The sequence below is a fragment of the Paenarthrobacter histidinolovorans genome, from assembly GCF_014647595.1.
Taxonomy (GTDB): Bacteria; Actinomycetota; Actinomycetes; order Actinomycetales; family Micrococcaceae; genus Arthrobacter; species Arthrobacter histidinolovorans.
In genome coordinates, this window is sequence record NZ_BMPM01000003.1 from 457,637 (window position 1) to 572,979 (window position 115,343).

Below are 115,343 nucleotides of genomic sequence, written 5' to 3' on the forward strand. Positions count from 1 at the left end.
CGGGGGCACAGACCTGCTGGGCGCCTTACGCAAAGCTGCCCACGGCGAGTCGTTGTTCGACGAAGCCGTCAAGACGAGAATCGTCCAGGGCCTCACGACGCCGAAGAGGCAGGATCCCAGGACAGCTTCCCTCACGCCGCAAGAGCGCCGTGTCCTTGAATATGTTGGTCAAGGAATGACCAATCGCCAGATCGGCGAGGAAATGCTCCTGGCAGAGAAGACGGTGAAGAACTACGTCTCGTCCCTGCTGGCCAAACTAGGGTTTGAACGCCGAACCCAGGCGGCGGTGTTCATGGCTCAAGCACCTGGAGAGGATGCCGGTTCCCTGCGCTAAAGGATCAGCTCAGCGGCACAGACCACGTCATCGATGTCCCCTTTCCAGGCCCGCTGGCGATGGTACTGGTGCCGTTCATCTCCTTTGCACGCAGAGCTATGTTGGCCAGACCGTTTCCCGGGGCAGGATCGACAAACCCACATCCGTCATCCACCATTTCCAAGGTCAGCCGTCCTTCGGCCACTGATACTGAAACGTTGATGGATCGAGCTCCTGAGTGGCGCACGGCATTGCTGAGGCCTTCAGATACGACAGCCAGCAGGTGTTTAATGATGGCTTCGTCATCTACCGAGTCAACGGCACCAGCCAGCGTCAGATGTGGCGCGTACGGCAGGGACTTGGCGCCGGCCTGGATCGACTGGAGGATGCGGCCGCTCAACGACTCCCGCTCACGGGTACTGGCCTGCAGCGAATAGATGGTGTTGCGGAGATCGCGGATACTTGTGTCCAGCTCTTCGGTCACTGAGTCGATCTTGCTCAAGGCAGCCTCGCCAGTTGTGAAACGCCTTAGGCTTTGGACGCTCAGGCCAGCTGCAAACAGCCGTTGTATGACCAGGTCATGGAGATCCCGTGCGATTCTGTCCCTGTCGGAGAACACCACCACTTGTTCCCGGAGCCGGTGAATCCGTTCCAGCGCCAGCGCGAGGGCCACATGGGAACCGAAGACTGCCCCCATCTCCACATCGGTCTTTGAAAAATTGCCTGTACCGGGATCGCGGGCAAGGACCAGCAGACCGTGATGGGCTCCTTGGGCGCTGAGGTCGATGATCAGCAGCCGGGCCGGCGCCCCTTCGACGGCGAGGCCGAGGAGATCCTTGGAGTCATCAAGGCAAGTGGCCTTCCCGGTGCTTGCGACGCCCTGCACTTCCGTGGCTTTCATCGCCAAAGACGCGCCAGCGAATTCAGCGCCACGGGCTCCAGCCGTGCCCGCCACTACATAGGGCTCATGAGGAGACGGAACCAGGATCAGGGCCAGGTGGGAACCCGACTCCCTGAGGGCTCTCGCTGCGATCAGGTCCAGTGCCGAGTCTTCTCCCTTCCCCAGCTGGTCGGCGCCTAGCATTCTTCCAGTAACGTCCATGCAGGCTTCAAGCCAAGAGGCGCGGCGGCGGGCATCCTCATAGAGCCGGGCATTCTCGATCGCCACGCCGGCCGCCGCGGCCAACGCCACGGCCAAGTCCTCATCCTCCGGCGTAAAATCTCCGCCGCCTTCTTTTTCGGTCAGGTAGAGATTCCCGAACACCACATCCCTTACCCGCACCGGGACTCCGAGGAACGACTTCATGGGAGGGTGGTGCTCCGGGAATCCGTGGGCTTTCGGATGGTGGCCGAGGTCGTGGAGACGCAGCGGCGCCGGCTCTGTGATGAGCAGCCCGAGGACACCGTGTCCAGTAGGGAGTGGGCCGATGCGTCGGGCGAGCTCGTCGTCTATACCTACCGTGATGAAATGACTGAGAGCGTTGTCCTCCCCGATGACACCCAAGGCACCATAGCGCGCCTGAAGCAGCCGACATGCCGAGGTCACCACGCGGTCCAGCACCGCTTCCAGGCTCAGGTCTTCGGCCACTGCCACAACCGCTTCGAGTAAACCCCGTGTTCTTTCCTGCGCCTGGAGAAGCTCGCCAGCGCGGCCTACGAAGTCCTTCAGGAGGTCCTCAATCCGGATCCGCGGCACAATGTTGGGCTGGGGCTCAGGTGCTTCTGAGTCGTTCACCAGTTCCTTTCGAAGAATGCCGGAATTCCTGTGGGGACCGGACGGCGCCCTGTTGCCAGACTACTCTGGTGCCTGCGCGGCAGCCATGGACATTGTGCATGTGGGCCTTTGTGCCCTGTTGTCCCCGCGCAGCCGGACCTACGGTCTAACCATGACGAACAAACCCACGGTTCCGGAAGCCGAGATCCTGGACAACAACCAGTGTTGGGAACTGTTGCGCAGCGTCTCGGTGGGCCGCCTCGCAGTTTGGGCGAAGGACCATCCGGACATCTTTCCCATCAATTACAAGGCTGACCACGGCACACTGGTCTTCCGCACAGGCGAGGGGAGTAAGCTGCACGCCGCCCTCAGCGCCACACCGGTAGCGCTGGAAGCTGATGGAGTAGACCAGAATTCGGGCGTCGCTTGGAGCGTAGTAGTCAAGGGACAAGCAGAGAGCATCAAGCTGACCGAGGAAGTGCTGGACACTGTCGGTCTGCTGCTCTTCCCGTGGCAGGCAGGGCGGAAGGATCATTTTGTCCGGATCGTTCCCACTTCGTTGTCCGGGCGGCGTTTCAAAGTGACACCCCCACTGACGTGGTGGAGTCCGCTCGACGACGCCACCAGGGCAGGTTTGGAATGAAAACAAAGCCAAGTGCCGCCGTCGAACGTCTGGCACCGGACGAATGCTGGGACCTGTTGGCGCAAACCAATGTTGGCCGCCTGGCCGTCCTGGTGGACGGACATCCCGATATCTTTCCAGTGAACTATGTGCTGGACGGTGACAGCATCGTGTTCCGAACCGGGGCGGGCACCAAGTTCTGGAGCACACTGACAACCCCCTGCGCCCTGGAAAGCGATGGCTACGGGACCTTCAGCGGAAAGGCATGGAGTGTGGTTGTCCGAGGGCAAACGCACCTGATACTCGACCGGAAGGAAAGAGCCGACGTCGACTCCCTGGGACTGGATCCTTGGCAACCGGGCGCCAAGGACTGCTACCTGAGGCTAACTCCGAATGCCGTCACCGGACGGCGGTTCACAACCACCAGGCCAGATCTCTGGGGAACGCCCTTGAATGACGCCCGCCTGGGCGAATTCCAGTAACACCCGCGCCCGGTGTTTCAGCCAGGCACAACACGGACGGATCAACACTATGAAGGCACTCGTCTACGGTGGCCCGGGCCAAAAATCCTGGACGGACGTTCCGGATCCCGTCATCCTGCACCCCACAGACGCAATCGTGCGCATCGATACCACCACCATTTGCGGGACAGATCTGCACATCCTCAAAGGTGACGTCCCTGCGGTCCAGCCTGGACGCATCCTCGGGCACGAAGGGGTGGGGACCGTTACCGACGTTGGGAGTTCAGCCAGTTCACTCCGCCGGGGGGACAGAGTCATCATCTCCTGTATCAAGTCATGTGGGCATTGCGGCAATTGCAGGAAGGGCTTGTTTTCGCATTGTCTCGGTGATGAAGGACAGCCTGGAACGGGCTGGATCTTCGGCCACCTCATCGACGGTACCCAGGCCGAATCCGTTCGGGTTCCCTATGCCGAGAACTCCCTGCACAAACTGCCCCACGGCGTGACCGACGACGAAGCGGTGATGCTCTCCGACATATTGCCCACGGCCTTCGAAATCGGAGTCCAGGCCGGGCACGTGTCCCCGGGTGACGTCGTGGCCATCGTAGGGGCTGGGCCGATAGGCCTCGCGGCCATGGCAACGGCCGGTCTCCATGGTGCGGCAACGGTGGTGGCCATAGATCCAGACGAGGGCCGCCTGGCCAAGTCCCGCGAATTCGGAGCCACACACACGGTCAATCCCAGCAACCCCGAATGGATTGCGGACGTTCTCGCCCTCACTGATGGCGCCGGGGTGGACGTGGCCATGGAAGCCGTCGGAGTGCCGGAGACTTTTGACATGGCCTTGCGCTTGGTCCGCCCTGGCGGGCACGTAGCCAACATCGGAGTTCACGGAAAGCCCGTCCAACTTCCGCTCCAGGATCTGTGGATTCAAAACATCAATATCAGCATGGGACTGGTCAACACCAACACCACCCCGATGCTGCTTCGCCTGGTGGCTCAACACAAGCTCCCTGCGGACAAGTTCGCAACGCATCATTTCGGGCTTGAGCAGATCATGGATGCCTATGACACGTTCTCGCGGGCGGCGGAAACAGGGGCACTGAAGGTGGTTCTCAGCCGAAGCCCTCATGACTGAACCAGCGGACATGACACAACGTCTGCTGCACTCGGCCTTGCGATTTCCATTAGTGGCAGCAAGCCTGGTGGTGCTCGCCACCGTCGCGGTCCTGGCAGTCATCGGACTCGTGCCGGCAGCGCAAGGGCTGGCGAGCATTTTTGCCCTCAGTGTCGCCCTCTACCGGGCCGGCACCATGATCAAAGGGCTCCTGCACGGACGCTGGGGCATAGACCTCTTGGCCGTAGTGGCCATTTGCTCAACTGTTGCAGTGGGGGAATACCTGGCATCCCTGATCGTGGTGTTGATGCTGACGGGTGGCGAAGCGCTGGAACAATTTGCCCAAGGTCGCGCTACCAAAGAGCTCCGTGCACTCCTGGACCGGTCCCCACGGAACGCGCACCGGGAACGGTCTGGCCTGCCCGTGGAAGATATCCTGGTCGATGCCGTGGTCCCGGGAGACGTGCTGCTGGTCAGACCGTCAGAGTTGGTTCCGGTGGACGGTACCTTGCTGTCCGACGTCGGAATCTTTGACGAGTCAGCGCTGACGGGCGAAAGCCTGCCTGCTGAGCGAACCAAGGGTGAACTGCTGCTCAGCGGCTCGATCAACGGGGCCGATGCCGTGCGGATGAAGGCCACGGCCACCGCAGCGCATTCCCAGTACAGCCAAATAGTTGCCTTGGTTCAGGAAGCTGCCGCGAGCCGCGCGCCGACGGTACGGCTTGCCGACAAATATGCAGTGCCGTTCACCTTGGTGGCCTTGGTGCTGGCGGGCGCTGCGTGGTTCTTCAGCCAGGATCCGGGACGGTTCGCTGAGGTTCTGGTGGTAGCCACCCCGTGCCCTTTGCTGATAGCCGCACCTGTCGCATTCCTGGCGGGGACCAGCCGGGCCGCACATGCCGGCATCATCATCAAGAACGCGGGGACGCTGGAGCAACTCAGCAGGGTCAAGACCGCCGTCTTCGACAAGACCGGGACCCTCACCCAAGGCAACCCCTCCTTGGCCGGGATCCGGGTGGCCTCAGCCTCGGATCTGTCCGAAGACGCCCTGCTGCAGTTGGCCGCCTCCGCTGAGCAGTATTCCACGCACGTCCTGGCTGCTTCAGTCATCTCAGAAGCCCGAGCGCGCGGCCTGGCGCTGGTACCGGCAACGAGCGCGAGTGAACATGCAACCAACGGTGTCACGGCCGACTGCGGAAACCACCACATAGTGGTCGGAAAACCTGCTTATGTCAGTTCCCTGGTGAGCGGCTTCGACATGACGACACTGCCTGGAGGCCATCTCGGGATTTACATCGGGGTGGATGGCCGGTTTGCCGGCACTCTGATCATGAGCGATCCATTGCGCCCCAATGCGAAGGACACCCTGACGGAACTTCGAAAGCTCGGGGTCGTGGAAACGATGCTCCTGACCGGAGACGCTGCAACGACAGCCCAACACATCGCCGTGGAGGCTGGCATCAGCAACGTCATGGCCGAATGCCTGCCTGCTGACAAAGTTACTGCCGTAGCCGCGCTTCCGCTCAGGCCCGTGATGATGGTTGGCGACGGCGTCAACGACGCTCCGGTACTGGCAGCGGCCGACGTCGGCATCGCCATGGGTGCCAAAGGCGCCACTGCGGCCAGCGAGTCGGCGGACGTGGTGATTATGGTCGATGACCTCTCCAAGGCTGCGGTCGCGGTTGGCATCGGGCAGCGTACCCTTCGAATCGCGCGAACCAGCATTTGGACTGGCATACTGCTGAGCCTCGGCCTGATGGTGTTGGCCTCGCTTGGCATGATTCCGGCAGTCGCCGGGGCGCTGCTACAGGAGCTGGTGGATCTTGCCACCATTCTCAATGCCCTCAGGGCCTTGGGCCCCGGACGGTCCGCAGCATCGGTAGGATCCACGGCCGTCCACGCCGTCAGTACCGTTCCGGCTCATCACCAAGTTCAAAGTGGCGGCCGTGGACCCGGGTGGGAGTGATCTCTACGTAGGTGTATTTTCGGGTCGGGATCCACGGCTTCAAGGGCAGCTTGTCCGCCTCGTCGATCTCCGATTGCGACTCGATCACCCTGGCAGTCCCCTTAAGGACAACACTCCAGGCTTCGGCGTCGTCGATTTCCTCCACTTCGAAAGCAACCTTCTCGTTAACGGTCAGTTCAGCGAGCTTCGTCCCCGGATTTGTCCTCAACAGCAGCCGCTGGTTGTGAGCGATGAAATTCAGTGGGTAGATGTCCGGCTCGCCCAGAACGCTGACAGCCAAACGACCATGCTGGTTACGCTCCAGGACCTTCCATGAGTCGGCTTCGGATAGGACGGTTCCGGGACGTTCGTCGGTTTCCATGGTCTATGTCTCCTGCGTGGGGTGATTGGTTTCGATGTTCCCGAGCCTAAAGCTGGCTCCCTGCCGCCAACAGAGTCCAAGGTCCCGAGGGCGAAAGCAGCCATCATGACCTTCGACTCTGGTGTTGTGCGCCTAAGGGGTGGAACCTGTGAAGCATCGGATGATTTGCCCGGAGGGATACACCATGGTCCAAGGCGTTTACGTTTTGTCCGTAGCACCGGAAGCCGGGAAGTCACTTGTGGTCTTGGGCCTGGCTGACGCGCTGCATCGCAGAACAGGTCGTCTCGGCTTCTACCGGCCAATCGTGAACGGAACAGCTCCGGCCGACGACCCGCTACTCCGGATGCTTCAAAGGCTTTACAAGATGGAGCCAGCCCGCTGCAAGGGCGGAATGACCTTGGCCGATGCCCGGGCAGCACTGGCCGACGGCCGCGAAGACGAGATTGTTTCCCGGGTACTCGAGGATTTCGGGCACATCGCCGAAGAATGTGACGTTGTTGTGGTGGACGGTTCGGACCTGAGGGGACCGGACGCCGGGACTGAGTTTGAGCTGAACACGCTGCTTGCCACCAATCTTGGCCTGCCGGTCCTTGCCGTCATCGGCGCCCAAGGCCTGGGTCCCCGGGAAACCGCACAGGCTGTAGCCGACGCGTCACGGCAGCTCGCAGCAGCCAGAAGCACCGTCTTGTCCGTCGTGGTCAACCGTGCCCAGCCGGCAGACGTCGACGCAGCCCGGGAAGCGGTTGGGACCGCCACAGGAAGCCTGCCGGGCTATGTGATCCCCGAGGTTGCTGAAATATCGGCGCCCACCATGGCCGATGTGGCCATGTCATTGGCGCTCGAACGGCTCTCGGGCAGCGCAGAGCTGGACCGGGACGTGAACGGCGTGAACGTGGCTGCGATGAACGTGGAGAACTTCCTGCGGGTACTCAAGCCCGGGAACCTGGTGATTGTTCCCGGGGATCGTACTGACATTGTCATGGCTTGCATGGCCTGGGCTTTGTCCCCTGAGTTGCCCACACCGTCCGGCGTCATCCTTACAGATGGCCTGGTCCCTGACAGTTACGTGCTGCCTTTGGTGGCACATGCGCCATTTCCTGTCTTCGTTGAAACTGCGGATGCCTGCACTGCGGCTCAACGGGTGTCGCACGTCCGCAGCGAAATCCACACGGGAGAAAGCCGCAGGGTGGCCGCGGCATTGGGAATCTGGGCCCGCTCCATCGACGAAACAGAGCTTCTGGAACGCTTGGCGCTTCCTCGTCCGGCCACGATGACTCCGCTGCGCTTCCTCAATGACCTCGTGGAGCGCGCCCGCCAGCAGAAAAAGCGCATCGTTCTGGCTGAGGGCACAGATAGCCGGGTGCTGCGTGCAGCCGAGATTCTGCGTCGCCGGGACGTTTGCCACGTGACGCTTCTTGGGAACCCGTCGGCGGTCCGGGAGCTTGCCGACGCCGAGGGCATCGAGGTGGGAGGCATCACCATCATCGACCCCACCCAATCGCCATTACGTGAGCGTTTCGCGGTGGAGTATCAGCGATTACGGGCACACAAGGGCATGATCCTGGAACGGGCCAGGGAGGTCATGCTCGATGGTGCCTACTTTGGCACCATGATGGTCCACCTGGGGGAGGCCGACGGAATGGTCTCCGGTGCGGCGCACACCACGGCCAACACGATCCGGCCCGCGTTGGAGTTCATGAAGAGCCAGCATGGCAACGGACTGGTGTCCTCGGTGTTTTTCATGCTGTTTCCGGACCGCGTGCTGGTGTACGGGGATTGCGCCGTGGTGCCGGACCCCACGGACCGGCAACTGGCGGACATCGCACTCGCATCGGCAGCGACGGCGGCGCAGTTCGGCGTCGAGCCAAGGGTGGCCATGTTGTCGTACTCTACTGGCGTATCCGGCGCCGGAACGGCGGTGGACAAGGTCAGGCGTGCCACAGAACTGGTCAGGGCCGGACGGCCAGACCTTGCTGTGGACGGGCCCATTCAGTACGACGCCGCTGTGGATGCGGCTATCGCGAGTTCAAAGTTGCCATCTTCTGCTGTCGCGGGAAAAGCGACGGTCTTCATCTTCCCTGACCTGAACACAGGCAACAACACCTATAAGGCCGTGGAGCAGTCTTCCGGTGCTGTCGCCGTCGGGCCTGTTCTTCAGGGGCTCCGCAAACCCATCAACGACCTGTCCCGGGGATCGACGATCGAAGACATCATCAACACTGTCGCCATCACCGCTGTCCAAGCGCAGGAGTTGAACTAGCCCTTTTCGTCCTGAGTGACCACCAGGACGGGGCATTGCGCGTGGGCCACGCAAGCCCGGCTGACGGATCCCATGGGCTGATTGAGGAATCCGCCGGAGCCCCGCCGACCCACTACGAGCAGTTGCGCGCCGCGGCTTTCCTCGACGAGGACCTTGGCTGGTTCACCGAACTTGACCGTCACGCTTAGGTCCTCGGGGCGGTCTGCACCGAAGGCTCGTTCCAAGGCCTCATCGACCAGCCGCGTGGCGGTGTTCTCCAATTCTGTGGTGAACCGCGTCAGTTCGGGCTCGAAACGCGAAGCCATGAAGTAGTCAGACATGCCCACACAGGTGATCACCTCAAGGGGGCCTTCCAAGGCGGCTGCCATGCGACCGGCCATCTGCAAGGTGTTGGAGGAATATTCGGATCCATCGACGCCGACAACGATCCGATCAGAGCGCGATTGTGTATTCATGGGACCAGCCTGCTCTTCCACCGGGCAGCCCCACTAGGGGCGAAGGGCACGGATCCGGCAAACTGCATCACTGGGGCAGGGCGCCTCCGCGGCGCAGCCGTTTGTAGAGCCAGTCCGCTCCCAGCACGCCCGGAATCGCCAGGAGCGCAACGGCAAAGCCAGAGAGGGGAGGCGGCGCCTGCCCCAGGATGCCCGCAACGGGAGGTACGTAGAGGAACAGAGCCAAGGCCGCCAGTTCCACCCCTACCGCCCACAACAAGAGACGGTTGGTGGACCAGCCCTGCTTCCACGCAGGGGCCGTCGCACTGCGGCATGCGAACGCGGTTGCCAATTGGCCAAGGACAACTGCCGTGAAGGCAGACCCTGACGCGCCCATCAGGACTCCCGGGTCCAACGGATCTCCGCGGCTCCACCCGCTGCCAAAGAGAACCACAGAGAAGGCGCACATGGCGAACAACGCCTCCGTCGGACCCATCACCACAAACACCCTCAGCATGAGTTGCCGATCCAGGAGATGCCTCTTCTCGGGAGGCCGGCTCAACACCCGTTTACCCGGTGGCTCCGCCCCGAGGGCCAACGCGGGAAGCAGATCGGTTCCAATGTCCAACGCCAATATTTGGAGGACGCCGAGGGCCAACGGGAATTGACCACCGGAAAGTGCCCAGATAACGAAGGGCGTGAGTTCAGCGACATTGTCTGTCAGGTGATACGTGAGGAACCGGTGAATATTCGAATACGTGGCCCGGCCCTGTTCTATGGCGGCGACGATGGTGGCGAAATGGTCGTCCAGGAGCACAAGGTCTGCGGCCTCACGGGCTACATCGGTTCCGCTGAGCCCCATGGCCACCCCGATATCAGCTTGTCGTAAAGCGGGACCGTCGTTGACGCCGTCGCCAGTCATGGCAACAACGTGGCCGCGGCTCTGCAAGGCTTTTGCCACTCTGAGTTTCTGTTCGGGGGATACCCGGCTCACCACCACTCCATCGCGGTCCAGGAGGGCTCCGAGGACTTGCTCATCGTGGGGGAGGTCCGCGCCTTGAAAGACCAGGTCCGGGTGCCCCAGCAGCCCGATTTCCCGTGCAATTGCCGCTGCTGTGGAGGGGTGGTCGCCGGTGATCATCGCAATGCGGATTCCCGCACCCCTGGCGGTTTTGATGACATCAGCCACGTCCGGCCGGGGTGGGTCATGGAGGCCAATGAGGCCTATTCCTTCGAGATTCCGCTCAGCCTCGTCCGCGGGCCGGTTGCGCCAACTGCCGGCTGCTCCAGGCAGTTCCCTCGTGGCGACGGCAATGACGCGCAGGCCTTTGGCAGCCATGGTTTCTACTTCTTGGGACATATGAGCGGCTTCGGCTCCACAGAGGGGGAGGACGGATTCCGGGGCTCCCTTCAAGTAGAGGGTATTGCCCACGATCACCGATTCTCTTCGACGGTCGGCGTCGAAGGCGAACCGTACCGAGGGCTTGAGATCCTCTGGCTCACTCCCCACAACGCGTCGTGCCAAAGTGTCGATCGCTGCCTCCATGGGATCCCCGTTTGCCACCCATTCATCGCCGTGAAGCACTGCGCGTCCCTGCGAAGCGGCCCGAGCTGCACAAGCCACCCGGATCGCGTCCGGCAGTCCTGGACCTTCCACCAGGGCTTTGGGCTCGTAGCCCTCACCTCTGATGTATAGCGGCCCCTCCAAAGTGAAGACCTCGACGGCGTTCATCCGGTTTTGCGTCAACGTTCCGGTCTTGTCGGTGCAAATGAAGGTAGTGGAACCCAATGTCTCCACCGCTTCGAGGTTGCGGACGAGTGCGTTCCGGGAAGCCATCCGCTGCGCGCCCATGGCCAGCGACAGGGTCACAGTGGGCAGTAGGCCCTCGGGAATAAGCGCAACCGCAACCCCAATGGCAAAGAGAAAGGAATCACGCCACACAATTCCGACGAGGAGCGAGACCACGAAGAACAGCCCCGCGACGGCGAGCGCCACTGTGGCCACCAGGCGTACTATTCTGCGCAGCTCCATGGTCAAAGGAGTTGGCGGAGATGTGGTGCCGCTGGTCAGCGCTGCGATGGCAGCCAGCTTGGTGTTGGCCCCGGTGGCTGTTACCAGCCCTTCCGCTTCGCCATTGACCAGGAACGTGCCGCCCCACGCTGTGTCCGTCGCGGATTTGGGTACGGCCTCGCTCTCACCGGTGAGCATGGATTCATCCACACTGCATGCTGACGTCGAGACGAATTGCACGTCTGCCGGCAACCTGTCGCCTGCGGTCAGGACCACCACGTCTCCGGGTACCAAAGCACTTGCATGCACGCTCTGAAGCCGCCCATCCCGCCGGACAGTGACGTCGGCCGGGAGCAGTCCTTGTAATCGTTCGGCAGCGTGTTGGGCGCGTTCTTGTTGAATGTGGGCGAAAACGCCGTTGACGATCACCACGATGATGATTGCTATGCCCAGTTGTGGCATCCCTGCCACGTAGGCGAGTCCTGCTGCGACCCACAGCATCAGGGCAAAGAAGTGCGTCAGTTCACCCAGCAGCTTCCGCCATTGGGGGACCTTCTTGGCGGTGGGCAGTATGTTTGGTCCGGCGCTTTGCAGCAATTCGCTGGCGACACGCGAAGTCAGGCCCTTGGCGCCCGGGGTCTCGGACAGCGAGGCCGGAGGTGTGTTCCCGATGGACATCTTCTCTCCAATGTGGGATGCCTGTTCGATGAAAGACTCCACCGGGGAACTGCCCGCGTCTAGGGCCGAAGGGCACGGTTGAGGGAAGGACCTTCTGCCCTATATGTGCGTAGCCGGAAGGGATAGGCTCGGGCCATGGAGAACACATCGACGGATCAGGACACCAAGGAACTCAGCGTCCACGACTGCTGGAAGTACCTTCAATCGGTGTCCATTGGCAGGATCGCCCTCGTTCACGGTGACGTACCGGAGATCTTCCCGGTGAACTTCGTCCCGAACTACGGAACTGTTCTCTTAAGGACCGGACCGGGGACCAAACTCGATGCCCTTCGTGAAGGAGCGGTCATTGCCTTGGAAGCCGATGGCTTCAACCGATACGGAACCGTCGCGTGGAGCGTCATCCTCAAGGGGAGCCCGGAATTCGTCACGCAGCCCGAAGACATCCAGGAGGCGGTGGAGGCTGGCTTGTCCCCTTGGCAGCCCGGCGCCAAGGATGTCTTGGTCAGGGTTACGCCCACGGAGATCAGCGGTCGCCGGTTCGTCATCAGCCCGCCGTCCAAGTGGTGGCCGCCGCTGGATCCATCCGCTGCTGAGCGAGACGCTTCTGAAGGGGTCGACGCCGGAACTCAGTAGGTGCCGCCCGCCACGTCCCGGTGGGGTCGGGTGAGGATGGTGGGGCACTGCACGTGCAGGAGCACATGCTGGGCAACGGATCCCAGCAGCACGCTCAGACCTCCCCGGCCCTTGCAGCCCATGACCAGCAGCTGCGCTTCTCTGGCCGCAACTATCAGTGCTTCTCCGGGGCCACAGCTCGTATCCAGTACTTCCTTCACGACGACGGCCGGGAACTTCTGGTTGACCCGCTGAACAGCCGAGCTGAGGACATTCCCGTCGTCGACAAGACGGGCCTCCGGACCTGTTGCGTGAACAATGATCAATTCATCATCCAAACGTTGAGCCTCCCTGGCCGCTTGGTCCAGGGCATCGAGTGACTCAGCGGAGCCGTCAACGCCAACCACAACGCCGGAACGCTGTTGGGGTGCCGGCCCCGGGACAACGGCGACATCGCACTTGCTGGTCACAGCAACCTGGAAACTGACCGAGCCGTATCCCTGCCCTTCAGTCCCGGGTCCGCGGTCCGTGCCCACCACCACCATCGAGCAGGCCGGTGACAAGTCCGCGATTGTTTCGGCAGGTTCGCCGGACAGTCGTTTCGTATCAATGGGCAGCGTTGGAAAGGCTACAGCCAAGCGTCCTGCTTCGCTGTTAAGCAGATCATCAGCCCGCCTCACCGCCAGTTGATGATCATTCTGCTGGGGATAGGCCCACTCGCCCGGCACAACATGCACGATGGTCAGGCCAAGGCCAAGGGAGCTGGCGCAGGCAGCGGCCCAGTCGGCAACATGCCCGCTCCACCGGGAACCGTCAAGGGCAACCAGGATCTGTTTCTTCACGAACCGACGTCCCTTCGGAGTGCCAACTGTGGTGGACTCCACTATCGGTGGGACAAGCCGCCGTCGCAAGGGCCGGAAGGCCCTCCCACTGAGCGGCCCGGTGCGTTAGGGTCCACAGCAGAGCCATCGATCGTAGCTTGCCCACGGAAGTGAGAGGAGATCATGCGTGTCCTTGTGCTGAACCCCGGTTCCTCATCGTTGAAGTACCACCTCCGTGACACAGCAGTTACCCACCCGGCTGCCGGCATCCTTGCCTCCGGACAGTTGAACTGGCCACCGGAAGACCGCTCCACACCCGGCAGTCTGCATGCTGCCTTTGAAAAGATCGTTCAAAACATGAAGAGGCTCGGATCGGTGCACCCGGAGGCGATTGGACACCGCGTCGTCCACGGAGGCCAGCGGTTCAGCACCCCGGTGCGTGTCATGGCGGATGTGACAGACGCCATTGAAGAACTAAGTCCCTTGGCACCCCTCCACAACCCGGCCAGTGTCGCCTGCATTAATGCCGCCGCCGAACGGTGGCCCGGCCTCCCGCAAGTGGCCGTCTTTGACACGGCGTTCCACCGTTCCATCCCGGACTTCGCCGCCCGTTACGCCATTCCGGAGGACGCCTACCGGTCCTATCCAGTGCGGCGCTACGGCTTCCACGGAATCTCGGTTGAGATGGCCTGCCGTGACACAGCACAGTTTCTTGGGATTTCGGTTTTGTCTCTGAATGCGGTGGTCGCCCACATCGGCAACGGTGCGTCCGTCACTGCAGTGAGCAGTGGCAAGAGCGTGGATACTTCCATGGGAATGACCCCATTGGAGGGACTCGTCATGGGTACACGCTCGGGAGACCTGGACCCTTCGATTGTCTTGTTGCTGCAGCGCGGCGGTGCGACTGCCGAAGAAATTGATGACTTGCTCAACCACCGCTCGGGCTTGTTGGCGCTTGCCGGAACCGCCGACATGCGTGAAATTGGCGCCGCTGCCATCCAAGGGGAACCTGCTGCGATCCTCGCATTGGACGTGGCTGCCTACCGTCTCGCCAAGTACATCGCGGCCTACTCCATGGTGGTCGGCCGGCCTGACGCTCTGGTCTTTACCGGCGGCGTGGGTGAGAACTCTGCGCTGTTCAGGGACAAGGTGGTCGCCTGGCTGGGACCACTGGCGCTCAGCCTTGATGAGGAGCTGAACATGGCCGTCCAGGAAGGCCTCCGCAAGATCAGCACCAAGGACTCCGCATTCCCGGTGCTCGTAGTACCAAGTGACGAAGAACGCGCCATTGCAGAATCGACGGCGGCTTTGCTCGCTGCCCCTACGGAAGGTTGACCGCGACATGAGCCTGGACGAGAACGCCACCACAACCGACAAGGAGCCGGAAGTCGAGAACTTCGACCTCCTGCACCGATATTGGTCCGCGGCCAACTATCTGACAGTTGCCCAGATCTATCTGCAGGAGAACCCCCTGCTCAGAGAGCCGCTGCAAGTAGAGCACATCAAACCCAGGCTCTTAGGTCATTGGGGCACAAGCCCCGGGTTGTCCCTGATCTATGCACACCTCAACCGCCTCATCCGTCGCACGAGTGCGGAAGTTCTGTTCGTGGCCGGTCCCGGCCACGGAGGTCCCGCCGTCGTCGCCAATACCTATCTGGAGGGCAGCTACTCGGAGGTCTATCCTGCCGTGGGCAAAGACCTGGAGGGACTCCGGAGGCTGGTCCGTCAGTTCTCGACGCCGGGAGGCATAGCAAGCCACGTCGGCCCGGCTACCCCGGGATCCATTCATGAAGGCGGTGAGCTGGGCTACTCGCTGATGCATGCCACCGGTGCGGCCATGGACAATCCGGACCTGATCGTTGCCTGCGTCGTCGGTGATGGTGAGGCCGAAACCGGTCCACTCGAGGGCTCCTGGAAGGCGCCCTCGTTCATCAACCCTCTCAGGGACGGGGCGGTACTTCCCATCCTTCACCTCAACGGCCATAAGATCTCCGGCCCCACCGTCCTGGGCAGACGCTCGAACACGGCCGTTGCGTCGCTGTTGGAAGCGCACGGCTGGGATCCCGTGATTGTCTCCGGCGACGATCCCGCCCTTGTCCACCCCGCTCTGGCATCAGCTCTGGACTCCGCCTACGCATCGATCCGGGCCATTCAGTCCCATGCCCGCACAGAGGGAGTCACCGGGCCCGCACGATGGCCGGCCATCATCCTGCGCACCCCCAAAGGATGGACAGGGCCAGTAACCGTGGACGGAATGACCGTGGAAGGAACCCACCGCTCCCACCAGGTCCCGCTGGCCGCAATCAGGGAAAACCCCGAGCACCTAAAACAACTTGAAGCATGGATGCGTTCCTACCGGCCTGAAGAATTGTTCGACGCCGATGGGCGGCTTATCGCCGAACTGACTGCGCTCGCCCCCGACGGCGACCGACGCATGGGAGCGCTTCCTGCCAGCCGGGGGGTTGAAAGCGGGGACTTGGCAATACCATCGCTCGATCGATACGCCCTCGAACCTGTTCCCCGCGGAGGCGTGATGCACGGGAGCACCAAACCGCTGGGGGAGATGCTGCGCGATATCTACATCGATACTGCCGATGACCCCAGATTCCGCCTCTTCTGTCCCGATGAAACCAACAGCAACCGGCTCGGTGCAGTCTTTGAAGCCACCGACAGATGCCTCCTCGAACCAGCCGCCACCACAGAAGCCGCGCTCGCAGACGATCATGTTTCTGCCAGCGGACGCGTCATGGAAGTCCTGTCCGAACACTTGTGCCAAGGCTGGCTGGAGGGATATGTACTGACGGGCCGGCACGGCTTGTTCGCGAGTTATGAGGCGTTTGCGATGGTGAGTGCTTCCATGACCATCCAGCACGCCAAGTGGCTCCAACATGCAAGGGACCTGGAGTGGCGCCAGCCGGTTCCGAGCCTGAACATCCTGCTGACCTCCACCTGTTGGCGGAACGATCACAACGGTTTCAGCCATCAAGGCCCTGGCCTCATCGATACAATTCTGTCACTGGCCGGCACCGTCATTCGCGTCTACTTCCCTCCCGATGCAAACACCTTGCTGGTCACCGCCGAACACATGCTCCGAAGCAAGGACTATGTGAATGTGGTGGTCATTGACAAGCAGGAGCATCCTCAGTACCTGACGCTCGAAGAGGCGCGGGAGCATGCTGCTGCGGGCGCTTCTATATGGGACTGGGCAGGAAACGAAACTTCCGCGACGACGGCCGGCAAGGATCCGGACATTGTCCTTGCCTGTGCCGGAGACGTTCCCACGCAGGAGACACTGGCGGCCGCATGGCTGCTTCAGAAGCACGTCCCGGAGCTTTCGGTCCGGGTAGTCAACGTCATGGATGCCATGGTGTTGCCACCCCCGGAGGCGCATCCACATGGGCTGGCTGATGAAAAGTTCAATGAAATCTTCACCGCTGGCGTGGACGTGGTGGTGGCTTGGCACGGATATGCGAGGGCACTGCACCAACTCCTGCACGGCCGTTCACATCCTGAGCGGTTCCATGTCCGTGGCTACAACGAGCAAGGCACCACCACCACACCGTTCGACATGGTGGTCCTGAACAAGGTCAGCCGCTACCACCTGGTGATGGAAGCGTTAGGCCGGGCAAGTGGCCAATTTGCGGGGGCAGACCAACTGCTGGAGCACTGCAGGAGCCAGCTGGATGCCCATTCGCGCTACATCCGGGAGCACTTCGAAGACCTTCCCGAAATCAGGGACTGGGTGTGGACGCAACAATAAGCCGTGGGTCTCTGTGTGGCGAAAAGGGACGGATCCGGCATGGCTGCTGCTGACGGGAGGCAGAGGTACTTCCTCCAGGTATCCACTGCGACAGCCTCCAGTCTTGACGCTGGACGGGTCCTGAGCCGGTTGGCTTCCGGCCCGGCTGGCTTATCGGAACAGGAATCGGCGGCCCGATCGGCGATGATGGGACCGAATGCGGTTCTATCGCACAGGGCCAATGCCTGGGGTGTGTTGGGCCGTCAGCTCGCGAGCCCCATCCTGATCCTGTTGTTCGTCACCGCGTCAGTGTCGTTGTTTTTGGGAGACGCAACCAACTCAATTGTGATCGGGGCAATCCTTCTGGTCAGTGTGGGACTTGGATTCAGCAACGAATTCAAAGCCGAGCGAGCTTCGGAATCACTGCACTCACAGATCACCCACCAGGCTCTGGTCTGCCGGGAGGGCAGGATCCTGCCGGTGAACGTGACGGACCTTGTGCCCGGCGATATCGTCCAGCTGGGACTGGGAACAATGATTCCCGCCGACTTGCGATTGCTGAAAACAAACGACCTGCTTTGTGATGAGAGCATTCTTACCGGGGAGTCACTGCCGACGGCAAAAGATCCTAACCCTGTGCCCGATGGCTCAGGGCTGGCGGATCGGACATCATGCGCATATATGGGCACTGTCGTGCATTCCGGCAGTGGCACCGGGGTGGTGGTGACGATCGGAAGCGGCACCGAGTTTGGCCGAATCGCGTCTGGATTAGGAGAGCGCCAGCCACAGACGGAGTTTCAGCTCGGCCTTCGACGTTTCTCTTTCCTCTTATTGCAGGTAGCCATCGCTCTGACGACGCTGATCTTCGGTATCAACGTGCTGCTTCAACGGCCCATCATCGAATCGCTGCTTTTTTCCCTGGCCATCGCCGTGGGCATCACGCCACAACTTCTCCCCGCTGTCGTGAGCACCAGCCTCGCCACTGGCACGCGGCTGCTGGCCAAACAGAAGGTACTCGTCAAACGTCTGGTCTGCATTGAGGATCTGGGCGACATGGACATCTTGGTCACCGATAAGACCGGCACTCTGACAGAGGGCAAGATCAGTTACATCGGGCCGCTGGCGGTGGCCCCGGCAACAACCCCGGACCAAGTACTCACCATGGGACTGCTGGCGACAGAGGCGGACTACAGTGCGGCCAAGGACTCCGTCGCCGGACAAAACCCGTTGGACGCTGCCCTCTGGGCCAGCCCTCCAGCGGCCCGACTTACCCCTGAACGTTTTACCCGTCTGGATCTCATCAGCTTTGACCACGAACGACGGCGAACCACCGTACTGGTCCACGAACCCGGACAGGGAGAACAGCTGATCACCAAGGGCGCCCCCGAAGACATCCTTGCCCTGTGTCGGCCGACGACCGAGGCGGCGCTGCAGATGCTTAATGAACAATTTGACGCAGGGTCCCGTGTTGTCGCGGTTGCCTTCCGCAACGTCCCTGGACTTCGACAAATTACTCAAGCAGATGAACACGACTTCACCCTGGCGGGTTTTCTGATCTTTCTGGACCGGCCCAAGGCAAACGTAAAAGCGTCACTTGACCAGCTTCAGTCGTTACGGATCACAGTGAAGATCGCCACCGGCGACAACGCAAAAGTAGCCGAGAAAGTTTGCGCTGATATTGGAATTGTTTCCGGTGGAACCCTCAACGGAGCCGACATTGATGCGATGTCCGAAGATGAATTGGTCGCCGCAGCACGGTCCGCTTCCATTTTTGCCCGTGTGTCCCCGGAGCATAAAGCACGAATCATCACGGCGCTGCGCAAAAGTGGCGGCTCCGTAGGATTCCTGGGAGACGGCGTCAACGACGCCTTGGCCCTGCACAAAGCCGACATCGGCATCTCGGTGGATACCGCCACCGACGTCGCCAAGGACGCAGCCGATGTCATCCTGCTTGACAAAGACCTTGGTGTCCTCGCCGCGGGTGTTGGGGAGGGGAGGCGGATCTTCGCGAACACCATTAAGTACGTCCTGATGGGAACATCGAGCAATTTCGGGAACATGTTCAGCGCGGCGACCGCCTCGGCGGTGTTGACCTTCCTGCCCATGCTGCCAAGCCAGATCCTGCTCAACAACCTGCTTTACGACGCCGGGCAGCTGGCCATCCCCACCGACCGGGTCGACAAGGAGCAACTGCGCGCTCCTGCACACTGGAATATCGCCTTCATCAGACGCTTCATGCTGCTTTTCGGTCCCATCAGCTCGATCTTTGACTTTGCGACTTTCGCGCTGATGCTCATGGTGTTCAACGCTGTACCTGGTGAGTTCCGGGCTGGATGGTTCATCGAATCAATCGCCACCCAGACCCTGATCATCTTCGCCATCCGCACCCGCAAGGTACCTTTCCTCCGCAGCAGACCCTCGGCCGGGCTAACCGTAGCGTCACTGGGCGTCGTCGCAGTGGGAGTCGCATTGCCTCTGTCGCCGATCGGGCCATGGCTCGGTTTTGATCCGTTGCCGGCACGATTCTTTCTTGCCCTCCTTGGTATGGTGATCGTCTACCTGACCATGGTTGAGTTCGCCAAACAGTGGTTCTTCTCCCAGGCCAAGCAACAGGCACCCACCACCCCAATGTCTATCCCTCGGCGCCGGGCAACGCATCACATCAGCCGACGGGCCTCCCGCTTCAGCACCGCCGGAAAACTGCCTGACCCTGTAAAAAAGACCGCTGTCATGTGATCATCGCCCAAGTATGTTTGTTGGGTATTGAGAGGGATGTTGGCCTATGCACGTCGCTGTTGAGTATTCCTTCCGGTTTCACTATCAGGACACCTTCCACGAAGTGGTTGTCCCGGCAGAGCAGTTGCTGGGTGTCCCTTTGGACATCGATGTTGTCCGGCAAACGGTCGAGAACGATAAGTCCCTGCTGGCGGACCTCTTCGGAGAACTCCTGCCCCAATATCTTTTGATGGCTAAAGATCCGGTCTACTGGTCCCAGGACCTTCAACGGGAGAATCAGACGATCAAGCTCGTCGAAGCTTGACAAAAGACAGGGATCCCCGTGCCGCGGTTCCGGGATGCCACGGGAACAGTGCTTTTCGCGTTCTTTGCGGGGACAATGGATAAAGGACACATGCCACGGAGCCGGGTCCGGCCCCGGCACGTCCTGTTTACCTTAGGAGGGGATCCTGATGGACCCCACCACTACTGTCGTTATTGCCATTGTTCTGGTGCTGCTGCTTATCGCCGCGAAATTGTCGATCCGTATTGTGCGTCAATACGAAAAGGGTGTGCTTTTCCGGCTAGGCAGAGTTGTTGGTGTCAGGGAGCCGGGCCTGCAGTTGATCATCCCGGTGGTTGACCGGCTGCCGCTGGTAAGTCTGCGCATAGTGACCATGCCCATCCAGTCTCAAGGCATCATCACCCAGGACAACGTCAGCGTGGACGTTTCCGCCGTGGCGTACTATCGGGTGGTTGACGCCGTGAAGTCGGTGGTGGCCATTGAAAACGTGGCCTCTGCCATAGACCAGATTGCGCAGACGACGCTTCGGAAGGTCGTAGGCCGGCACACTCTGGACCAGACTCTGTCGGAGACTGAGCGGATCAACGTTGACATCCGTGAAATCCTCGACGTGCTGACCATCGACTGGGGAGTTGAAGTGACCTTGGTGGAACTCAAAGACATCCAGCTACCCGAAAGCATGAAGCGGGCCATGGCCCGCCAGGCCGAAGCAGAACGGGAAAAGAGGGCCAAAATCATCGCCGCTGAGGGCGAGGCTATTGCCGCGACGGCCCTGGGGGATGCTTCGGACACGATGATGGCCCACCCCTTGGCTCTGCAATTACGCAACCTGCAGTCCCTGGTTGAAATCGGGGTCGATAAGAACACCACGGTTGTCTTCCCGGCGCCGCTGATGAGCACGATTGGCGAACTATCGGCGTTCCTTGCTCGCGAGAACCAAGCCGCAACGGCCTCGAACGGCAAGCCTCCCATCAAAGCAGCCTGACCCCTCCGGTGAGGCCATCACGTCCCGTTATTGCGAGGTACTGGATGGCGGCGTGCTCACCTTCGCCTGATCTGCCGGGCAACGGGCGGTGCCGCCCAGAGAAGGGCGGCACCCAAGGTTTCCTCCTTGCCTCCGTCCGTTCCTCCGCTGAAGTACCAGCCATAAATGCAGGAGAGCTATGACGCGGAACCTGTGGCGCTGGGGCTGGGTGAGGTGGTGGTTCCGCCGGTATCGTCGGCGTCGCCGTCGTTATCGCCCGGTCCATGGCCGCCCCTTCTGCCGCCGTTGGCCTGGGTGTCGGTGCCGGTCACTGTGAAGTTCTCATCAAGCAGGACAGTGGCGTGGGTGCCATCTGTCTTGGTGATGTGTGCTTCGTAGGTGGCACCGTCAGCGTCGGTCTCCATCCGGTCGATCGTGGCATCCGGTTGGGCTGCCTTCACTGCGGCCTCCACCTTGGCAGCCGTGTCACCGGTGAGAACCTGCTCTGTTTTGCCATTGGCCTGGTGCGGCCCGCGGGCTCCCTGGTCTGTCCCTGAGGATGCTCCCGTTCCGGCCGACGGGCTGGCTGAACTCGACGAATTGCTGCCGCTATCAGCCAGTGCGGGCAACGTCGCGGCTCCGATCCCACCAACGGCGACTATGGCCGCCAATATGATGCCCGAAGTCTTATTGATTCTTGGCATGGTTGCTGCCTCCTGATGTAACCCCTCGCCCCGTCATTCTGAAGGGGTCCGCAAGGGGACGGCCGTGTGACCGTAAACCCAGTCTTGGCCCTGCGGGTGTGTCACATCTTTGGGAAAGCTGTGCCCGTCCTTTGAAGCCAGGAGGCACGGGAATGAGTCCCGTGGCACAGTCTTCCTGGAACGCCGGCCTCATGGTCGCCTCGAACAAAGAGTGGGGGACCACGCGGCCATGGACAGCGCCGCAGTGATGGCGATGCCGGCGACAGTCAAGAATCGAGCGGTAGCGACCCTTTCCTCACACCACGCCCACTCGTTCGAGGGGTGCCAAGACCTGAAGCGGCACCTCGACGCGCAGCTTCACCCCGTCGGGACCCGACGCCGTGCGCGGGAGTCCTCCGGCCGGCGGCCTACCCTGGGCCACCTGACTCCCACTTGTATTCGATCCATGCCGTGAAGCCTTCGTAACGTTCGAACATGCGGCGCGGCTCGGCTCCGTGGCCCTCGAGCCAGAGGATCCTGCCGTCAGAGGTGACGCCGTCAACCCTGCCCAGGCGGACGGCTTTGTCATCTAGTCGGACTTCGATCACCTTGCCCAACAGCGGCCCCCAATCGTACTGGAGGTGCATCCGCTTCCCGGCCGACAGAGAATGTCCTGTCAGTACGGAAAGCATGACAACGCCGTCGAGTGGGCGACGGCGAGAGCCTCGCGGACAGGGAGGGCGCGGTGGGCATCGGAGAGAATTTCAACGCCCCACGGGCCGTTGAAACCGATGCCCTGCAGAGTAGAAATGAAGCCAGTGACGTCCTGATCCCCTTCGCCACATAGCCGACGGTGGTCCCTGGTGTCTTCGAACAGAGTCCCGCGAACTTCAGCGTCGGCATCGTTCAGCTCGACCCCGAAGATCTGGTCCACCGTGAGTTTCTGCTCGAGTTCTTCGTGTGTGGTGCCGTGCCGGAACACGTGCCAATAATCAACCACCAGCCCACACTCGAGCATGTCCACGGAGCGCATCAGGTCGGCTGCCAGGGGGATTGAGTCCACCATGGAAAATGCCATGGGTTCCAGGGCGATCCGGGTTCCATGGTCGGCGGCTTCCTTGGCGAGCAACCGAAGTGGCTCCACGAACTGGCTGTAGTCCTCCAGGCCATCGCCGATGGCAGTGCCGACTTTGATAAAGCTGGCACCCAGTGATTCGGCGGCGTCAAGCAGAAGGTCGAAATGTGGCCTCCATTCTCGAGAGCGGGAGTCGTCCCACCAGTTGCTGAGGAGTTCCACTTCGATGTGGTTGAGGCCCGCGTCGTCGGAGAGTCTCCGAAGCTGCGGGAAGCCGATGGTGTCCCTGACGGCGACGAGGTCGTCATGGGCGAGCCCAAACCCCGCCCATCCGGTAGAAGCCATGGATGCAACACGTTCCTGAATGGGAACGGGACTGGTCTCGGGAGTGCTGAGCGGGGCGACGTTGCCTGCGCTGGTCCAGCAGGAGGCAATCAATTGTGGTGTCTTGGGGAAAGTCATGACTCAATTGGAACGCTCCATTGACATTTGGTCAAGCCTTGATTTAGCGTTGGAGCGTTCCACAAAGCGAGGTGGATCACATCCGTTCTCATCGAGATTGTTCCGTCCTCCCACCATGCGTTCGCAAAGCACAGCAGCACGGGTGACGGTCTACATACGCGACATCAAAGGAGATTTCACGTGGCGAAGTTCAATTTACGAAAGGGCGCTCTTGCGCTGGCTTTTGTCCCGCTGCTGGCCCTGGGGGCATGTTCGGCAAATGGGGGCAAGACTGAGGCCGCAGGAGCAGACGGTGGATCCGCCGGTCAGGCAGCTGACACCGCCCGCATCAAGGTAGCGATGATTACCCACGCTGCAGCAGGGGACACCTTCTGGGACATCGTTCGCAAGGGTGCTGAAAGCGCGGCCAAGAAGGACAATGTTGAACTTCTCTACAGCGGAGACGCGGAGGGTGGGCGGCAGGCCCAGCTTGTGCAGCAGGCGATCGACCAGAAGGTGGACGGCATCGTGGTGACGCTGGCCAAGCCGGACGCGCTGAAAGACGTTGTGAAGAGAGCGGTCGACGCCGGTATCCCTGTAGTCAGTATGAACGCCGGCGAGGACCAGTCCAAGGCCCTGGGTGCATTTACCCACTTTGGCCAAAGCGACAAGCTTGCGGGAGTGACGGTCGGCAAGCGGCTTGACGAAGAGGGCGTCAAGCACCCGATCTGCGTTATCCAGGAGCAGGGCCACGTAGGCCTTGAGAACCGCTGCGCCGGGATCAAGGAAAACGTTCCGGGCACTGAAATCCTCAACGTTAATGGCGCCGACATGACCTCGGTTTCGTCCACGGTGTCCGCCAAGCTCCAGTCAACACCGGACGCCGACGCCATCGTCGGGCTCGGAGCTCCCTTCACGCTCACCATTGTGAAGTCGGTCAAGGAGACCGGAAGCAAAATCAAGGTCGCTTCCTTCGACCTCAACGACGAACTGGCCAAGGCAATCGAAGACGAAAGCGTTGAATTCACAGTGGACCAGCAGCCGTACCTTCAGGGCTACGGCAGCGTCGACGCCATCTGGCTGAGCAAGGTTGGCGGCTTCAAAGTGGGCGGCGGACAGCAGGTTTACACCGGTCCTGCCGTGGTGGACAAGAGCAACGCCGGTGACGTCACCGCATTCGCCCAGGCCGGTATCCGCTAAGCAGGAAGAAATCGTCGGGATGCCGGGCCCCAGATGCCCGGCATCCCACGCCAAAGGAGTAAGTAAATCATGGCCAATGCTGTCCTAACCGCCCCTTCGGATGAGCGCGTCAGCACCCGGAACACCCTTCAGAAATTGTTGGTCCGCCCGGAAATCGGTGCCCTCGTTGGAGCCGTCGTCCTGTTCATCTTCTTTTCCGCAATCGCACCCGTCTTCCTTCAGCCGAGCTCACTGGCGACCGTCCTCTACGGAAGCTCTACCATCGGCATCATGGCCGTGGGCGTTGCCTTGCTCATGATCGGCGGCGAATTCGACCTCTCCACCGGCGTAGCCGTCATCACCTCTGCACTGTCCGCCTCCATGTTCAGCTGGTACTTCAGCGTGAATATTTGGGTGGGAGTCCTGTTCGCCCTGGTCGTCTCACTGGGCATCGGGTTCATCAATGGCTGGATCCTGGTCAAGACCAAGCTGCCCAGCTTCATCGTGACCTTGGCTACCTTCCTCATGCTAGCGGGATTGAACCTCGGCCTCACCCGCCTCATTGGCGGTGCAGTTGCTACCCCTTCCATTTCGGATATCGATGGGTTTGACGCTGCACGGGCGATCTTCGCCTCAAGCGTCAAAATCGGCGGGGTCGACGTCAACGTCACCGTGTTTATCTGGATCGCCCTGGTCATCGTGGCTTCGTGGGTCCTGCTGCGCACCCGTGTGGGCAACTGGATCTTCGCGGTGGGCGGCGACGCCAATGCTGCCCGTGCCGTGGGGGTGCCAGTGACCAAGACCAAGATCGGCCTGTTCATGGCTGTCGGTTTTTGCGGCTGGATCCTGGGAATGCACAACCTCTTCGCTTTCAACACAGTGCAGTCGGGCGAAGGCGTCGGCAACGAGTTCCTCTACATCATCGCCGCAGTCATCGGTGGCTGCCTGCTCACCGGCGGCTACGGCTCAGCAGTTGGCGGGGCGATCGGTGCCTTCATCTTCGGCATGGCCAACAAGGGGATCGTGTACGCACAGTGGAATCCGGACTGGTTCAAGTTCTTCCTCGGCTTGATGCTTCTGCTGGCCACCATCGTCAACCTCATCGTCAAGCGCCGAGCCGAAAGCAAGTAGCCCCATGAACGCACAACAAATCGACCAGCAAACCCTGCTGAAAGACGAAAAGGACCCTTTGACGCACACACCGGTGCACCTGCTCTCCCTGGACAAGGTGGGCAAACACTACGGGAACGTCATCGCCCTGCGGGATGTCACCATGGCCGTGGACAACGGCCGGGTCACCTGCGTCCTGGGCGACAACGGCGCCGGCAAGTCCACGCTGATCAAGATCATCGCCGGGCTTCACCAACACGACGAAGGCTCATTCAAGATCATGGGCGAGGACCGCAAGCTCGGTTCGCCGCGTGAGGCGCTCGACGCCGGTATTGCGGCTGTGTACCAGGACCTCGCCGTCGTTTCACTCATGCCGATTTGGCGGAACTTCTTCCTCGGCTCCGAACTGACCACCGGCACGGGCCCCTTCAGGCGTCTGGATGTCCAGAAGATGAAAGACATCACGCTCAAGGAACTGGCCGAGATGGGCATTGACCTTCGTGATGTTGAGCAACCCATCGGCCAGCTCTCCGGTGGTGAACGCCAGTGTGTAGCCATTGCGCGTGCGGTGTACTTCGGTGCCAAAGTCCTGATCCTGGACGAACCGACGGCCGCGCTGGGAGTCAAGCAGTCCGGCGTCGTGCTTCGCTACATTCTGCAGGCGCGCGACCGGGGCCTGGGCGTCATCTTCATTACCCACAACCCCCACCATGCCTTCCCTGTAGGAGACCGCTTCCTGCTGCTCAAACGAGGCAAGTCCATCGGCTACTACGAGAAGAAGGACATCACGTTGGAAGAGCTGACGGCTCAAATGGCCGGTGGCGCCGAACTGGCCGAACTCGCCCACGAGCTGGAGCAACTCGGAGGGCATACCGAGGCACTCAACGAGGTCAAAGCCGAAGTGGCCGGAGTGGTCGACGCTGCACCCGAAAGCAACGCCAAGCGCCACTGAGCGCAGAAGTATCAGCAAAACGTTTACAACCCCTGGATGGAGCAACCATGGAAATGCTAATAGCGGGAAACTGGCGCAATGCAACCGACGGCGGGACAGAGGAGGTCCGCTCGCCGTTCGACGGCAGGACGATCGACACCGTTCCCGTCGCCACGGTCAAGGACGCACAAGATGCCCTCAACCGGGCAGAGATCGGCGCTCACCTGCAAAGGACCACCCCCGCGCACGTTCGCGTTGACATCCTGCTCCGCGCGGCGGCGTTGGCCGATGAACGGGCAGAGGACATTGCACAGACTATTAGCGCTGAAACGGGAAAGCCCATCACGGAAGCCAGGGGAGAGGCGTCACGTTCGGGAAACATCATCCGCTTGGCTGCCTACGAGGGAAGCCAGCTCTACGGCTCCACCCTCCCGCTGGACGCCAACGCCGGAACAGGGCTGGACAAGATCGGCTTCACGCTGCGGCAACCAGTGGGAATCGTCGTCGCGATCACGCCCTTCAACTACCCCGCCTTGCTGGTGCTGCACAAAATTGCACCCGCGCTGGCCGCCGGTAACGCCGTCGTTCTTAAGCCTGCCCGGGCTACGCCGCTGACGGCGCTGAAACTGGCGCAGTGCTTCGTCGACGCCGGCCTGCCGCCGGAGGCGCTGTCCGTCATCACCGGGCCCGGCAGCACCCTGGGCGATGTTCTTGTGACGGATCCTCGAGTGCGCAAGGTGTCCTTCACGGGCTCAACCGCCACCGGAACCCGCATCAGCAACATCGCCGGAGTGAAGAAGCTCTCGCTCGAACTCGGTGCTTCATGCCCGGTGATTATCCTGCCCGATGCCGACCTCGATTTGGCCTCCACTGCTGTCGCGGCCGGCGGTTTCATCAATTCCGGGCAGGTCTGCATTTCCGTGCAGCGGGTCATTGTGGACCGCCGTGTCGAAGCAGATTTCCTGGACGCGCTGGTTCCCAAGGTGGAAGCCATCTCCGTAGGCAACCCGAAGGAAGACGACACCCGGATCGGTTCGTTGATCTCCGAGGAAGAAGCCGCACGGGTTCACGCCTCGATCAACGAGGCGCGCCACTCCGGAGCCCGGGTCCTCACTGGAGGTGACCGTGACGGCGCCGTGGTGACTCCCGCCGTCGTGGCCGGAGTGGATCCGCGCTCCAAGCTGAGCCGGAACGAATTGTTCGGCCCCGCCGTCGCTGTGTCCTCGGCGCAGGACATGGAATCGGCCATCGCCATGGCCAACGACAACGACTACGGACTGGGCGCGGGCATCTTCACCAGGGATGTCGCGAACACGGTCCAGGCCATGCGGCAGATCGACGCCGGCAACATCCACGTCAACTGGACCCCGCTTTGGCGCGCGGACCTCATGCCCTACGGCGGCCTGAAAGGCAGCGGCATCGGCAAGGAAGGCGTCCGCTCCGCCGTCCAGGAGATGACCGAAGAAAAGACGATCGTCCTGCACGGGCGCACCTGGTAAACCCACCCCACAACGGAAATAAGGCAATGACCACACCATCGCAGACCATCAGGCTCACCACCGCCCAAGCGGTCATCAAATACCTCTCGGTGCAATATTCGCTGGCTGACGGCGTCCGTCGCCGTCTGGTTCCCGCCGCCCTGGGCATCTTCGGCCACGGTAACGTCGCAGGGCTCGGCCAGGCACTGGACCAGCTCGCCGATGACATGCCGTTCATCCAGGGCCGCCATGAGCAGTACCTGGCCCACATCTCCACGGCGTACGCCAAAGCAAGCCGCCGCCAGGCCGTCCTCGCCGTCACGGCCTCCATAGGCCCGGGCGCGCTGAATCTGGTCACCGCCGCAGGCCTGGCAACCGTCAACAGGATTCCGCTGCTGCTCCTGCCCGGGGACACCTACGCCACCCGTCACCAGGGCCCCGTACTCCAGCAGCTGGAACACTCCACCGAAGCCGATGCCACGGTCAACGATTCCTTCCGGCCAGTCTCGCGCTTCTTCGATCGGATCAACCGTCCGGAACAGCTCCTGACTGCGCTCCCGCAGGCCATGCGCGTGCTGACCAGCCCCACCGACACTGGTGCAGTGGTCATCTCGCTGCCCCAGGACGTCCAGTCCCACGCCTATGACTTCCCTGCAGAATTCTTCGAACCCCGCGACTGGAAGATCCGCCGGCCCCTGCCGGACCTGGAAGAGATCGACGACGTCGCCCGCCTCATCCGCGACGCCGAGCGTCCGGTCATCATCGCTGGCGGCGGCATCCATTACTCTGACGCCCACGCTGCTTTGGAAGCACTGGCCGGCCAAATCGGCGTTCCAGTGGTGGAGACCTTCGGCGGCAAGGGTGCCGTGACCAAGGACGAATGGTGGCAGGTCGGTGGCGTCGGGCTGGAAGGCAACTTCGCCTCCAACACCCTGGTGAAGCAGGCGGACCTGGTGATCAGCGTCGGTACACGGTTGACGGACTTCGCCACGGGATCGCAGTCGATCTTCCAGGATCCGTACGTCCGGTTCGCCGCGTTGAACATCGTGGACGCCGATACCCGCAAGCAAGGCGCCACCGGCATCCTGGCCGATGCCCGCCTCGGTTTGGAAGCGCTTGCCCGGGCTCTGGAAGGACACACCACCAGCGAGGCCTGGCAGGAGACGGTTCAGGCCGAAAAAGCCAAGTGGGAGCCTATCCGTTCCCTGTGGCTCGACGCCGACACCGCCTACCGTCCGGAAGACCACCCGGACGCTCCGGTCACCGGAGCGGTGTTGACTCAACCGCAGCTCATCGGCCTCATGCAGGAACATGCCCGCTCCGGCGACACGATCATCGCGGCAGCCGGAGGCCCACCCGGTGACCTGCAGAAGGTCTGGGACGCCACGGGGAACCGTAACTGCCACCTAGAGTTCGGTTTCTCCTGCATGGGCTACGAAATCGCCGCCGGCATGGGCGTCCGCCTGGCCGAAGGCAATAACGAGAACCGCGTGGTTACCTTCATCGGCGACGGCACCTTCCTCATGGCCCCCACCGAGATCCTCACCGCGGCCCAGGAAGGCCTCAACGTCACCATCGTTGTCTCCGAAAACCACGGATACCAGGTCATTCACCGCCTCCAAATGAACCGGATGGGACGCGAATTCGGCAACGAATTCCGCTACCGCACCGCCAGCGGAAGCGTCGCCGTCGACGACGCCCCGAAGGCCCGGCTGGACGGCGACTACCTCAAGGTGGACCTGCGCCAGATCGCCGAAGGCCTCGGAGCCTTGGCCATCCGCGCCACCACCGCCTCCGAGGTGCGGGAAGCACTGTCCTCCACCCGCAACACCGCAGGACCCGTGGTGATTGTGGTCCCCACCGTCCCCCATGTTGACCTGCCCGGCGGCGACGTCTGGTGGGATGTGGCACCGGCCGAGGTCTCCGACCAGGAATGGGTCCAATCCTTGCGCTCGGATTACGAGACGGCACGCAGCAGCCAGCGGTGGTTCGGATGAGCGCGGAAGGTTTCGACGGCGGCCCGCTCGACGGCGGCAAGCTCCGGCGCCGCTTGGCGGCGGGCGAAGTCACCGTAGGGACGTTCGTGGGGATGTCCTCCGCCATTGCAGCTGAGGTTTGCGCAGCTTCGGGCGCCGACTGGGTGCTTATCGACCTTGAGCACGGCTCCGGCGGCGAAGAGTCCGTCCGCGACGGTGTCCTGGCAGCCGGAAGCTATGGCGTGCCCACCATCGTTCGGGTGGAGAGCGGCGAGCGGATCCGCATCGGACGCGTCCTGGATCAAGGCGCGGCCGGGATCATGGTGCCGCGGCTGAACAGCGTGGTCGAAGCGAGTGCCGCCGTGCGGCACATGCTGTACCCACCGCGCGGCGATCGAGGCGTGGCAACCTATAACCGCTCCTGCCGTTGGGGGATGGACCGTGCACCTCTGAGCTCGGCACAGCAGAGCACAGTGGGCATCATCCAGATCGAAACCCTGGAGGCATTGGACACAGCGGAAGAGATCGCGGCACAGGACGGCGTGGACGTCCTGTTCGTTGGTCCCCTGGATTTGTCCTACGCCTTGGGGGTCCCACTGCAACTGGACAGCAATCCCTTCCAGGAGGCGCTGCAACGGGTGGTCGCCGCAGCCGAGGCACACGGCAAAGCCGCTGGCATCCTCGCCGTGGACGGACACGGGGCAGCGAAATACGTCCGGCAAGGCTTCCGGTTCGTGGCCATCGGCTCTGACTCCACCATCATGGCGGCGGCCTTCCGTGACGCCTTCGACACCGCACGTAATTAACCAAGAGAATTTTCAACAAGAAAGGCATGAACGTGAGCCCCGAAACGCGCACCATCGGTGTAGGCCTCATCAGCGTCGGATGGATGGGAAAGCTCCACTCGCGCGCCTACCAGACCGTCCCTTACGCCTACCCGGACCTTGGCCTTGCCACCCGGCTTGTCATCGCTGCGGACACCGCTCCGAGCCGGGTGGACTACGCCCGCGACGTCCTCGGCTTCGCCGAAGGCACCACAGACTACAACGATGTCCTGAACCACCCGGACGTGGACGTTGTCTCCATCTGCGCCCCGAACTTCCTCCATGCCGAAATCGGAATCGCAGCGGCCAAAGCCGGAAAGCACTTCTGGATCGAAAAGCCCGTTGGGCGCGGCTATGACGAAACCGCAGCCGTGCAGGAAGCGGCGCTGGAGGCCGGCGTCGTGACATCCATCGGGTACAACTACCGCCACGCTCCCGCCGTTGAGCACGCACGGAAGCTGGTAGCTGAAGGCAAACTCGGCCGGATCACCAACGTCCGCGCCGTGTTCTTCTCGGGTTACGCCTCCGAACCCAACGGCGCCTTGTCCTGGCGCTTCGACCGAAAACTCGCCGGAACAGGCGTACTGGCAGACCTGTTTAGCCACGCAACGGACTTGTGCCAGTATGTAGTTGGGCCCATCGCCGAGGTGACCGCGCTGACCAGCACCGTCTATACACAGCGCCCCAAGCTGGCAATGGGATCCGGTACGCACTTCGCAGTGATCGAGAACGGTGAAATGGGAGAGGTCGAAAATGAGGACTACGCCGCAGCGCTGGTCCGATTCGGCCCGTCCGCAGTCGGTGCAGGAGCCGTCGGCACTATTGAATCCTCCCGTGTCGCCGTCGGACCCGAATGCGGCTACCAGATCGAGGTCTACGGAACCGAAGGTTCACTCAAGTGGGACTTCGAACGCATGAACGAACTCAAAGTCTGCCTGGGCCGCAACAACGACGAACAGGGCTACACCACCGTCAATGCAAGCCCCCGACACGGTGACTACTCCTACTTCCAACCCGGACCTGGCAACAGTATGGGCTTTGACGACCTCAAAGTCATCGAAGCCAAGAAGTTCCTGGTAGCCGTCGCGGGCGGAGCGCAGGAAAACTCCAATATCCACGACGCCGCATCTGCCGCCGCCATAGTCAGTGCCGCCGAAACCTCATCTCTGTCTGGTCAGTGGCAGAAGATCGAGGAAATCCACGGCACAACGGCAGCACGGGCATAACCATGGCATCTTCATCCGCCCGGCGGCCGACGATCATGGACGTGGCAGAACGTGCCGGTGTGTCAAAGTCCTTGGTCTCGCTCGTCCTGCGCGACTCACCGCGCGTCAGTGACGAGCGCCGCCAGCGGGTGCTGAAAGTTGTCGAGGAGATGGGCTACGAACTGAACCTCGCCGCCCGCTCCTTGGCAACCCGGGACAGTGGAACCATCGGCGTCCTGGTCAGCGACATGCACAACCCCTGGGCTTTCGACGTTGCCGATGCCGCCCGGACAGTGCTGGAAGGGGCCGGTCACACAGTCCTCTTCAGTGCTGTCACGGCGGCCGACAGGGGAGTGGACCAATCCATTCTCCAGGCCTTCCGGGACCTGCGCGTGGCCGGGTTGCTGGTGGTGGGAACGGTCCCGGACAAGGCACCCTTCAACCGTGCAGTATCGGGCGGAGCCGTGGTGTTTGCCGGTGGAGGACCGGACTACATCGACACCGCTGATGTGGTCCGCAGTGATGACACCCAGGGCATGGCGATGGTTGTTGAGCACCTGATCGCCCAAGGACACGAAAACATTGTGCATCTGGGCGGCCTTGGCGGCTCGGTAGGCCGCGCCCGCGTGGACGGCTACTCGGCAGCCATGGAGGAGCACGGACTTTCCCGCCACATCACTGTGGTGGACGCCGACTTCTTCCAGGAATCCGGCTACGTCGCCGCACAACGGGCACTGGGATCCACCCGGTCCAAGCACGAACGCCCCACAGCATTGGCCTGCATCAACGACCTCGCCGCATTCGGTGCCATGACAGCAGCCGACGAGCGCGGAGTTGAAGTGGCCATCACCGGCTACGACAACATCGCACTAGGAGCCATGCCCCGCCTCGGCCTGACCACGGTGGACCCCGATAGCTCCACTATCGGCGTCACCGGGGCCAAGACTCTCCTGGAACGTATCCACGGCGAGGGAAACGGCTTTGCGCACCACCCCGTAACGCCACATCTCGTGGTCCGCACGTCCAGCCTGCTCGGGCTCTAGCTACACCCCTCCTCGCTGCTGGGTTATGTCCAGCCGCGCTCCCACACCCACATCTTCAAGGATGACGATGGCTTCTTTAACCACACCCCAAATCTTTGTCGCACTTGGCAGCGTCGAACCTGATCTGGTTGAACCGCTGCTCTCAGAAAACCAGCGACTCATTCAAGACCCAACGGCCGAGGATCTGGCCACCGCTGAGGCTGCAATCGTCCGGGCCGCCTACAGGGTGGACCGGGACATGCTGGACCGTATGCCGGCTCTTAAAGTCATTGCGAGAACAGGCGTGGGCACGGACCTCGTTGACCTCGCCGAGGCGCACCGGCGCGGCATTCCGGTAGTCATTACCCCTGGAAGCAATACGGCCTCAGTTGCTGAAGGCGTCTTCGCCCACCTTCTGTGCCTCGTCAAGAAGCTGTCTCCGTTGACCGCGCTGGTTCGCGAGGGCCGCTGGGACCATCGCGCCGACGTCGTGGTTGGCGACCTGGAGGGATTCACGCTGGGTATCATCGGCTACGGTCGTATCGGCCGCCGTGTTGCCCGCATTGCCGAAGCCTTCGACCTGAAAGTGCTGGCTTACGATCCCTACGCCGAGATCCCGGCCGCCATCCGCTGTGACAGCGTCGAGGAACTGCTCGCGGGCAGCGACTTCACCACCTTGCACGTACCGCTGACATCCGAAAACCGGAACCTCATCAATGCGTCACGGCTGAAGGCCATGAAACCCGGGGCAGTCCTCATCAACTGCAGCAGGGGCGGCTTGATCGATCTCAATGCGGCTTACGAGGCGCTTCAGTCCGGGCAATTGTCCGGACTTGGCCTGGATGTCTACGATCCCGAACCACCCGCGCATCACCCACTTTTTGACCACCCCAATGTGGTGCTCACCCCACACCTGATGGGCTTCACCCGCCAAGGCATGGCGCACACCGTCAGGGACGCTGCCCAGGGTGCGGTGGATGTCCTCGCCGGTCGAAAACCAGCAGCGGTGGCGACGCCGTGACCATCCCCGAAACGAAAAATCACGCCCACACTTCCCCGGGCAACCCTCTGGAAAGGACCCCCATCAATGTCCGCTGACCGTCCCCTCAAGGTAGCGCTGTTCGGCTCAGGCCGCATTGGCCAAGTCCACGCCCGCAACATCCTGGCCAATCGCGGGCTGGAATTGGTTGCCATCGCGGATCCGTTCATCGAAGGCGCACAGGCTTTGGCCGAAGGAACCGGCGCCGTGGCTGTCACAACTGCTGATGAGGTCTTTGCCATCGACGGCCTGGATGCTGTCATCATCGGCTCGCCCACCAACACCCACGTCGACCTTATTTCACGGGCTGCGGCAAACGGTGTGGCAGCGCTGTGCGAGAAGCCGATCGACCTTGATCTCGACCGCGTCCTGGCCTGCCGGGACAGTCTCCGTGGCAGCGAAACCCCGCTCATGCTCGGCTTCAACCGCCGCTTCGATCCAAACTTCTCCGCTGTCCAGTCCCGCGTGTCAACGGGAGAAATCGGCAAGCTGGAGCAACTGACGATCATCAGCCGCGACCCCGCACCGGCGCCGGCCGCTTACATCGCCAATTCCGGCGGTATCTTCCGGGATCAAAGCATCCACGACCTCGACATGGCGAGGTTCTTCGTTCCGGACATCATCGAGGTTTCCGCGACCGGTTCGAACTTGTTCTGTGACTACATCGAGGAAGCCGGCGACTTTGACTCTGTGGTCATCACCTTGCGAGGCCGTGACGGGGAACAGATCACCATCATCAACTCCCGCCACAGCGCTTTCGGCCATGACCAGCGCCTCGAAGCCTTCGGCAGCGAAGGCATGCTCACCGCAGGCAACCTCACCCCCACCAGCGTGCGGAAGTTCACCGCTGCGGGCGCGGAAGAAGCCGACCCATACCTGAACTTCTTCCTGGAGCGTTACGCAGAGGCCTACCGCAGCGAGCTGGGCAGCTTCGAAGCGGCCGTCCGCACCGGCACGGCCTGCAGCCCGGGATTCGACGACGGGCTCCAAGCACTCCTGCTGGCGAACGCGGCCGAAGAGTCCGCGCGCTCCGGGCGTGTGGTCAAGATCGGGCAGGCCTGACAATGGCACTCCTTAAGGACAAAGTGATCCTCATCAGCGGAGGCACCCAGGGACTGGGAGCCGGCGTGGCACGGCGCGCAGCTGAGGAGGGAGCCACTGGAATTGCCGTCACCGGCCGGAATGCCGACTCGGGCGAGCAGCTCGCTGCCCAGATCACAGCCACCGGGGTGGAAACCCGGTTCATCAAAACAGACCTGACTGACGTCGAACAGGCCCGGAACTCTGTCCTGGAAACGGTGTCGGCGTTCGGACAGCTCGACTGCACGGTCAACGCGGCCGGCCTGACTACCCGCGGCACCATGCTGGACACCACGCCCGAGCTGTTTGATGCCCATATGGCGGTGAACCTGAAGTCTCCGTTCTTCATCATGGCCGAAACCATCAAACATCTTCGCAGCAGGGGTGTTCCCGGAAGCATCCTGAACGTCATTTCCATCGCGGAACTGGGCGGACAGCCGTACCTGGCACCCTACGTAGCGGCGAAGGCGGGTTTGGCGGGCGTTACCAGGAACGCTGCCCACGCCCACCGCTGGGACAAAATCCGCATCAACGGCCTGGACATCGGCTGGACCGCCACCGACGGCGAAGCCCAAACACAAAGGAAGTTCCACGGTGCGGGGGATGACTGGCTTGAGAAGGCCAACGCATCCGTCCCCATGGGAAAACTCGGCCAAGTGGACGAGATCGCCGAATTCATTGTCTTTCTCCTCTCCGACAGGAGCGGTGTAGTCACAGGGTCAGTCATCGACTGGGACCAGAACGTACTTGGAGGATCAGATTGAGCACTATCACCAGCCGTCTTGCCGCAGCACCCATCTCCTGGGGAGTTTGCGAAGTCCCCGGATGGGGCCACCAATTGGACGCGGACAAGGTGTTGTCCGAAATGACCACCTTGGGCATCACAGCCACCGAATTCGGGCCGGCCGGCTTCCTGCCCGAACAGGCTGCCAGGCGTGCAGAGGTCCTGAAAAAGCACAAGCTGCAGGCCATCGGAGGCTTCTTCCCGGTCATTTTGCACGATCCGTCCAGGAATCCCCTGGAGGTGGTTGCGGCTGAGCTGGATGCCTACGAGGCCGCAGGAGCCAGCATCATGGTGCTCGCAGCGGAGACCGGGGTTGCGGGATACGACCAGCGCCACCAGCTCGACGCCGATGGCTGGGACCTGTTCGGGAGGAACCTCGACGCCGTGGTCAAGGCCGCTGCAGACAAGGGAATCCAAGCGGTGGTCCACCCTCATGTGGGCACCATGATCGAGAGCACGTCAGATGTGGACCGGGTCCTCAACGACACGTCAGCCAACCTGTGCCTGGATACAGGCCACCTGCTGATCGGAGGCACCGACCCCGCCCTGCTGGTTCGCGACTATGCGGCCCGCATCGGCCACACCCACCTCAAGGACGTGCGGACTGCCGTAGCCCGGCGCGTCCAGGCCGGCGAAATCTCCTACACCGACGCTGTCAAAGCAGGCATGTACGTACCCCTCGGGCAAGGCGACGTCGGCATCGCCGGGATCGTTCGCGACCTGCTGGACGCTGGCTACCAAGGCTGGTTCACCATGGAACAGGACACTATCCTCGAAGCCGCACCCACCGACGAAGGCCCGGTCCGGGACGTTCGCCAGTCCGTCGACTTCCTGCGTCAACTTGATGCGGAGATCGGAGGATGAGCGCGGTCCGCTGGGGAGTGCTGACAACGGCACGGATCGCACAAGGACGCTTCCTGCCGTCCATGACCAGGGCCCGGAACGCAGTTGCATCAGCCATCAGCAGCCCTAACGGCAAGGCTGCTGAGGTCGCTGAACGGTTCGATATTCCCGCTTCCTATGATTCACACGAGGAGCTCCTGGCTGACCCAAACATCGAAGCCGTCTACCTGCCGTTTCCTAACTCACTGCACGCCGATTGGATTGTTGCGGCCGCCGAAGCAGGGAAGGATATTCTCTGCGAGAAGCCGTTGGTCGCCAACACCCACGACTACCGCAGGGTCATCGAAGCGTGCGAACGCAATGGCGTGAACCTCATGGAAGCGTTCATGTATCGCTTCCACCCGCAGCACCAGAAAGTACGGGAGTTCATCGATTCGGGCAGGATCGGCGAGCTGGTCTCCATGCATGCCCGCTTCCACTTCGCCATGGACCGAACCGGCGGTGAGGTCCGGCTCCAGCCGGGCATGGACGGAGGTGCCCTCAACGACGTCGGCTGTTACGCCGTCGACATCATGAACATGGTCATGGGCCGGGCCCCGGAGTCCGTCTACGGGAAAGGAACGAGCCGAACGGACGCAGTGGAAACCACCGTGGCCGCGATCCTTGATTACGGCGACGTCCTGGGCACGATGGATTGCGGTTTCGAAGGTCCACGCACCCACACCTTCCAGGTCATCGGAACCAAAGGCCAGATCACCCTCGATAAGGCCTTCGACCCCGACGCTGGCGAAATAGCACGTGTCACCGTCTCCTTGCGCGACGGGCGAACCGAATCATTCGACATCGGCGAAGACCAGTTCAAAACCGAAATCGAACGGTTCAGTGCCTGGGTGCGGAACTCCGGCCCCGAAGTCATCCAACGGGAACTGACCGAACAGAACCTTGCCGTCCGCCTGGCCCTCCAGGAATCACTCGCCACCGGCCTGCCCCGCACAGTCAACGATGTCCACGCCGGGCAGCACCACCTACTTCAGGAGCAGTAAATGACCATCATCAACCACTTCATCAGCGGCTACGAGGCAGCCGGCAGCGGCAACACGACCAAACCGGTCTTCAACCCGGCCACTGGAGCGGTGACGGCGGAGCTGCGCTTGGCCAGCGCCGCCGACCTTGACACGACGGTCGCTGCAGCGAAGAAGGCTGCTGAGTCCTGGGGCGATATTTCCCTTGCAAAGCGCACCGCCGTTCTCTTCAAGTTCCGTGAGCTTGTGGCATCCCACGTCGAAGAGCTCGCCCAACTGATCACTTCCGAGCACGGCAAGGTCCTCAACGATGCCAAGGGCGAGATCGGACGCGGCCTCGAAGTTATCGAGTTTGCATGCGGCATCCCGCAGCTGCTCAAGGGGGAGTATTCCGACCAGGTCTCTACCGGGATCGACGTCTTTTCCTTCAGGGAGCCTGTGGGCGTCGTCGCTGGCATCACGCCGTTCAACTTCCCGGTCATGGTGCCGCTCTGGATGGCTCCGATGGCGATAGCCACCGGTAACGCCTTCATCCTCAAGCCCTCCCACCGCGTGCCGTCCGCAGCCATGCTGCTGGCCAATCTGTGGAAACAGGCCGGCCTGCCTGATGGAGTGTTCCAGGTCCTGCACGGCGACCGCGAAGTGGTCTCCGGACTGCTGACCCACCCGGACGTGGATGCCATCTCCTTCGTGGGTTCCACACCCGTGGCCAAGCACATTACCGAGGTTGCGACTACGCATGGCAAACGGGTCCAAGCCTTGGGCGGGGCGAAGAACCACGCGATCGTGTTGCCCGACGCCGACCTTGACAACGCTGCCGACCACCTGGCTGCTGCCGCGTTTGGTTCCGCCGGGCAGCGATGCATGGCCATCTCGGTTGCCGTTGCCGTCGGCGATGCCGCTGACCTGCTCGTCAAGAAGGTCGGAGAGCGGGCCCTCGACGTCAAGGTCAAGAACGGAACCGAAGCCGATGCTGACATGGGCCCGGTGATCAGCCAGGAATCCCGCGATTTCATCGTCAAGACCGTCACTGAAGCTGAACGGGCCGGTGCGGCCATGGTGGTTGACGGACGCGACCTGGTAGTTCCTGGCCACGAGGAAGGCTTCTGGGTCGGCCCCACCGTCATCGACCATGTGAAGACTGAAATGAGTGCCTACCAGGTAGAGATTTTCGGACCTGTGCTCGTGGTGGTTCGGGTGGCCGACCTGGAGGAAGGCATCAAGTTGATCAACTCCAACCCCTACGGCAATGGCACCGCGATCTTCACGTCTTCGGGTGCCGCCGCGCGGAAGTTCCAGCGCTCCGTGGACGTAGGCATGATTGGCATCAATGTGCCCCTGCCCGTGCCGGTGGCCTACTACTCGTTCGGCGGCTGGAAGGCTTCTTTATTCGGCGATAAGCACATTTACGGACCCGAGGGTGTCTCGTTCTACACGCGCGGGAAGGTCATAACCTCCCGCTGGCCGGAAACGAACCACGCATCGGGCGCCTCGTACAACTTCCCATCCAACTAGCTCCACCGAATGCCAGGGTGGCGATCCCAGAGACGTGAAGGGATCGCCACTTCGGCAAGTTCTTATCAATGGCTTGTCGGGGTGCTGTCCGACCATTGCTGAGTGGTCGCAAGCGCGCGCCTTACGGCGTGTCGGGTCAGACCGAAGAGATAAATGGCTCGTTCACTTCAGCCTGCTCGTCGGCGAGGGGACTACGTGCTGTCTCCGCGCTCATCAGCAGGCCCACCAGGGACAGTACGCCGATGCCCATCAGGAAGAATGCTGGCGAACTCGGGTTGCCTGTCGTCGCGATGAGCCAGGTGCCGATAAGCGGCGCGACGCCGCCGAAGAGCATGGCGCCAACGTTGAACGGCAACGCGAATCCGAGGTAGCGCGAGCGGGTGCCGAACAGCTCCGTGAAGAAGGAAGGAAACACTGCATCGTTCATGGCGAAGAACATGAGCGAGACGATGAGGACCGCGGAGGCGAGGACGATGCCTCCGAAGGAAAGCAAGGTCATGATCGGGTAGCTCAAGATGATGAAGGCGATACTCGAGATCATCAGCGTGCGCTTGCGACCGATCCGGTCGGACAGGCGCGCGGCAAGGGGAATGAAGACGATGTGCGCGACGAGGCCGATAGTAACAACCAGTGTTGCGGTTGCCTCGCTCATCCCGGCCTCTTCGATGAGGAACGAAGGTGTGTAGCTGAGCAGGAGATAGTAGGCGCCGGCGTTCAGTGACATGACCAGCAGTGCCTTGACCATGGAAGGGAGGCTCTTGCGCGTCTCGGACCAACGGCTGGCTGCCGGGCGCTGATTAATCGTGAGCTCCCGTTGCTTCTTTTCGAGTTCCATCACTCGGCGGAACCGGGGGGTGTCTTCAAGGCGCAATCGGAGCCAGAGGCCAACGATTCCGAGCGGTCCTGCGATCAGGAACGGAATTCTCCAGCCCCATTCCTGCATGAATTCAGGGGAGGTTCCGGCATAGAGCACGGTGGTCATGAGCGAGGCTGTCAGGAAACCCGCGGCCGCTGCGATGGGTACAACACTGGTGAGCAGGCCGCGCTTGGCTGGGGGAGCATATTCGGCGATGAAAGTCCCTGCTCCGGCGTATTCGCCGGAGGCTGAGAAGCTTTGCGTGACGCGAAGCAGGAGGAGCAGAATCGGTGCTGCGACGCCGATGGTCGCGTAGTTCGGTATGAATCCGATCAGGAAGGTTGCTCCGGACATGAGGATGATGGTGGTGGCCAGGATGCTCTTGCGGCCGATTTTGTCGCCGAGGCTTCCCCAGACCAAGGCGCCGAGTGGACGGACAAGGAACGATAGCGCGAAGACTGCGAAGGTACTCATCAGTGCAACGGCTCGATCTTCCGGGGGGAAGAACACCATGGCGATGGTGGTTGCGAGATAGCTGTAGCTGGCGTAATCGAAATACTCCAGCAAGGTGCCGAGCCCGCTGGCTATGACGACTCGTCTGAGCACGGTCCGGGGGACGGAATCTGTAGTGGCAACGGTTGTGGGCATGATGGCGTTCCTCGTGTGAGTACCGGATCTTTGCGGTGGGGTCCGCAGGATGTGACGACCATCATGGCAGCTAAGCAAGCACTGGAATATGGCCCAAGGGGCGAACATCGACTCTTCGTTATGGACCTGAGGGTGACGTATCTGTGCCATCGCGGAATCCTCGTGCTTTGAAGGCCAGCCAGAGTTCTGTCTGGGCATCGATTCCGTCCAGGTCATGCCCGGTGATTTGGACGATCCGCTGCATCCGGTTTCGTATTGTGTGGCGGTGGACGCCCATGCGTTCGGCTGTCGCCTCGATGGATCGTCGTTCGAGAAGCCAGGTGTGAAGTGTGCGGAGGAGGGCTTCGCCTCCTCGTGAGATCTCAATGGGGGCCAGCACGGCGGCGGAGAATGATTCCAGGTAGTCGGATGGGGCGGCATTGATCAAGAACTCGTGCGAGGCGCCGTCGACGTACTCGATGGGCGTGCCGGCCCGTCGGCTTGCCTCAAGGGCCAGGGCTGCCTGCCTGATGCTGCGGGCTGAGTGCTCGGGCGCGCCACGGGTACCGATCCCTGTTGGGACGTCAAGTCCGTAGTCGGCGAGGGCTTGGCGGGGGTCCACGGTCGCCAGGCATTCGACGATACGGTGGCGGTGCCGGATGAATGGGGCGGCGAGGACCACCGCGAGGTCGTCGACGAGCACTTCGGCGTGTGTCTCGTTGCGGGCTTCGATGCTGACACCGCGAAGGGTGCCTGAATTCATACCGATGCTCCGGAGGAATGTCCGGGCGCTGCCGGGCTCCGTGAGTGTCAGGAGGCGGGCAAACCGTTCAGCGCGTTTCCGGCGTGCTGACTCGTCGAGGAACCAGAGGCGTTCGAATTCCAGGGCCAGCAGCGAGCGCAGCGCCGGGGCGGCGAGCTCAGCGGTTTCCTGGCCGGTCGGGATGCGGACACAGAATCCGCGGACAGTGTCGTTACCGGCAAAGGGAAAAATTTCGACCATCTGCCCGGTGTGGGCGGATACGACGTCGGGTTCTGCCTCCAGGGTGGTGACGGATAGGTTGAGATGCTCTCCGAGGCGGGGTGCTTCGTGGCTGGCGAGGCGTTTGCCCAACGGAGCGAGCAGGCTGGCCGGGAAGGCCGTGCTTCGGGACATGACGCGTCCGAGCCGGTCGAACACGGCTACGGGTTCATTGGTTCGCTGCCGCCAACCGGCAAGCAGGTCCCCGAAAGACCCTCCCCGTGCCACGATTGCGGTGATCTCCATCTGGAGTTCGAGAGGCCGTCTGTACGCGTCTCTTTGCGACTCTGCGTGCAGGCCAGTGACCGCATGTGCGATCCGTCCGATCTCGGCAGAGTCGGCGGTCAGCAGCGGCAGATCAATTTCTCCGGCCAAGCGAAGCAATTCCGCCGGAAGTGCCTCGAATGCGGCCCCGCTGCCGAGGCCGATGATGAGCCCTGCGGCGCCTGCGGCCTTGGCCTCCGTAAGGAGGGCAGTCCATGCCGCCCAATCCTCTCCAAGGTGCCGTCCACTGGTGAACACCAATTCCCCGCCGTGCAGTTCTGGAACCGGACCATGCCGCTCGATTGCGAACGGAATGCCGACTGCTCTATCTACGCCGGTGCCTCCGTGCGCCATCCTCAGCCCAAGCTCCTTGGCCATAGCCAGCTTGGTGACCGTGAACATCCCTTTATCAAATGCCATAACCCCATGCTAATAACGGAGGCATGACCAAAACTATACGACCCGGCCACTATCTACTCCTTGGAGTGTACGGCCGGGCGATGGGCTTGTCAGGATGGGATCGTTAGTCTGATTCGCAGCAGGCCGCGACCAGCGTGCCGAAGACCCACCTGCGAATGGAGAAAACAATGATTGGCCAGAATGAGTACTTTGAGGGGCAAGTGCGCAGCCTTGAGTTCAAGAACGAACAGGGCAACTTCACGGTCGGAGTAATGGAGCCCGGTGAGTGGAAGTTCGAGGCGCCCGTCAAAGAGTGGATGCATCTCGTCCGTGGAACCTGGGACGTGCAGCAACCCGCAGGGCAAGGGGAGTGGACAACCTACAAGGAAGGCGAACTATTCGAGGTTCCAGGCGGCACCGACTTCACGGTCCGCGTAAAAGACACCGTCGCCTACCTCTGCCCCTACACCGGCGAGTTCCTCGGGCACTTGGACATGTAGCATCCGCAACTGCCTGAGCACTGGCACAAATGAGTATGTGCTGCACTTACCTCAACAAAAGGAGCCTGGCGCCAAGCCGGGCTCCTTTTGTTGCAGCCGGGCTGGCCTTTACCTCCATGACTGAGTGCCGTACGCATCGGTAGCGTGGCTCGACGGCTCAGTGAACAGTTCGCCAAGCCGCTGGTCAGTCAAGGTCCGTTCCGGCTGTCTCGAGGTAGATCCTGACTGCATCGATCAAGTGGCCGATGTGTTGATGCATCAGCTGGCCCGCCAATGCTGCGTCCCTCTGTACCAAGGCCGCTGCCAGTTCTGCATGGTCATCCGCCTGTTCGGAGACGACCTGAGAGTTCAAGGAAACCTCTTCGAGGACGCTGGTCAGGTTGGGGTTCGCTGGCTCAATCAACAGGTGTGCCATCGACTCAAGGATCCTGTTGTGGGTCGCCGCTGCAACAGTGCGGTGAAACAACGTGGAGGAGTCTCTGTTGGGGGTTGCGCCAGCGTCTACTGCATCGCGGTGGCTCGTGGCCTGGCGTGAGATCTCTTCGAGGTCCTCGTCCGAGGCGTTCTCCGCCGCCAGTCGTGCACCTTCGGATTCGACCGCGCGGCGGACTACAAGGATGTCCAGGAGTTCGCTGAGGTCGTTTGTGCTGGCAGCCCTGACCAGATTCGCCCCATTTTCCTGCGCACGCAGCGCAGCTCTGAGTTCCTCAAGCCGTTGCTGGCCAAGTTCAGTCACCACGCGGCCCTGCTTTGGGCGGGGAATGAGAGTGAGGCCCTGCTTGTCGAGGGAACGCAGGAAGCGGCCGGCCGTCGCCTCTGCCACATGGATGCCCGATTCATTAAAGGCCTCCGCCAAGCGGGAGGAGCCTACGGGTCGCTCGGACTCACGGATCAACGTGAGAGCCAGAATCTCCATCTCAAGATTTGGCGATGTCATCAAAAGCCCCCTGTCCCGCGGCGTATGAACGTGGCCGCCCGCACGGAACTTATCTTCCCACAATCCCGACGTGGGCCTTCTTTCCCACGACTGTTGACGCGCTATCGTTTCTACTTCATCATTGGTGATGAAGATAATTCTAGCGGGGAATACCTCGATGCGAAGTGTGGGTGGGTTCAGTGGAGAGTTCACGTAGTGATGCAGGGCCCGTCAGGGACTTTGTCGGTTATGGCCGACGGAAACCCCGGGTGCGATGGCCGGAGAACGCTGCAGTAGCGGTGAACTTCTGCATCGCCTATGAAGAGGGCGCCGAGCGGAGCGTTGTCGATGGTGACCTGCGCGGCGAAAGCCTGGGTCCGGGTCGCGAGCCTAAGCCCGGGCATCGTGACCTTGCTGTGGAGTCCATTTATGAATACGGAAGCCGCGCAGGGATCTGGCGGATCGCCGAGCTGTTGGATGAGTACAGTCTTCCGGCCACCCTCTTCGCGCCTGCAGTCGCTTTGGAGAAAAATCCGGAGGTCTGCCAGTGGGTGACCGAACGTGGTCACGATATCTGTGCTCATGGCTGGCGTTGGACTGACCCCGCGGAGTTGACGCAGGACCAGGAGCGGGAGCGGATCAAGCTGGCGGTTGAATCGATAGAGCGCACATGCGGCCGACGGCCGGTGGGGTGGCGTTCACGGACGGGACCGAGCCTGGACACCCGTCGTCTGCTGGTCGAAGAGGGCGGGTTCATCTACGACTCCGATGCCTACAACGATGACCTTCCCTATTTCACGGAAGTCGGAGCCCGCGAGCACTTGGTGGTCCCGTACACGCTGACCTACACGGAGGGCCGCCTCGTTCAGCCCATGGGCTTCACCAGTCCCTTCGATTTTTGGGAGACATGCCGCCGGGGCCTCGACGAGCTCAGACGTGAGGGACAGCGGGGTTTCCCGAAGATGATGTCGATCGGCATCCACCCCCGTCACACCGGACAGGCCGGCCGAATGGCCGGAATGCGTGACTTTGTCGAATATGCACTGGGTGCCGGGGATGTGCTGTTCAGCACCCGCGAAGCGATCGCCAGGCATTGGATCCGCGAACGGCCCACCGCGGAAGCACCACGACAGGCAACAATCTTTGGAGGAGAACGATGACGCATCAGACACTTGGAACCCAACGCCGGATGGCCCACATCAACGGGACAGCGGCGGACGCGCAGAATTCGTTCGTGGTCCTGGATCCTGCGACAGGCTTCGAACTGGCTACGGTGGCGGCCTGCGGGGCCGATGAAGTTGATCAGGCAGTGAAGGCGGCACAGGCGGCTTACGATGGCGGGTGGAAACGGACGACGGCGGCCGAACGCGCCCGGATTCTGCGGAATATTTCCTCAGCCATCATGGCGAATGGCGACGAATTGGCCAGAATCGAAAGCCAGGACACCGGCAAACCCTTACGCCAAGCAGTTGTGGACGTCACTTTCGCAGCACGCTTTTTTGAGTACTACTCCAACATGGTGGAGGCCGTCTTCGGCAGCATCATCCCCGCAGCGACGGACCGCCTGACCTTTTCGGTCCGGGAACCGTACGGTGTCACCGGGCACATCACCCCGTGGAACTACCCCCTGGGTTTGGCAACCCGGACTCTCGCGCCGTCCCTCGCGGCGGGAAACTGTTGCGTCCTCAAGCCCGCTGAGGAAGCACCACTGTCTGCGCTGCGCCTTGCCGAGATCATGTCCGAAGCCGGTTTACCGGACGGCGTCCTCAACGTCGTCCCCGGCATCGGGGCAGAAGCGGGAGCGGCGTTGGCGGCACACCCCGGCCTGGGCAAGCTCTCTTTCACCGGTTCCGTGCCGGTGGGCGTGAAGATCGGGCAGGCCACAGCGGCCAACCTCGTCCCGGCCGATCTGGAACTGGGCGGAAAATCCCCCAACATCGTCTTCGGCGACGCAGATATGGACGCCGCTGCTGCGACAGTTGCGGCCTCGATCCTGCAGAACGCCGGCCAGACGTGCTCAGCCGGCTCCCGCTTGTTGGTCCACGACAGTGTCCACGATGAATTCGTCGACCGGCTCGTGCGTATCTTCCAAGGAACCACGCTCGGTCCGGGACTGGAGAACCCCGGCTTGGGTCCGGTGATCTCCCGCAAACAGCAAGCAAGGGTGCTTGATTACATCGCCCTTGGTCGGGGAGAGGGGGAACTCCTGGTAGGAGGGGGAGTGCCCGAGAGCGAGTCACTGTCCGGAGGAAACTTCGTTCTGCCCACGATCTTTGATCGCGTGGCTCCGACCGCCTCAATCGCACAACAGGAAATCTTCGGACCTGTGCTGACGGTGACAAGCTTCGACAGCACCGAAGAAGCCGTGAATCTCGCCAATGGAACTGACTACGGCCTCGTGGCAGGCGTGTGGACCTCAGATGTTGGTCGCGCTCACCGAATGATCCGGGACCTGCAGTGCGGCCAGGTCATGGTCAACACCTTCTCCAACGGTGTGGAACTGCCGTTCAGCGGGCGGAAACAATCGGGCTACGGGACGTCCAAGAGCTACGAGGCCCTGCTTGGCTACACCCAGTCCAAGGGTGCAGTGATCATGATGGCAGAACACTGATGGGCGCCTTACGGGACGGGCTGGTCGTTGCCGGCGGGCGCGTGGTGCTTCCCGACCGGATCATCGACGCCGACCTGCTGGTCCAGGACGGGAAGATCGCCGGCATCCACGAACGCGCCGCCAGCGGCACGACCGGGCAGGGCTTGCCTGGGACGTCCAACTCCCGGACGATTAACGCCCGCGGCCTCATGGTCATGGCGGGAATGATCGACACCCACGTGCACCTCAGGGACCCCGGCCATCCCCACCGGGAAACCTTCGGCACGGGCACCAGCGCCGCCGCCGTCGGCGGGATCACCACCGTCCTGGAGATGCCCTCCGGGATTCCCGCAGTCTCCGATGCCAAAAGCTGGCACTACAAGAACGACGTTGTCGGTTCCAAAGCCTACGTTGACTACGGGCTGTACGGCGGCGCCGGCCATACCAACACAGCAAAAATCGCCGAACAAGCCGCTGCCGGGGCAGTGGCGTTCAAGTCCTTCATGAACGCACCCGCACCTGGAGCGGATCCCGGATTTGATTCACGTGCCCTCCCGGACGACGCAACCTTTCTGGCAGCCATGAAGGCCATCGCTGAGACCGGACGGGTCGCCGTCGTTCACGCTGAAAGCGACTCCATCTGCGCTTGCTTGGCTGCACAAATGAAAACGCGCGGACGTAACGACCTGCGTGCACACGCCGAATCCCGGCCACCCGTAGCGGAGGAAGAGGCAGTTGCCCGAGCCATCCTTTTGGCGGGTGCCGCAGTTGCCCGGCTTTCCATTGCCCACATCAGCACAGGAGCCGCCGTTGAACAGGTACGCCGGGCGAAGGCCCGGGGACAGGACGTGACCGCAGAGGCCTGCCCCCATCACCTGTTCCACACATTGTCCAACAGCGAGCACTTGGGTCCTTATGCGAAGGTCAACCCGCCGCTGCGCGAGCATGACGACGTGACGGCTTTATGGGCAGGCCTTGCCGACGGCACGATCGACTACATCGGCACCGACCATGCCCCGTACACCATCGAGGACAAGGACAAAGGCTGGTCCGACATTTGGAGCGCACCCTCGGGAGTGCACGGGCTCGAATCCGTCGTGCCCGCGTTGCTGACCGCCGTCAACGATGGACGCCTGACCCTGCCCCATCTCACGAGGGTCATCTCGCAGAGGGCATCGCAGGTTTTCGGGCTTCATACCAAAGGCCAGCTGCGCGAGGGTGCCGACGCGGACTTCATCCTTGTGGACATGGACAGACCCGGAGTCATCGATCCCAGCGGCCAGCACTCGGTGAGCCGGGACGCTGCGAAACTCTGGGCCGGACGTTCAACCCGTGGAGCCGTGGTGGCCACGTATGTCCGCGGAACCCTGGTGGCCGAAAACGGCGAACTGCGCGGACAGCCAGGCCATGGTCAGCTGGTTCGCCCGGAAGGTCACCCATGACCACGGTGGGGATCATTGGCTGCGGCAGCGCCGGACTGGCGCTGGCCGCGCACTTGATGCAGCAAGGGACAACGGTCCGGGACATGGTGGATCAGAATCACCAATTGCTGGACAGGCTTCACCGCTCGGGAAAACTCACGATGAGCGGTCACCTGGGAAGCGGCACATTCGCCCTGCCGGAGTTGTCGGACGACTACAGCAGCCTGGCCGAATGTGACGTGATCTTCATTGCGACCACCGCCGACCGGCACATCGCCGTCGCGCGCACTCTGGCCCAAACCCTGAACCAGGGTCAACTCTGCGTACTCGTGACCGGCTACGTCAACGGGGCGGCTGCATTTGCCGGGGTGCTTTCCGACGCCGGGTTCCCGGGCGCCGACGAATCCGTCATTGCCATGAACACATCGCCACACCTTTCTTATGCATCCGGTGATGGTTCGCTGCATATCGCTGCGGTCAAAAGCTGGTTCGAAGTCTCCGGCACCACACCGGAGGCCGCCGCCAGAGGTGCTTCCGTGCTGAAACATTGGTTTCCGGCCGCGGCCGCAGCACGGCACCAGCTAGCCTCATCCTTGAACAACCCGAATCCCATTGCTCACGTCCCCGCGGCCGTGTTGAACGCCGTCGCAGCTTCCCGGGAGGCACACGGGTTGATCCCACCCCAGGGAGCATTCCATCTGGGGGACTTCGGAGCGCCGGCGCTGGAGTCGCTGCGAAATGGTTTGGACGCCGAACGGCTCGCTGTCATGAAAGGTCTTGGCATGGGCCGGTACTCCCTGAGCAGGACTACATTCGCTGCCCGCGCCTACGGGCCGGGCGCCCGGGAAACGGCACCACCCAGAATCGGACCGACCTTTCAGCGTCGCCTTGTAACCGAAGACGTCCCCTGTGGGCTCGTTCCCCTTGAACACCTCGGCCTGCAGGCCGGAATTCCGACGCCGGACATGACCGCACTGATCTCGCTGCTTTGTTCCCTGGAAGGCCAGGACTTCCGGGCTCATCCAGCTGCACGCGCCCGGACAGTCGCGCTCCGGTGCGCTGCCATAACGGGACAACCCCATCGAGAAAGAGCGCCCCTGACATGAACACACAGTCGCCGCATAACGGCAAACGCATCGTGGTAACCGGGGCGGCCCGCGGTATCGGCCGGGGGATCGCCGAACGCTTCGCGGCGGCAGGTGCGTTCGTCACCCTGCTCGACAGAGACGGACATGAAGCACAACGTGTCGCTGAAGGCATCCGAGAGGCAACGGCCGTTGAACTCGATGTCACCGACAGCGAGGCCATGAAGCACTTTTTTGCCGATGCCGGGTATCCGTTTGACGTCGTCATCGCCAACGCCGGGGTGTCCCTGCCTGGGCAGTCCGTCCTTGAGACCTCGGACGAGACGTGGGGGTGGCTGATGGACAACAACCTCAAAGGCGCCTTCAACACGATGCGATACGGTGCGGCCCGCATGCTGGACGACGGCGTCTCCGGACGGATCATCGCAACGTCCTCAGTGGCGGGCATTACCGCCGAACCCGGTTACGCCGTCTATGCCGCCGCCAAGTGGGGGCTCATGGGACTGGTCAAGTCCATGGCCATGGAACTTGCGCCCTCAGGGATCCTCGTCAACGGAGTGTGCCCTGGGGACGTTCAGACCCGGTTTCTGAGCGAAACCGCAGCCACTGACGTCTATAGCGGGGCACTCGGCCGTCCCGCCCGGATCGACGAAATCACTGGTATTTACCTGTGGCTTGCAGGCCCCGAGGCCAGCTACGCAGTAGGCGAAACCGTGGTCCTGGACGGTGGACTGTCCCTGTCCGCCATGGCCCGCTAGTTCCCGGCACCGCCTTCGGTCGAGAACCAGGAAACGCCGTTGAAACACCAGAGATACACAAAAGAAATCATTGCATCATCACTGATGATGAAGTAAATTTAGTGGTACGGATCACGTAGAAGCCCAGTCGGGTTCAGGTTCCGGGCTCCAGTAAGAACGCAGGCCAGCAAAGGCGCTGCTTGCGGATCCTGAAGCATTTAGCCCATTCTCAGGAGGCAGAAAATGAGTTCACTAGACATCAAGGGCGGCGGGCCCAGACTTAATTCCATGCTGCTGAAGCTCTCCGAATCGGTCGACAAGATTCCGCTCACCCGGACCCACTGGGCGACGATCCTGTTGGTCGTGGCCGGCATGTTCTTCGACATTCTGGAATCCAATTCCTTGGGCCTCGCCGGCCCGCAGATCATCGCAACGTTTGGCATCTCGAAAGCCGAATTTGCATTGATCAGCTCCATGACCTTCATCGGCCTGACCATTGGGGCCTACCTTGGCGGAATGCTCTCCGACATCAAAGGGCGCAAGTTCGCGCTCGTGGCAAACCTCGTCGTGTACTCCGTGGGTGGCGTCCTGTGCGCTTTGGCCCCGAACTATGAAGTACTCATGGGGTCGCGGCTGATCGTTGGCATTGGCCTCGGCGGCGAGCTCGCGGTCGGGATTGCGTTGATCTGCGAAATCATGCCCACCAAATACCGCGCCCAAGCGGTAGCAGCCCTCAACGTGGGTTCTGGCGGGCTTGGCAACGTCGTGGCTCCGGCCTACGCCGCGTTGGTCCTGGTCGCCCTCGGCAACTTCTTTGGCGGACCCCAGGTCGCGTGGCGCTGGCTCTTTGGATTGCTGATCGTGCCCGTCCTTCTGGTTCTGGTGATCCGCCGGAACATGCCCGAATCTCCGCGTTTCCTTCTCACACGAGGCGACATCGCCGGCGCCAACCGAAGCCTTACGGCGCTGGCAGCCGGCAGGATTCCTGACGAAGAGATCCACATCAAGGTCGAAGACCTCCACGACGACGACGGCGCCGCCGTCGTCCGCCCCCAGAAGATCCGCCTGGGAGAGATCTTCACCCGCGGACTGCGGCGGCGCACAGCAACGGCCAGCGGCGCATACTTCATGGTGGTTGCCGCGCAGATGTCACTGCTCACGCTCATGCCAACGTTCCTCGTCGCCCGCGGCTCAACCATCGGCCAAAGCCTGTTGTACACACTCATCATGCAGATCGGCAGCCTCCTCGGCGCCCTCTGTGCAGCGACGATCACCTACAGGTTCCGACGCCGCACCGTGATGGTCACCGGTGCCGTCCTCGGGTGCCTTGTCGGCCTGGGATTCGGCCTGATGGCCAACACAGACCCTTTGATCCTGATCTTTGGATCCCTGTTCCAGTTCTTCACACTTCTGCTGACCACCACCCTGTGGTCCTGGGCACCGGAACTCTTCCCCACAAGAGTCCGCGGATTCGGTGTCTCCTTCGTCAAAGGCACCGGCGGTCTGGGCATCATCGTCATGCCGCCCCTGATCGCTCTGATCTTCGACAAAGCCGGCCTCCCCGGGGTCTTCACCACCATGGCCATCATGTTCGCCATCACGGCCCTCCTGGCGCTGGCCGGAGTTGAAACCAAGGACCAGACGCTCGAAGAAGCCAACGAAGCCAGGCCCGTATTCCATGCCTGAACAGCATTCGACAGTTCCGGGCGGCACCATCCGAATCGCGGCCGCCCGGAACCTGGCCTACCTGCCACACTATGTCGGAATCTCCTGCGGATATTTTGCCGCTGAAGGGCTCACCGTTGATGTGCTGGAGCAGCCGCCAGGGCACGGAACAATCACCGATGCAGTGATTCGAGGTGAAGCCGACCTTGTTCTGGGAAGCGTCGTCTTCGCCGACCGACTCAACAGAACGAAGCCCAGCGCGGTGGTCGCCGTGAGCAACACCCAGACCCGTCATTTCCTCTTCCAAAAAGCCGACGATATCGCGGTGGGTGGAAGCCCGGAGAACTTCGACTGGAATGCGCTCCGGGGCCGGGTCATCATCGTTGCGCCGACTTACGTCCCAACGTCATGGGTGGCCTTTCTGGACATCCTGCACCAACGCAGCATCCCCCTGGGAGACATCAGGATCCTCGTCGGCTACCAACCCGAAGCGGTGGTGGAGGAATTCCTCGCCGGACCAGGAGACTTCCTCCTCGCTGGTGGACAAGAAGCCCAGGACCCCCGGCTCCGGGAAGCCGTTCCACTCGCCAACGGGCTGGGGCCCGTCCCGTGGTCTGTCTACTGCGCCACCCGATCCTGGGCGCAGGAGCACCAACCCGAACTCAATGCCTTCCGCTCTGCTCTGGGGAAAGCCCAGGCTTGGCTGGCGGAGCAAAGTCCAACCGATGTGGCTACCGCAGCGCAGGAATGGTTTCCAGCCATCACACCAAGGGAGTTGCACGACACGGTTGCCCAGTTCCAGAGGATCGGATTCTGGGCGAAGACACCCCAAGCTGTTCCAGCGGAATTCAGATCATGGCAAGCCGCACTTATCCGGGCAGGACTCCTCGCAGATGACGCTAACCTTCTCGCAATGATCGAGGATCCTGCCGGCAAAGACCAACAGGGAGATAACGATGACACAAACTCAGCTTGAACATACTTACCTTTCCCGGGAGCTGAGCCGGGAAGAAGAACATCACGCCAAGGAACTCCACGCTCGAGCCACCGTGGTGGACACATGCGGCGCGATTCCGCCCGGGGGAGACGGATCCCTGGACGAATCCATCGCGCTCCTTCGTCGCGGAGGCGTGGACTGCGTGGGGATGACCCTCTCTGCGGAGGAACATGACCAGCGTGCGGCCATGGACCAGATAACCTTCTGGAACCGAAACATCCGCAAACACTCCGCAGACCTCGTGAAGGTCACCTGCGCCGATGACATCCGGCAGGCCAAGGACGATGGACGCATCGGCGTGTACTACCTTTTCCAAAACGCGAAGCCCTTCGGGGACGATCCCGGGAACGTCGAGCTTTTCAAAGACATGGGCATCGTCTCCTCGGCAATCACCTACAACAAACGCAACTTCCTTGGCGACGGCTGCGCCGAACCGGAAAACGCCGGGATCAGCAGTATTGGCCGCGAGATGATCGCTGAGATGAACCGGGTCGGCATGCTTGTCGATCTCTCCCACGGCGGAAAGCGGACCCAACTGACGGCCGCCCAAGCATCCACCGCACCGCCCTACTTCTCCCACAACAACTGCTATTCCGTGTTCGGCAACCGCAGGAATGCCACGGACGAAACCATGCAAACCGTTGCCGACAAGGGCGGGATGATGAGCACCATGCCCCTGGAAATCAACGACGACTACCAGCCCACGGTTGCCAAGATGGTAGATCACCTCCTGCATGCACTTGGCGTTTTCGGCCCGACAGGGGTAGGAGTCTGCACGGACTTTCCCAAAGGCCGGCGCAGCGTCTACGAAACTGCCTACATCGACGACAGCGGCTATCTCAACATCCAGTACGACGGCACGCTCTATGTGAAACGCATGAAGTGGGAAGGCCCGGGCTGTCTGCAAAGTCCGCCGTGGTACCCCTACGCCGAAGGCATCAAAACCTACCAGGGCTTCCCCAACATCACCCGGGAACTGATCATCCGCGATCTGGACGACAGCACCATTGAGGCCGCCCTGGGCGGCAACTTCATCGACCTCATGAGCAGGGTCGTCGGCTAACAGCACGATCCTCCACAACACCCTGACACGGAGCAGACCCATGACCACGCAGCCAACCCGCCGCCACCTGTTCGGGCCCGGTCCCAGCAACTGCTACCCCGAAGCCACCGAAGCCTTGGGCCGCCCACTCCTGGGCCACCTCGACCCCGATTTCATTACGATCCTCGACAACGCGTGTGATGCATTGAGGACTCTCTGGGGCACAACCAACACCCGCACGCTGCCGCTGAGTGCCACCGGTTCGGCCGGAATGGAGGCCGCCTTCGTAAACACCGTGGTCCCAGGAGACATTGCTGTCATCGCCGTCAACGGGCTGTTCGGTGAACGCATGTGCGAGGTAGCACGGCGCTGCGGCGCGGAAGTAGTCCGGGTAGACCACGAATGGGGGACACCCATTGACGCCGAACGCGTCCTCAAAGCCCATCCGAGTCCTAAAGTGATAGCCGCCGTCCACGCCGAAACATCCACCGGAGTCCTCTCCGATGTCTCCGAGTTAGGGACCAACAAGGGCGACGCTCTTCTCATCGTTGACGCAGTCACCTCACTGGGCGGCATCGAAGTGAGGGCCGACGACTGGGGCATCGACATCGGGTACTCGGGGACGCAGAAATGTCTGGGGGTTCCGCCGGGGTTATCACCGATTACCGTCTCAGAGAGGGCCTTCAAACGACGAGTGAAGGACCCGCGCTCGTGGTATCTGGATATTGGGTTGCTCGGTGGTTACGTCGGCGCGGCCCAAGGGAGCAGCCGAACCTACCACCACACCGCACCGGTCGCCATGGTCGCTTCCCTCGAAGCCGGGCTACGCCGGATTCTTGATGAAGGCCTGGAACACGTCTGGGCACGCCACGAAGCTGCGGGGCAGGCGTTGCGCGAAGGACTGCAGAACCTGGGCCTGGAACTCTTTGCCCCGGAAGGCTACCGCCTGCCGAGCCTCACAACAGTCAAAGTTCCCGAAGGCGTGGAGTCCGCAAGAGTGCGCCGGCACCTGATGGGAAAATACAGCATGGAAATCGGCGCCGGCGTAGGGCGATATGCAGACTCGATCTGGAGGATCGGCACCATGGGGCCCAACGCCCAACAGGACTCCGTCGAGCTGATTCTCGGGGCCCTGGAGGACGGCATACGCAGGTCCGCTTGAGACCCAATAATTCATGAGTGACCTGACGCCTTCTGAAGCGTCCCCCATGTCCGAAGTCAGAAAGCAGGGATGAACGCGCTTGCCTGCTTGAGCAGTGGCCGGCGGACGCGCACAGCTGGCCCCGTATCTGAAGACGTTGGCGATCGGAGGTGTCAGTCTATTCATATTTGGTTTTCAGGCCGGGTGCCCACCCCTGACCTGCCAAATATGTGAAGGCACTCCACGCTGGCGCAATCAACTGGCAGCCATGTTGATGCTGCGCGGCGAACGAAGGCCGACGCTTGGGTCCTGCCCGAAATACAGCCGGACCGTCACAGGACAGGCATGCCAGTTCCGGCCGGGCCAAGTCTTGATCTTGGGGGAGAAGAACTGCGAACTCTGCGGCGGTCCATTCCTTACCATCCATGATGTTCTTTGCCATGAACACGGCGCCTCCTCTCATACGGTGTGTGGCGATGAATGGTTTTGCCTCGGATTCTGGTCGCATCGTAGCCAGCGTCCTGCGAGTGAGGGGCCCGAAGTTGGTCGCTGGTCGCACGCCTCGGCCGGTCCCTGGCGTCGGCCTGAGCCGGCCCCGCCCGCATAATGGTGCATGTCGAACCGGGCATCCGCCGTGCCTGGCACAGCCGGCGGTGACCGGAAGGGTGGCGGGGCTTGCCCTTTGTTCTTCGGCGCCAGTACGCCTCTGGGTTTAGGATTTGGAGCTTGGCCGTCCCGGAATATGGCTCAGAATGGACTTTGAGAAGCCGCCGTCAACACAGATGTCCTGCCCGGTCACGTAGCCCGCCAGCGGGCTTATGAGGAACTCAATGACATTCGCAATGTCCATGGGATCTCCAACTCTTGCCAAGGGGATAATGTTCTCCCGCGCCTTCTTGATCTGGGGGTCGGCGTACATCTTTTCGGTCATCCGGGTGTGGGTCATGCCGGGAGAGACTACGTTGACACGAATTCCTTCAGGTGCCCACTCCAGAGCGAGTGTTTGGGCAAGCATGGTCAAAGCAGCTTTGCTGGGGCTGTAGGCGCCTGACCCAGCGTGGGGGATCTGACCGGACATTGACGAGGTAAAGCAGGCGGCACCGCGGCTCTGCCGCAAATGCGGGTGGCTGGCTTTGGCAAGGAGCCACGCGCCGCGGAGATTAACGGCGAACATATCGTCCCAGTCCTCGATGGACACATCGCAGATCTGGCCAGGATTGGCAATCCCCGCATTCGCGATCAGTGCGTCCAGCCCCCCGAACTCCGCCACGGCGGCGTCGACCAATTTGCCGGGCACCGCTGGGTCACCGAGATCTCCCGCCAAAGCGATGGCCGTGCCACCCAGTGACTCGATTGATCGCACGACCTGCTCTTGGTTGCCGTTAATGTCGTGTCCCGCTACGGCTATCCTGGGGTGTTCGCCCCGGGCGAGAGCCGCCTCTGCAATTCTCAGGCAGGCGGATGCCCCAATGCCGCTGCTTCCACCGCTGACCAACGCTCTCATTACGTTCACTCCTTCAATAGCGGTCACCCCGGAAAATAATCCCGGACCGCAACGTTCATTGACGTTGCGGAGAAATGGAAAATGTGACCTTTGACATTTTTCTCGTAGTTACTGGCTGAAGTGCCGTGATCTCATTTTTCGAGTGCGTCAGTGAGTTCCCAGCCCTGATCCTTGAGGTCTTGCATCGCCGTCTTGAATTCCTGAAGGGGATTTTCTTCGCGAATAATCTCAAGAACAACGTTGCCAACCCCGGACGTTTCCTTGACTGCCTTGCCCAGGCCGTTCCAATCGATGACTCCGGTGCCGATCGGATCATGGCCCCAGCTTTCAGTGCCCGTATCAGAAATATGCACCAAGCCAATGGATTCGTGATGGGAGAGGAGGCTCTCTACCGGGTCCTCACCTATGAAGGCCGCATTGGCGACGTCATAGACGATCTTGACCGAGTCATCGTTGATGGTGCTGATCACGCCGGCCAAGTCCCCGATGGTGGGCGTGAAGCAGTAGGGGGTGTTTTCGAAAAGTAGACGCGTCCCGGCCTGTTTGGCCAGTGGTATCAGACTCTCCAGGCTCTCGTACATCCACCCGTAAGTCTTGTCCAGAGATGGGGAGATCATGGGGCGGCGTGTCCCGGGGGATATGACCACCTCCGGAGTACCCCAAACTTCGGCAAGCTCAATGACTGACTTGATGTGCTCGATGCTCTTTCGCCGCATATTTGCTGCGGGGCTGGCGAGATTGATGTCGTATCCGCCGGCGTTAAGCGACCTGATGGTGGCGCCGTATTCATTGAGCCGGCTGTAGATGGCGGATCGCTCGGCCTTGGAGATTTCATCGGGCCAACAGTGAGGAGAACTAACTGGAACCTCAAAGGTCTTGTATCCGTTTTCGGCCAATTCAGCAATGGCATCTATGGCCGTGGATGACCATAGGTAGGAAAACGTGTTGATAATTATTTGGTTCATTTGGGAGGGGTCCTCTCAATTCGGCGTCAATGTAGACAGCGTTTCGGGCCTTCGTATCCTCTGGTCAGGACCCCGATAAGCCGTACAGGTCATATGCGCTTTGCGCGTGGGCGGGCCGCTCTTCAGGCAAGCGTGGCTAGCGGGAGCTTTTTGTCGCGTGTGCATCCTGCGGAGTGCTGGCCGCCAGGTGTTCGCCTTCGAGTACCTCGGGGTCGGCGAGGGCAACGGTGGCACGGTCGCCCCGGTTTCCGGTCTCCGGGAGGGTGAAGTAGACCGCGAGGCTCAGGGCGACGACGACGATCATGTACACAGCCACGAGCATCGGCTGTCCAGCGCCGACGAACGCAGCTGCGATCAGGGGCGCTGTTCCGCCGAAGACAGCAATCACGATTTGGTGCGCAAAGCCGATACCCGATACTCGGACGGATGCCGGGAACAGCTCGGCCTGGATGGTCGGGTAGACCGACTGCCAGATACCAAGAACCACCCACCCGGACGCGGAGACCAGGACGTAGACGCCGAAACCAGGCTGGTTCAGGAGCAGAAGCAGGGGGTAGAAGAGCACGATCATGCCGATGGCGCCAATGATCGGGAAAATTTTGCGTCGGCCGAGCCGATCGGAGAGTGCGCCGCATACCGGCACAACGACCACGAGGAGTGCCAGCCCTATAACGCTGCCGGCCAGTGTGGAGGACAGATCCCGGCCGGAAGTCAGCTTGGCGTAAGTGGGGAGGAACGTAGCCCACGTGTAGTAGGCGACGGCCGGGGCCGAGAGTGCAGCTGCCTGCAGCAGTGCCTTCGGGTGTTCGCGAAGCAGGTCCATGAGGCGGGCAGCGGCAGACTTTTGATCAACGAGGGCACCCGCCTCGAATTCGGGTGTTTCTTCAGCGCGGGCGCGCATGATGAGGCCGACGATCCCGAGGATGCCGCCCACAACGAAGGGGATGCGCCAACCCCAAGCGGCGAGGTCTGCCGGAGCGAAGGAGGCCGTCACCATGGCTGCGGCACCGGTTGCTGCGAGAGTCGCGAGGCCGCTCGCCATGTTCGTGAATGAACCGAACAGGCCCCTCCGGTGTGCGGGGGCGTGTTCAACCATGAAGGCGATGGCGCTCTGTCCCTCACTGCCGGCCGAGATGCCCTGGAGGATGCGTGCAAAGAGAAAGAGAACCGGCGCTGCGTAGCCGATGGTCGCAAATGACGGAGTAAGGCCGATGATGAGCGAGCCAAGGGCCATCCCGGAAATCGACATGGTGAGAATGACGCGCCGGCCGAAGCGGTCAGCCAGCGGAGAGACGATGATGCCGCTGAGGGGGCGCACAACAAAGCCGACCGCGTAGGTCAACAGTGCTGCCATGAGCGAAGCAAAAGCGGAATCGCTGGGAAATATCTGTGACGAGAAGACGGCTGCAAGTAGTCCGTAGATGTACCAGTCGTACCATTCCACGAAATGTCCGATGGTGCCGGCCACCATGTTCAGGGTGCGGCGAGGGTGCTTCGTCATTTCGGGAAGTTCCGAAGCGGCCAATCCGCTGTCGGCTTCTTTTGAGGTCTTCATTGAACTCTCTCCATATTTCACAATTGTTGCAGAGGGGTATTTGGGAAGTCCCGGACACTTCGGTGTGCGGGTCAGGCCCGGCCATTGACCGCCCACGGGAGAACCGACTGCCAAGACCAACGGTGGGTTAGGCGTTCTTGGCGGTGCCTGGCTTCGCGTCGAAAGGAGTCTGTTCAGCCTCCCCGTCATTTCTAATGAGATCGGTTGCTGAGATCGGTTGCAAGCAACGATACGGACGAAATGTGATCCTTGTCAACGTCTGCACGCCGTGCACGCGGTTGAGTGGCAGTTTCCCGGATTGGGCAGCTGGTGTTCGCAAAGCGGCTCTTCGGCGGTGCCGGCGTCATTGGGCGCCGGTCGCAGCGATGCTCCGATTGTTCATGGCACGTGAAGAGGCGCTTCGTTGTCGAAGTCCTGGTATTCCACTCCGGACCAGGTGCACTCCAAGCGGCCATGGAGGGACCAGTACTCGTCCCAATGGGCAAGTTTCCACTGGTCCCGCTCCAGCCCGCGGTGGATAAGTCGGGAACGAAGGACATCTTCAGGTACGCGGACCCGGATTACGGTGATTGCGGAAGGCGGCCAATGGAAGTTTTTTTCGGCCCGGGTCAAGTAGTCGGGATCTCCGAAGTAGGATCCAAAAGGCGCATCGAGGACTACTGACCGGCCAAGGCGCAGGTTTACTCCCGCCACGTCCATGAGGGTCTCGTACTCAAGGGGGAGCAGATTATTTCGGTAGTAGTCGCTGGACTCCCTGTCCGTGGGATCGTGTCCGGTGACGCTCAGGGCGAATTCGACAAACCGGCCACTGACCCGGTCCTTGTCCAGGTATGCAGCTTGATGCTTCTCCGCCGTTTGCTGGGCAATCGTGGTTTTACCTGAGCCGGCCGGTCCAATGACAATGAAGACCTGTGGGGACATTATCGGCGGGCCTCTGCGACCGCTGTGAGGAATGCCCGGGCCGCTTCGCTGACCCGGGTAAAGTCGCCGTCGGGCTGCCATGCCTTGGTCACATAACTGCCGACGCCGACCCCTGCCACGCCAGCGGCGAACCATTCACCCACATTTTCCAGTGTTACGCCACCTGCGGGCATGATGGGCAGATGCGCCAGTGGTGCAAGCACGGCTTTCGCATAAGCCACTCCACCGGCTTCGGTGGGAAATAGCTTGAGGATGTCGGCGCCCGCCTCGGCGGACTCTACGAATTCTGTCGGGGTGTACGCTCCGCTGATTGTCGGTATCTGGTACCTGTTCGCTGTGCGGATCATCGCGGGGTTCAGCTGGGGACTGACCAGGAACTCGGCTCCCGCGCGGATGCACTCGTAGGCGGAATGCTCATCAAGCACAGTCCCTGCGCCGACCGCAATGCCGTTGGGCCCGTGCTTGGCGGCCAGCCTGCGGATCACTTCAACGGCCCCGGGGATTGACAGGGTAATTTCCAATGCCCGGAAGCCTCCCTCGATGGCAGCTTCCGCGACCTGCTCGGCAAGCTCGGCGCTCTCCAGCCGCACGATAAGCACGGCCCCTGATTCATGGATGGTCTGCAAGGTGCGAAGTTTCTTGTTCATGCTGGCCTCTCTCTTGCCGGGTGGCGTCATCTTCACGAGCGGCCCGGCCGTATTGATGTTTCGTTGACAAACTCTCCCACCATCCATAGTGTTATTGCAACCGATCTCAGCAACCGATCTCATACAAGGGGGTATTGCGGTTGACTAATGTACGAACAATTGTCCTGGGGGCTTCCCATTGGCATGTTCCACTCTGCGCGCAAGCGATCGCTGAAGAACACGACGTGGTTGGAGTAGGGGACGAGGATGTGTCCCGCGTCCAGGTAAAGGAACTGGCCGCTCGCTGGGAGGCGAAGGCTGAAGCCGATTGGCAGAAGCTGGTTGACCTTCCCGACCTCGGCCTCGCGTATGTATTTGGTCCCCATGACGGTATGGCAGAAAAATGCATGGCCTTGATTGAGCGGGGAATTCCGTTCGTCGTCGAAAAGCCCTTGGGTACTTCCCTCGAAGAGCTTTCCAGCGTCCGCCAAGCTGCCGAATCAGCCGGCGTGCCAGCCACTGTGCCCCTGGTTCAGCGCGGTGGACCCACCGAGAAATGGCTTGCCAAGGCTGGCCGTCCCAGCTACCAGCGTGCCTCGTTCATTGCTGGTCCACCGTCACGGTACCTCAGCAATGCCAATCCCTGGATGCTCGATCCCGTCAGGGCAGGGGGAGGATGCTTGGCGAACCTTGGTCCCCATTTCGTGGATCTGTTTCTCAGAGGTTGCGAAGAGCAGGCAGCGCACGTGGACTCGCGTCTCTCGTCAGCGCTCCACCGCCAAGCCGTTGAGGATCATGCCAGTCTCATCATCACGACGCCGGAGGGTCGGGAAGCCATTGTGGAAGTTGGCTACGCCTTCCCTGGCTCGCCGCTGAAGCGGTACTGCAGCTTTACCTCAGTGGGTGATGCCGGATTCGCCTCCGTTAATTCCGATGGCACTGCTGCCTTTACCGCGTTGGACGGAACTACGGAGACCGACAAAATCAACGTGGACAGCGACCCGCTCTACGACCCCTTTGTGCGGAACGTCGCCCGGACGCTGGAAGATGGATTCCGGGGCCTGCCCACGCTGGCCCAGCTCGAAGATGTCATGCGCCCCATTTGGCAGGCCTATGACGACCAGCACGGAGGAAACAAACATGCCTGACTTGAGTATCGACGTCGTTGCAAAAGCTGCCGGTGTCCACCGTTCAACTGTCTCCCGGGCGTTCTCACGCCCTGAGGCGGTCAAGAGTGAAACGCGCGAGCACATCCTCCGGGTTGCCGAAGGACTGGGCTACACCATGAGTCCTCTGGCGCAGGCACTCCGTCGAAAGACCAGCAACATCATCCCTCTGATCGTCCCTGACATCACGAACCCGTTCTTTGCAGAACTAGCCAAGACCATGACGCAAGCGGCCGACGAGCGCGGCTACCAACTCATGCTCTGCGTCACCAACGGTGACCCGGCGAAATCCGATGGATACTTCACGGCCATGCAGGCGATGTATGCCCCGTTCGGGATTGTGGCACCCTCGACAAAGGTGGATACCGAGGCGCTGAAGCGTTTTGCCTTCGGCCATAAGGTGGTGGTGATTGACCGCGTGGAAGGTGACGACTCCGTTCCTACAGTCACCGTCGACAGCCGCAAAGGAATCATGCTGGCGCTGGATCATCTGCATTCCTTGGGACACACTTCAATCGGCTACGTCTCCGGTATCGCCGGGACGCACACGGCTCAGGACCGCATGGACGCCTATCTGGAACTCACAGCACAAAGCGGCAGCAGGCCGGTTGTACTGGACAGCGGCTCGGATCTTGATGCGGGCACGCGCGGGGCGGAACATTTCCTGGAGATGGACAATCCGCCCACAGCGATCATTGCGGCCAATGACATGGTGGCCTTTGCGGTGATCTCCGCGCTCGGCCGGAGTGGCCTGCGGGTCCCGGACGACGTATCGGTCATCGGGTTCGATGGGCTCGCTCTCGGTGCCCGTTTCAACCCTCCCCTGACAACAGTGCGGCAGCCGATCGCGGACATGGGGCATATCGCGATCGAACTTGCGGAGAAGCAGAATGGTGACGGTTCCGTGGACCACATTGTCCTGGAACCCGAACTCCTGGTCCGTGGCTCCACCTCGGAGCTCCGAAAATGAGCGGGGGAGGGGAAACGATCTTGCGACGCCTGCCGGGGGTCCAACACACGGACCACGTCGGCCTGACCGTTCCAAACCTTGAAGAAGGCATCCGGTTCTTCGTCGAGGTCCTCGGGGCTGAGGAGCTCTACCGCTCCGAACGCGGGCCCGACGAAGAGTTCATGCCCACAAACTTCGACGTCCCATCCGATGCCAAGCTGACGCTCGCCATGCTGCGCCTGCCGCCGAACCTCAACATCGAGCTTTTCGAGTGGAGCGGCGCTGACCGGCGGGAGACACCGCCGAGGCATTGCGACGCCGGCGGGCACCACTTGTGCTTCGTGGTCGATGACGTCGATGAAGCAATCACAGTGCTGCAGCAAACACCCGGAGTGCGCGTACTCGGGGACCGCAAGGAAGTCGCTGGTGATAGCCCCCGTGTAGCCGGCAACCGCTGGACCTACTTTGTTACCCCCTGGGGACTCTTGATGGAAATCGTTGACCGATCCCGCGTCGCAGCACCGCCCCCGCTGGTCGGTCCCGCGGACTGGACGGCAGCTCCAAACACTTTAGAAAGGACATGAACAATGCGGCTAGCGGGTCACACACTAGGTACCCCGAACCACACGGTTCCTCAAGCACTTGGTCTCTTCCGGGACGCGGGGCTCGACGCCGCCGAGGTCATCTACCAGGATGACTACAAGTCCGGCCTGCCCTTGGGGGACCGGCGCTCGGCAATGGAGGCTTTGAAAGCGGCAGAAGGCGAAGGCGTTCCCATCGTGGGCCTCACGCCGTACACCACTGCCATTAACTCACTGGACGACGCCGAATGGCACAAAGCCGTTGACGAATTCCGTGGGGCCATTGATACCGCCCAGCTGCTCGGTGCTGACCGGGTCCGCGTCTACGCGGGTTCCTGGCACCCCGGGGATACCGATCACGCCGCGCGGTGGGGACAGTTGCGGAAGGCCCTGGAGACCCTCGCCCCCGAGGCGCAGCAGGCCGGCGTCCGTCTTTGCGTGGAGAACCATTTCGGCACGATGACCCAGACGGCAGCGGACACAGCGGCCCTGGTCCGGGAGATAGCCCAACCGTCCGTTCGTGTGCTTTACGACCAGGCGAACCTGACCTTCACGCATGACGAGGACTACGAGGAAGCCTTCGCCGTCCAAGGTGACCTGATCGGCCACGTCCACGTGAAGGACCTTGTTTTCACGGATCCCAACGCGGCTTTCCGTGCCACGGAAACGGCCAGGGTCAACGCCTCGGAGCGGGCGGTCCGTTCCCGCGTTGTCGGAAGCGGTGTGGTTCCGTGGTCCCGCATTCTTCCCGCGCTGCTCAAGCACGGCTACGACGACGTACTGAGTATCGAGCTTGAATACCGCTGGCACCCGCAAGACCTTCCCGCGCCAGAGGATGGTTTCCGTGAGTCCGTCGCCGTCCTGCGCTCAATGCTCTCTGATCCGGCCAAAGTAAGGAACGCCTGATGAACACCAACCGCCTCCGTGTCGGAGTTATCGGCGCGGGCAACATCGCAACCATTGCCCAGCTGCCCACCCTCGTCCAACGAGATGACGTTGAACTGGCTGCCTTGGTTTCCCGGCGGGAGGATCCGGGCAGCCTGGTCCGGCGCTGGGGCTTCAACGCTGCATACAAAACGGTGGAGGACATGCTGGCCGGGCAAGAGCTGGATGCGGTTTTTGTGCTGACACCGCGCTCCGAACACGCCCACGCCGTCGAGCTTTGCCTGAAGCGTGACGTAGACGTGTTCTGCGAGAAGCCGCTTGCCCCAGCGACAGTGCAGGCCGAATATTTGGCAGACCTCGCCGACGAGCGGGGACGGATCCTGATGGTTGACTTCAACCGGCGCTACGCGCCTGTCTACACGGCCGGCCGGGAAGTCTTCGGCGACAAAGGTGCCACCTTCTGCGTAGCCCAAAAGAACCGCCCCGGATCCGAATACCGGGCAACGTTCGAGAACGCCATCCACATGGTGGACCTCCTGCGTTGGTACTGCGGGGGCGAACCTGAGCACGTAGCCGCACACGCTGCTGGTGAGGATCCCTGGGAAGAAGACGGACTCGCAGCCACCATCCGCTTCAGCACCGGTAACACCGGCGTTCTGATGGCAGCCCGCACGGCGGGAGCCTGGAACGAGAAACTTGACGCCTACGGGGATGGAAAGACCGTCGAAGTCAGGGCACCGGAAACGGTTTCGACCACCATCAACGGCGTCACCACTTCCAGGGAATTGAGCGCCGAAGCGTACGGCTGGGCTACTGCCACAGACACCCTGGGATTCTCAGCAGCAGTTCACCATTTCCTGGACCGGGTGGCAGACAGGAACCAACCTCTCACTTCCGGTCGCGAAGCTGTTCGCACACAGCGCCTGCTTGACCAGATCCTCGCCGCAGCCGGTCTGCCTACAGAAGAGCAAACCGGACGCGAATGGGCGAGTCACGCAGTCAACGCAGGCTGAATCGTCCGGCTCCCCAAAGGTGCCAGATGCTGCGCACAGATGCTGGGCACGGGTCCTTGGTACAAGGTGGCCTGAGTAAACCTGTCGGACAGAGGGAGGTGCCAAAAATAGTTCCTCTTCCTCAGCATGCACTGCGGGCCAGGAAAGCCCGGAGGCGGCCGTTGCCAGGGCGCCTCACCGCGTTTGCAGGCATTCTGCTGGTTGCCTTCAGTGCGAGGGAAGCCGTTTCGGCGGCGTCGCCGCTCCTTGGTCAGATAAGTGCGGACCTCCCGTTTGACACGGTGACCATAGGGATTCTTGGAATGCTGCCTACCGCCGGCTTTGCACTCATGGGCTTCCTTGCGCTTCCGCTCTTGCGGCGTGTGCCGCTCGAATACCTGTTGCTGGTTGCGATCCTGCTGACAACATTTGGCCAGGTCGGCCGCGCAGCGGGGTGGAACGTCCTGGCATTTTTGGTCTTCACGTGTTTCGCCATGCTCGGAATTGGCCTGATCAACGTCGTGGCTCCGCCCCTGATAATGAAGTACTTTCCGGACAGAACCGGGATTCTCGCAGCGTGCCACGTCACTCTCCTGGGTGTCAGTACGGCGGTGTCCGCCCAATTTGCCATCCCTTTGGGGACTCTTTACGGCTGGCGGTTCTCCATAGGCATCTGGGCTTCCCTCAGTGCCTTTGCTGCACTCCCTTGGCTGATTCTTGTGGCCGGGCGGGGCGTTGCCCGCTCGAGGCCCACGCCGGCGAAGGATAAGGAGCGGCTTGCTGGCAACGCGGCCAAACCTTGGAAATCATCAATCGGCTGGGGGACTGCACTGGTCTTTGCTGGTTGCTCCAGCAATACTTTTGCGGCTCTCACGTGGCTACCTGCTGTTCTCGTCGACAGAGGGATGAGCCAGGAAGGCGCTGGATCCATGCTGGCGCTGTATTCAATCATTGCTTTGCCGGTTGCACTCATGGTGCCTGTGGTTGTTGTAAGAATGTCCCGCCCGCTACCTCTGGCCGTGCTGTTTGCCGTCGCTTTTGCAGCAGGTTACGGAGGCATTATCTTCGCTCCGCCAGCCTGGGCAGCGGCGTGGGTGGCCATTGCCGGATTAGGCCAAGGTGCCTATTCCTATGCGTTCACCATGATTAACAAGCGAACACGAACCCAGTCCGGCTCAGGAAGTTTGTCCGCGTTTGCCCAAGGGACCGGCTACGCTCTAGCAAGCGTCGGGCCGTTCCTTTTCGCGCTTTTACATAGCCCCGGGAGCGGCTGGCTGCCTTCGTTCGGCATGCTCTGCGCTTGGCTCGTGGTGCTGGTGGTAGGGGCCATCATGGTCAACAAGCCGCGCATGCTTGAAGATCACCCGTCTGTGCCCAGGCGGGGTCCCGGAGAAGCACTCGCCAAAGAGACTCCCGATCCCGGGAACCGACACCATGGGGTCCTCGACACCCCATAGGACCCACGAGTTTTTCGCCGCCCATGTACGCAACCGATCTCATATTTCTGAAGTAACTCAAAGGAGAGATTTCATGAGTACCTCTTTCGCCTTCGGCCTGATCTTCGTGGGGCCCGCATGATGACGACGGCGGCACGGTCGCCGCGCGTCGCCGTCGTGGGTGCTGCCGGGTGGGCAGGTTCCCGTCATGCCCGGGCATTCGCCAAGGTGGGCGCGGATGTTACCTACCTTGTGGAGAAAGACGAGCGGGCGGCGTCGTTGGCCCGTGAGCTGGGAGCGCAGATGGTGCCCGGTATCACGGAGCTTCCTTCTGATGATCTTGACCTGGTCGTCGTCGCGTTGCCCACCACTTTGCAGCCGGCCATCTGTGCCGATCTGCTGAACCGGGGATTTCGGGTGCTGACGGAGAAGCCGGTGGCGGCCGATGCCGATGGTGCAGCCATCATGGCCGCAGCTTCGGGAGTGAACCTACGGCTGATGGTGGGTTACACACTTCACCAGCATCCGGCCGTCCCACTTCTCTCCCAGTGGGTCAGAGACAACGACGTGATCGCTGTAAACGTTCGATCAGTCGCGCACAAAGAGAACATCGACTCATGGCGTGCTGATCCGAAAGAGGGTGGCGTCGCTGTTGTGAATGGCATTCATGCCATTGAACTGGTTTCGTCGTGGTTCGAGGGTGACCCGAAAGTCGTGGCAGCCAGCGCAAGCAGCAATCTGTATGGGACTGCGGTACCGGAACACGTCGTTTCCACACTCGAATTCCCCTCTGGAGTGGTGTTCTCCTTGCAGAGCTACTGGTCTCCCTGGCAGGAACCCCAAGGGCTGAACCAGGGGGATTGGAGCCTCAGCATTGATGTTCTGGCCACTGGCGGCCGGATGGTGTGGTCAAACGATTCCCTGCACGTGTGGGACCGCGACGGCGGACACCAGCAGAAGCACTTCGCGCCGTCCGACCTTTTCCTCCGCCAAGCCGAAGCTGCCCTGAGGTTCTGTAAAGGTGACACGCCTCCGGTGACATTCGCCCAAGCGCTTCGCGCCACTGAAATCGCCGATGCGGTCAGGATAGCGGCTGCCTCGGCCGCCGGGGAGGTACCAGCCTCCTAAGCGTCATCAAAACCGAACACACGACAACCGGCAGACCCGTGCAGTATCGAGTTAGGAAGAACATGAAACAAGCACCTCACGCCCTGAACACAGGAGCATTGGAGTCAAGCTACGGCCAGAGCGGAGAAAACCGATGAGCCTCACAGACCAGGTAGTTCTGGTAACCGGATCAAGCGGAGGAATCGGCAATGCTGCGGTCAGCGCATTCATAGCCGCAGGTGCCATGGTCATCGGTGCCGACCGTTCGCCCAAAGAGGACCAGTCCCTGGAGGCGTTTTACCCCCTCGACATCACCTCGGAAGAACAATGCGCAACAGTCATACATGACATCGAGGTCAAATACGGCCGTGTCGATGTCCTCGTGCACGCCGCCGGAGTGCTTGGTCCCACCCCGGACATCTTGGAAACAACCACCGAAGAGTTCGACTCCATCTTGAGGATCAACGCCACCGCGACCTTCACGATGGTCCGGGAGACCGCCAAATCCATGCTTGCGACCGGCACAGCCGGCGCCATTGTGGTTCTTTCCTCTGTTGCGGCCAAAGAATCACGCCTCAACTACCTGCCCTACAACGCGAGCAAGCTCGCCGTCCTTCACATCATGTGGTCCTTTGCCGAACTGCTCGGACCCAACGGCATCTCCGTGAATGCGATCGCACCAGGACCGGTAAACACACCCATGTGGGCGCAATTTGCCCGGGACTCCGGCCCGGACGCAGCAGCAAACCGAGCGAAGCGGGCAGCGCAGCTGCCGATGCGCCGGTTCGCCGAACCCGATGAAGTTGCTCGGGCCATCCTGTTCCTTTCAGATCCCGACAACCGCTACATCACGGGGGTGTCCTTGGATGTGGCCGGCGGGGCACATCTGGGAATAGGAACCTAAGCAATTCAGCAATCAGCGGCGAGTCCTCGCTATCTACCAAGGAGACACATCATGCGACATCATCACACTGCCCTGCACGTCACGGATATGGAGCGCAGCGAGCGTTTCTATGTGGACGGCCTCGGACTGGAGCGTTTGGATGCGTGGACGTCGGGACCATACATCGGCGACCTTTATGGCCGTCCCGACGTTAAAGTCAGGGCCATGCTTCTCGGTACCCGTGACGGATCGTTTCGGCTGGAACTCGCCCATGCAGAGCCGCTGCTGCCTGCCGTCAACCCATCGGAGGCACAGCCGGGCACGGCCCACCTTGCCTTTACAGATATTGATGTTCGGCAGGTTTACGCCAGGATGACGGCGCTTGGTTACGGAGCGGTTTCTGAACCCGTTGCGCCGAGTTCAGGCCCCATTGCAGGCGGGTGGCTGGTTTACCTCCTGGATCCTGACGGAAATCGCGTGGAACTGATTCAGCCGCCGGACTGGCGCTCGGGCGAGGAGTCATAAGTCGCTCGCTCAGCTGGTGGGTGGGCAGGTTTCATCCTGCTCACCCACAGTGCACACAGGAACTTCCGTTGTAGCCCAATGCAGGCCCCGTGAGCCGTCGGAAACGGTCACGGGGCCTGCATTCTGTGTTGTTGGAGAGTGCGGCTGAACGGTTGCTCCAGCTACCCCTTGACACCACCGGACGTCATGCCTGCAACAAACCAGCGTTGAAATGCCAGGAAGATCGCAAGAACAGGGACGAAGGCAACCACAATGAATGCGGCGAAGAGTCCCCAGAAGCTGCCGAAACCAGTGGTTATGTAACGCACTATGCCGTTTTGCACGGTCTTCATGTCTTCCGTGGTGGCCAGGACGGTGCCCACCAGGAAGTCATTCCAAACAAATACGAAGATGAAGATGGCCACCGCGGCGATGCCCGGACGGATGAGCGGAAGGATGATGCGCCACAGGATTTGCATGCGGGAGCAGCCATCAATTGCTGCCGCTTCCTCGATTTCGACGGGTATGTTCTCGATGAAATTGCGCAGAAACAGGATGGTTTGTCCACAGATGATTGCGGTGTAGACGACGATCATCATGGGGTAAGTGTTGATCAATGCCGTTTTGACAAACATGGAGTACAGCGCGATAAAGACGACGATCGCCGGGACCATGGACAGGACCAGAATCCCTGTCATCAGAGTTTCCATGCGGCGACTCCGGTACCTGGTGGCCACATACGCTGCAGGGATGCAAATGACCAGGGCGAGGACGATGGAGCCGCCGGCGTAGATGAGGGAGTTTGCGAAGAAGCGGAAGTTGGTCGACGTCAGAAGACCAACATAGCCTTCGGATGAGAATGGGGCAGGTATCCACCGTGGGGGGAATTCCAGTGTGCCCGAAGCGGTCTTGAGCGACGTCGACACAATCCAGGCTACTGGCGGGAGTACCACTGCGGCCGAAAGTATGATGTACGTCCAGGCCGGAACGGCCCGAAGCAAATTGCCTATGCGTCGCTGGCGGCGAGGGGTTGTGGTGCTCACAGGCTTTCCTTCCGTCGGAAGCGAATGGCGACGAGAGTCAGGGCGATGTTGACGGCGAAAAGCAGGATTGCCGTTGCCGAGGCTCCGGAGAGATCGAATTTGTCGAACATTTGGTTGTAAACCCGCATGGACAAAGTTTCCGTAGAGCCGATGGGACCTCCTCTGGTGGTGACCAGGATGATGGTGACCATCTGCACGTAGAGCATGAGGAGAACCACTACGACCGACACTATGGTGTTTCGCAAGTAGGGCAGGGTTATGTTGACGAACTGGTGCCAGATGCCGCCTCCGTCCATTTTGAGGCTTTCGCGGAGCTCCTCAGGAATTGTTTGAAGGGCGCCCAGGAAAAGGAGCATGGCTTGAGGGTAGGACCACCAAGCCGTCATCAACGTAACTGCAACGAGGGCGCTGGCAGGTGACGAAAACACATCGGTTGGCCCGAATCCGAGGGACTTGGTAATAGCTGAGGCAGGACCGTAATTGGGATTGAGGAACCACAGCCAGATTGTTCCTGCAGTGGCCTGGGACATCAGCCAAGGCAGCAGAAAGAGGCTCCGGACCGAACGTGTGAAGCGGTGGAGGTTGTTGAGCACGATTGCAGACAGAAGTCCCGCGGGCAGGGCTATCACCAATGCACCAAGCGAGAAAACCAACGTCGTCCAGATGCGGCTCGGCAAGTCTGAATCCGAGAACAGTCGAACAAAGGAATTGAGACCGGAGAATTTGCCGATCTGGTAATAGGACGTCTCGTGAAGGGCCGTCCACGCTGTGTAGATGAGCGGTCCCACAAAGACGAAGAGGAAGACGGCGCTGACGGGGAGGACGTAGAGCCATACCATTCGATCCCTACGGGCACGGCGGGAAACCTGGGTGCTTGAGGGTGATGCCACGGCATTGCGTTGGCTGCGGGTGGGGCTTTCTGTTGACATTTTCTGTTCCTTCCGAGGGGAGCCTGATGTCTCAGGCCCCCCTGGTATGGGGCGGCTACTTCTTGTTGGCCGCATCCTGGGCGGAACGAATGAAGTCGTTGCCTGATGAACCGTTCAGCGTCAGCTTCTGCCCGGCTTGGGAGAGGCCAGTGGCAAGCGCTGTCCATGTGTTGGAATACGTGCGTGGTTCACTGTTGGTCTTGACGTAGGCTGCGATGTCGTTGACGGTCTTTGCTTCGGGAGTGGAGAAGAACGGTTGCTCGTAGGTGGCCGCACGTGTGGGTACCTCGCCTCCGGTTGCCATCAGGGCGCCCGCTTCCGGCCCGGTCATGTACTCGATGAACTTCCAGGCGGCCTCAGTGTTCTTGCTGCCATTGCCTATGCCCAGGGTCCACCCAATGGTGGTACCTGTCGTATCGCCGGTACTGGCTTTAGGCAAGGCTGTCCACTTGAGGTCCTTGTTCTGGGAGCCGAAAGAAACCGCCCGTTCGGTGCCCAAAACTGCCATGGCGACGGTGCCGCTCGCCATGCCATCAGCTACGGTGCCGTACGTGTCTGATACGACGTTGCTACCCAGGGCCTTGGCATCCCTGAGCTTGGCGAGGAAGTTGCCAAATTCGTTGCCTTTGTCCGTCGCGAAATCCGCTTGTCCATCTTTGTTCCAGATTTCCTGGTCAACCTGTGACATGAAGCAGTTGAAGAAGGTGCTGACGATCGCCGAGTTGTCCGTGTCGGAGAAACCGGTGCCGAAGCCGGTATAACCAGCGGCAGCGGCTTTCTTGGCAACTTCAACAACCTCGTCGTAGGTGGTGGGAACGGTCGCGCCGATCTGGTTCAGGATCTTTTCGTTGTAGTAAAGGGCACAGGTTCGGTACTCGTAAGGCACGGCGACGGGTTTACCGTCTGGGCCAGCAAGAGTGTCGGTTGGACGCAGCCAGTCGGTCACCTTTGAAGCAGAATCAGGCAGCGGGGAGTAGACGCCGGCAGAGGCCATCTGGGGAACGACTGGAGTGAACATCTTGAAGACGTCGGGGGCCTGGCCTGCTGCCGCGGCTTGAGGCAGTCTGTTCAACATGTCGCCCAGGGAAACAACGGAGAGGTTGATCTTGATGTCCGGGTTTGCCGCCTCAAATTTGGCAATGTTCTCCTTCAAGGCCTTTGACCGGGGGTTGGCCTGGCTGGGATCGAGGAAGTCCCAATAGTTCAGCGTCACGGGCCCCTGGGGTTCCGAGGCTGAGGGCGAGCAGCCACTGAGGGCAAGGCTGGCTACGACGGCTGTTACGAGCGCCAAGCCCCATCGCTTTTTGATCATGAATTTCTCCTGTGAACGGGTTTGCTGATGCGGGAGCATGCCGTGCTCAAGCGACGCGTGCTAAATGCGGACAACAACGGTCGGGAGAAGTCGATTTGATCATCAAATCTCTCCTTTGAGATCGGTTGCATTTTACGAACTAGCAGTGAGATCGGTTGCTGAGATCGGTTGCACTAAATTTAGAGCCGACGGATGACTCTGTCAAGGAAAGATTTGAGATGGGTGCCAAGGCGCCGAAAGTTCGTGAGCAGGCGGGGCTGCATGCCACCTTAAGTGGCCTGCCCAGGACGGACATGGCCCTCGCTGAAGGATGCATGCCCGCCCATGGCGATAGGTGTTCAGACCTGACCCCAAGGCCACAAGGGCTGGGAGCCAGAGTCTGCAGATGGACGATATCGGGCGGGACTCTGTCGTCCCCCCGGTCGAAGTGGACTACTTGCGCTGCTTCTCCAGCGCCCGCCCCAGCCTTGCTGCCGCTTCCTCAAGTTTCGGGGCCGCAACATCGCCGTAGGCCAGGCGCAGGTGCCGGTCAGCGTCGGTTCCGGGTCCTGAGGGGAAGAACGAACCCCGCTGGTATTCCACGCCCTCGGCGCTTGCGTCCGCAGCAAGCCGGTCCGGATCCACCGAGGGATCCGCCAGTTTTGGCCAGAGGAACAGCCCGCCGTCGGGAAGGACGGTTTCAAAGGCTCCCGGCGCCTCGCGGTGCAACGCCGCAACAAGCCTTTCCGCACGGTTTCGGTACAGCTCCCGGGCCCGGTTCAGGGTCGCGTCGAAGATTCCGGGATCTGCGGTCACCAGTTCTCCAATGATCGCCTGGACCAGCGTGGAGCTGTGGGAATCCTGCCTGCTGCGCAAAGCAACCAGGTCGCGTGAGAGTCGCTCCGGTGCCACAGTCCAGCCGAGGCGCAGTCCCGGCCCCAGCGTCTTGGTGAAGGTGTTGATGTGGAGGACATGATCCGAGCTGTTGAATTCCTCAACGCTTTCCTGCGCGCCGGCAAAGCGAAGCTCACGGTAGGGGTTGTCGGCCAGGATCACGAAGCCGTAATGCTCAGCCAGCCGGACCAGTTCCTTTCGAGCCTCTCCGGGCAGGGTTCCTTGGGAAGGATTGTGGAAGTCCGGAACCGTGTAGAGGGCTGACGGGCGGGCACCTGCGCGAAGTTGGTCTGAGAGGTGGTCGATGTCGAGGCCGTGGGGTCCCACGAAAACCGGCAAGGTTCGGGCATCGGACAACTGAAGCCCCCGCAGGAACAACGGGAAGATCGGGTTATCCACCGCCACCAGGTCACCGCGTTCCACCACCGACTGGATCGCAAGGGAGAGGCCGTGGAAGCCTCCGTTGGTGATCAGGATCCGGTCCACCGCAACGCCTTCGCGTTCGGCGATCCATTCACGCAGCGGGGAGATGCCCTCTGTCCGCGAGTATTGAAGTGCCGGAACGCCGGGCTTGGCCAGCACCCGGGCGGTGGCGGCGGCCAGTTCCTCCGTGGGGAGGACACTGGGGTCGGGGATGCCACCCAGGAGTTCGATGGCATCTGCCCTGCGGTCCCGGAGCGTTTGGTCCCCGAATCCCTTCGGAGCGGTGAAGGCCTCGATCAGTGCGGGGCGGCGGGTGGTTGTCAGGGGCTGGGTGCTCATGCTGTGGCCTTCGCTGGTTGTTTGGCTTCCGCGGCAATCCCGCCCAGTGCCGCTGCTGGAGTGGCCAAGGGGATCGAGTCGAGGAGTGCACGGGTATAGGTATGTTGGGGCCGCGAGAAGATGTCCTCCACAGCTCCGGCTTCCACCACCTGTCCCTTTCGCAGGACAGAAACTGTGTCTGCTACTTGCCTGACGAGGGCCAGATCGTGCGAGACGAACAGGTAGGTAAGGCCCAGTTCGCGTTGCAGCTTGGACAGCAGCTCAAGGATTCCTGCCTGGACGCTCACGTCCAGTGCGGATGTCGGTTCGTCCAAAACCACGACGTCGGGCCTCACCACCAGCGCGCGGGCGATCGCCACCCGCTGGCGTTGGCCGCCGGACAAATGTGCAGGCCGGCGGGAGGCTACATCGGTTGGCAGCCCTACAGATGCCAAGGCTTCTTCCACCCGCCGGGCACGCTCCGGCTTGGTCCCTACACCAAACTGGTCCAGCGGCTCACGGACGATCCGGCCTACGCGCCAGGTGGGGTCCAGGGAGGTGAAGGGGTTTTGGTAAACGAGTTGGAGGTGCCTGCGGATGTCGCGCACTTCGGCGCGGGACCTGCCCGACGTCGATTGGCCGGCTACAGAGATTCGCCCACTGTCAGGCTGTTCAAGGCCCAGCAGCAAACGCACGGCGGTGGTTTTGCCGGAGCCGGATTCGCCAACGAGTGCGTGCGTCCGTCCGCGTTCCACGGCGAAGGACACACCGTCGCAGGCGAGGACGTCTTTCCCGCCTGCGGAGAAGCGCTTGGTCACTCCTTGGACATCAATCTGGAGTCCCGTTGACCGTGAGGCAACAGCGGCAGGGCGGAAGACGACGTCGTGCGTTGGCTCTGCTGCAAAGACAGTGCGCTGGGCGCGGTACCGGTCCGGATGAAGTGCTGGGACGTCCGCCTGAAGGCTGCGGGCGTAATCCGTTTGCGGCGCGGTAAAAATATCCCGCGATGAGCCGCTTTCCTGCACGGCGCCGTCTTTGAGCACCACCAGGGAATCGGCGCGTTCGGCCGCGATGGCAAGGTCGTGCGTAATCAGGAGCAGGCTGATGTCCAACTCCTGGCGGAGCTCGGTGAGCATATCCAGGATCAGTTTTTGCACGGTGACGTCCAAGGCGGACGTGGGTTCGTCGGCAACGATCAGCGAGGGGCGGGGCAGCACAGTGAGCGCGATCAGTACGCGTTGAAGCATCCCGCCGGAGAGTTGGTGGGGGTAAGAGTCGTACACCCGTACCGGATCGGGCAGGCCCACTTGCTCCAGGACATCCAGGATCCTGGCGCGGCGGACAGCTGGGTCGGTTTCACCCAGCAGCGCTGCAGCTTCATGCGCTTGGGCGCCTATGGTCCGGACCGGGTTCAGTGCCGAGGCGGGATCCTGTGGGATGAACCCGAGTTCGCGGCCGCGCAGTGGACGGAACTGCTTCTCCGGCAGACCCAGAACGTCGCGGCCGTTCAGTGCCACACGGCCAGTCGCTGTTGCTTCGCCGTGGGGGAGTAAGCGCAGGATGGCTTTGGCGATGGTGGATTTGCCCGAACCGGATTCGCCGATCAGCGCCAGGCTCTCGCCTTGAGCCAGTGAGAACGAGACGTCATGAACGACGACGGTGGGGCCGTAAGCGATCGACAAGCCTTCCACGGTAAGCAGGTCAGCTGACACGTTGGTGTCCTTTCGGGTTTTCACTTGGCGTTCCGCAACCAGCGGCTGATGCGGTTCACGGACAGGACGGTGATCACGATGACCAAAGCCGGCGCGTACACGAGCCAAGGGGCCGTCACGTAGGTTTTGCCCGAGGCGACCAGCAGTCCCCAATCCGAGGCCGGGGGTGGATCGCCATAGCCGAGGAAGGCCAGTGAGGCGATGATCAGAATGGACGTGCCGAACTGCAGGACCGCCAGGACCAGTACCGAGCGGTACGCGTTGGGCAGGACATGTCCCAGCAGCGCGTGCAGCCGGTTCCCGCCCTGAAGATAGGACGCTTCAACGTAGGTGGCGCCGCGGACGCGCATCACTTCTGCCCGCATCAGCCGGGCAAAGACCGCGACGGCGGACACTCCGGTGGCTATAGCGGCGTTGATGGTCTGGAAACCCAGCGAGCTGACGATGACCACGGCAAGGAGGAAGCCGGGGATGGCCAGCAGGACATCGACGAAGCGGCCCAGGACAGCATCCACCCAGCCGCCGCGGAACCCGCTGGCCAGGCCGATGATGCTGCCGATCACCAGACCGATGAGCACAGCCACCAGCGCACTTGTTACTGACGACGCGGTTCCGTGAACCACCCGGGCGTATTGATCGCGGCCAAGGTAGTCCGTGCCGAACCAGTGGGCGGCGCTTGGTGCGGCCAACTTGCTGGCGGTATCGCCCGTGACGGGGCTCAACGAAGTGAACAGGCCCGGGACCAGTGACCACAGGATCACCACCAGGACTACGGCGAAGGATAGGAGGACGGTTGCCGGCGGCAGGCCGGCGGTCAATTTCCTGGGCGTCGATCCGAGGTCGCGTAGCTGTGTGTTGCTGAGGATGGCAGTCATGCGCCCACCTTCTCCTTGAGTTTGGTTTCCCGGAGTTTCACGCGTGGATCCAGCAGCGGGGACGCAAGGTCAGCCACCAGGTTCACGGCAACAAAGACCACGGCAGAGAGGGAAACCACTGCTTGGAGGACTGGTTGGTCCTCACCGGTCACGGCTTTCTGGACTACTGTGCCGATTCCATCCCGGCCGAAGATGGTCTCCGTAATGACCGAACCACCCAGCAGTTCGCCCACGATGAGTGCCACCATGGCCACCGACGGCAGGGCCGAGGGCTTGACCAGATGCTTGGCGAAGAGCCTGGCTTCGGACAGGCCCCGGGAACGGGCAACCAGGGCGTACTCCTGCCGGGATTCGTGGTCCAGGCTGGCTATGAGGACTTCGGCCAAGGGGGCTGAGACCGGAATGGCCAAGGTGATGGCGGCGAACAGTGTTGCCACCGGGCTGTGGGGGTCTGTGGTGGTGAACGAGTGCAGCCGGAAGGCGAAGAACTCGATCAGTATCAGGCCGATTACGAAGTTGGGCACCGACAGGAAGAACGACGGGATGGAGCGGACAATGGCCGCCCACTTGCCGGGCAGGTACTGAGCGCCGTAGGCAATGGCCACGGCGAAAATGATGGCGATCAACAGGGCGGTAGTTGCAAGTGTGAGGGTGGACGGCAACGCATCGCCGACGATCTGGGACACCGGGAGGTTGGACTGCAACGAAAATCCCAGTTCGCCGGTCAGGAACCGCCCCAGGGACAGCAGCAACTGGACGATAACCGGTTGATCGAGGCCATAGAAAGCAACGATCCGCTGGATGTCCTCCTCGCTCAGGCCGTGCTGGGGGTCCCTGAGCGTATTGGTGATTGCATCGCCTGGAAGCACGCTGATGATCAGGAACGTGAACACATAGGCGAGAAGCACGACGACGATCGCCTGGCCTGCGCGCGTCAGGGCAAAGCGCCTGTAGTCGCCTGTCACTGTGAAATCCAGGCGGTGTAGAAGTTGGCGTAGGCCAGGCCGTTGTACTGGACATCCTTGATCTTGGGGCTGATCAGGTACAGCCTCTGGACCAGCTGGTTAAGCGGGATGAAGTAGCCCTGCTCCAGAACGTACTGCTGCAGCTGGTCGGCAACCTTTTCCCGGGAGGCCCGGTCCGAGGCAGTGGCGATCGCGGTGGAAAGATCGTTCAGCTTCTGGTCGCTGGTACCAAGTCCGAACCAGTCTTCACCCTTGTTCTGGCTGGTCAGGACTCCGGCCACCGTTCCGACGTCGACGAAGCTGCGCGAGGTTTGGAACAGCGGCGGCTTGCTGGCCTGCACTGCCGCGTAGCCGGCGACGTCCACCACCTTGAGGTTGACCTTGATACCCACCTTCTTGAGCTGCTGGGCGATGAGCTCATCCTCAGCTTTGGTGGAGGGCACGTACGGGTTGGGTGTCAGAGTGAATTCGAGAGTCTTGCCGTCCTTGGAACGGTAACCATCCGATCCAGTTGCCCAGCCGGCGTCGTCGAGGATTTTGTTGGCCTTATCGGCATCGAACTTGAAGGTATCGCTGAACTCGCCGGCTTCCGGAACGTTGCCTTGAATGAAGGTGGTGGCGGCGTTCCAATCGCTGGTATAGACGGTCTTGAGGATCTCGTCGCGGTCGATGCCGTGCTGGATGGCCTTGCGGACGGCGGGATCGTTGGTGGGGAAGGCCTGCGTGTTGACCTGGAAGCCGTCCACGAAGCCCAGGTAACGCGGCGTTCCCACGGTGAAGCCCTGTGCTTTGAGTGACTCGATCTCCTGGGGCTCCACGTTGAAGGCAACGTCAGCCTGTCCCGAGACCACGGTGGATGTCCGGACCGAGGTGTCCTTGATGACCTTGTAGGTGATGGTGTCCAAGCGTGCCGGACCGGTGTGACCGAGCGCAGCCGGTCCCCAGTTGTAGTCCTTGCGCTTCTCCAGGACGTAGCTGTCACCCTGTTTCCAGGACTTGACCACGAACGGTCCGCTGCCGATCTCCTGGCTGAGGTCCGCCTGGGCCTCGACAGGGAGCGCGAGTGTCTTCGGGGAGAGCAGGATGCAGCCGTGATAGGCCAGCGTGGCGATGAAGCCGAGCGACGGGGAGGAGAAGGAAACCTTGACGGTAACTGCGTCAGTGGCCTCGGCGGAGACGAAGTTGCTGGACGGGAACAGGCCCACCTTGCTGACGCCGCGCGTGGAGTCTCCCTTTGCCCAGGCGTTGAGGTTGGCGACAACCGCGGCTGCGTCCACCGGAGCGCCGTCGGAGAACGTGACGCCCTGCTTCAGGTGGATGACGAAATCCTTGGCCCCATTGAGTTCCTCCCAGCTCTCAGCCACCCACGGGCTCAGTTCGCCCTTTTCATTGACGTACACCAGCTTGTCCGTGATCTGGCCCCACAGGTTGCCCTCATAGCTGGAGATCGACGTCTTGCTGGAAACCCAGCCGGTGTCGTAGCCCTGGATGAGGAAGGTGATGTTGCCTCCGTCCACCGGGGTGGTGGAACCGGTGCCGGTGCTGGCGTTTGTGCCGCCGCACGCCGTGACGAGAGCAGAAGTGGACAGCGCGCCGAGGCCGGCGAGGAAGGCCCGCCTGCGGAACTCGGGGGTGTTAAAGGTAGTCATGGGGTCGCTCCTGATGCGTATGGGGGATTGCGTTGAGGTAGTGCTGCGGGCGGGGCGGCTAGATGGCCTTGCCGGGATTGAGAAGTTGCTGGGGGTCGATTGCCGCCTTGATGGCGTGCTGCACGTCGCGGCTGCCTTCCGAGAGTTCCAGCGCTGCCCATTCGCGCTTGATGGTCCCTACGCCGTGTTCACCGGTTACCGTGCCACCGAGGGAAAGCGCCACCTTCACCAGTTCAGTGGCAGCGTCTGTGAGGGAGGCAGGCGGGTTCGCGCCGTCGTCGGGCGTTTTGTCCTTGGTGATCAGCGGGTGGAGGTTGCCGTCGCCAGCGTGCGACACGGCCGAAATTGCCACACCGAACCGCGCTTCCAAGGCGGGGAAGGCCGCGTACACCTTGGGCAGTTGGGACTTGGGTACTGCGATGTCCTCGCCGATGTACCACTTGTCCTGCGGGAGGCCGCGGCCGCTGCGGCGCAGTTCCCACAGCAGCACGGCGTCGTCGTCGGATTCCACCGTGACGCGGCCTCCGGCAGCTGTGAGCGCTGTGGCGAGGTGGGCGGCTTGGTCGCCGATGCCATAGCCGTCGATTTCGATGAGGATCAGCGCGGCGCCCCTTTCCCGTAGCGCGGTTCCGGAGTGCGCGTCGATGTTGGCCAGGCTGGGGGTGTCGAAGAATTCGATCGCGGCCGGTCGGACAGGGGAGAGGGTGATGGCCGCGAGGCCTTCGGCGCCCTCTGCCGTGCTGTTGAAGAAGGCGGTGACGGTCTTGCGGGCCACGGGGATAGGGCGCAACCGGACTGTCGCTTTGGTGACGATGCCGAGGATACCTTCGGAGCCGACGAACAACGAGGTGAGGTCCAGTCCCGTAACGCCCTTGATGGAGCGGTGGCCGACTGTGATGAGGCTGCCGTTGGGGAGAACGACGTCGAGCGACAGAACGGATTCGCGCGTCACCCCGTATTTGGCGCACCTGAGTCCGCCTGCGTTGGTGGCGATATTGCCCCCGATGGAGGAAATATCGAAACTTGCCGGATCCGGCGCGTAGAAAAGACCGAATGGCTCAAGGTGTCTATTGAGATCCGCATTGATGACACCGGGTTCAACTACTGCCACTTCATCCAGCGGGGAGACCTCAACGATGCGGGTGAGTTTCTCGGTGGAGATAACTATCTGGTCCATGTGTGCCGTGGCGCCTCCCGACAGGCCGGTCCCGGCGCCGCGCGGCACTACCGTCACGCCAAGCTCTGCGGCCAGCTTCACGGCTGCCTGGACCTCGGCGGTTGTGGTGGGAAGTACGACGGCGGGACCCGGGTTTCCGCTGGAGGCTGCGGTTTTGGCGGTGGCTGCGTCGTGGCTGTAGCGGGTGGTCCCGGTGCCGGGCTCCAGGATCTCAATGCCTTCGGCCCTTTGCCTGAGCTCGCCGATGTAGTCGTGAATGTGTTCGTGTATTGAGGTGTCTTCTTCAGTGAGCTGTGTTGTCATGCCGGTGTCTTTCTGTCCGGGTGCATGACAAGGCATTCCTGCGCGAAGCACCCAAAGGCTTTTGATGGAAATCCCGGTCACAATTGACTGGGTCCTCAAAAGCTAGCCGGATTCGGAATTTACCCGCGAGTTTTCCTGAAATGCCGATCAATAATTCTCAACCGGGGGTAGTAAACGGGATTATTTAGTAAGAAGGCGCAATTTAGAGAAACTATTCATTCTCGGCGGATCCGTCTTGCCTGCCAGCGGGGCCGAGATGACGATTGTGGTCTGTTTGTTGCGCCAAAACGTCGCCCCAAGAAGTTCCATGTCGTGGCGTTACTGCTGGAGACGTTCGTCTTTGTTGCGGGGGAGCGACGTACGTAATCTCGTGCATGCATCGGCTCTGAAGAAGAGCAATCTCCGTCGCACGAGGATCCCTGAAGGACGTCTTTGCTTTCACGTCCGCTGGGTGTCGGCGGATCATCCCCAGCATCCTCACACCATCTCCGTTCATGGCCTGGAGCATCTGCAGGCCATCCCTCCCGCAAAGGAATATGTCCGTGTCTTCACCCCAAGACAACTCGTCCACCCGCATCGTCGCTGGTGAGACTGCGTCCAAGCCCAAGCGTGGCCGCACAGTAGAGATCGCCCTGGCCGTTGGTTTGGTGCTGCTCATTGGTGCTGGTGCCGCGGTTGCGTCGGCTGTTTCCAACAGCAACCAGGCAGCCCCGGCTCCTGCCACCACGCCCGCTGCCGAGCTCAAGCTCGGTTACTTCAGCAACGTCACGCACGGCCCGGCGCTGGTGGGCACCAGCAAGGGCATTTTCGCCAAGGAACTGGGCGAGACCAAGCTCACCACCCAGGTCTTCAACGCCGGCCCGGCCGCCATTGAAGCCCTGAACGCCGGAGCGATCGATGCCACGTACATCGGCCCGAACCCGGCGATCAACTCCTACGTCAAGAGCAATGGCGAGTCCATCAGCATCATCGCCGGTGCCGCTTCCGGTGGTGCGCAGTTGGTGGTCAAGCCGGAGATCACCTCCGCTGCCGACCTCAAGGGCAAGGTCCTGAGCACGCCCCAGCTCGGTGGAACCCAGGACGTGGCATTGCGTGCCTGGTTGGGCCATCAGGGGTTCAAGACCAACACCGATGGCAGTGGTGATGTGAACATCAACCCGACCGAAAACGCGCAGTCGCTCAAGCTCTTCCAGGACGGAAAGCTCGACGGCGCGTGGTTGCCTGAGCCGTGGGCTTCCCGTCTGGTCCTGGAGGCCGGGGCGAAGGTCCTGGTGGACGAGAAGGACCTGTGGGAGAACGGTGACTTCACCACCACCATCCTGATTGTGAACAAGAAGTTCGCCGCGGAGCACCCGGAAACTGTGAAGGCACTTTTGAAGGGTCACGTGGAGTCGGTGAACTGGCTCAACAATGCTTCGGCGCAGGAGAAGGCGACCACCATCAACGCGGTCCTCAAGGACACTGCCGGTAAGCCGCTCCCGGCGAACGTGATTGAGCGTGCACTCCAGAACATCAAGTTCACCACTGACCCGCTCGCCGGGACGTACAAGAAGCTCCTCCAGGACGGCGTGGACGCGGGAACCACCAAGACCGCCGACATCAACGGCATCTTTGACCTCCGCACCCTGAACGAGGTCGAAGGCAAGAAAACCTCAGCCGCAGGACTCGGCCAGGAGTAGGTGCTGAAGTAAGAGCTGGCAATGGCTGAAACGAGGTGCCCGGGATGGATATCCCGGGCACCTCTTGTCTTGGTGCGGCGACCTACGCCGTCTCCGCGGGGTCGACACTCCCCGGTTCCGGATCGAAGCTGTAGGGAACCCTCAGGGGGAGGTTGAAATCCATGATGAGCTCGTTGACAGCCTGGGACACTGCGTCCCTGGCGTCATCGCTGAGGCCTGCTTCTGCAGTGCAATATGCCAGAACCTGGCCCCTGCTCGCGTTGCCGCCATTGGCGAGCTGGGCAACCCAAACGTCATCGGGGTTGAATGCGAGCAGATCGATGGCAGCCATCGTGAGCGCCTGCTGGTCGAAGCTGTTCATGACGCACCTCAGTTACTTCGATTCTAAAGATGCAAGTCTAGCTAGCTAAGAGATTCGGGAACAGCGCATCCGGCAGATAACACCTACAGTGGATGTATGGCTGCCAGCCGCAATCCGCTCGATGAGCTGCGTGAAACCATTGGCCATCTGGCCAATCAGCTCAAGCTGCCCGGTTCGGAGCGCGTCGACGACCTGGTAGGCGATCTTATCGGGGCCAAGCCCGGGCCGGCCCGGCCGCTCTCCGAGGTCCAGGCCGAACTCGACGCTTTGGTCGGACTCCAGACCGTGAAGGAACAGGTCCGCGCCCTGGTCGCCATGCTCCGGGTCCAGGCCCGCCGGAAAACGCACGGTCTGCCGGAAGTGGCCACATCCCAGCATCTGGTTTTCCTCGGAAACCCGGGCACGGGCAAGACCACCGTGGCCCGGCTGCTTGCGGAGATGTACCGCGCGGTCGGTCTGCTGCAGAAGGGGCACCTGGTTGAGGTCGATCGTTCGGGACTGGTAGGGCAGTACGTCGGAGCGACCGCCATCAAGACGGACCGGGTGATCCGGCGGGCACTGGACGGTGTCCTCTTTATCGACGAGGCCTATGCGTTGGCCCCGGAGGATGGGCGGACGGACTTCGGCCCGGAGGCCATTGAAGTCCTTCTTAAGCGGATGGAGGACCATCGCCACCGCCTGGTGGTGATTGTTGCCGGCTACCCGCGGTTAATGGAAGCCTTCCTGCTCTCCAACCCCGGACTGCGCTCACGGTTCGCCCGGGAGATCACCTTCCCGGACTACTCAGTGGACGAACTCCAAACGATTTTCCACCAGATGCTTGCCCAGCATGAGTACCTGCTCGAACCCGGAGCGGACCTGATGCTGCGTCGCATCCTCGCTGGGCTTCACGCGGGCGAGGACTCCGGCAACGCACGGTTCGCCCGCACGCTGTTTGAGCAAGCACTCAACCGGCAGGCATTGCGACTCTCCCTCGATGAAGGACAAAGCTTGGAAGCTCTTGATCGTGAGGCCGTCATGACGCTCACCGCCGATGACATCGTGGAGGCAGCGCTGGCTTTGGGCGAGGAGCCCGAGCCGGAACAGCCGCCCGAACCTGAGCGGCCCCGTTGGTGGCGCTGGCTGGCCTGACCTGCTCGACCCAACAGCAGGGCCAAAGGAGTGCAGCACCTTCCCTCGGAACAAAGCCCCTAGAACAGTGGCCAGGGCACCGCAGGCATGTCGCCGCTTGGAGCGGGGAAACGCCCTGCCAAGTGCAACCGGGCGCAGCGCTCCGTCAGTGATGCCATTTCTTCGGCGCTGAGCAAGTCTGCCAGGTCTTGGCCCAAGCGACCAGGCAGTTCATCGCTGATGTGGCCGATGCCCTCACGTTCGTCCGCGGTCAGGTCCTCTCCCAGCCAGCCCCAAAGCACTGTACGCAGCTTGTGGTCACTGTGGAAGGTGAGCCCATGGTCCACGCCGTGGCGGTGTCCGTCCGGCATGGCAAGAATGTGGTTGCCCTTCCGGTCAGCGTTGTTGACCACCAGGTCGAAGACTGCCATGCGCCTGAGCTCCGGCGAATCTTCGTGAATAAGGGCCACCAGCTGTCCGTTCTCATCTTGTCCTTCAAGGACTTGCTTCCAGCCTGAGTCCGGCACGTCCTCTGCTGCCACCAGGTCCACGGGATGTTGGGCCGGATCCGGTTCCTGCCAGAGCTGGACCATTCCTTCGCCCAGAGGACCATCACGCAGCCAGGTCTCGGGCACGATGTTCCAACCCAGCGCCTGCGAAACCAGGTATGCAGCCACCTCCCGGTGGGCCAGGGCGCCGTCGGGAAAAATCCCACAGCGGACTTTCGCCGGCTATGGGCTTGTAGACCACCTGTGTATCGCCGATGCTGCCCAGAAAAGTAGCGTTGGAGGCCGTCGTGATGCGGCCCGTGAGCTTCAGCTCGGTGGTCACGAGGTCCGGCGTTGGCATCAGACCTCGGGAAGGGTGCACGTGTGCCCGTCTGCATCCATGGGGTAACCGCAAATCGGGCATATCGGACGCCCGGCATCGACGATCTCACGGGTGCGCTTGGCAAACGCGCGCGCCGTGCCCACCGGCATTCGCAGCAACATCATTTCGGCTTTGTTGGCGCCGTCCTCAAGCGGTTCGCCGTCAGCATCGACGTCGGTGATGGGGTAGGCCTCTACGACTATCTGTGCCGTGGTTGGGTCCCAATCCAGGGTCATGGCGCCGGCGCGGAATTGCTCCTGAGGGGCTTCGAGGGGGTCGTTGTCGACCAGTTCGATGGGCGTACTTTTGGGAATGCTGAAGGGGTTGCCTTCGATGGTGATGAGCTGGTCCAGAATTTCGTCGATCTTCTCCGCGAGTTGGGCCGATTGCTGCTTCTCGAGGGCAATACTTACGATTTCTGCCCCTGCGCGCACCTGCAGGTAGAACGTGCGGGCTCCCGGAAGGCCGATGGTTCCGATGACAACCCGATCAGGCCAGGCAAACTCGTAAACACGTGTAGGCATGTCAGTATCTTAGGCACATGCGGTTCATGTCGTCTTCTGCCCCGCCCCGCCCCCCACCGGCGCATCGGCGGAACGGATGCCGTTCGCGAGCCAGGAGAGATCCCCGGCTTCCGTGTTGGTCGCGTAGACACTGGGCCGGTCAGCGCCGTAGTGGACGATTGATACGGAGGCAGGGTTCACGTTTATGCGCTGGAACAGGTCAAGGTGCATGCCGAACGCGTCAGCGAGGATCGACTTGATCACATCACCATGACTCACGGCAGCCCACACGGCAGCAGGCCCGAACTCGGCTTCGAAGGCTGCATCGTGGCGTCGGATCGCTGCGACAGACCGGGCCTGCATCGCGGCCATGGACTCACCACCGGGAAAGACGACGGCGGATGGTTGCGACTGCACCAGAGGCCACAAGTCCTCGGTCGCCAGATCGCTGAGTTTGCGTCCCTGCCACTGGCCGTAATCGCACTCATTGAGATCGGGTTCAACCGGCGCGTATGGCGCGTTGGACTGGCGGTCGAGGATGAGCCTGGCGGTTTGCCGACAACGATCAAGGGGGCTTGATACCACCCCGGCCAAGGGAACGGCGGCGAGCCGGTCTCCGGTCAGGGCTGCCTGGTCGCGGCCGATCCCGTCCAGGCTGACGCCGGCGGCCCGGCCGGCCAAAAGACCAGAGGCGTTGGCAGTGGTGCGGCCATGCCGCACGAGGATAAGAGTCGCCATCCAACCAGCCTAACGATCACCGCAGCATCCATATCGGCTACAGCCGGTTACAGCCGTTTTGACGACGACGACAGGACATCCCGGCACGGACCCACTTCGCCGGTTTTTCGGGGGTTTGCGGCCGTGCCGGGGGCATTCCATTACAGCTGGAAGTTGTTGCGCGTGTCACATTTGTTTGCATCAAGTCCTAACGACCCTGATCCTTGCAAGACCTAGTTTTTTTATCGCTTGTCAGAGCGTGCCCAATGGAGGACACAATTTATGACTAACGTTCTTTGGTTTTCTGAGCTTGGCTTGTCCGACCTCGACCAGGTTGGCGGCAAGAACGCATCGCTTGGGGAAATGGTTCGAAATCTCGCCTCTGCAGGGGTGAAGGTTCCGGGCGGTTTCGCGACGACGGCGGACGCTTACCGGCGTTTCCTGGCGGAGTCGAACCTGGATGCGAGGATTGAAGAAATTCTTGAGGGCCTGGACAGCGGCGACGTCGCCGCTCTGGCCAAGGTTGGCCAGGAAATCCGCAACCTGATCCGTGACACACCGTTCCCGGCCGGATTCGAAGAAGACATCCGGACCGCTTATGAGCGCCTCACCCGGGATCATGGCGGGGACGTGTCGTGGGCGGTACGTTCAAGTGCCACTGCTGAGGACCTTCCTGATGCATCCTTTGCCGGCCAGCAGGAGACGTTCCTGAACATCCGCGGCATCGGCAACATTCTGCTCGCCATCAAGGATGTATTTGCTTCCCTTTACAACGACCGGGCCATCGCTTACCGCGTGCACCACGGCTTCACCCACTCGGAAGTGGCACTTTCGGCCGGTATCCAGCGGATGGTGCGTTCCGACGTCGGCGCCTCCGGCGTCATGTTCACCATGGACACCGAAACGGGCTTCACTGACGCGGTGTTCATCACGTCCTCGTACGGGCTGGGAGAAGCTGTGGTCCAGGGGGCTGTGAACCCGGACGAGTTCTATGTCTACAAACCCGCCCTGGAGGCAGGCCGTCCGGCGGTACTCAAGCGTGGTCTGGGGGAGAAGGCCGTGCAGATGGTGTACACCGACTCCGAAGAGGTCGGCAGGACCGTTGACTTCATCCCTGTGCCACAGGATTCCCGGAGCCGCTTCAGCCTTAGCGACGCTGAGGTCGAGCAGCTTGCCCGCCACGCCGTGGCGATTGAACGGCACTATGGCCGGCCGATGGATATCGAGTGGGGCAAGGACGGTGTGGACGGGGAGCTCTACATTCTGCAGGCCCGACCGGAAACTGTTGAGTCGCGCAAGGCAGCGGGCGTTACGTCCCGCTACACGCTCACCGAGCGCTCCACAGTCTTGGTCGAGGGGCGGGCCATCGGTCAGCGCATTGGAGCCGGCCAGGTCCGGGTACTGTCCTCCATTGACCAGATGGCATCGTTCCAGGAAGGCGACGTCCTGGTGGCGAACATGACCGACCCCGACTGGGAACCGATCATGAAGAAGGCCGCTGCGATTGTCACGGACCGTGGCGGGCGGACCTGCCACGCTGCGATCATCGCCCGCGAACTGGGCATCCCGGCCGTGGTCGGCACCGGATACGCGTCCCAGATCCTCAAGGATGGAGTACCGGTTACGGTGTCCTGCGCCGAGGGCGAAGCCGGGCTCGTGTACGAAGGATTGCTGGATTACACCCTCCAGGAGACAAGCCTGGAAACCATGCCCGAAGCTCCGGTGAAGATCATGATGAACGTTGGAACGCCGGAGCAGGCGTTCAGTTTCGCCAAGCTGCCCAACCACGGCGTCGGCCTGGCCCGTCTGGAGTTCATCATCAACCGTCAGATCGGTGTCCACCCCAACGCCTTGTTGGCTGTAGCGGGAGAGCTCGAGCGCCCGGCAACCCTGGATGACTACACCGTCCGTCACATCCAGGAGAAAATCGCCGCCTACGACGGTCCACGCGACTACTACGTCAGGCGCCTGGCCGAGGGGATCTCGACCATAGCCGCGGCCTTCGCCCCGGAACCGGTGATCATCCGGCTCTCGGACTTCAAATCGAACGAATACGCCAACCTGGTGGGCGGTCCGGCCTTCGAACCCGAAGAGGAAAACCCCATGATCGGCTACCGGGGCGCCTCCCGGTATCTCTCCGCGGCCTTCAGGCAGGCCTTCGAACTCGAGTGCGAAGCGCTGAAGTTTGTTCGCAACGAAATGGGCCTGACCAACATCAAGCTCATGGTTCCGTTCGTGCGGACCCTGGACGAGGCACGCGGCGTGACCGAGCTCCTCGCCGCCAACGGGTTGCGGCGGGGAGAAAACGGGCTTGAGATCGTGATGATGTGTGAATTGCCCGCGAACGCACTCCTCGCCGATGAGTTCCTGGAGTACTTTGACGGCTTCTCCATCGGTTCCAACGACTTGACGCAGCTCACCCTTGGCTTGGACCGTGACTCCGCATTGGTTGCCGAAGGCTTCGATGAGCGCAATCCTGCCGTCACCAAACTGCTGGAGATGGCGATTGCGGCGTGCCGCGCCAAGGGACGGTATGTCGGGATCTGCGGTCAAGGCCCCAGCGACCACCCGGACTTTGCCGAGTGGCTCCTGGGACAAGGCATCAGCTCCATCTCGCTGAACCCGGACGCGGTGACCGAGACCTGGCTGCGCCTGGCCCGCACCACACGTACCACCAGCCCCACCGTCTAAATGGCAGACCACACCACCGTGGGGGCAGGCTCCGAGTCTTCCCCCACGGTGTTCTTTCTTTCCGACAGCACCGGAATTACGGCCGAAACTCTTGGCAATACGCTGCTGACCCAGTTCCCCGGCCAACGGCTGGAACGGCGCACCATCCCCTTCATTACTACGGTCGAGCAGGCGCGCGAGGTAGTTGCGCTGATTGACCGGGTGGCGGCCACAGGTCCGGTCCCGATCATCTTTTCCACTGCCGTGGGACAGGACATCCGTGCCGTCCTGTCCCAAAGCCGGGGGCAGTTCTTTGACTTGTTCGGTGCGCACATCGGGAAACTTGAAGCCACTCTCGGTGCCACAGCCAACGGCAAACCGGGCCAGGCTCACGGTGTGGGCGACGCTGTCCGCTACCAGTCCCGGATGGCAGCCGTCGAATACGCCATAGAACACGACGACGGCCAATCCCTCCGCGCGCTGGAGCGCGCCGAACTGATCCTCATCGCTCCGTCCCGTTGCGGTAAGACCCCCACCACCATGTACCTGGCACTGCAGCACGGAATCCTCGCCGCCAATTTCCCGCTGGTTGAAGAGGACTTTGACAACATGACGCTCCCAAAACCCTTGCTGCCCTTCGCGAACAAGTGCTTTGGCCTGACCTCCCAGCCCGTCCGGCTGAGCCAGATCCGCCAGGAACGACGCCCGGGCAGCAGCTACGCCTCTTTGAACCAATGCAGCTTTGAGCTGCGGAACGCCGAAGACATGTACCGGGCCAACAACATCCCCTATGTGAATTCCGCATCCATGTCCGTGGAGGAAATCTCTGCCACCGTCCTCCAACGGATGCAACTGCATCACTGACAGCGGGCCGCTGGGCCGGCAGCATCAAGTATGGAAACGCTGCAACTGTCCGGATGGGATATGTTGTTATCCGCCGTCGTTGCTGATGCCCGGCGCGAAACCCAGCTACATGCAGACCCCTAGTCAGGAGCACCCGTGCCCAAGAGCCCCCGTGACGGGATTGATGCGCAGATACTGGCGGAGCTTCGACGCAACGCACGGATCAGCCTGGCGCAACTTGGTGAGAAGGTACTCCTGTCCCGCAATGCCGTAAGGCAGCGGATCGAGCGGATGGAGCGTAACGGCACAATCAGCGGCTACACCATCAGGGAGTCCGCCGGAGAGGGTGCACGGACGGTCAATGCCGTGCTCCTGATCCAGCGACAGGACAGGATGCGGGGCAGCGACGTCATTGCAGGGCTGCGGGCCATCCCGGAAATCGCCACGTGTGACGTTGTCAGTGGTGAGCTCGATCTGGTGGTACGGGTCGAAGCGCCGGACGCGGCCAGAATCCAGGAGATTTGGCGGGAAGTTTCGGAATTTCCCGGCGTCCGCGACATCACCACCGCGTTGTCTCTTTCGACGGTCATTGACAGGCAGGCTCCCCGCTGAGGTTGTCATTGCCGGCGTTTGCCAGTGTTTTGAGGTGTCCGTGCGGCATCAAGCCTTCAATGATGGCCAGTTCCAGGACGTCCTGGCCGGACACCTCTGCCCTGTGCGCAAGTCCGGCCGCTGCGGAGTAGCCCAGATATGGCACCAGCGCTGTGACCTGTGCGGTGGACGCCTGCGAACGGGACCGAAGCAACGGCTCGTTGGCTTCGATGCCGGTCACGCATAGCTCGCGAAGGATGTCGCAGCCGTTGGCCAGCCAGCCCATGGATTGCAGCAGGGCGTGGGCGATGACTGGCTCGAACGCGTTCAGTTGAAGCTGTCCGTTGTCTGCGGCCATGGTGACAGTGACGTCTGCGCCGGCGACGTAGAACGCGATCTGGTTGATGACCTCGGGGATTACTGGATTGACCTTGCCGGGCATGATCGAGGAGCCTGCCTGCCGCGGAGGGAGCCGGATCTCGGCCAGCCCGGTTTGGGGTCCGCTCGAGAGCAGGCGCAGGTCGCTGCAGATTTTGGAGAGCTTGATGGCGGTTCGTTTGAGAGCTCCTGAGAACGTCATGAACGCTCCGGTATCCCAAGTTGCTTCCACAAAGTCATGGGCACGGGTCAACGGGACTCCGCTGACCGCTGCCAGCTGGTCGATGACGCGTTCGACATACCGCGGGTCGGCAGTGATGCCGGTGCCGATCGCTGTGGCTCCCAGACTGCATTCCCGAAGCAGCGCAGCCGCTTCGTGCAGGCGGCGCTGGTCTTCCTCGAGGGTGACGGCGAAGGCAGTGAATTCCTGCCCGAGCGTCATGGGGACCGCGTCTTGCAATTGGGTCCGGCCGACTTTGGGAATTGCGGCGAACGCATTGCCGCGCTCGGCGAACGCCGCTGAAAGCAGGGCCAGGCGTTCCAGGAGGTCCTCCAGTGCGAACACCAGAGCCAGGCGCAGCGCTGTCGGGTAGACATCGTTGGTGGACTGGCATTTGTTGACGTGCCCGATCGGGTCGATCACATCGTATGAGCCGCGGGGATGACCCAGTGACTGCAACGCCAAGTTGGCGATGACCTCGTTGGCGTTCATGTTCGTCGACGTTCCGGCCCCGCCTTGGATGACGTCCACGGGGAAAGCTTCGTCGACCTTGCCGGCAGCTACAGTGTCACAGGCTGTGACGATCGCGTGGCCGATGTCGGCCGGGATCAGGCCGATTTCGGTGTTGGTCAGCGCCGCGGCCTTCTTCACAACCGCGAGTGCGCGGACCAGGTGCCGGTGGCTTCCCAGCTGGATGCCGCTGACGGGGAAATTGAGGATTGCCCGTTCGGTGTGGATGCCCCAGAGGGCGGATGTGGGGACGGCCACGGAGCCCAGGCTGTCCTGTTCGATTCTGACCCCTGTTTCATGTCCAGCTCCGGTGCTCATGAGGCGATCGCAATGACTTTGGGTTGGGTCATTTCCTCGTAGGCGAAGTGGACGCCTTCCCGCCCCATGCTGCCGTATTTCGAGCCGCCGAATGGCATGGCGTCGTGTCGGTAGTCGGAAGAGTCGTTGATCATGACGCCGCCCGCGTCGATGGCTTTGGCGGCCCGCAAGGCGAGGCTGAGGTCTTTGGTGAACACGCCGGCCTGCAGGGCGTACTCGCTGTCGTTGGCCAGTGCGATGGCTTCTTCGGCTGAGTCGAACGGTTCAACGAGGACAACTGGTGCGAAGAGTTCTTCGCTCCAGGCTTCGCAGCTGCGGGGTACTCCGGTGAGCACAGCGGGGGTGAGAACCGGTCCGTTCAGGATCCCGCCGGTCAGCAGTTTTGCCCCGGCCGATACGGCCTCATCGATCTTCCGCTTCGCATCTGCCGCGGAGGCGTGGCTGATCATGGGGCCCACATCGGTCTCTTCGTTGCGGGGATCACCGGCTTTTAAGGCGGCAGTTTCGGCGACAAAGGCATCCAGGAAGGGCTCGAAGACAGTTCGCTGGACCAGGATCCGTTGGGCGCCGATGCAGTTCTGGCCCGCTGCCCAGAAGGAGCCGGACACGCAGGCTTGTACGGCTGCTGGAAGGTCCGCGTCATCGAAGACGATGACAGGAGCGTTGCCGCCAAGTTCCATGGACAGGCGTTTGATGCCGGCATTCGCGGCGATGGCACGGCCGGTGGCGAACCCTCCGGTGAAGGAGACCATTCGGACCAGTTTCGAGGAGATGATTGTCTGCGCCACTGTGCGGTCACCGAGGACAACGGTGACAAAGTCCGCCGGGAGCCCGGCCTCGCGCAGGAGGTCCACCAGGAAGATGGCCGTCAGGGGTGTCAGCTGCGAAGGCTTGAGGATGACGGCGTTGCCGCCTGCGATTGCCGGGCCGAGCTTGTGCGCCACCAGATTCAGGGCGTCGTTGTAGGGCGTGATCGCAGCGATGAGGCCCAACGGTTCGCGAGTGAACCATCCCTGCCGGTTCTCAGAACCGGCGAACGAGTCGAAGGGTACGACTTCGCCGACGTTCCGGCGGGTTTCCGCTGCCGAGAGCTTGAGCGTGTTCACCGCGCGGGAGACTTCCTTGCGGGCCTGCTTGATGGTCTTTCCGGCCTCGGCAACGATCAGCTCGGCGACTTGCTGCGACCGTTGCTGCAGCAGTTCCGCTGCCGTGTCCAGGATCAGTCCACGCTCGTGGCGCGGCATGGCCGCCGCTGCCGGGGCCGCTGCGGCGGCGCGGATGAGCTCAATGCGGACTTCCGCTTCGGTGCGCTGTGGCAGGCTGGCCAGGAGTCCGCCGTCGAATTTGTTGCGAACCACCAGATCCTTGATGGTGGCTTCGCTCCGGCTTTGGGCGGTTGCTGTATCAGGCACGGACGGCTCCTTGGGCGAATTCGTCGACGGCAATGATGTCGGAAATGAGGGCGTAGGCGGTCTCAACACGTCCCGCTCCAGGGCCGGACACCGTCACGGCACCGAGCAGATCGGTTGTGAAGGACACGGCATTGGTGGCGCCGGAAATACCAGCCAGTGGGTGGCCCGCCGGCAACGCTACGGGCTGGACTGTGGCGGCGATGCTGCCGTCATCTTCACGTCGCACTTCACCGATCAGCTTCCACCGGAGACCGCCTGCCAATGCCTGGGCGACGTCATCGCTGGTGATGTCTTGGATGCCGGTAGTTTCCACGTCGCTTGGCCGGATGTTTGCGTCGAGCAGTTCGTTGGCCAGGATCGCGACCTTCAACCGGACATCGGAGCCCCCGATGTCCGCGGTTGGATCAGCCTCCGCGAAACCGAGATCCTGGGCTTCGGAGATCGCCTCGTCCAAGCCCAGGCCGGCTTCCATGCGCCCCAGAACATAGTTGCTGGTCCCGTTCAGGATTCCTTGAACGGCGTTCAGCTCCAGTCCTCCGAGCATTTTTTGCGCCAAACGGATCACGGGCGTCCCGCTCATGACGGCGCCCTCGTACTCGAAACGGACTCCGTTCTCCGCGGCGAGGGTGCTCAGTTCCTGGCCACGCAAGGCCACGGGACCCTTATTGGTGGTCACCACATGCTTGCCCGACTCGATGGCCCACTTCACGTGGGAAACGGCCGGTTCTCCGTCGATGGGACTGGTAAAAGTGGCCTCGACGACGATGTCGGCAGGGCTGTTCCTGATGACGTCTTCGTTTCGGGGGTCCGGGCTTCCGCCGGGGAGACCCTCGAAGGAAGAGCCCCGGGGCATGGCCAGGACGGAGGCCAAATCAATGCCGTCGCCCTGGACAAGGGAGCCGAAGGCGAGGTCCGTGATGGCTACGACGCGGAGCTCGAATCCGAGGGAAGCGAATCGGCCGGGTTCGTCGCGGATCAGTTCGGCCAAGGCGCGGTTCACGCCTCCGAAACCAATCAGGGCCAGGTTGTACGTCGTCACGGTGTTCTCCTTGATAGGGCGTTTTGCTGTCCTTCAAGCCTCTGTCCAGGAAGTGTCAGTTCCCTATAGGCGAAACGGCCGCAGTCGATGACGAAACGTCCAAAAGAGGGCACTTTTCGACCTTTCCGTCCGGCTAATAGGCTGTAGCCGTGAACGAGCAACCGGATTCTGGCCCCTTTTTCCACGGGACGAAAGCCGCACTTCGCGCTGGAGACTTGTTGCGGCCGGGCTTCAGGTCGAACTACCGGCCAGAAGTAGTGATGAACCATATCTATTTCACGGCGCTGCGGGACGGGGCGGGGCTCGCTGCTGAGCTCGCGGCCGGTGACGGTGAGCCGCGCGTGTATGAGGTTGAACCGACCGGTTCGTTCGAGGACGATCCAAACGTGACGGACAAAAAGTTTCCCGGAAATCCCACCAGGTCTTATCGGAGCCCGGCACCGCTGAGGGTGGTAAGAGAGGTAACCGACTGGACGCGCCTGGCGCCGGAGGCCCTGCAGGCCTGGAAGGCTCGATTGGCAGCGATCCTTGCCGACGAGCGGGGCGAGATCATCAACTGAGGCAGGCCAGGCAGGCCAGGCAGGCCAGGCAGGCCAGGCAGCCCAGACAGGCCCCTGCAGCCCAGCCACGCAGGAGCTGACGGCAGAGGGATTGCGCAGGATGGTCCGTGAATACTTGTCGAGAAGTAACAAGCATGCTTGGCTTATCGGAATGGCCCGCCGTGGCCGGGCCCGACAACTGGAGGTGTCATGCCCAAGACCGGGAAGAACGATCACGCCCGCAAAAACGAACTGCCATCGACGCTGCAGCGTTCGGAGCAAAAGGCGCAAGACACGTTCGCAAAGACCTACGACTCGGCAATGGAATCTTACGACGGTGATTCCAGCCGGGCAGCCCGTACCGCGTTCGCATCCTTGAAACACAGCTATGAGAAGGTCGGGGACCACTGGGAGCCAAAGGAAGAGCGCGGTCCTTCCGACACTCATGCCGAAGGGAGCGTCGATTCATCAGCGCCAACGGCCGGGGGAGTGGATGCCAATGCTTCCAAGGGGCACCTTTACCACCGCGCCCAACAGCTTGGGATCAAGGGCCGTTCGAAGATGTCCAAGGAGGAACTCGTACAGGCGCTGCAGAAGGCCAATGATGCGGCCACCAGGAAGGCGCGGGAAAGCTGAGCGGGACTTCTGCCGACCTTCCGCCCGTTGCACCCGGACATGCCTTTGGCAGGGCCACCGTTGGGTGGCCCTGCCAAAGGTGCGTTGGCATCCAGTCCTGCGCCCGTCCTTCGGGCTACCTGTTGCGATGGTGTGCAGGATGTGGTTCCGAACGCCCGCCGGGAGTGCTGGTTTCGGCGGCTCTTGGGGGCTTTGCTACGCCTGATTCCCTACATGATTCCAGTCGGTACCAGCAGCGCCCAAGCCAGGGCCGGCGCTACGAGGACCACTCCGCCGGCGTAGGCCATGAGCTGCTTGTAGACACGCTGGCGATCGTTTTCACGGGCGTTGGCCACAATCAGGGCCCCGTCGGTGGAGAACGGCGATACGTCCACCACGGTGGCGGCGATGGCGAGTGCCGCCACTGTTCCGGAGGCACTGAGTGAGCTGGTTGCCAGCAGCGGGCCTGCCAACGGAATGAAGGCAGTGAGGAGGGCGGTGGAGGAAGCGAAAGCGGAACCGACGCCGATGACGTAGCAGAGGACCAATGCGATGAGCAGCGGTGCGCCCAGTGCCAATGCCATCTCCGCGAGGGTGTCAATCACGCCAACGTGTTGGAGCAAGGATACGTAGGTGATCATGCCGGCCACCAGCAGCACGGTTGACCAGGATATTCCGCCGATGAAGGTCTTGTGTTCCTTGATGTTGACGAAAGCCAAGAGGAGTCCGGCCGACAGGGCAACGAAGCCAATGGGCATGTGGAAGCCGAGGGTGCAGACAAGGATCGCCAGGATAAGCGCCAGTGTAAGGATCTGCTGTCCGCTCGGACGTCCCATGCGGGGTGTCTCCAGGCCCACGTACTCGTTGGCGTGCTTGTCGCGAAGCTTGCCCATCACGGCGAAGAGCGCGATTGTCAGCGCCGACAGAATGAGGTTCAGGGCGAAGCTGGCCAGGAACAGGCCACCTTGGTCGATGGGGAATTCGTTCTTATGCGCAATGTCGTGGACGAGGACGCCCGCAACGGACAGAGGCGAAAAGCCCCCGGCATGTGCTCCGTTGATGACAAAGGCACCCATGAGTACGGGGTGGATGCGTGACTCGTAGGCAAGTCCCAGCGCGGCCGGTGCCAGCAGTGCAACAGCAGCCGGGCTGAAGGTGCCCAGCGCGGTGAGGGCGGCGGCCATGAGGAAAAAGACCCAGGGCAGGAGCATGGTCTTGCCCCTGACCAGCCGGACGCAGCTTTGGACGATGATGTCGATGGAACCGTTCCGCTGCGCCATGCTGAAGAAGTAGGTGACGCCGATGATCGTCAGGACGATGCTGGCAGGAAACTCTTCAAGAATCTGCTTGTCCGTCATCCCCAGGACGAAATATCCGACGCCGAAGGACGCTACCAGCCCCATCACGCCGATGTTCAGCGGCCACTTGGTGGCGACGACGAACATCACCACGAGTATGACCAGCGGGATGATCTGCGTGGCGGTCATGGTCGGCTCCGATTCCGGGGTGGCCGCCGGGTTGAAAAGGGCACCCCCAAACAGGATGGCGACCAGGGCCAGGATGACGGAAGCGGCAACCGTTATCAGCAGGATACGGCGGCGTGTACCGGGACGCTTGGTCTGCTCGTCCCGGATGTCGCTCCCAGCCTCGGGGGCTGGTTGGTAAATTGTCTTAGCCATGGTGTTCTCTCCTCATCGAGTGGCTGTTTCCAGTGAGGCTTCGACGGCGTTGCCGAGAGTCTCCGGGAGGTGGATGATGCTGGTTGCGATGGTGCGGGCCGTCCGGTCGACGCCTACCAGGATGGAGCCTTGGTGTTCCTCGCTCCAGGTTTCGATGACGCCGGCAGGTGTCCTGAGCTTCAGCGTTGAGCGGACTGCGTTGCCCGTGATGGCGTTGAGCACCGTTCCGGATGTGCGGGCGGCGAGCGTCAGGGCGATGCTGCCTGTGATGGCCAATGCTGGATGCGGCTTGCCCATGGAGAGCATCATGACGTTGACGTCGCAGTCCGGACCCGAGTTCTCTGGAGTACCGACTATTGCCAGCTTTGGTACGGCGCGGGCTGCTTGTTCGGGAGTAGCAGCCATCCCCATGCGCACTGCTGCCTGGCGGCGAATGACGTCGAGGGTCACCAGGTGTTGCTCCACACCTTCCTTCCACGTGTCGTAGCGGGCTGTGTCCAGTCCAAGGTCTTCGGCGCGGACGATCACCACTGGAGCCCCGGCATCCACCATTGACACGGTCCATGATTGTCCGCCGGCAAGAACCGTCTCGCTCGCCGCCCCGGTAGGCAGCAGCTCTCCTGTGGTCTTGCCTGCCGGGTCCTGGAAGCCGAGGCCCACTTTGAAACCGGGAAAGGCGACGCCGGGCATCTGTGCATCCGGGGTGATGGGCAAGGCTCCGGAGGGAGTGGCTACCTGCTGGATGATGAGCTGCCCGGTGTTGGTGTTGCGGGTGACGATTCGCGTGGTGTCACCCTTCGGAATGACCCAACCCTTCTCGATGGCATAGAGACCAACCACCGCCGAGCAGTTCCCGCAGTTGCTGCCCCAGTCGACGGTGGCTTCTTCGATCCCCACTTGGGCAAAAGTGAATTCCACGTCAACGGAGGGATCTGACGGGCGGCGAAGGATCATCGCCTTACTGGTGGTGGAGGTTGCGCCGCCCACCCCATCGATTTGCCGCGGGTCCGGACTTCCGAAGAGCCGTGGCAGCAGCTGGTCCAGGTCCATGCTGGTTTCGTTCAGGGTTTCGGTTTCGAAGACCCAGCACTTGCTGGTGCCTCCACGCATCCATTCGGCTTCTATTTTCATCTGTCCTGCACTCCTTCTGCCGTTACCCGGCGGGCTCTTCAATCAGCATGAGCCGCATCACACATGAAGACAATGTGCAATATCTGAAGGAGTATGAAGCAATGCTTAATTCATTGACATGACAGCGCTGGATGAAGTGATTATGGGCATCTGTGGGCCGGTGAGTGCCCCTTGCAGCACCTGCGAACTGGCGTTCATGTATAGAATGAACCAATAATGCAGAAGGGTGCACCAATGCTTAATGATGAAGCCCGCGATTTATACGATCTCCGCAGGCTCGCCTTGCTGGTGGAGGTGGTGGAGCAGGGATCCATCACCGCAGCGGCGGACACCATGATGTACACACCGTCAGCGGTGTCGCAGCAATTGCGCAAGCTCGAACAAGAGGTCGGGCAACCGCTGCTGAACCGACGCTCCCGTGGGGTGGTCCCCACCGAAGCCGGCCAAGTACTGGCAGGGCACGCGCGGAAGATTGTCGGGCAGATCCGTGCAGCGCAATCGGATCTGGATCAGATCGCGGGTCTGCGGCGGGGATCATTGACCATTGGCACATTCCCCACCCTCGCCGGCTCGTTCCTCCCGGTGGTGATCCGCGCCTTCAAGAAGCGGTACCCCGCCATCAGCCTGTCGGTTCGAAGTGCCCGGTTCGATGAGCTGGTGTCGGATCTCGAGTCCGGAGTAACCGGTCTGTGCCTGCTCTGGGATTACCCGTGGAACCCGTTCCACGACGAATCGATCAGGACCACCGAAGTCTTCCAGGAGAGCACCGTCATCCTTGTCGCCAAGGGGCATCCGCTGGCCGATCGTGACGAAGTGTCCATGAAAGAGCTCAGGAAAGAATCGTGGATTGTTCGCGCGGAAGCCCACCCTGTGGTGGAGGTACTTCAGCGCTCCGCCCACGATGCCGGCTTTGAACCCACCATCGGCTTCCTGGCCAACGACTACCAGGAGGCACAAGCCATGGTGAGCGTCGGAATGGGGGTGGCCATGGTGCCCAAGACCGCTGTGGCCTTGCAGCATCCCGATGTCAGGGTCCTGGGTCTTGGCTCCAGTGCGCCGCTGCGACGCGTACTGCTGGCCCAACGCCAGGACAAGGTTTATGCGCCCGCAGAAGTGGCGTTCCACTCCACGCTTCTGGAGATCGCCCGCGAGCGGGCCGGCGAATACCTCTGACGGAGTCCGGGCAGCGTGCCCAGCTGCCGGTGAACACGAAACGCTCGCCGCCGCTCATGTCGAAGATGGCGGTGGCGCTGGCATCGCCCTTGTAATGCTTCGGAGCAACCGTGTGGTCAGGTGAGGTGGTCGAAGTCGCCGCTCGTCCAGGCTGCATGCCGCGCGGCGGAATTCCGCACAACGGTCTTCGCTGCCGACGGGATAACATTGTTGAAGTTGCCGTAAATCCGGTCAAAGGTCAGTTCGTCCAGTTGGGCTGCGATCCGCAACGACACGGCACCTGACAACGGGAGGTGGTTGGGGTAGCTCCGCATGAAGGAAACGGATCGGCGGTCCGGATTGGGAAATACGCTGTCGCCGGTCAGCAGGACGCCTCGGCCTTCTGCCCCGGCCGCCCAGTGGACCACGGCGCTGCCGGGAAAATGACCGCCGGTCTGATGCAGCGTCAGGCCGTCGGCAATCGTGGCCGTCCCGGACCAAAAGTTAACGGAGCCGTCCCGACGTCCCAGCCATTCCTTATCCGCATCCGCCACCAGTACCGGAATCCCGCCCAATTGTCGTGACCATTCCACTTGCACACCGTACATATGCGGATGACTCGCCGCGACGGCCAGGACCGGTCCCCGTTCAAGCACCGCCCCCACCATGTCCGCGTCCAAGTAACCGGGCGGATCCCACAACAGCGAACCCACGGGAGTCATGACAAGCTGCGCTGTCTGGCCGATTCCGACCTTTGGTTGCGTTCTGATACCCATAAGCCCTGGTTCGTTGTCCACCAGGACTGTTTGCTGGCCGGCCGTGGCCAGATCCTCCAACGCAAGCCACTGCTGTCCGTCTTCGGGCACGTATTGCCGTTCGTCGGTGCAGATTGGGCAGAGATCGGGTACGGGTTCCTCGCGCTCGACGGCGCAGGCTGAACAGATCAGCATTGCTTGTTTTCCCTGGGCACCTGCCCAGACTATGCCAGCAGAAAGCCCCCTTGGAAGAGGAGCCGTGGGGATCGTCACGCCTGAAACCGGGGGCAAAATATGCGCGAGGGCGTTTTCACCTGCATAGTTAATGTCTTGGGCTTGCATTGATGGGTACAGTCACCGCAAGAATGCAAGACGGAAACGAACAGGGGCTCGACTTGGCAGGGAATGCAACCTTCCGGCACAGCAATACCGCATTGCTCTCGGTGAGCAGCGTCGAAGCTCCCAGAATTGTGAGTTCGACGGATTTCGACCACAGGTTGGCTGCCACGCTCAAACGGCTGAAGTTCCCGCCGAGATTGCTTGAGCGAGTGGCCGGCGTGACGCACCGCAGGTGGTGGGCTGCCGGTACGTCATTCGACGACGCCGCGGTGGACGCCGGCGCCAAGGCCTTGGCCGAGGCCGGCGTCGAAGCGTCAGAAGTCGGCCTGCTCATCAATACATCAGTGACAAGACGCAACCTGGAGCCTTCGGTTGCCGTGAAAATCCATCACGAACTGGGCTTGCCGTCGTCAGCCATGAACTTTGATCTGGCCAACGCGTGCCTGGGTTTCGTGAACGGCTTGATCCTTGCAGCCAACATGATCGATTCCGGCCAGATCAAATACGCGGTGATCGTCAATGGTGAAGATGCCCAGACTACGCAGGAAGCTACCTTGGCCCGCTTGCAGCGCCCTGAGACCACCCGGGACGACTTCAACCGGGAATTCGCCACCCTGACACTGGGATCCGGCGCCGCCGCTGCAGTCCTCGGGCCTGCCAGCGAGCACCCGGGGGCGCATCGGCTTGTGGGCGGCGTAATGCGCGCCGGTACGGAACACCACGAATTGTGTGTGGGCGGCATTGACGGCATGAGCACCGATACGAAAGGGCTGCTGGACGGCGGCCTCCAGCTCGTGGTGGATGCCTGGCATGAGGCCATGCCCGACTGGGACTGGGCTGCCATGGACCGCTATGTCACCCATCAGGTCAGTAATGCCTACACGCAGGCGATCATTAATGCCATCGATCTGGACCCGGACAAAGTTCCCATCACGTTCCCGCACTGGGGCAATGTCGGCCCGGCTTCCCTCCCCATGACGCTGGCTGCCGAGGCCCAGTCGTTGAATTCCGGTGACCGGATCTTGTGTATGGGTGTAGGTTCCGGCCTCAACGCAGGGATGGTGGAGATCGTTTGGTAGCCTCCAGCTGGCCAGGCGTGGATCCTGAGTGGTCGCGTTCGATCAACGTCATCTCCACGTCGGCCGTGGACGCACCCGGCACAACACGGCGCTGGCATATTCTGGACAACGGTGCCCAACTTGCCAGGCGCGGGCTCACCCCGACAGGCACCCTGTTGTGCGTCCATGGAAACCCGACGTGGTCCTATCTGTGGCGGACCCTTTTGTCTGCCGGATCCAAGGCCGCCCATCCGTGGCGAGTAGTGGCCGTTGACCAACTCGATATGGGGTACTCCGAGCGGACCGGCACCTTCCGGCGCTTGCAGGACCGGATCAATGACCTTGGCGACCTGAGCGATGCCTTGGACCTGCAAGGACCGGTGACCACGGTGGGGCACGACTGGGGTGGCGTGATCAGCCTCGGCTGGGCGCTGGCCCACCAGGAGCAGCTGGCCGGTGTAGTCCTGACGAATACTGCGGTCCACCAGCCGCCCGGATCGTCCATCCCACCGGCACTTCAGCTCGCCTTGCACCCGGCGGTGCACCGTTGGGGTACCACGACGTCGGACGCTTTTCTTCGCGTCACCCATTCCCTCGCCCAACCACCGCTGCCCGCCGATGTCCGGAAGGCCTACATGGCGCCCTACCGCGGCGCGCAACGCCGGTCAGGGGTGGGGAACTTCGTAGCCGACATCCCGGTGGATGCAACGCATCCCAGCTACCCGGCGCTGCTGAGTGTCGCGGATGGCCTCCGCGGCCTGAAAGTCCCGGCCCTGATGATGTGGGGACCAAAGGATCCCATCTTTTCCGACCGGTACCTCAAGGACCTTATCGATCGGCTCCCGCATTCGGATGTGCACCGCTTTGAAGGTGCCGGCCACCTGGTGGCCGAGGACCGGGACATCGCGTCGCCGCTCTTTCAATGGCTCGCCGGGAATGAAGCAAGCCTTCCCAGCCCTGCACCCCTTCCCAGCCACAACCCACAGACTCCCGGCGGCAGCGGCACACGTCAGTTCCGTCCGTTCTGGGATTCTGTTGAAGTGCTGGCAACGGGTGCGGCCGGTGGGGAAACGGCTGTTGCCGAAATGGGACCGGACGGCACGGTCAGCCGCTCGCTGAGCTGGCATCAGCTGCACCGGAACATCCTGGATCTCGAGGCCGGGCTGCGGGACTTGGGCGTTGGCAAGGGAAGCCGCGTGAGCCTGATGGTTCCTCCCGGCGTGGATCTCACGGTCACCCTGTACGCCTGTTTGCGCCTGGGTGCCGTGGTGGTGGTTGCTGATGCGGGGCTCGGAACGAAAGGCCTGAGCCGGGCCGTGAAGGGAGCGACCGCCGACTTCATCATTGGCATCGACAAGGCCCTGCTCGCGGCGTCGTTGCTCGGGTGGCCCGGGCGGCGGATCAGCGTGCGCGATCTGCCGGCCATTCGCCGTCGGATGCTTGGGGTGGAGAACTCGCTGGACGCCTTGACGCGACGAGGCTCCGCACAACCGACGGCGGTTCCTTCGGACGCAAGCGATCCGGACGCACCGGCCGCAGTGCTTTTTACCTCCGGTTCCACAGGCCCCGCGAAAGGGGTTCTCTACACGCACCGCCAGTTGACGGCGATGCGGGATACCGTGGCCGGGACATTCGGTATCAAGGAAGGTTCCCGGCTGGTTGCGGGGTTCGCGCCGTTTGCCTTGTTGGGGCCGGCCCTTGGCGCGGTTTCGGTGACTCCGGATATGGACGTGACGGCTCCCCGCACTCTGACGGCGCAGGCCCTGGCTGACGCTGTGACCGCCATCGAGGCTACGGTGGTCTTCGCCGCGCCCGCAGCGTTGCACAATGTCGTGGCCACCGGGCATGCCCTGGACGAAACGGGGCGTGCTGCGTTGAGCCGTGTCAGCCTGCTCCTGTCCGCAGGGGCTCCAGTACCTGAACCATTGCTCGCCAAGGTCCGGACGTTGCTGCCGGGAGCGTCGTTGCATACCCCCTATGGCATGACGGAGGCACTCCCTGTAACCGACATCAGCCTTGAGGAAATCCAGGAAGCAGAAGCGGAAGCGGCGTCCGGGTCAGTCCCCGGTGCCGGGAACGGCGTGTGCGTCGGAACGCCCGTGCAGGGTGCCCGCCTGGCAATCATTCCCTTGGAGGCGGACGGTAGGGCGTCAGGGTCCAGCCCCGTAACGTCGCACGGAATAACCGGCGAAATCCTGGTGAGCGCGCCGCACGTCAAGGACTCCTACGACAGGCTCTGGCTTACCCAGCAAGAGAGCGTCAACCCTGCTGGATGGCACCGCACCGGTGATGTGGGACATTTCGACGCCGTCGGGCGGCTCTGGGTGGAAGGCCGCCTCGCCCACGTCGTGACCGCGCCCGGCGCTGTTGTGACCCCGGTGGGCGCTGAACAGGCCATCGAACGCCTGGATAGCGTCCGCCTGGCCGCGATCGTTGGCGTGGGGCCGACCGGCACCCAGGCTGTTGCCGCCGTCGTCGAAACTGTCCCGCCTGTCCGGACAGCGGGCCCGGCCACGCCGCAGCTCGCAGGCCACGTCAGGCGCGCTGCGCTTGACGCAGGCGTCCAGGTGTCAGCTGTGCTGGCGGTTCCTGCACAGCCGACCGATGTCCGGCACAACGCGAAGATTGACAGAGCCCGCTTGGCCCGCTGGGCTGCGCGCGTCCTGGCCGGCGGCCGTCCGGGAACGCCATGAGAATCCTTGTCACCGGTGCCAGTGGGCTGCTCGGGAGCGAGGTAGCCCGCCTGCTGGTCCGTCAGGGCCATGACGTTGCCACCTTCCAGAGGCGGCCTTCCGGAGTCGCCGGCGCTACGGACATTTGCGGATCCGTAACGGACCAGGCCGCGGTCCTGCGCGCTGTGGAAGGCGCGCAAGGAATCATCCATTTGGCGGCGAAGGTTTCCTTCGCCGGCCGTGCCGAAGATTTCCACGCCATCAACGTGGCAGGAACCCGACGTCTGCTTGACACCGCACGGGCGGCCGGGGTGCGGGACGTCGTGTTCGTTTCTTCTCCATCGGTTGCCAACTCCGGACAGGCCATCGCCGGTCTCGGTGCGGAACCAGCCGACCCACAGCGCGCCCACGGTCACTACTCGCGCACCAAGGCCGAAGCGGAGCTGCTTGCCCTTGCAGCCGATTCCCCGGACTTCCGCGTTGCTGCTGTGCGACCACACATTGTGTGGGGTCCCGGCGATACCCAGCTGGTGGAGCGCGTCCTCGCGCGGGCAAAAAGCAATCGTTTGCCCCTCCTGGATGCCGGTGCGGCCCTCATCGACACTACCTACGTGGACAACGCGGCGTCCGCGATTGTGGCCGCCCTGCACCGGATGGATGACGTTCACGGCAGGGCACTGGTGGTCAGCAACGGTGAGCCGCGACCCATCGGTGAGCTGTTGGCAGGCATCTGTGCTGCAGGCGGCGTGCAGGCTCCGTCGTGGACAGTGCCGGGAGCTGTAGCGAGGGCGGCAGGAGTTGTCGTTGAGAAGCTGTGGACGTGGTCGGCCCGCGAGGAGGAACCTCCCATGACGGGATTCCTTGCCGAGCAGCTTTCGACAGCGCACTGGTTCGACCAGCGCGAGACCCGCCGGCTCCTCAACTGGACACCGGCAGTGACCCTCGATGAGGGATTGGCCAGGCTCGCCGTGTACTACGGGCAGGTCATGGACGGTAACACCGGAGCGCGTGCGGACCACAAAGGTTCGGAGCCACCGGGATGAATCAGCGCGACAGTCAGGGTATTTCATTCTCCGACGCCGGCTGTGGCGACGCAGTGCCCTGAAGCCGGCGAAGGGCCAGCAACGGAAACAGTAGCACGGACAGCATTCCTGCGCCGACCAGGGCCGATGCGATGCCGCTGGAGATCAGATCATGGTCCCTGCCGATGGACGTGACAGCCACGATGACCGGCAAACCCGTGGCGCCAAAAAGAACTATCGCGCGCTTCGCGGCGGACGTTGAGCCCACCGGCGCTGCCAGGACGGAGGGCAATCCCCGGACCAGGAGGAGTAAGCCCAGGAACAAGGGAACCATGGCCAAAGCCAACGGGCTCGACGTCAAGGAAGCCAGCTCGAAGTCAATGCCCGTGTCGATAAAGAAGACCGGCACCAGGAACCCGAAAGCGATCGCGTCCACTTTTCTTTCGATGACAGTCCGCTCCGCCTCCGGCGCCCGGGCGATGGCAACTTTCCAGAGCAGCCCTGCCGCGAAAGCGCCCAACAGCATGTCCAGGCCCAGCAAGGTACTCAGTACTACCAGCAGGCTGAGGATGAGCATGATGGACCTGATGGCGAACTGCCCACTGGTGTGGAGGGTCCGGGTGATGTGCGAATGAAACAGGACATGCTGCGAGCGTGAAGCGAGGAAGATCGCCGCTGTCGTCAGGAGAACGAATCCAAGAAGTACTGCCGATGCCGCCCCCAGTTGCCTGCCGCTGAAGAACAGCGAGATGGCGATCAAGGGGCCAAACTCGCCCACTGCCCCCAAAGCCGTCACCGCGATGCCGGTCGGCGTCTTCGCTTGGCCGGCGTCCCGCAGGATGGGCAGCAGGGTGCCAAGTGCGGTGGAACAAAGCGCGACGCCGATGATCACCGAGGGCTCGGCTGCGGACGTCAATGCCAACCCGGCGGCCATACCTGCCGCCAGGGAGATGACCCAGCCGGCGGAAGCGCGGCGAAGGGGCCGGCCGCGGATTGCCCTGAAGTCGATCTCGTTGCCGGCCACGAAGAACAGCATGGCCAGCCCGAAATCGGCCAGGGTATCTGTGAACTGGGTGGACTGGACCCAGCCCAGGACACTGGGCCCCAGGACCATGCCAAGGACAATCTCGAACACTACGATGGGCACCTTCACTGCCCGCTCCACGAAGCGTGCGGCGAGGGGTGCCGCGACGGCCATGGCCGCGATGAGCACCAGAGACACGGACAGGCTTTGCATCACAGGTCCCTCCGGTATCCGGACCGCTTCGGGTGGCGACGGCGCATGGCTCTACTCCCAGCGTGGGACGTGGCGCGTCAGGGCCGTCCGGGCCATTCCCGGCCGGCCCACGGGTCATAGTTGGATATGAGCTCCTCCTGCCGGGGCCGCTCCGGTTCCGGAACGTGCTGCAGGTTGACCCTGACCCGGTACCAAAGGGAGCTGGATCCCCGCATTCCGTCGATCAGGACGTCAGCCGGATGCAGTTTGGGGACGACGCCTCGGTGAAGGTCCTTCCATTGCTCAAGGGCATTGAGTGCCTCGGGCTTGGTTTTGGTCCGTGCCACCTCGATAAGGGGCATGGTGGAAGTCCGCCGGCCGGAGCCATCACCTGCGCGCGGTGCCTTCTCAGCCGGTCCGAGTTCAGCGGCCAAGGCAAGCAGTCCGTCCAGGGAGCCGGACGCATCATCGATTCCGGAATGCGGATCACCGATGGCGGCAAATCGCTCCGGAACAGTTCGCACCGTGAACTGTTCAGGACGCGCGGAACGGACTTCATCCCAGGTCAGTGGCATGGACACCCGGGCGTCGGGCCGTGACCGGATGGAGTACGCGGACGCCACTGTACGGTCCTTGGCGTTCTGGTTGAAGTCCACGAACACGCTTTCGCCCCGTTCTTCCTTCCACCATCTTGCAGTGGCCAGCCCCGGAGCCCGGTTCTCCACCTCGCGGGCAAGGGTCTCAGCGGCCAACCGCACCTCCCGGTATGTCCACCGGGGTGCAATCCGGACCAGGATGTGAAGTCCTCGTGAACCGCTTGTCTTCGGCCAGCCAACCAGCCCGACGTCTCCGAGGACTTCCCGCGCAACGTATGCGGTGTCCACGATCTGGGACCAGTCCACTCCTGGCATGGGGTCCAGGTCGACACGGAGTTCGTCGGGGTGTTCCAGGTCTTCTGCCCTGACCGGGTGCGGGTTGAGGTCCAGGCACCCCAGGTTGACCACCCACGCCAGGCCTGCAGCGTCGCGGATGACAGTCTCCTCCGCTGAGGTCCCGGAGGAATAGTGGAGCGTTGCCGTGTCGATGAAACCGGGGTGGTTCTCCGGTACGCGTTTTTGGAAGAAGGGCTCAGCATCAATGCCCTTCGGGAAGCGCTTCAACACCATGGGCCTGCCGCCGGCTCCGCGGAGGGCGCCTTCGGCCACGTCCAGGTAGTAGCGGACCAGATCGAGCTTGCTCAACCCTGGCCCGGGAAAGACCACTTTGTCCGGGTTGGAGATGCGGACCTCGGCACCGCCAATGTCGAGTATCTCCGCCGGTGTCTTGGAGGGGCTCATGCGGTCACGCTAGCAATGAACACTGGATCCAACCAGAGCACGGGGGCAAAAATTGGAACCTTGGGCTCCTGCCGTGCGGGGATAATCCGCGGACTGGCTTTAAAAATATAAGTAGGTATGGTGTTGGCATAGGCAAACAAGGAGTTGGAAATGTCAGGTAAATCGCCTAATGGTGCAAAATCAAAAAAGTCAGGCAAGACCATTCTGGAAAAGCGGGCCGAAAAGCGGGCAAAGGCTGAAACAAGCGATACCGTTTTTTCGAAGCCACGGAAAAACCAGCGTTAGGCCGCGCCAAGGCCCCCACGGTGTGGTGGGGGCCTTGGCAGCCGTCAAGAGGCCCGATCGCTGGATGGGACTCAAAGACCGCAGTTATTGAGGCTGGGAATTGAGTGTTGGAGAAATGGAAAACCAGGTTATGCGAAAAACAGTTGCCTTGATTGTCCCTGCCCGCCTGGGTGAGCGGGTTCGCCTGGAGGAAATCGGACAAATGCTGGAGGTGCGCCAGTTGCTCGTGGAGGGAAATGTGGAAGCCATAAACGGGAAAGGATGGCATGTCCTTCTGAATGACCAAGCGATTCATGTTCCTTTGCCCTTGAACCCACGGGCGGAGGTCCTGATCCGTGAAGCGGGAACCGCCGTGGAAGACTCCGTCAGTGGCAACGCCGTGTTCCTCGGACACGGAAACGGGGGCTTGGAGGAAGACGTCCCCGACTCCCTCGTCGGCCTGGCGGAGCGCCTGTTCGAGGTGCGACTGGCGGCGTAGGCTCTTCCTGTTCCCAGCTGTTGAAGAGGCTGGCCGACTATATTGGCCATGTCAGCCCACCACCACAATTGAGGGAGCCTGCACAGAATGGCCAAAGAACTTGCCACCCAACTCATCGAACAACTTCAGGCTGCCGGTGTGCAGCGGATCTACGGAATTGTGGGCGACAGCCTCAATCCGATTGTTGACGCCGTCCGTCAGACGGGCGGCTCGAAAAACGGGGGCATTGACTGGATCCACGTGCGCCACGAGGAAGCGGCCGCGTTTGCTGCGGCGGCTGAAGCCCAATTGACGGGAAAGCTGGCCGTCTGTGCAGGATCATGCGGTCCAGGCAACCTTCATCTGATCAACGGCCTGTACGACGCCAACCGGACCGGCGCTCCAGTGCTGGCCATTGCCTCACATATTCCGAGCCGGCAGATCGGCAGCGGCTTCTTCCAGGAGACGCACCCGGACCGGCTTTTCAACGAGTGCTCCGTGTACTCCGAGCTCATCAGCACTGCCGAGCAAGCTCCGCGGGTCATGCACAGCGCCATCCAGAACGCGGTCGGCTTGGGCGGAGTCGCCGTCGTGACGCTTCCCGGCGACATTGCCGATCTTGAGGCCGCCGCACCGTCGCCGCTGCCGGCTACGTTCCGGCCCGCGACTCTGGTGCCTGACCAGGAAAGTGTCCGCGAGCTGGCCGATGCCATCAACGACGCCGGCAAGGTCGCCATTTTCGCCGGCGCCGGCGTTGCGGGCGCCCACGACGAACTCATCTCACTGGCTGAGCTGATCAACGCGCCTGTTGGGCACTCGTTGCGGGGTAAGGACTTTGTCCAGTACGACAATCCCTTCGATATCGGCATGACGGGTTTGCTCGGTTACGGCGCTGCGGCGGAAGGCATCGAGGACGCGGATCTGTTGATCCTTCTTGGGACAGACTTCCCGTATGACCAGTTCCTCCCGGACACCCGGACTGCCCAAGTGGACCGGGCAGCGCAGCGGCTGGGGCGACGCACCGACGTCGACATTGCCGTCCACGGTGACGTGCTGCCTACACTGAACGCCCTCCTGCCCCTGGTGCGGCCCAAGAAGAACCGCCGCTTCCTGGACCAGATGCTCAAAAAGCATGATCGCCTGATGAACAAGGCCGTGGGGGCCTACACCCGCAAGGTGGAGAAGAAACAACCCATCCACCCTGAATACGCAGCTTCGCTGCTGGACCAGCTTGCTGCCGAGGACGCGGTATTCACCGCGGATACCGGCATGTGCAATGTCTGGACAGCCCGCTACATCAATCCTCTGGGAACCCGACGCCTCATCGGCTCCTACCTCCATGGGTCCATGGCCAACGCACTCCCGCATGCCATTGGTGCCCAGGTGGCCTATCCGGGCCGACAGGTGGTATCTGTCTCCGGTGATGGAGGGCTTTCCATGCTGCTGGGGGAGCTGGTCACCGTGGCCGCCCACCAGTTGCCGGTGAAGGTGGTGGTGTTCAACAACTCCACCCTGGGCATGGTGAAGCTGGAGATGCTGGTGGATGGGCTACCTGACTTCGGCGTTGACGTTCCCGATGCCAATTACGCCGCGGTGGCCAAAGCCCTGGGCTTCCATGCCGTGCGGGTCACAGACCCTGCCGACATCGAAGGTGCCTACCGGGCTGCGTTCGCCCATCCCGGCCCAGCCCTGGTGGAACTCATCACTGACCCGAATGCGCTGTCCATCCCGCCGAAGATTTCCGGATCCCAGGTCATTGGCTTCGCTACTGCCATGTCCAAAGTGGTCCTGAACCGGGGCGCCGGAGAAGCCGTGAGCATGGCACGAAGCAACCTCCGGAACATTCCCCGGCGCTAGGCTACTGCCTCAGGGCGGCGGCGAGGTAGGGCGCGGTGCGGCCCGCAGTGGAACGCGCGACGACGGCCGGCGGCCCTGCGACCATGATCTGGCCGCCGGCGTCGCCGCCTCCGGGTCCCAGGTCGATGACCCAATCCGCCCCGGCCACCACGTCCATCTCATGTTCGACCACCACAACGGTGTTGCCGGCGTCGACCAGCCTGTGCAGTTGGGCCATCAAGAGCTGGACGTCTGCGGGATGGAGGCCGGTGGTGGGCTCGTCCAGCAGGTACAGGGTGTGTCCTCGTTGGATGCGTTGCAGTTCGGTTGCCAGCTTGATGCGTTGGGCTTCGCCACCGGACAATTCCGTTGCGGGCTGGCCCAACCGCAGGTATCCCAAGCCCACCTCCTTGAGAGTCTGGAGGCTGCGCGACACGGACGGCAGATCGGATAAGAAGCCGGACGCGGCATTTACGGTCATGCCCAGGACATCGGCGATGTTCTTCCCACGGTAGGTGACTTCCAGTGTTTCGGGATTGAACCGCGAACCGTGGCATTCGGGGCACGGGCCGTAGCTGCCGGGCAGGAACAGGAGTTCCACCGCCACGAAGCCCTCTCCCTGGCAGGTTTCGCAGCGGCCACCGGCTACGTTGAAGGAGAACCTTCCCGCTCCGAAGCCGCGGGCGCGTGCGCCATCAGTGGCGGCAAATTCCTTCCGGACTCCATCGAAGAGCCCGGTGTAGGTGGCCAGGTTGGAACGTGGAGTACGGCCGATGGGTTTTTGGTCGACCTGCACCAGCCGGTCCAGCCGGTGGAGGCCGGACACCAAGGCGCGCGCACCCGGGGCGTCTGTCCCGGCATGGATGGAGCCTGCCTCCCCGGTGTCACTGCCATTGCCAGCGGCGTCCCCGGGTGACTCCGGATGGAGTCCGGCGCCCACGACATCCGCGAGGACCCGGCTGACCAGGGTGGACTTTCCGGATCCGGAGACGCCGGTTACCGCCGTCATCACGCCCAGCGGGAAATCAACGTCGAGGTTCTGCAGATTGTGCCGATGGACCTTCTTCAGCTTGAGCCAGTCCGTGGCTTCCCTTGCTTCCCTTGCTTCCTTTGCTCCACGCGGAGCATGGCCGGTCGCGGTGGCGACGGGGCCGTCGTCGTGCGCTTCAGGGGTTCCTGCGCCGCGGTTGCCACCGTCAGGGAAAAGGAACGGGCGGGTGACGGAATCCTCTATAGCCTTCAGCCCCGCAACGGGGCCGCTGTAAAGTACCTGTCCACCGCCCTCGCCGGCATGCGGCCCCACATCCACCAACCAGTCGGCAGCCCGAACGAAGTCCATGTTGTGCTCCACCACGAACACGGAATTGCCGGAGCTCTTGAGCGTGTCCAGCACAGCGAGAAGCGGTTCGGCGTCGGCTGGGTGAAGGCCTGCGGAGGGCTCATCCAGAACGTAGATGACGCCGAAAAGGCCGGAACGAAGTTGTGTGGCGATCCGGAGGCGCTGCATTTCGCCGGGGGAGAGGGTGGGCGTCGGACGGCCCAGGGCGAGGTACCCCAGGCCGAGATCCAGCAGCACGGTGATGCGGTTGAGCAGATCGCGGGTAATGGCGATTGCTACCTCGTTGGTCTCGCCGGAAGTCTGGGTGCGGGAAGCTGTGCTGGCCGAGGTTTCCTCTGTGGTGGGACGTATCAGACTGGCCAGTTCGGTCATGGGCAACGCGTTGAGTTCGGCAATGGTCTTGCCGGCGAAGGTTACCGCCAACGCCTCCGGCCGGAGGCCGCTTCCCCCACACATGGGACACCGTCCCGTTTCCATAAAGCGAAGCGCGCGGTCGCGCATGGTGCTGCTCTTGGAATCAGCGAGGGTGTGCAGGACGTAGCTTTTTGCGCTCCAGAAACGGCCTTTGTACGGCTTGGCTACGCGATCCCGCTGCGGCGTCACTTCCACCACGGGTTGTTCATCGGTGAACAGGATCCAGTGGCGGTCCTTCTTGGGGAGCTTTTTCCACGGCGTATCAACGTCGTATCCCAAATGGGTGAGGATGTCGCGGAGATTCTTGCCCTGCCAGGCGCCCGGCCACGCCGCGATGGCACCATCCCTGATGGTCAATGACGGATCGGGGACCAACGATTCCTCGGTTACGGTGTGGGCGACGCCCAGGCCGTGACATTCGGGGCACGCGCCGGCCGCCGTGTTTGGCGAGAACGCGTCGGAGTCCAGCTGGCTTGCTCCTTCCGGATACCTTCCGGCACGCGAGAAGAGCATCCGCAAGGAGTTGGACAGTGTTGTCAGCGTGCCCACGCTTGACCGGGCGGTTGCCGTTCCCCGGCGTTGTTGAAGCGCGACGGCGGGGGGAAGCCCGGTGATTGACTCAACCTTGGGGTTGTGGCCCTGTTGGATCAGGCGCCGGGCATACGGGGCGACGGATTCGAAGTAGCGTCGTTGGGCTTCGGCGAAGATGGTGCCGAAGGCCAAGGAGGATTTTCCGGATCCGGATACCCCGGTGAAGGCTACGATAGCGTCGCGGGGAACGTCGACGTCCACGTTGCGGAGGTTGTTCTCCCTGGCTCCCCGCACCTCGACGAAGCCGCCACCGAGGTCGCCGGCGTGCGGGGGCGACTGGGCGGCTTCGGTCTGGCTGGCGATTGTCAGTTTGCTGTCCATTTGTACGACTCTATCGGCCTCCGGGCTCAGCCGGCCCGGGGCACAGCCGGCGGCAGCTGCTGACCACGGTTCCTAGTCTGGTTCGATCGCGGCCACTGCGCTGATCTCGACCAAGGCCCCGGGTACACCCAGCCCCGAAACAAAGGCTGCGGTAACCAGGGGTGGTTCCCGTGAGGCCAGCCTGGATGCGATTGCCCCGTAACCTGCGGCGAGGTCAGCTCCTTGGACGAACAGGACATTCCACTGAACGACATCCCGCAACGAGGCACCGGCGGCTTGAAGCGCGGTTTCAGCATTGTCCAGTGCGCGCGCGGACTGGACGGCCGCATCGCCCTCACCGATGAGCCTTCCAGCGGCGTCCACGGCGTTCTGCCCACCGACGTAAATGGTGGTCGAACCCGGGGGAACCACAGCGACGTGGCTGAAGGCCGGGCTTGAGATGAGTCCCTCGGGGCTGATGCGCTGTATGGGTGCCATGACTGTATGGTCCCACCAAGGGTCGGTCACCAACAGGGGAGATGGCTCTAGTCCGCAGCGGGCCGACGTCGTTGTTGCTTGGTCGCGGAGCGGTGCTCTTTGGCCAGACGGTGACGGCGGGCCGAACCTCGCGTGGGCCTGGACGCGCGCCGGACGGTCGCGGGAACCAGTCCGGCCCTGATGAGCCCGGCAAGCTTGGCGAGGGCGAGCTCACGGTTCCGCAGCTGTGACCTGTCCTCGGAAGCGGTCACGGTAACGGCGCCCGCGACGAGCCGTTTGGCCAGGCTTGTAAGGAGCAGCTGCCGCTGCTCGTCGGTCAACGTGGCAGAAGCAGCAACGTCCCATGTCAGCTCGGCCCGGGTGTCCGTGGTGTTGACGTGCTGGCCGCCCGGCCCGGAAGAGCGCGAGAACCGCCAGCTGAGTTCCCACGAGGGAATCGTCAGGGATGGGGAGATTTCCAGATCCATGGAACAAGCCTTGCACGTCCGTCAGGCCCCGGGCGTGCACTCCGCCGAATACCCGATGTTCACCTGCCACCTTTAGGATCGAATCATGACTGGCCCCGTGGAGTTTCTGGGACCCATCCTGGAGATGATGACGTGGGTGGGGTTCGTCCCCGGCGTGCCCCTGCTGGTGTGGGCCTGGATCATTGCCCGACGCCGGTGCACCTGGGTCACTGCCGACGGCGAACGGTTTGCCGCCGGGGGATACCTTGGGCTGCAGTGGGTGGATCAGGATCATGAAGAGCGCAAGGTCCTGCTGGACGTTGCGGCCAAGGAGGGCGGCCTTGATTCCGGCCCAGTGGTAGTCCACTACGATGCCTGCCACCCATCACGATGCGCTCTGGAGCCGCCGCGGTACGACCATACAGTGTTGATCCTGGGGTGGATCCTCACCGGTATAGGGATTCTCAGCACGCTTGGCGGAATCGTGCTGCTGGCCCTTTAGCATCCCCTCTTGAAGACCCGCCGGCGCGGGGCTAGCATTTGCGCGCGGGGCTTTCGTCGACGGCCATACCGGGAGGAATGCTATGAACGATCAGACTGCAACCGTGATGGTGGACCTGATCATTTCCCTGGACGGCTACGCCTCCGCTGAGGGATGGCCGGGGTGGTGGGGGCTCGAGGGCCCGGAATACCTGGCCTGGCTCGACGAGGAGGCCAAGAAGAACTACACCACGCTCATGGGAGCGAATACCTACCGGCTCATGTCCAGCATGTCCGGGCAAGCGACCGGGTCGGACTCCGGGTTTTCCCAGGAGGAAGGCGACAGTTTGGCGGGCCTCGCGGCCGTGCCCAAAGTCATTTTCTCCTCCACCTTGAAAGAGCCGTTGGCGTGGCCAAATTCCGAACTCGTATCTGGAGATGCCGTGGAAGCGGTTCGGGCAATGAAGCAGACGCGTACCGGCACCTTGAGCACACTGGGCAGTTTGAGTCTCTGCCGTTCCTTGCTGTCAGCCGGATTAGTGGACAGGTACCGTCTGGTCGTCTTCCCTGTGATCACCGGCAAGACCGGCCGCGAGCGGATTTATGACGGCTACCCGGATGTTGCTTTGGACATGGTGGACAGCCGGACTTTTGACGGCCGGCTCCAGTTGCTGGAGTACGTTCCCCGCGTCATTGATGCCCCACTGGGTCGAAGCGGCGGCTAACCGACCTGCCGTGCGTCCAGTTCGCTGAACAAAGGCCTCAAGGACTCGGCGTAGTGGTCCATGGTTTCCGGGAAAGTCATCAGGCGTCGGCCGGCCAGGGTCCCTCCGATCGGGCTGTCCATCGTAGTGGAGGCACTGAGGAGTCCGGCCGGCACGTTGGTGCAGAGGACGGGTTCAGCGGCCACTCCGTGTGAGGTCAGTATTGCTATTCCCCAGGGGTCGTTGGGGTCGGCGACCGAGATGCCGGCGTTGTCGAAGGTGTCACGGAGGACATAGCGCGTGACCGTCCGCCATGATTGCAGGAACGGTGGCTGGAGCTGCTCTATGAGGTCTTCGTCGTTGGCGCCGTACGCGTCAGTGAGAGCCGCCGACAGCGCATCCCATTCCTCGGCATCCCGGACCATCAAGTGTGCGGCCCGGAGGTGGGCAATGGTTTCATTCAACATCATGGCAGTCCCCAAACTTCCTCGTACGATGTTCGCCCGACACCGGGCAGGCTTGCTGTTGACAGGCCTCTCACCAACAGAACGATCAAGGCGCCGCCATGATTCCCAAAAGACCTGCTTCCGTGGTGATCGAACCACTGTTGCCTCGTCCGCCTAGTAAATAAGGAGACTTACTAATAGGCTGTCGGGGTGGGGAAAGTCCCCGAAGGAAAAGGAAGTGAAGCGGCATATGACTGAAGAGCAGGGCATCAGCAAAGTCACCGGCATCATCAACGATTCCAGGATCGGGATGTTGACCACCATCAATGAAGAAGGCGCACTGGTCAGCCGCCCGTTGGCGGTACAGGATGTCAAGGACGACGGCGACATGTGGTTCTTTACCGGACTGGGAACGTCCCAAGTTGCCCACGTCCGCCAGGATTCCCGCGTGAACGTCTCGTTCGGCAAGAACACGGAGTGGGTCTCCGTTGCCGGAACGGCCGAAGTTGTCACAGACCGCGCAAAAATTCATGAGCTGTGGAACCAGGTTGTGGAGGCGTGGTTCCCGGATGGCCCTGACACCCCGGAGGTCTGCCTG

General features: G+C 62.0%; 103 protein-coding genes and 1 pseudogene (2 of these 104 running past the window's edge). 62 read left to right on the forward strand and 42 right to left on the reverse strand.

Annotated elements, in window-relative coordinates; all coding sequences use genetic code 11:
• On the forward strand, nt 1-334 hold the final stretch of the coding sequence (locus tag IEY62_RS10070) for a response regulator (RefSeq protein WP_189016864.1). Its footprint begins 365 nt before the window's first position; only the last 334 of its 699 coding nucleotides appear in the window; its start codon lies beyond the left edge, outside the window; the stop codon is at nt 332-334.
• Between the two features lie 4 nt (nt 335-338).
• Here the strand turns inward: IEY62_RS10070 and IEY62_RS10075 are convergent, their stop codons facing one another.
• Nucleotides 339-2,048 (reverse strand): sensor histidine kinase, encoded by a 1,710-nt coding sequence (locus tag IEY62_RS10075; RefSeq protein WP_189016867.1) that lies wholly within the window; start codon nt 2,046-2,048, stop codon nt 339-341.
• 151 nt (nt 2,049-2,199) lie between these two features.
• Here IEY62_RS10075 and IEY62_RS10080 point away from each other — a divergent pair, with 151 nt between their 5' ends.
• The 4 genes from IEY62_RS10080 to IEY62_RS10095 are packed head-to-tail and all read left to right on the forward strand — an operon-like array spanning nt 2,200 to nt 6,193.
• Nucleotides 2,200-2,670 (forward strand): pyridoxamine 5'-phosphate oxidase family protein, encoded by a 471-nt coding sequence (locus tag IEY62_RS10080; RefSeq protein ID WP_189016871.1) that lies wholly within the window; start codon nt 2,200-2,202, stop codon nt 2,668-2,670.
• The gene (locus IEY62_RS10085; RefSeq protein ID WP_189016874.1) at nt 2,667-3,131 is read left to right on the forward strand and encodes a pyridoxamine 5'-phosphate oxidase family protein; all 465 of its coding nucleotides are present in this window, start codon (nt 2,667-2,669) and stop codon (nt 3,129-3,131) included. The genes IEY62_RS10080 and IEY62_RS10085 overlap by 4 nt, the downstream gene beginning before the upstream one ends.
• A 49-nt stretch (nt 3,132-3,180) precedes the next feature.
• Nucleotides 3,181-4,248, forward strand: a complete 1,068-nt coding sequence (locus IEY62_RS10090) for a zinc-dependent alcohol dehydrogenase family protein (RefSeq protein ID WP_189016877.1) — start codon at nt 3,181-3,183, stop codon at nt 4,246-4,248.
• Complete coding sequence (locus IEY62_RS10095; protein ID WP_229785192.1) at nt 4,241-6,193, forward strand: heavy metal translocating P-type ATPase; 1,953 nt, start codon at nt 4,241-4,243, stop codon at nt 6,191-6,193. Before IEY62_RS10090 ends, IEY62_RS10095 begins: the two co-directional genes overlap by 8 nt.
• Here the strand turns inward: IEY62_RS10095 and IEY62_RS10100 are convergent.
• Nucleotides 6,132-6,554 carry a pyridoxamine 5'-phosphate oxidase family protein gene (locus IEY62_RS10100; RefSeq protein ID WP_189016882.1) on the reverse strand — a complete coding sequence of 141 codons (423 nt, stop codon included), beginning with the start codon at nt 6,552-6,554 and terminating at the stop codon, nt 6,132-6,134. The genes IEY62_RS10095 and IEY62_RS10100 overlap by 62 nt on opposite strands.
• Nucleotides 6,555-6,738: 184 nt before the next feature.
• Here IEY62_RS10100 and pta point away from each other — a divergent pair, with 184 nt between their 5' ends.
• The gene (gene pta / locus IEY62_RS10105; RefSeq protein WP_189016885.1) at nt 6,739-8,814 is read left to right on the forward strand and encodes a phosphate acetyltransferase; all 2,076 of its coding nucleotides are present in this window, start codon (nt 6,739-6,741) and stop codon (nt 8,812-8,814) included.
• Here pta and IEY62_RS10110 read toward each other — a convergent pair.
• Nucleotides 8,811-9,269 (reverse strand): universal stress protein, encoded by a 459-nt coding sequence (locus tag IEY62_RS10110; protein WP_189016888.1) that lies wholly within the window; start codon nt 9,267-9,269, stop codon nt 8,811-8,813. The genes pta and IEY62_RS10110 overlap by 4 nt on opposite strands.
• 67 nt (nt 9,270-9,336) lie before the next feature.
• Complete coding sequence (locus IEY62_RS10115; RefSeq protein WP_189016891.1) at nt 9,337-11,937, reverse strand: cation-translocating P-type ATPase; 2,601 nt, start codon at nt 11,935-11,937, stop codon at nt 9,337-9,339.
• 135 nt (nt 11,938-12,072) lie between these two features.
• On the opposite strand from IEY62_RS10115, the gene IEY62_RS10120 reads away from it, so the two are divergent.
• Nucleotides 12,073-12,570 carry a pyridoxamine 5'-phosphate oxidase family protein gene (locus IEY62_RS10120; protein WP_189016894.1) on the forward strand — a complete coding sequence of 166 codons (498 nt, stop codon included), beginning with the start codon at nt 12,073-12,075 and terminating at the stop codon, nt 12,568-12,570.
• Here IEY62_RS10120 and IEY62_RS10125 read toward each other — a convergent pair.
• Entirely contained in the window at nt 12,564-13,391 is an 828-nt protein-coding gene (locus tag IEY62_RS10125; protein ID WP_189016897.1) for a universal stress protein, read from the reverse strand. The two genes, IEY62_RS10120 and IEY62_RS10125, sit on opposite strands and share 7 nt — an antisense overlap.
• A 162-nt stretch (nt 13,392-13,553) precedes the next feature.
• On the opposite strand from IEY62_RS10125, the gene IEY62_RS10130 reads away from it, so the two are divergent.
• The 5 genes from IEY62_RS10130 (at nt 13,554) to IEY62_RS10150 (ending at nt 21,113) form a co-directional block, all read left to right on the forward strand.
• Entirely contained in the window at nt 13,554-14,705 is a 1,152-nt protein-coding gene (locus IEY62_RS10130) for an acetate/propionate family kinase (RefSeq protein ID WP_189016900.1), read from the forward strand.
• A gap of 7 nt (nt 14,706-14,712) precedes the next feature.
• Entirely contained in the window at nt 14,713-17,130 is a 2,418-nt protein-coding gene (locus IEY62_RS10135; protein WP_189016903.1) for a phosphoketolase family protein, read from the forward strand.
• A 39-nt stretch (nt 17,131-17,169) separates the two neighbouring features.
• Nucleotides 17,170-19,845 (forward strand): magnesium-translocating P-type ATPase, encoded by a 2,676-nt coding sequence (mgtA, locus tag IEY62_RS10140; RefSeq protein ID WP_189016906.1) that lies wholly within the window; start codon nt 17,170-17,172, stop codon nt 19,843-19,845.
• A gap of 46 nt (nt 19,846-19,891) precedes the next feature.
• Nucleotides 19,892-20,149 (forward strand): hypothetical protein, encoded by a 258-nt coding sequence (locus IEY62_RS10145; protein WP_189016909.1) that lies wholly within the window; start codon nt 19,892-19,894, stop codon nt 20,147-20,149.
• 148 nt (nt 20,150-20,297) lie between these two features.
• The gene (locus tag IEY62_RS10150; protein ID WP_189016911.1) at nt 20,298-21,113 is read left to right on the forward strand and encodes a slipin family protein; all 816 of its coding nucleotides are present in this window, start codon (nt 20,298-20,300) and stop codon (nt 21,111-21,113) included.
• Nucleotides 21,114-21,289: 176 nt separating this feature from the next.
• On the opposite strand, the gene IEY62_RS10155 is transcribed toward IEY62_RS10150, so the two are convergent.
• The 3 genes from IEY62_RS10155 to IEY62_RS10165 form a co-directional block, all read right to left on the reverse strand.
• Nucleotides 21,290-21,796 (reverse strand): hypothetical protein, encoded by a 507-nt coding sequence (locus tag IEY62_RS10155; RefSeq protein ID WP_189016913.1) that lies wholly within the window; start codon nt 21,794-21,796, stop codon nt 21,290-21,292.
• 407 nt (nt 21,797-22,203) lie between these two features.
• On the reverse strand, nt 22,204-22,467 hold the full coding sequence (locus tag IEY62_RS10160; RefSeq protein WP_189016915.1) for a hypothetical protein: 264 nt from the start codon (nt 22,465-22,467) through the stop codon (nt 22,204-22,206).
• Entirely contained in the window at nt 22,452-23,312 is an 861-nt protein-coding gene (locus IEY62_RS10165; protein WP_189016917.1) for a sugar phosphate isomerase/epimerase family protein, read from the reverse strand. The genes IEY62_RS10160 and IEY62_RS10165 overlap by 16 nt, the downstream gene beginning before the upstream one ends.
• Nucleotides 23,313-23,492: 180 nt before the next feature.
• Here IEY62_RS10165 and IEY62_RS10170 point away from each other — a divergent pair, with 180 nt between their 5' ends.
• The 14 genes from IEY62_RS10170 to IEY62_RS10235 all read left to right on the forward strand — a co-directional run bounded on the left by IEY62_RS10170 (nt 23,493) and on the right by IEY62_RS10235 (nt 39,299).
• Nucleotides 23,493-24,491, forward strand: a complete 999-nt coding sequence (locus tag IEY62_RS10170; protein WP_189016919.1) for a substrate-binding domain-containing protein — start codon at nt 23,493-23,495, stop codon at nt 24,489-24,491.
• A 69-nt stretch (nt 24,492-24,560) separates the two neighbouring features.
• Nucleotides 24,561-25,601: an ABC transporter permease gene (locus tag IEY62_RS10175; protein WP_189016922.1), complete on the forward strand. Its 1,041-nt coding sequence runs from the start codon at nt 24,561-24,563 to the stop codon at nt 25,599-25,601.
• A gap of 4 nt (nt 25,602-25,605) precedes the next feature.
• The gene (locus IEY62_RS10180) at nt 25,606-26,532 is read left to right on the forward strand and encodes an ATP-binding cassette domain-containing protein (RefSeq protein WP_189016925.1); all 927 of its coding nucleotides are present in this window, start codon (nt 25,606-25,608) and stop codon (nt 26,530-26,532) included.
• 47 nt (nt 26,533-26,579) lie between these two features.
• A complete protein-coding gene (locus IEY62_RS10185) occupies nt 26,580-28,010 on the forward strand; it encodes an aldehyde dehydrogenase family protein (RefSeq protein WP_189016928.1) in 1,431 nt (476 codons plus the stop codon).
• Between the two features lie 26 nt (nt 28,011-28,036).
• Entirely contained in the window at nt 28,037-29,986 is a 1,950-nt protein-coding gene (gene iolD / locus IEY62_RS10190; RefSeq protein WP_189016931.1) for a 3D-(3,5/4)-trihydroxycyclohexane-1,2-dione acylhydrolase (decyclizing), read from the forward strand.
• Nucleotides 29,983-30,771, forward strand: a complete 789-nt coding sequence (locus IEY62_RS10195; protein WP_189016934.1) for an HpcH/HpaI aldolase family protein — start codon at nt 29,983-29,985, stop codon at nt 30,769-30,771. Before iolD ends, IEY62_RS10195 begins: the two co-directional genes overlap by 4 nt.
• Before the next feature lie 32 nt (nt 30,772-30,803).
• Nucleotides 30,804-32,015: a Gfo/Idh/MocA family protein gene (locus IEY62_RS10200; protein ID WP_189016937.1), complete on the forward strand. Its 1,212-nt coding sequence runs from the start codon at nt 30,804-30,806 to the stop codon at nt 32,013-32,015.
• Between the two features lie 2 nt (nt 32,016-32,017).
• Entirely contained in the window at nt 32,018-33,037 is a 1,020-nt protein-coding gene (locus IEY62_RS10205; RefSeq protein ID WP_189016941.1) for a LacI family DNA-binding transcriptional regulator, read from the forward strand.
• Nucleotides 33,038-33,104: 67 nt separating this feature from the next.
• Nucleotides 33,105-34,037, forward strand: a complete 933-nt coding sequence (locus tag IEY62_RS10210) for a hydroxyacid dehydrogenase (protein WP_189016944.1) — start codon at nt 33,105-33,107, stop codon at nt 34,035-34,037.
• Between the two features lie 66 nt (nt 34,038-34,103).
• Nucleotides 34,104-35,117 (forward strand): inositol 2-dehydrogenase, encoded by a 1,014-nt coding sequence (iolG, locus tag IEY62_RS10215; protein ID WP_189016947.1) that lies wholly within the window; start codon nt 34,104-34,106, stop codon nt 35,115-35,117.
• The gene (locus tag IEY62_RS10220) at nt 35,114-35,899 is read left to right on the forward strand and encodes an SDR family oxidoreductase (RefSeq protein WP_229785216.1); all 786 of its coding nucleotides are present in this window, start codon (nt 35,114-35,116) and stop codon (nt 35,897-35,899) included. Before iolG ends, IEY62_RS10220 begins: the two co-directional genes overlap by 4 nt.
• Nucleotides 35,896-36,783: a sugar phosphate isomerase/epimerase family protein gene (locus tag IEY62_RS10225; protein WP_229785195.1), complete on the forward strand. Its 888-nt coding sequence runs from the start codon at nt 35,896-35,898 to the stop codon at nt 36,781-36,783. The genes IEY62_RS10220 and IEY62_RS10225 overlap by 4 nt, the downstream gene beginning before the upstream one ends.
• Nucleotides 36,780-37,805, forward strand: a complete 1,026-nt coding sequence (locus IEY62_RS10230) for a Gfo/Idh/MocA family protein (protein ID WP_189016954.1) — start codon at nt 36,780-36,782, stop codon at nt 37,803-37,805. The genes IEY62_RS10225 and IEY62_RS10230 overlap by 4 nt, the downstream gene beginning before the upstream one ends.
• Complete coding sequence (locus IEY62_RS10235; protein ID WP_189016957.1) at nt 37,806-39,299, forward strand: CoA-acylating methylmalonate-semialdehyde dehydrogenase; 1,494 nt, start codon at nt 37,806-37,808, stop codon at nt 39,297-39,299.
• Between the two features lie 136 nt (nt 39,300-39,435).
• Here IEY62_RS10235 and IEY62_RS10240 read toward each other — a convergent pair whose 3' ends face one another.
• Nucleotides 39,436-40,803 (reverse strand): MFS transporter, encoded by a 1,368-nt coding sequence (locus IEY62_RS10240; RefSeq protein WP_189016960.1) that lies wholly within the window; start codon nt 40,801-40,803, stop codon nt 39,436-39,438.
• Between the two features lie 118 nt (nt 40,804-40,921).
• The gene (locus IEY62_RS10245) at nt 40,922-42,487 is read right to left on the reverse strand and encodes a helix-turn-helix domain-containing protein (protein ID WP_189016965.1); all 1,566 of its coding nucleotides are present in this window, start codon (nt 42,485-42,487) and stop codon (nt 40,922-40,924) included.
• 167 nt (nt 42,488-42,654) lie between these two features.
• Between IEY62_RS10245 and ppnP the strand changes: the two genes are divergently transcribed.
• Nucleotides 42,655-42,966 (forward strand): pyrimidine/purine nucleoside phosphorylase, encoded by a 312-nt coding sequence (ppnP, locus tag IEY62_RS10250; protein ID WP_189016968.1) that lies wholly within the window; start codon nt 42,655-42,657, stop codon nt 42,964-42,966.
• A 184-nt stretch (nt 42,967-43,150) separates the two neighbouring features.
• Here the strand turns inward: ppnP and IEY62_RS10255 are convergent, their stop codons facing one another.
• Entirely contained in the window at nt 43,151-43,903 is a 753-nt protein-coding gene (locus IEY62_RS10255) for an FCD domain-containing protein (protein ID WP_189016971.1), read from the reverse strand.
• Nucleotides 43,904-44,151: 248 nt separating this feature from the next.
• Between IEY62_RS10255 and IEY62_RS10260 the strand changes: the two genes are divergently transcribed.
• From IEY62_RS10260 to IEY62_RS10300, 9 genes are all read left to right on the forward strand, one after another.
• Nucleotides 44,152-45,042 (forward strand): polysaccharide deacetylase family protein, encoded by an 891-nt coding sequence (locus IEY62_RS10260; protein ID WP_189016974.1) that lies wholly within the window; start codon nt 44,152-44,154, stop codon nt 45,040-45,042.
• Nucleotides 45,039-46,493, forward strand: a complete 1,455-nt coding sequence (locus IEY62_RS10265) for an aldehyde dehydrogenase family protein (protein ID WP_229785197.1) — start codon at nt 45,039-45,041, stop codon at nt 46,491-46,493. Before IEY62_RS10260 ends, IEY62_RS10265 begins: the two co-directional genes overlap by 4 nt.
• Nucleotides 46,493-47,914, forward strand: a complete 1,422-nt coding sequence (locus tag IEY62_RS10270) for a dihydroorotase (protein WP_189016977.1) — start codon at nt 46,493-46,495, stop codon at nt 47,912-47,914. Before IEY62_RS10265 ends, IEY62_RS10270 begins: the two co-directional genes overlap by 1 nt.
• Nucleotides 47,911-48,999 (forward strand): NAD/NADP octopine/nopaline dehydrogenase family protein, encoded by a 1,089-nt coding sequence (locus IEY62_RS10275; protein ID WP_189016980.1) that lies wholly within the window; start codon nt 47,911-47,913, stop codon nt 48,997-48,999. Before IEY62_RS10270 ends, IEY62_RS10275 begins: the two co-directional genes overlap by 4 nt.
• Nucleotides 48,996-49,736 carry an SDR family NAD(P)-dependent oxidoreductase gene (locus IEY62_RS10280; protein WP_189016982.1) on the forward strand — a complete coding sequence of 247 codons (741 nt, stop codon included), beginning with the start codon at nt 48,996-48,998 and terminating at the stop codon, nt 49,734-49,736. Before IEY62_RS10275 ends, IEY62_RS10280 begins: the two co-directional genes overlap by 4 nt.
• A 222-nt stretch (nt 49,737-49,958) precedes the next feature.
• A complete protein-coding gene (locus tag IEY62_RS10285) occupies nt 49,959-51,401 on the forward strand; it encodes an MFS transporter (RefSeq protein ID WP_189016985.1) in 1,443 nt (480 codons plus the stop codon).
• Nucleotides 51,394-52,356 (forward strand): ABC transporter substrate-binding protein, encoded by a 963-nt coding sequence (locus tag IEY62_RS10290; RefSeq protein ID WP_189016988.1) that lies wholly within the window; start codon nt 51,394-51,396, stop codon nt 52,354-52,356. The genes IEY62_RS10285 and IEY62_RS10290 overlap by 8 nt, the downstream gene beginning before the upstream one ends.
• Nucleotides 52,337-53,440, forward strand: a complete 1,104-nt coding sequence (locus IEY62_RS10295) for a membrane dipeptidase (RefSeq protein WP_189016991.1) — start codon at nt 52,337-52,339, stop codon at nt 53,438-53,440. The genes IEY62_RS10290 and IEY62_RS10295 overlap by 20 nt, the downstream gene beginning before the upstream one ends.
• Before the next feature lie 40 nt (nt 53,441-53,480).
• Entirely contained in the window at nt 53,481-54,581 is a 1,101-nt protein-coding gene (locus IEY62_RS10300; RefSeq protein ID WP_189016994.1) for a pyridoxal-phosphate-dependent aminotransferase family protein, read from the forward strand.
• A 157-nt stretch (nt 54,582-54,738) separates the two neighbouring features.
• On the opposite strand, the gene IEY62_RS10305 is transcribed toward IEY62_RS10300, so the two are convergent.
• The 6 genes from IEY62_RS10305 to IEY62_RS10330 all read right to left on the reverse strand — a co-directional run bounded on the left by IEY62_RS10305 (nt 54,739) and on the right by IEY62_RS10330 (nt 60,152).
• A complete protein-coding gene (locus IEY62_RS10305) occupies nt 54,739-55,002 on the reverse strand; it encodes a hypothetical protein (protein ID WP_189016999.1) in 264 nt (87 codons plus the stop codon).
• Between the two features lie 270 nt (nt 55,003-55,272).
• On the reverse strand, nt 55,273-56,064 hold the full coding sequence (locus tag IEY62_RS10310; RefSeq protein ID WP_189017002.1) for an SDR family NAD(P)-dependent oxidoreductase: 792 nt from the start codon (nt 56,062-56,064) through the stop codon (nt 55,273-55,275).
• A 131-nt stretch (nt 56,065-56,195) separates the two neighbouring features.
• Nucleotides 56,196-57,029 (reverse strand): sugar phosphate isomerase/epimerase family protein, encoded by an 834-nt coding sequence (locus IEY62_RS10315; RefSeq protein WP_189017005.1) that lies wholly within the window; start codon nt 57,027-57,029, stop codon nt 56,196-56,198.
• Nucleotides 57,030-57,165: 136 nt separating this feature from the next.
• Nucleotides 57,166-58,584 carry an MFS transporter gene (locus tag IEY62_RS10320; RefSeq protein WP_189017008.1) on the reverse strand — a complete coding sequence of 473 codons (1,419 nt, stop codon included), beginning with the start codon at nt 58,582-58,584 and terminating at the stop codon, nt 57,166-57,168.
• Between the two features lie 378 nt (nt 58,585-58,962).
• Nucleotides 58,963-59,505, reverse strand: a complete 543-nt coding sequence (locus IEY62_RS10325) for an AAA family ATPase (protein WP_189017011.1) — start codon at nt 59,503-59,505, stop codon at nt 58,963-58,965.
• On the reverse strand, nt 59,505-60,152 hold the full coding sequence (locus IEY62_RS10330; protein ID WP_189017014.1) for a bifunctional 4-hydroxy-2-oxoglutarate aldolase/2-dehydro-3-deoxy-phosphogluconate aldolase: 648 nt from the start codon (nt 60,150-60,152) through the stop codon (nt 59,505-59,507). The genes IEY62_RS10325 and IEY62_RS10330 overlap by 1 nt, the downstream gene beginning before the upstream one ends.
• A gap of 140 nt (nt 60,153-60,292) precedes the next feature.
• On the opposite strand from IEY62_RS10330, the gene IEY62_RS10335 reads away from it, so the two are divergent.
• From IEY62_RS10335 to IEY62_RS10375, 9 genes are all read left to right on the forward strand, one after another.
• Nucleotides 60,293-61,279 (forward strand): Gfo/Idh/MocA family protein, encoded by a 987-nt coding sequence (locus tag IEY62_RS10335; RefSeq protein ID WP_189017017.1) that lies wholly within the window; start codon nt 60,293-60,295, stop codon nt 61,277-61,279.
• A complete protein-coding gene (locus IEY62_RS10340; RefSeq protein ID WP_189017020.1) occupies nt 61,272-62,267 on the forward strand; it encodes a LacI family DNA-binding transcriptional regulator in 996 nt (331 codons plus the stop codon). The genes IEY62_RS10335 and IEY62_RS10340 overlap by 8 nt, the downstream gene beginning before the upstream one ends.
• Before the next feature lie 20 nt (nt 62,268-62,287).
• Nucleotides 62,288-62,830 (forward strand): VOC family protein, encoded by a 543-nt coding sequence (locus IEY62_RS10345; protein ID WP_229785198.1) that lies wholly within the window; start codon nt 62,288-62,290, stop codon nt 62,828-62,830.
• Between the two features lie 3 nt (nt 62,831-62,833).
• Nucleotides 62,834-63,733 carry a sugar phosphate isomerase/epimerase family protein gene (locus tag IEY62_RS10350; protein ID WP_189017026.1) on the forward strand — a complete coding sequence of 300 codons (900 nt, stop codon included), beginning with the start codon at nt 62,834-62,836 and terminating at the stop codon, nt 63,731-63,733.
• Nucleotides 63,733-64,725, forward strand: coding sequence for a Gfo/Idh/MocA family protein (locus IEY62_RS10355; protein ID WP_189017029.1), 993 nt, complete (start codon nt 63,733-63,735; stop codon nt 64,723-64,725). The genes IEY62_RS10350 and IEY62_RS10355 overlap by 1 nt, the downstream gene beginning before the upstream one ends.
• A gap of 161 nt (nt 64,726-64,886) precedes the next feature.
• Entirely contained in the window at nt 64,887-66,161 is a 1,275-nt protein-coding gene (locus tag IEY62_RS10360; protein ID WP_189017032.1) for an MFS transporter, read from the forward strand.
• A 117-nt stretch (nt 66,162-66,278) separates the two neighbouring features.
• Nucleotides 66,279-67,268 (forward strand): Gfo/Idh/MocA family protein, encoded by a 990-nt coding sequence (locus IEY62_RS10365; RefSeq protein WP_229785199.1) that lies wholly within the window; start codon nt 66,279-66,281, stop codon nt 67,266-67,268.
• 133 nt (nt 67,269-67,401) lie between these two features.
• Nucleotides 67,402-68,151: an SDR family NAD(P)-dependent oxidoreductase gene (locus IEY62_RS10370; RefSeq protein WP_189017035.1), complete on the forward strand. Its 750-nt coding sequence runs from the start codon at nt 67,402-67,404 to the stop codon at nt 68,149-68,151.
• Nucleotides 68,152-68,202: 51 nt separating this feature from the next.
• Nucleotides 68,203-68,655: a VOC family protein gene (locus IEY62_RS10375; RefSeq protein WP_189017038.1), complete on the forward strand. Its 453-nt coding sequence runs from the start codon at nt 68,203-68,205 to the stop codon at nt 68,653-68,655.
• Nucleotides 68,656-68,816: 161 nt separating this feature from the next.
• On the opposite strand, the gene IEY62_RS10380 is transcribed toward IEY62_RS10375, so the two are convergent.
• The 9 genes from IEY62_RS10380 to IEY62_RS10420 all read right to left on the reverse strand — a co-directional run bounded on the left by IEY62_RS10380 (nt 68,817) and on the right by IEY62_RS10420 (nt 80,213).
• On the reverse strand, nt 68,817-69,677 hold the full coding sequence (locus IEY62_RS10380) for a carbohydrate ABC transporter permease (RefSeq protein ID WP_189017041.1): 861 nt from the start codon (nt 69,675-69,677) through the stop codon (nt 68,817-68,819).
• On the reverse strand, nt 69,674-70,606 hold the full coding sequence (locus IEY62_RS10385) for a carbohydrate ABC transporter permease (protein ID WP_229785200.1): 933 nt from the start codon (nt 70,604-70,606) through the stop codon (nt 69,674-69,676). Before IEY62_RS10385 ends, IEY62_RS10380 begins: the two co-directional genes overlap by 4 nt.
• Before the next feature lie 55 nt (nt 70,607-70,661).
• Entirely contained in the window at nt 70,662-71,918 is a 1,257-nt protein-coding gene (locus IEY62_RS10390) for an ABC transporter substrate-binding protein (protein ID WP_229785201.1), read from the reverse strand.
• Between the two features lie 432 nt (nt 71,919-72,350).
• Nucleotides 72,351-73,553 (reverse strand): aminotransferase-like domain-containing protein, encoded by a 1,203-nt coding sequence (locus tag IEY62_RS10395; protein WP_189017047.1) that lies wholly within the window; start codon nt 73,551-73,553, stop codon nt 72,351-72,353.
• Nucleotides 73,550-75,244 carry a dipeptide ABC transporter ATP-binding protein gene (locus IEY62_RS10400; RefSeq protein ID WP_229785202.1) on the reverse strand — a complete coding sequence of 565 codons (1,695 nt, stop codon included), beginning with the start codon at nt 75,242-75,244 and terminating at the stop codon, nt 73,550-73,552. Before IEY62_RS10400 ends, IEY62_RS10395 begins: the two co-directional genes overlap by 4 nt.
• Before the next feature lie 20 nt (nt 75,245-75,264).
• On the reverse strand, nt 75,265-76,119 hold the full coding sequence (locus IEY62_RS10405) for an ABC transporter permease (protein ID WP_189017050.1): 855 nt from the start codon (nt 76,117-76,119) through the stop codon (nt 75,265-75,267).
• Entirely contained in the window at nt 76,116-77,084 is a 969-nt protein-coding gene (locus IEY62_RS10410; RefSeq protein WP_189017053.1) for an ABC transporter permease, read from the reverse strand. The genes IEY62_RS10405 and IEY62_RS10410 overlap by 4 nt, the downstream gene beginning before the upstream one ends.
• A complete protein-coding gene (locus tag IEY62_RS10415; RefSeq protein ID WP_189017057.1) occupies nt 77,081-78,733 on the reverse strand; it encodes an ABC transporter substrate-binding protein in 1,653 nt (550 codons plus the stop codon). Before IEY62_RS10415 ends, IEY62_RS10410 begins: the two co-directional genes overlap by 4 nt.
• Before the next feature lie 58 nt (nt 78,734-78,791).
• Entirely contained in the window at nt 78,792-80,213 is a 1,422-nt protein-coding gene (locus IEY62_RS10420; RefSeq protein WP_189017060.1) for an FAD-binding oxidoreductase, read from the reverse strand.
• Between the two features lie 536 nt (nt 80,214-80,749).
• Between IEY62_RS10420 and IEY62_RS10425 the strand changes: the two genes are divergently transcribed.
• Nucleotides 80,750-81,892: an ABC transporter substrate-binding protein gene (locus IEY62_RS10425; protein ID WP_189017063.1), complete on the forward strand. Its 1,143-nt coding sequence runs from the start codon at nt 80,750-80,752 to the stop codon at nt 81,890-81,892.
• A gap of 82 nt (nt 81,893-81,974) precedes the next feature.
• On the opposite strand, the gene IEY62_RS10430 is transcribed toward IEY62_RS10425, so the two are convergent.
• Entirely contained in the window at nt 81,975-82,253 is a 279-nt protein-coding gene (locus IEY62_RS10430; protein WP_189017066.1) for a hypothetical protein, read from the reverse strand.
• Between the two features lie 96 nt (nt 82,254-82,349).
• Between IEY62_RS10430 and IEY62_RS10435 the strand changes: the two genes are divergently transcribed.
• Nucleotides 82,350-83,384 (forward strand): AAA family ATPase, encoded by a 1,035-nt coding sequence (locus IEY62_RS10435; RefSeq protein WP_189017069.1) that lies wholly within the window; start codon nt 82,350-82,352, stop codon nt 83,382-83,384.
• 59 nt (nt 83,385-83,443) lie between these two features.
• Here IEY62_RS10435 and IEY62_RS10440 read toward each other — a convergent pair.
• The 3 genes and pseudogenes from IEY62_RS10440 to IEY62_RS10450 all read right to left on the reverse strand — a co-directional run bounded on the left by IEY62_RS10440 (nt 83,444) and on the right by IEY62_RS10450 (nt 85,474).
• Nucleotides 83,444-84,212 (reverse strand): annotated as a pseudogene (locus tag IEY62_RS10440) (SCO1664 family protein).
• Entirely contained in the window at nt 84,212-84,757 is a 546-nt protein-coding gene (locus IEY62_RS10445) for a DUF3090 domain-containing protein (protein ID WP_189017072.1), read from the reverse strand. The pseudogene IEY62_RS10440 and the gene IEY62_RS10445 overlap by 1 nt, the downstream one beginning before the upstream one ends.
• A 24-nt stretch (nt 84,758-84,781) precedes the next feature.
• Nucleotides 84,782-85,474: a histidine phosphatase family protein gene (locus IEY62_RS10450; protein ID WP_189017075.1), complete on the reverse strand. Its 693-nt coding sequence runs from the start codon at nt 85,472-85,474 to the stop codon at nt 84,782-84,784.
• Nucleotides 85,475-85,735: 261 nt separating this feature from the next.
• Between IEY62_RS10450 and ppsA the strand changes: the two genes are divergently transcribed.
• From ppsA to IEY62_RS10465, 3 genes are all read left to right on the forward strand, one after another.
• Nucleotides 85,736-88,144, forward strand: a complete 2,409-nt coding sequence (gene ppsA / locus IEY62_RS10455) for a phosphoenolpyruvate synthase (RefSeq protein ID WP_189017078.1) — start codon at nt 85,736-85,738, stop codon at nt 88,142-88,144.
• Nucleotides 88,145-88,987 (forward strand): pyruvate, water dikinase regulatory protein, encoded by an 843-nt coding sequence (locus IEY62_RS10460; protein WP_189017081.1) that lies wholly within the window; start codon nt 88,145-88,147, stop codon nt 88,985-88,987. It abuts the gene before it with no gap.
• Between the two features lie 135 nt (nt 88,988-89,122).
• Entirely contained in the window at nt 89,123-89,578 is a 456-nt protein-coding gene (locus IEY62_RS10465; protein WP_189017084.1) for an Lrp/AsnC family transcriptional regulator, read from the forward strand.
• Here the strand turns inward: IEY62_RS10465 and IEY62_RS10470 are convergent.
• Genes IEY62_RS10470 through IEY62_RS10480 form a run of 3 tightly spaced genes read right to left on the reverse strand, consistent with a single transcriptional unit; the run spans nt 89,553 to nt 93,434 of the window.
• The gene (locus IEY62_RS10470) at nt 89,553-90,983 is read right to left on the reverse strand and encodes an aspartate ammonia-lyase (protein WP_189017087.1); all 1,431 of its coding nucleotides are present in this window, start codon (nt 90,981-90,983) and stop codon (nt 89,553-89,555) included. The genes IEY62_RS10465 and IEY62_RS10470 overlap by 26 nt on opposite strands.
• Nucleotides 90,980-92,395, reverse strand: a complete 1,416-nt coding sequence (locus IEY62_RS10475) for an aldehyde dehydrogenase family protein (protein ID WP_189017089.1) — start codon at nt 92,393-92,395, stop codon at nt 90,980-90,982. The genes IEY62_RS10470 and IEY62_RS10475 overlap by 4 nt, the downstream gene beginning before the upstream one ends.
• Entirely contained in the window at nt 92,388-93,434 is a 1,047-nt protein-coding gene (locus IEY62_RS10480; RefSeq protein WP_189017091.1) for a homoserine dehydrogenase, read from the reverse strand. The genes IEY62_RS10475 and IEY62_RS10480 overlap by 8 nt, the downstream gene beginning before the upstream one ends.
• 149 nt (nt 93,435-93,583) lie before the next feature.
• Here IEY62_RS10480 and arr point away from each other — a divergent pair, with 149 nt between their 5' ends.
• Complete coding sequence (arr, locus tag IEY62_RS10485) at nt 93,584-93,994, forward strand: NAD(+)--rifampin ADP-ribosyltransferase (protein ID WP_189017093.1); 411 nt, start codon at nt 93,584-93,586, stop codon at nt 93,992-93,994.
• A gap of 189 nt (nt 93,995-94,183) precedes the next feature.
• Nucleotides 94,184-94,609: a ChaB family protein gene (locus IEY62_RS10490; protein ID WP_189017095.1), complete on the forward strand. Its 426-nt coding sequence runs from the start codon at nt 94,184-94,186 to the stop codon at nt 94,607-94,609.
• A gap of 209 nt (nt 94,610-94,818) precedes the next feature.
• Here the strand turns inward: IEY62_RS10490 and IEY62_RS10495 are convergent, their stop codons facing one another.
• A complete protein-coding gene (locus tag IEY62_RS10495; protein ID WP_189017098.1) occupies nt 94,819-96,267 on the reverse strand; it encodes an SLC13 family permease in 1,449 nt (482 codons plus the stop codon).
• A 12-nt stretch (nt 96,268-96,279) separates the two neighbouring features.
• Complete coding sequence (locus tag IEY62_RS10500) at nt 96,280-97,398, reverse strand: PrpF domain-containing protein (RefSeq protein WP_189017101.1); 1,119 nt, start codon at nt 97,396-97,398, stop codon at nt 96,280-96,282.
• A gap of 234 nt (nt 97,399-97,632) precedes the next feature.
• Between IEY62_RS10500 and IEY62_RS10505 the strand changes: the two genes are divergently transcribed.
• Nucleotides 97,633-98,571: a LysR family transcriptional regulator gene (locus tag IEY62_RS10505; protein ID WP_189017104.1), complete on the forward strand. Its 939-nt coding sequence runs from the start codon at nt 97,633-97,635 to the stop codon at nt 98,569-98,571.
• A 116-nt stretch (nt 98,572-98,687) separates the two neighbouring features.
• On the opposite strand, the gene IEY62_RS10510 is transcribed toward IEY62_RS10505, so the two are convergent.
• Complete coding sequence (locus tag IEY62_RS10510) at nt 98,688-99,500, reverse strand: MBL fold metallo-hydrolase (RefSeq protein WP_189017107.1); 813 nt, start codon at nt 99,498-99,500, stop codon at nt 98,688-98,690.
• 170 nt (nt 99,501-99,670) lie between these two features.
• Between IEY62_RS10510 and IEY62_RS10515 the strand changes: the two genes are divergently transcribed.
• Genes IEY62_RS10515 through IEY62_RS10525 form a run of 3 tightly spaced genes read left to right on the forward strand, consistent with a single transcriptional unit; the run spans nt 99,671 to nt 104,417 of the window.
• A complete protein-coding gene (locus tag IEY62_RS10515) occupies nt 99,671-100,723 on the forward strand; it encodes a 3-oxoacyl-ACP synthase III (protein WP_189017110.1) in 1,053 nt (350 codons plus the stop codon).
• Complete coding sequence (locus IEY62_RS10520) at nt 100,717-103,395, forward strand: alpha/beta fold hydrolase (RefSeq protein ID WP_189017113.1); 2,679 nt, start codon at nt 100,717-100,719, stop codon at nt 103,393-103,395. The genes IEY62_RS10515 and IEY62_RS10520 overlap by 7 nt, the downstream gene beginning before the upstream one ends.
• The gene (locus IEY62_RS10525; RefSeq protein WP_189017116.1) at nt 103,392-104,417 is read left to right on the forward strand and encodes an NAD-dependent epimerase/dehydratase family protein; all 1,026 of its coding nucleotides are present in this window, start codon (nt 103,392-103,394) and stop codon (nt 104,415-104,417) included. The genes IEY62_RS10520 and IEY62_RS10525 overlap by 4 nt, the downstream gene beginning before the upstream one ends.
• 13 nt (nt 104,418-104,430) lie before the next feature.
• Here IEY62_RS10525 and IEY62_RS10530 read toward each other — a convergent pair whose 3' ends face one another.
• Both IEY62_RS10530 and ligD read right to left on the reverse strand, forming a co-directional pair.
• The gene (locus tag IEY62_RS10530; RefSeq protein WP_189017119.1) at nt 104,431-105,633 is read right to left on the reverse strand and encodes a cation:proton antiporter; all 1,203 of its coding nucleotides are present in this window, start codon (nt 105,631-105,633) and stop codon (nt 104,431-104,433) included.
• A gap of 77 nt (nt 105,634-105,710) precedes the next feature.
• On the reverse strand, nt 105,711-106,949 hold the full coding sequence (gene ligD / locus IEY62_RS10535) for a non-homologous end-joining DNA ligase (RefSeq protein WP_189017122.1): 1,239 nt from the start codon (nt 106,947-106,949) through the stop codon (nt 105,711-105,713).
• Between the two features lie 150 nt (nt 106,950-107,099).
• Between ligD and IEY62_RS21805 the strand changes: the two genes are divergently transcribed.
• The 3 genes from IEY62_RS21805 (at nt 107,100) to IEY62_RS10545 (ending at nt 109,548) form a co-directional block, all read left to right on the forward strand.
• Nucleotides 107,100-107,234, forward strand: a complete 135-nt coding sequence (locus IEY62_RS21805; protein WP_268241115.1) for a hypothetical protein — start codon at nt 107,100-107,102, stop codon at nt 107,232-107,234.
• Nucleotides 107,235-107,364: 130 nt separating this feature from the next.
• Entirely contained in the window at nt 107,365-107,712 is a 348-nt protein-coding gene (locus tag IEY62_RS10540; protein ID WP_229785204.1) for a DUF3846 domain-containing protein, read from the forward strand.
• Between the two features lie 87 nt (nt 107,713-107,799).
• Nucleotides 107,800-109,548, forward strand: coding sequence for a pyruvate dehydrogenase (locus IEY62_RS10545; protein WP_189017128.1), 1,749 nt, complete (start codon nt 107,800-107,802; stop codon nt 109,546-109,548).
• Between the two features lies 1 nt (nt 109,549).
• On the opposite strand, the gene IEY62_RS10550 is transcribed toward IEY62_RS10545, so the two are convergent.
• The 3 genes from IEY62_RS10550 to arfB form a co-directional block, all read right to left on the reverse strand.
• Nucleotides 109,550-112,192, reverse strand: coding sequence for an excinuclease ABC subunit UvrA (locus IEY62_RS10550; RefSeq protein WP_229785206.1), 2,643 nt, complete (start codon nt 112,190-112,192; stop codon nt 109,550-109,552).
• Between the two features lie 72 nt (nt 112,193-112,264).
• Nucleotides 112,265-112,669 (reverse strand): RidA family protein, encoded by a 405-nt coding sequence (locus IEY62_RS10555; protein WP_189017132.1) that lies wholly within the window; start codon nt 112,667-112,669, stop codon nt 112,265-112,267.
• Nucleotides 112,670-112,716: 47 nt separating this feature from the next.
• The gene (arfB, locus tag IEY62_RS10560; protein ID WP_189017135.1) at nt 112,717-113,136 is read right to left on the reverse strand and encodes an alternative ribosome rescue aminoacyl-tRNA hydrolase ArfB; all 420 of its coding nucleotides are present in this window, start codon (nt 113,134-113,136) and stop codon (nt 112,717-112,719) included.
• An 85-nt stretch (nt 113,137-113,221) separates the two neighbouring features.
• On the opposite strand from arfB, the gene IEY62_RS10565 reads away from it, so the two are divergent.
• Together IEY62_RS10565 and IEY62_RS10570 are read left to right on the forward strand one after the other, a co-directional pair.
• On the forward strand, nt 113,222-113,617 hold the full coding sequence (locus IEY62_RS10565) for a hypothetical protein (RefSeq protein ID WP_189017138.1): 396 nt from the start codon (nt 113,222-113,224) through the stop codon (nt 113,615-113,617).
• Nucleotides 113,618-113,699: 82 nt separating this feature from the next.
• Nucleotides 113,700-114,320 (forward strand): dihydrofolate reductase family protein, encoded by a 621-nt coding sequence (locus IEY62_RS10570; protein WP_189017141.1) that lies wholly within the window; start codon nt 113,700-113,702, stop codon nt 114,318-114,320.
• On the opposite strand, the gene IEY62_RS10575 is transcribed toward IEY62_RS10570, so the two are convergent.
• Entirely contained in the window at nt 114,317-114,769 is a 453-nt protein-coding gene (locus IEY62_RS10575; RefSeq protein ID WP_189017144.1) for a hypothetical protein, read from the reverse strand. The two genes, IEY62_RS10570 and IEY62_RS10575, sit on opposite strands and share 4 nt — an antisense overlap.
• A gap of 226 nt (nt 114,770-114,995) precedes the next feature.
• Between IEY62_RS10575 and IEY62_RS10580 the strand changes: the two genes are divergently transcribed.
• A protein-coding gene (locus tag IEY62_RS10580) for a pyridoxamine 5'-phosphate oxidase family protein (RefSeq protein WP_189017148.1) crosses the window boundary here: on the forward strand, nt 114,996-115,343 show its 5' portion. It continues 135 nt past the right edge of the window; only the first 348 of its 483 coding nucleotides appear in the window; the start codon lies at nt 114,996-114,998; its stop codon lies beyond the right edge, outside the window.

Coding starts and splice junctions, on each gene's coding strand:
- IEY62_RS10080 (WP_189016871.1), top strand. CDS start 2,200: ATGACGAACAAACCCACGGTTCCGGAAGCCGAGATCCTGGACAACAAC.
- IEY62_RS10085 (WP_189016874.1), top strand. CDS start 2,667: ATGAAAACAAAGCCAAGTGCCGCCGTCGAACGTCTGGCACCGGACGAA.
- IEY62_RS10090 (WP_189016877.1), top strand. CDS start 3,181: ATGAAGGCACTCGTCTACGGTGGCCCGGGCCAAAAATCCTGGACGGAC.
- IEY62_RS10095 (WP_229785192.1), top strand. CDS start 4,241: ATGACTGAACCAGCGGACATGACACAACGTCTGCTGCACTCGGCCTTG.
- IEY62_RS10100 (WP_189016882.1), bottom strand. CDS start 6,554: ATGGAAACCGACGAACGTCCCGGAACCGTCCTATCCGAAGCCGACTCA.
- pta (WP_189016885.1), top strand. CDS start 6,739: ATGGTCCAAGGCGTTTACGTTTTGTCCGTAGCACCGGAAGCCGGGAAG.
- IEY62_RS10110 (WP_189016888.1), bottom strand. CDS start 9,269: ATGAATACACAATCGCGCTCTGATCGGATCGTTGTCGGCGTCGATGGA.
- IEY62_RS10115 (WP_189016891.1), bottom strand. CDS start 11,937: ATGTCCATCGGGAACACACCTCCGGCCTCGCTGTCCGAGACCCCGGGC.
- IEY62_RS10120 (WP_189016894.1), top strand. CDS start 12,073: ATGGAGAACACATCGACGGATCAGGACACCAAGGAACTCAGCGTCCAC.
- IEY62_RS10130 (WP_189016900.1), top strand. CDS start 13,554: ATGCGTGTCCTTGTGCTGAACCCCGGTTCCTCATCGTTGAAGTACCAC.
- IEY62_RS10135 (WP_189016903.1), top strand. CDS start 14,713: ATGAGCCTGGACGAGAACGCCACCACAACCGACAAGGAGCCGGAAGTC.
- mgtA (WP_189016906.1), top strand. CDS start 17,170: ATGGCTGCTGCTGACGGGAGGCAGAGGTACTTCCTCCAGGTATCCACT.
- IEY62_RS10145 (WP_189016909.1), top strand. CDS start 19,892: ATGCACGTCGCTGTTGAGTATTCCTTCCGGTTTCACTATCAGGACACC.
- IEY62_RS10150 (WP_189016911.1), top strand. CDS start 20,298: ATGGACCCCACCACTACTGTCGTTATTGCCATTGTTCTGGTGCTGCTG.
- IEY62_RS10155 (WP_189016913.1), bottom strand. CDS start 21,796: ATGCCAAGAATCAATAAGACTTCGGGCATCATATTGGCGGCCATAGTC.
- IEY62_RS10160 (WP_189016915.1), bottom strand. CDS start 22,467: ATGCTTTCCGTACTGACAGGACATTCTCTGTCGGCCGGGAAGCGGATG.
- IEY62_RS10165 (WP_189016917.1), bottom strand. CDS start 23,312: ATGACTTTCCCCAAGACACCACAATTGATTGCCTCCTGCTGGACCAGC.
- IEY62_RS10175 (WP_189016922.1), top strand. CDS start 24,561: ATGGCCAATGCTGTCCTAACCGCCCCTTCGGATGAGCGCGTCAGCACC.
- IEY62_RS10180 (WP_189016925.1), top strand. CDS start 25,606: ATGAACGCACAACAAATCGACCAGCAAACCCTGCTGAAAGACGAAAAG.
- IEY62_RS10185 (WP_189016928.1), top strand. CDS start 26,580: ATGGAAATGCTAATAGCGGGAAACTGGCGCAATGCAACCGACGGCGGG.
- iolD (WP_189016931.1), top strand. CDS start 28,037: ATGACCACACCATCGCAGACCATCAGGCTCACCACCGCCCAAGCGGTC.
- IEY62_RS10195 (WP_189016934.1), top strand. CDS start 29,983: ATGAGCGCGGAAGGTTTCGACGGCGGCCCGCTCGACGGCGGCAAGCTC.
- IEY62_RS10205 (WP_189016941.1), top strand. CDS start 32,018: ATGGCATCTTCATCCGCCCGGCGGCCGACGATCATGGACGTGGCAGAA.
- IEY62_RS10210 (WP_189016944.1), top strand. CDS start 33,105: ATGGCTTCTTTAACCACACCCCAAATCTTTGTCGCACTTGGCAGCGTC.
- iolG (WP_189016947.1), top strand. CDS start 34,104: ATGTCCGCTGACCGTCCCCTCAAGGTAGCGCTGTTCGGCTCAGGCCGC.
- IEY62_RS10230 (WP_189016954.1), top strand. CDS start 36,780: ATGAGCGCGGTCCGCTGGGGAGTGCTGACAACGGCACGGATCGCACAA.
- IEY62_RS10235 (WP_189016957.1), top strand. CDS start 37,806: ATGACCATCATCAACCACTTCATCAGCGGCTACGAGGCAGCCGGCAGC.
- IEY62_RS10240 (WP_189016960.1), bottom strand. CDS start 40,803: ATGCCCACAACCGTTGCCACTACAGATTCCGTCCCCCGGACCGTGCTC.
- IEY62_RS10245 (WP_189016965.1), bottom strand. CDS start 42,487: ATGGCATTTGATAAAGGGATGTTCACGGTCACCAAGCTGGCTATGGCC.
- ppnP (WP_189016968.1), top strand. CDS start 42,655: ATGATTGGCCAGAATGAGTACTTTGAGGGGCAAGTGCGCAGCCTTGAG.
- IEY62_RS10255 (WP_189016971.1), bottom strand. CDS start 43,903: ATGACATCGCCAAATCTTGAGATGGAGATTCTGGCTCTCACGTTGATC.
- IEY62_RS10265 (WP_229785197.1), top strand. CDS start 45,039: ATGACGCATCAGACACTTGGAACCCAACGCCGGATGGCCCACATCAAC.
- IEY62_RS10270 (WP_189016977.1), top strand. CDS start 46,493: ATGGGCGCCTTACGGGACGGGCTGGTCGTTGCCGGCGGGCGCGTGGTG.
- IEY62_RS10275 (WP_189016980.1), top strand. CDS start 47,911: ATGACCACGGTGGGGATCATTGGCTGCGGCAGCGCCGGACTGGCGCTG.
- IEY62_RS10280 (WP_189016982.1), top strand. CDS start 48,996: ATGAACACACAGTCGCCGCATAACGGCAAACGCATCGTGGTAACCGGG.
- IEY62_RS10285 (WP_189016985.1), top strand. CDS start 49,959: ATGAGTTCACTAGACATCAAGGGCGGCGGGCCCAGACTTAATTCCATG.
- IEY62_RS10290 (WP_189016988.1), top strand. CDS start 51,394: ATGCCTGAACAGCATTCGACAGTTCCGGGCGGCACCATCCGAATCGCG.
- IEY62_RS10295 (WP_189016991.1), top strand. CDS start 52,337: ATGACACAAACTCAGCTTGAACATACTTACCTTTCCCGGGAGCTGAGC.
- IEY62_RS10300 (WP_189016994.1), top strand. CDS start 53,481: ATGACCACGCAGCCAACCCGCCGCCACCTGTTCGGGCCCGGTCCCAGC.
- IEY62_RS10305 (WP_189016999.1), bottom strand. CDS start 55,002: ATGGCAAAGAACATCATGGATGGTAAGGAATGGACCGCCGCAGAGTTC.
- IEY62_RS10310 (WP_189017002.1), bottom strand. CDS start 56,064: ATGAGAGCGTTGGTCAGCGGTGGAAGCAGCGGCATTGGGGCATCCGCC.
- IEY62_RS10315 (WP_189017005.1), bottom strand. CDS start 57,029: ATGAACCAAATAATTATCAACACGTTTTCCTACCTATGGTCATCCACG.
- IEY62_RS10320 (WP_189017008.1), bottom strand. CDS start 58,584: ATGAAGACCTCAAAAGAAGCCGACAGCGGATTGGCCGCTTCGGAACTT.
- IEY62_RS10325 (WP_189017011.1), bottom strand. CDS start 59,505: ATGTCCCCACAGGTCTTCATTGTCATTGGACCGGCCGGCTCAGGTAAA.
- IEY62_RS10330 (WP_189017014.1), bottom strand. CDS start 60,152: ATGAACAAGAAACTTCGCACCTTGCAGACCATCCATGAATCAGGGGCC.
- IEY62_RS10340 (WP_189017020.1), top strand. CDS start 61,272: ATGCCTGACTTGAGTATCGACGTCGTTGCAAAAGCTGCCGGTGTCCAC.
- IEY62_RS10350 (WP_189017026.1), top strand. CDS start 62,834: ATGCGGCTAGCGGGTCACACACTAGGTACCCCGAACCACACGGTTCCT.
- IEY62_RS10355 (WP_189017029.1), top strand. CDS start 63,733: ATGAACACCAACCGCCTCCGTGTCGGAGTTATCGGCGCGGGCAACATC.
- IEY62_RS10365 (WP_229785199.1), top strand. CDS start 66,279: ATGATGACGACGGCGGCACGGTCGCCGCGCGTCGCCGTCGTGGGTGCT.
- IEY62_RS10370 (WP_189017035.1), top strand. CDS start 67,402: ATGAGCCTCACAGACCAGGTAGTTCTGGTAACCGGATCAAGCGGAGGA.
- IEY62_RS10375 (WP_189017038.1), top strand. CDS start 68,203: ATGCGACATCATCACACTGCCCTGCACGTCACGGATATGGAGCGCAGC.
- IEY62_RS10385 (WP_229785200.1), bottom strand. CDS start 70,606: ATGTCAACAGAAAGCCCCACCCGCAGCCAACGCAATGCCGTGGCATCA.
- IEY62_RS10390 (WP_229785201.1), bottom strand. CDS start 71,918: ATGATCAAAAAGCGATGGGGCTTGGCGCTCGTAACAGCCGTCGTAGCC.
- IEY62_RS10395 (WP_189017047.1), bottom strand. CDS start 73,553: ATGAGCACCCAGCCCCTGACAACCACCCGCCGCCCCGCACTGATCGAG.
- IEY62_RS10405 (WP_189017050.1), bottom strand. CDS start 76,119: ATGACTGCCATCCTCAGCAACACACAGCTACGCGACCTCGGATCGACG.
- IEY62_RS10415 (WP_189017057.1), bottom strand. CDS start 78,733: ATGACTACCTTTAACACCCCCGAGTTCCGCAGGCGGGCCTTCCTCGCC.
- IEY62_RS10420 (WP_189017060.1), bottom strand. CDS start 80,213: ATGACAACACAGCTCACTGAAGAAGACACCTCAATACACGAACACATT.
- IEY62_RS10425 (WP_189017063.1), top strand. CDS start 80,750: ATGTCCGTGTCTTCACCCCAAGACAACTCGTCCACCCGCATCGTCGCT.
- IEY62_RS10430 (WP_189017066.1), bottom strand. CDS start 82,253: ATGAACAGCTTCGACCAGCAGGCGCTCACGATGGCTGCCATCGATCTG.
- IEY62_RS10435 (WP_189017069.1), top strand. CDS start 82,350: ATGGCTGCCAGCCGCAATCCGCTCGATGAGCTGCGTGAAACCATTGGC.
- IEY62_RS10445 (WP_189017072.1), bottom strand. CDS start 84,757: ATGCCTACACGTGTTTACGAGTTTGCCTGGCCTGATCGGGTTGTCATC.
- IEY62_RS10450 (WP_189017075.1), bottom strand. CDS start 85,474: ATGGCGACTCTTATCCTCGTGCGGCATGGCCGCACCACTGCCAACGCC.
- ppsA (WP_189017078.1), top strand. CDS start 85,736: ATGACTAACGTTCTTTGGTTTTCTGAGCTTGGCTTGTCCGACCTCGAC.
- IEY62_RS10460 (WP_189017081.1), top strand. CDS start 88,145: ATGGCAGACCACACCACCGTGGGGGCAGGCTCCGAGTCTTCCCCCACG.
- IEY62_RS10470 (WP_189017087.1), bottom strand. CDS start 90,983: ATGAGCACCGGAGCTGGACATGAAACAGGGGTCAGAATCGAACAGGAC.
- IEY62_RS10490 (WP_189017095.1), top strand. CDS start 94,184: ATGCCCAAGACCGGGAAGAACGATCACGCCCGCAAAAACGAACTGCCA.
- IEY62_RS10495 (WP_189017098.1), bottom strand. CDS start 96,267: ATGGCTAAGACAATTTACCAACCAGCCCCCGAGGCTGGGAGCGACATC.
- IEY62_RS10500 (WP_189017101.1), bottom strand. CDS start 97,398: ATGAAAATAGAAGCCGAATGGATGCGTGGAGGCACCAGCAAGTGCTGG.
- IEY62_RS10505 (WP_189017104.1), top strand. CDS start 97,633: ATGCTTAATGATGAAGCCCGCGATTTATACGATCTCCGCAGGCTCGCC.
- IEY62_RS10510 (WP_189017107.1), bottom strand. CDS start 99,500: ATGCTGATCTGTTCAGCCTGCGCCGTCGAGCGCGAGGAACCCGTACCC.
- IEY62_RS10515 (WP_189017110.1), top strand. CDS start 99,671: ATGCAAGACGGAAACGAACAGGGGCTCGACTTGGCAGGGAATGCAACC.
- IEY62_RS10525 (WP_189017116.1), top strand. CDS start 103,392: ATGAGAATCCTTGTCACCGGTGCCAGTGGGCTGCTCGGGAGCGAGGTA.
- IEY62_RS10530 (WP_189017119.1), bottom strand. CDS start 105,633: ATGCAAAGCCTGTCCGTGTCTCTGGTGCTCATCGCGGCCATGGCCGTC.
- ligD (WP_189017122.1), bottom strand. CDS start 106,949: ATGAGCCCCTCCAAGACACCGGCGGAGATACTCGACATTGGCGGTGCC.
- IEY62_RS21805 (WP_268241115.1), top strand. CDS start 107,100: ATGTCAGGTAAATCGCCTAATGGTGCAAAATCAAAAAAGTCAGGCAAG.
- IEY62_RS10540 (WP_229785204.1), top strand. CDS start 107,365: ATGCGAAAAACAGTTGCCTTGATTGTCCCTGCCCGCCTGGGTGAGCGG.
- IEY62_RS10545 (WP_189017128.1), top strand. CDS start 107,800: ATGGCCAAAGAACTTGCCACCCAACTCATCGAACAACTTCAGGCTGCC.
- IEY62_RS10550 (WP_229785206.1), bottom strand. CDS start 112,192: ATGGACAGCAAACTGACAATCGCCAGCCAGACCGAAGCCGCCCAGTCG.
- IEY62_RS10555 (WP_189017132.1), bottom strand. CDS start 112,669: ATGGCACCCATACAGCGCATCAGCCCCGAGGGACTCATCTCAAGCCCG.
- arfB (WP_189017135.1), bottom strand. CDS start 113,136: ATGGATCTGGAAATCTCCCCATCCCTGACGATTCCCTCGTGGGAACTC.
- IEY62_RS10565 (WP_189017138.1), top strand. CDS start 113,222: ATGACTGGCCCCGTGGAGTTTCTGGGACCCATCCTGGAGATGATGACG.
- IEY62_RS10570 (WP_189017141.1), top strand. CDS start 113,700: ATGAACGATCAGACTGCAACCGTGATGGTGGACCTGATCATTTCCCTG.
- IEY62_RS10575 (WP_189017144.1), bottom strand. CDS start 114,769: ATGATGTTGAATGAAACCATTGCCCACCTCCGGGCCGCACACTTGATG.